The following is a 105655-nucleotide window of genomic DNA, read 5'->3' on the forward strand; positions in this document are numbered from 1 at the left end:
CAGATCGCCGCGCGGCGTCTCGGGCCGGCAGCGGAGGTGATGTGGGCGCTCACTCTGATCGAGACTTGCCCGCCGTCTTGCGCGGTGGGCGAGACCAGCCCGACATCGGGACGCTGGGTGCAGCTTCTCCCCACCATCCTGGACCAGCTTCCGGTGGCGCTGCTGATCGAGGACGAAGATGATGTCGGCGTTTTCGCCAATCGCGGTTTCACCGAGATATTCGAGTATGCGCTGGAGGAAATCGCCGCGCTCGACGACTGGTGGATAAAGCTCTACCCGGATCCGCTCGTGCGCGAGTCGGCGAAGGTGGAATGGGCGGCAAAGCTCGCCACGGCACCTCGGGGTAACGGCACCATCTCGACCTCCGAATTCCAGATCCGCACCGGCGGTGGCCGCGACAAGGTGCTGCAGAGTCACAGCTTCCGCATCGGCGACTACCGCGTTCATTCCTATGTCGATGTCTCGCAACGGCACCAGCTCGCGCTCGATCTGCGGCAGCTCGCCGATACGGACGCTCTCACCGGCGTGCTGAACCGGCGCAGCTTCTTTCAGCAGGGTCGCCTGCTGGATCGCATCGGTGAGCCTCTGGCGGCGTTGCTGCTGGATGTCGACCATTTCAAGCAGGTGAACGACCGCCACGGCCACGCCTTTGGCGACGAGGTGCTTATCGAGATTTCGGCCCGCGTGCGCGCGGCGCTGAGGCCGCACGACGTGCTCGCGCGCATAGGCGGGGAGGAATTCGCCGTGCTGCTGCCGGGGGTCGATCGCGACCGCGCTGTCAGCGTTGCCGAAAGGCTGCGGCAGGTGGTGGAGAGCACGCCCATTACGCGGGGCACAACTGGCCAGATAGCGACGGTCAGCATCGGCGGCGCCTGCGCGTCGAGCGCTGAAACCTCGATAGAAGACCTGCTGCTGCACGCCGACCGTGCGCTCTATGTCGCCAAGCGCGCCGGCCGGAACTGCGTCAGATTCGCGGCTGATGCGGTCGGAGCGCCATGACGCATCGTCGCGCCCAGCGGAAAGCGTTTCGGCGTGGGCGAGAATGTGGTGAGCCCGTTGGGATTCGAACCCAAGACCCCATGATTAAAAGTTTGAATGTGAAGTAATAAAATCAATCACTTACAGAAGCGTACTGTGCGGTAGACCATCAATTGACATGTGGTTACCGCACGATTGCGTTTTATGTCGGTCGCACGAACTTAAGTGCATCGTCAAGAGCAGCCTGCACGGTGGGCGTTATCTTAAACCACTCGCCCCTTGTCCTGTGCTCGCTAAGCGCCTCGTGTAGGCGGCGCTCGTCACTGCGGGAACCGCGCACCGCTATCAGGCTGACAACGTCGCTCGAAAGCGATGTGCGCATGTTGGCCACGCGAGAGAACGGGTCACGAGAAAATCCGACCTTCACAGCGTCGTCGGTGAACAGCGCGTAGACAAACCCTTCGGCGCCCTCCCGAGGCTTCGCCTTCATCGGCCGTTTCACCGCGACGCCCAGCCCGGCCGCCTCATTCAGGCGCTGCGCGGCGGCAAGTGCTGCGCCGAGGTCCAGCCACTCGCCACTATCCGTCTTCAGATCCTTGCCGACAAAGCCGCGCGCCCGCAGGCTCGGCCCCGGGTTCCAGCGCGGCCTACCGTCGCGCCAGACAAAGTACCGAACACCGGCGCTCATACCGCCATGCCCTTCTTGTCCATCCACGTCACCAGCTTGTTGATGGCGTCATCGGCCATTTCGGGGTGCGTCGCCATGTAGTGGCGCAGCACGTCGTGAATGCCGGCCATCTTGTGGCCGGTGATGGCGGCGATCTCCGGCACGGTGCAGCCGGCGCGGCCGAGCCACGTCACGGCCGTGTCGCGCAGATCCTGATCGCGCTTGCCGGCGATCGAGGGGCATGGCGGCAGTGCCCATGCCTCATGCCCGCGCGGCTTTTCCGGGCCGAGCTGCAGCGTGCCATCCGCCTGCCGGATGAGGCCGCGCGCCGCTGCCTGCCGGACATCGGCAAAGACGTGCTTGTACCAGTCGCGCAGGAAGGGGCGGCGGGCGGTCTCGTCGACGATGACAAGGCGCCGGGCGCGTGCATCCGCGTCCTGCTGGCTTTCGCCCTGCCCCGGCCGGCCGATGACCGCCAGAGTGAAGCGCCGGCGCTCGGCGGCTTCCATGCGCGTGGCGAGCTGGGGCGCGGCGGGAATGGCGACGATGGCGCCGGTCTTCGACTGGCGGAAGACATAGCGGCTGGCATCGTCGCGGCCGGCGCGCTCCAGCGTGAGGCGGTCGCCCTGCCGCTGTCCGGTGAAAACGCCGAGGAAAACGGCGTCCGCCATTTCCGGCCGGCCGAGCAGATCCGCGGCGGCGGCGAAGGCGGAGATTTCGTAATCCTCCCATGTCACCAGCCGGGGCGCCGGCATGGGTTTTTCCAGCTCCAGCCACGGGTTGAAGGCGATGGCGCCACGGCCGCGCGATTTCGCCCAGCGCCAGCAGCCGGAGAGCGCGGCGACGATGCCGCGCGCGGTGTGCAGGCCGCGCTCCTGCCAGAGATCATCGAACAGCCCCTGCGCGATCGAGGGCGTGACCGCCGGCGGCGGCTCCTGCATGAAGGCCGGATCGTGCTTCGCTAGCGTGCGCAGCTTGGAGCGATAGTCGGCGATGGTCGCCGGGCTGAGGCCATCCTGCTGCCTCTTGCCCTGGTGCACGCCGCCGGTGAATTTGGGCGAGGCGAACCATTCCTCGATCAGGCCCTCGATCGTCTGGTGGCGGGCACGCTTGCGGGCGGGAAGCCGGCCGGTCTCAAGCTTGGCCTGCCGCCGGCCGGCCACCTCGGCCGCGCGCGCCTCGGCCCAATCCGCCGCCTCCTGCGGGGTGAACCAGCGGCCATCCGGGTGGCGCAGATCCTCGCCCTTGTAGCCGATGGCGCGTAGCTTGGGGCCCGGATTGAACCGAGGCCGACCCTCGCGCCATGAGACGTTGGGAATGCGAATGGTGAGCTTCGCCATGCTGGCCTGCCCCCTGCCCTGCTTCGACTGCACGGGGCGGGAATCTAGCACGCGCTTGCGGGGCTTCGTCGAGCGGGTCATCAGGCCTCTCCTTCCGGCACAAAGAAGATGGCGCCGGGCAGCATGGACTTGAGGGTCCAGCCGTCCGGCAGGTGCGCGGTGATCGAGGCGCGCAATGCCTGCTCCACCTCATGTTCGGGTGCGCCGTGGCGGGCGAAGACCGTGCCGTAAATCAGCGGCTTCTTGTCCGGGAACTGGATGAGGGCGCACCAGTGGCGCATCGGCGCGCCGGCCTCGTTGTCACCCGTCATAGCCGGTCTCCGCCGGGTAGCGGATGAAACAAGGGAGCGGAAGCCACCCCCTCGGCTCATGCGTGACGGGCGAGTGATCCCGATAATCCTTGCCGTCGATCGTATAGCCCGGCGCCATCGTCATGCGGTGCCAGGAAGACACGAAGGCGCCGAAGCCGTCGTGCCAGACCATGGCGATGGCGTCGTTGCCGATGATGCCCCAGAAGGGCGTGCCGTCGCGTGGGACGGTGTGCATGGGGCGCGGCATCGGCCAGCCATTGAATGTGCTGACCGGCGCCGGCGGAGCCTCCGTCACCAGCCGCTCGATCAGATCGGCGGCGCGCGCACAACGCTTCTGAAGCGGATCGGGCGGCACATGCAGCGCCATGTTCCCATAGTCGCGGGCCGCCATCATCGCGGCGCAAACAACAGCCGTCGCCCGCAGCTGCTTCACCACATCTAAATACTCTGCCGCGAGGGTCTTTTTGGTGTTCTGGTTCATGTCCGGGGCGCCTCAACTTGGCAGCTGTAGATCACGTCAAGGTCGTAACCCTCGACGCCTGCAGCGGCGAGATCGCCCATCGACAAGCCGAAGCCAGCCAACACATCCGTTGCAGCCACGGGGTTGTCGTGCAGTCGCTGCACCTCAGCCAGCGCGGCAGCAATGCCCTGCACCCGCGCGTTGGCCCTCGCCCGCCTGAGATGTTCCTCGGTACGCCGGTTCATGCCCGCGCCCCTTCGATTTCGGCCAGCCGCCGGCGGGCGGTGCTGAGCCAGCTTTGCAGGGCAAGCTCCGGGTTCCGGCTCTTGCAGGTGACATGGATGCCGCCGAGGCGCAGGGCGGTGCCGCCCCAGCCATCGTTCACCTTCACGCCCTTGCGGCGGCGCAGGCGGGCCAGCGCTTCGGCGCCGGCATCGAGCCGCCGGGCGATGCGCTCCGGCCGATCCAGCCGGCCGGCATAGGGCAGGCTGTCGAGCTTGCGCTCCACCTCGCCGATGAGGCGGCGGAGCTGTTCCGGTGGCGCGATCTTCATGCCCGCCTCCGGTCCAGTTCGCGATACGCTGCGTTGATCCAGTTGGTGAGCAGCCCGCTATGGCCGCTCGTGCAACTCGCCGTGACGCCGGCCATGGCGAGCCGGTGGGTGCCGAGCGGCTGTGAGTGCCGCGCGCCGTAGTTCTTCACCAGCTCATCAACCGTGGCGTCTGCCACTCGGCGATGGTCGTCATAGGAGGCGAGATCGCCGACCTTGATCGGCGGGATTGCCGCCTGACCCGCCTTTACGTGGTGGATGAGCTTCAGCAGTTCGTCGTCGGTCACGCGCTTCTTCATGCCGCGAGCCTCCGATCGTCGAGCGCGCGGGTGAGCGCGGCCAGCAGCTCGGTGGTTTCCAGCGCGGTGCGCTGTTCCGGCGGCGGCAGGGTGCGCCAGAGCTGGACCACGCGGACAAAGGCGGGATTGGTGGCGAGCAGGGCCACGATCTCCTGCTCGTCGCCCGTGATGGGGTTTTCCAGCACGTCGAAAAACCAGCTGACGGTGTGGCCGGTGGCATAGGCGAAGCGCATGAGCTTGGCGGGGCAGATGCGGGTGCTGCCCTTCTCGTATTTCTGCCACTGCTGAAAGCTGGTGCCGACGATGGCGCCGGCCTGCACCTGCGACAGGCCGGAAAGCTGGCGGGCAACGCGCAGCCGGCCGGCGAGAAGGCGCGTCAGCTCCTCGTCGGGCTGCTCGATCGCCGGGAGGCGGGTTTTCTCAAGCATGGGGGGCTCCATAGCGGGCAGCGAGACGGGCGCGCGCGGCGGCCACGTTCTCGGGTGCGAAGGCGGGATCGAGCGCCGCATCATTGGCGGCGGCGGGCGAGACGGAGCGCGCGGCGTGCTGCGGATCGCGCAGCCAGGCCTGCACCTGGTGGCGCGACCAGAGCTTGGGCTTGCGCCCCGGCAGAGGCGCGGGAAACGCCTCCTGCTGCTGCAGCCGGGCGACATGGCGCGCGGTGGTGGCGACCGAGCGCCGGAACAGCTCCGCGAGATCCGCGAGGGTCATGGTGAGCGGTTCAGCCATGGGGCTTGAACCCTCCCATCCCCTCGACCGTGACAGGGCCGCTTTCCTTGATTGTGAAGTGAACGCCCTTGGCCTCGTCGGCGCCGTAGGCCCCGATCATGCCGTGGCTGTAATCCGCTGCCGCCGACATCATCGCCTGCAGCATGACGAACAGCGCCTGCTCGCGTTGCGCCGGCGGCACCATGTGGATGAACTGCAGCGCCGTGGTCGTCATCTGGTACCCGGCCATGCGGCCGACCGCATCCATGATGTCTTCCGGCTGCGTGCGCCGCAGGGTTTCCCCTGTCAGCGCGTTCTGGAAGTTTTCACCCACGCGGAGGCCAAGGCGCGCAAAGCAGCCCTTGGCGCCCGCCACAGCCGCGCCGGCCTCAAGGGCGGTGCGCTGCTCCGACAACGCCGATGCGATAGCCGGATCGAGGTCTTTCAATTCCATGGGGAACGTCTCCTGCCCGGTTCGCGAGCGGCGCCCGCGAAGCAACCGGACGTGGTGACGTTACATGTGCAGATTTTGAACTGCAAGGATGCAGATTAAGAGTTTCATTGTTTCACGTGAAGCGCGGTTCGTCCCCAGTTAGGTTTGCTCCTGCGGTATGTGCGGAGGGGCGCATGTGGGTTTTGCAGGGGCTGATGGCTGTCCTTGACGCCATCCGGGGCCTGTTTCACGAGGTCGCCGAATTGGCGCTCCAGCTTGTGGCGCTTGCCGCTCTCGCTGTCGCGCTCTGGTGGCTGCTGCGCCCACTCGTCTCGCTCGCGGACAAGGTGGTTGAGCGGCCATGGTGGCGCCAGCGCTTTGGCGGGCGCTTCACGGGCGGCGATCTTGTGGGGATGAGCTTTGCCGGCCTCGTCATCCTCGGGCCGGTGGTTCTTGCACTTGCGCTCTACGCCGTGGGCGTCCTGCCGGCGCGCTGATCAGCGGTCGGCGCCGAGGCGCCAAGGGCGCACGCTGCCAACGACCACGCCCATGATGAGCACGCGCTCATTGTCCACGAGCAGAGGGCGGCGCAGGCTCGGGTCGGAACTGGCTGCGACCAGAAACGGTGGCTCGAAGATGCGGAACACCGTTTCCGCCGTGCCGCGCCGCAGATCATAGACCTGGGCGCACACGGCATCGCCCGCCTGGGGCGTGCCGTTGAGGTCCACCATCACGATGTCGCCGGGGCGAATGCCCTCATCTTCCAGCGCCCGCGAGTGGATGCGCCACGGCTCGACGGCGTTGCGGCCATCCCGCATGGCTTCCACGATGCGGCCGAGGTTGGCATCGCCGGCATTGTCGTTGCTGAAGCTGACCTGCTCGCCCTCGCCAAAGCCAAGCATGGCGCCGGACGCCTGCCCCTCGCCGGGACCAGGTACGCCGAAACGCGCCTTCACCTTGGCAATGCTCATTTGCGAGAGGGTGCCGGCGTAATCTTCCCAGAAGATGCGGGTGAGCGTCGTGTCCGACAGACCCGCCTCGTGCGCAATCTTCGACGGCTTCATGCCGAGCGTGCGCTCAAGCGTCGTGACCCACTCTTTATGCAGGTCGCGCAGCTGCTGCTTCGTCTCGGATGTCTTGCTCGCGGCCTTAGCCGGGGTCTTTGCCGTCGCGCCCATCGCCGTCCGCCTGTGCGCTGCACAAATGCGGCTCGCAATATGCAGCGAATGCGTATGGTGGGGGACACTAAACATTGATGTTGACGGACTGCCGCAAATCAGATCGATATCTGCAAACTTGCAGATTTTGAACGGATGGGCAAATGGAACCCGCCGACATTGCGTCGCGCGCTCACAGGATTGGCTTGTCTCAGAAAGACCTCGCCGTCCTGTCGGGCCTCGACAAGACCACCGTGGAACGCACGCTCAACGGCAAGACCGATCCGCGTCGCTCAACGCTGCGCCGTATGGAGGCCGCTCTCGTTGGCTATGAGCGCGAGCAGCTTGCCCGGCTCAAGGTGCTGCTGGGCGAGGCAAAGGCGGCAGATGCCGCAGCGGCGGAGGCGGCGGAATGACCGCGCTGGCGCTTTCCGGCAAATCAAACTGCCGGCAGTTGTCAACCGTTCCCGCCATTGAGGGTCTGCGGCAGGCCGCCGGCCACACCATGCTGGCGCTCTGCGCTGCTGCCGGTGTGAGCGAGCGGGCTTATCGCGACCTTGTCCACGGCCGGGCGCAACCCCAGCCGCGCACCCTGATCAAGCTCTCCCGGGCGCTGGACCATCTCGGGTCCGGTTCCTCCCCCTCACCGCGGCCTGTCCTGATCTTCGCGTTCTGGCGGGCCGCGGTGCTTTTTCTTTCCACCGAGCTGGGGGCGGACGCTGCGCTTGCCCTCGCCGATGACGACGGATGCTCCCGCCCCATGGATCCCGCCTGGTTGAAGGCGGCACGGGCGCGGATGCTGGCCTTCTACCTCGCCCATGTCGAACTGCAGGTCTCGCTCACCGCGCTGGCGGAGGCTTGCGGCACGTCCAAACAGCGCGTGCACAAAGCCACCCGCACCGTGGAAGACATGCGCGACGATCCCGCGATCGACGCCCTGCTCACCCGCGCCGCCGTGGCCGTGACGGGAAACACCCCATGAAAGAGCTGATGCCTGCCCAGCCCTGCGATGCCGGAACGCTGTGCTTCTCCCCGCTTGGAGCTGCGGCGCTGTTTACGTCGGGCCTGTGCCTCGCCGCCGCCGTTGTCGCCGGCGCGATGGGTAGTCCGCTTCTGTGCCTCGGCGCCGTGCTGGTGACGGCGGCGCTGTGGCTGGTGGCGGCGCAGGATGCCGCCTCGGTGCTGCTGCGGCTCGCCCGCGAGGCCCGCCGCTCTCCCATGGGAGGACCGCGCCATGGTGGATGAGCTGAAGTTTCAGGTGCTCGCCACCGTCGCGCGCGAGGATGTGGACCGGGGCCCGCCCTTCTATTTGCTGGTTTCCACCTGCACGACGCAGGTGGCGCTGGCCCGGCGGGATGGCGAGGACCGGTTCGTGCCGGTGAACGGCCCGTACAGCTTCGATCAGATCGAGCGCGCTGCCGCTGCCGTGCTGGCGGGCAACCCGCGCACGCTGACCGCGCCGGCGACGCCCCGCGCGCTGGCGCTGGGCTACACCGCCTTCATCGCCCTTTACCGCCGGCAGCTCGAGGAAATCGACGCTGCCAGCGCCGCGCTTTCCGGCGCGCTCCCCCTCCCCGCTCCGGAGAGGAAGCGCCGCCCGCGCGCGACTGCACAACCGACGCGCGGGCGGTGCCGCCCACCCAGGAGAGCCTGTTCGCCTGCACGACGTGCGGAGGGTGAGATGCGCGCCATTGATGCCGAGCCTTTCCAAAAGGCCTTTTGGGCCGACTTCGCCGGCGCCGATCGCGACCTCGGGGCGGCGCCCATGCTGCAGTGGGTGAAGATCGAGCAGCTGCGCGTCGATCCCACCTATCAGCGGGACATCACGGCCGAGGGGCGCCGCTCCCTGTTCGCGATCGCGCGGAACTTCGACTGGTCGAAGTTTGCCCCGCTGATCGTCGCGCCCATCGAGGGCGGGCTCTACGCCGTCATTGACGGCCAGCACCGCGCCACGGCGGCGGCGCTTCGGAAGATCGAGAGCGTGCCCTGCAATGTGGTCATCGCCGACCAGGCGAAGCAGGCGGCGGCTTTCGCCGCCGTGAATGGGCAGGTGACCAAGCTGTCCTCGGTCGCGATCTATCACGCGCGCGTATCGGCCGGGGACAAGGAAGCGGTCATCTGCAATGAGGTGTGCCGCGCGGCCGATGTGAACGTGCTGCGCTATCCGGTGCAGTCCACGCTGATGAAGCGCGGCGACACCATCGCACCGAATGTGATCCTTGCCGCCATCGCCCGCCACGGCCGCGACACCGTGGCGACGGCGCTTTCCTGCGTCACCCAGACGGCCGAGGGCAACCCCGGCATGTTGGGTAAGCCCGTCATTGAGGCGCTGTGCACGGTGCTCGGCGCGGCGAAGGAATGGCGGGACGCCGGCGAGAAGCTGCTCGAAGCCTTCGATGACTTCGATTTCAAGGCCGAACTCATCGCCGCCCGCGTGACCCACCACACCAAGGGCCAGGCGCTCAACGGGGTGCTCTGCGCGCGCCTCACCCAGTACCTGCAGCAGAAGCTGCCGCTGCCGGCGAAGGTGGGTGCGGCATGAGCTGGATAGTCAGCAAATCCGTGTTCGGCTGGCGAGTGCATTGGGGAGACGTTCGCTGGGCCGATGGCGCTCAGTACGTGAGCTTTGAGCCCAACCAATATGGCCGCGTGATATCCGTTGGCTATAGCGGCTATGCCGATTGCCGCTTTTCGGAGATCCGTGCGGCGGCGGCTCACGTGCGTGCAGCGTTCGCGGCCTTCTCGCCCCCCATCCATCGCCACGGCTGGCGAGGTTCGCCCGAGCGGCGGCGCCTCTGCGACGCCATTGCCGCCAAGTTGAACGCGGACGGTGTGGCGCCCGGCCTCCCTGAGGCGGCGCCATGACCCGCCGCGTCGACAAGGGCGAGCTGAAATCGCTCGCCCAGGATCGGATCGAGGACATTCTCAACCAGCTCGCGCCGGGCGGGCGGCACCATCGGGGCGGGCGGGCGCATTACCTCGTCTCCAACCCGATGCGGCGAGACCGCACGGCCTCGCTCTGTGTGTGGACGCGCGGCACCGCCGCCGGGGGCTTCAAGGATTTCGGCGACCCCCACGAGGTGAAGGGCGATGTGTTCGGCCTGGTGGCCTACCTGAACGGTAAATCCATCACGGACTTCGTCTTCGCGCGGGACTGGCTGCTCGATTTCCTTGGCCTCGGCTCGATGAGCGCGGCCGAGCGCGAGGCGGCGGCGCAGGCCCGCGCCAAGCGGCAGCAGGAGAATGCCGAGGCGGAAGAACGCCGCCGGCGCGCCGCCCACCAGCGGGCGCACCAGGTGTGGATGGGTGCCAAGCTGCTGATGCCGGGCACGCCGGCGTGGCGCTACCTGCAGAGCCGGGGCATCCCGCTCGACAAGGTGCCGCACTATTCCGGTGATCTGCGCTATCTGCCCGCCGCCGAATGGTGGATGGGCGCGCAGTGGGGCACCCGGATCGAGAACGGGCGGGAACAGCGCTACAAGGTGCAGCCCGGCCCGCGCTACCCCGCCATTGTCACGCCGCTGCGCGACGCGGCCGGCTCGCTCAAGGCGCTGCACTACACATTCCTTGCGCCGGATGGCAGCGGCAAGGCGCCGGTGGACAAGCCGAAGCTGATCTATCCCGAGCAGCTGGGGCTTTCCATGTGGATCGCGCACGGGCCTTCCGGCCTCGATCCCTGCCAGGCGGATTCGGCCGGCGCCAGCGGGCCGCTGTGCATCACCGAGGGCTTGGAAGACGCGCTGTCGGCCGCGCTGGCGGTGCCGGAACTGCGCGTCTGGGGCGCGGTGTCGCTCGGCAATCTGGCGCAGCAGCCGGTGAACCGACCGTGCGTGAGCGAGATCTACATCGCCGCACAGAACGACTGGGGCAAGGCCGCCGCGCTTGCCGAGCTTGAGCGCGCCGAGACCCAGCTCGCCCGCGCCGGCAAGCCGATGGCGCGCCTGCAGGCCCATACCGGGAAAGACCTCAACGACACCCTTCTAGGAAAGGAATGAGCATGAGCGATGATCAGAACGCGGCCCCGGCCGAGACCGCGCCGGCGCCGGAAGCGCCGCGCCCCACGCCGCTGAACTGGGACGAGGTGCCGCCTCATTCGGTGCCCAGCACCATGAAGCTCATCATGGTCGTGTTGGAGAATGCCGAGCAGGCCTATATCGGCGAGACTGAGCCCTTCAATCACACCGAGTGGGAAGTCTGGGGGCTGTTGAGCAAAGCCAGCGACGATGAGCTTTCGCCGCTGGTCTCCTACGCCATGGAACGCAGGCCCTCGGCCGAGGTGTTGTTCAACAAGGCGCGCGAGCTGGGCCTCGTGGCCGGCGCATTCGATGATCTTCTCCCCGTCGATCGCGCCAGCTTCGAGCTGGCGGCGCGGCTTATCCCCGCCATCGGCGAGGTGGTCGCGACGATCAACGCCGTGATCGTCGAGAAGAACCCGCCACCGGCGCCGGCGGTGACCACGCGGCCGGTCGACATCGAGGACACGATCTTCGAGCAGACGGACGGCATCGGTGAGCTGGACGAGCAGCGTGCCGCCGCGCAGGCCAAGGCGGACGAGGCCGCCGCCGCGCACGCGGCCAAGAAGAAGCCGGCGAAGAAAAAGCGCAGCATCGCCGACGCGGCCGACTGACCCTCTCCACCTGGTGCCGGGCGCGGCTTGTGCCGCGCCCTCTCTTTCCGCATTCCGAGGCCTGAATGTCCGCAGCCACCGGCACCGCCGCCATCGCCGCCAGCTTCGCCGACGGCCAAGCGCAGATTGAGCGCCGGCGCCGGCGGCGCGCCTCCGATCCCGAGATCGGCAAGGGCATGCTGATAGACGGCGAGCTGGTGCCGCCGGGCGGGTGGCAGCACCTTGCCGGGCAGGATGGCATGCCGCCGGACTGCCCGGTGCATGTGCTCGGCATGGATGGCGACGTGCTCTATGTGATCGACGCGCTGGGCCAGCTCGCCAGCATCAGCGACCACGCCTTCGGCCAGAACAAGGTGCAGCGCCTGTTCCTCAACCGGATGGGCTATCTCTATTGGGCGTTTCCGCGCTTTTCCAAGAAACTGACCGTGGACGGCTTCGACACGGTGGCGGTGCGCGATGCGCTGTACCGCGCCGCCGGCGAGCGGGGCATGTGGAGCGCGTCCAACCGGGTGCGCGGCCTGGGCGGCTGGACGGATCGCGCCGGCACCTTCGTGTATCACGCCGGCGAAGCCATCTTCGTGAAGGGGCGCGAGCAGCAAACCGGCGACTATGACGGCCAGTTCTACCCGCGCCGGCCGGCCATTCCCGAGCCGTGGCCGCGCGAGGTGACCGACGACATGCTGCGCCAGACGCAGTTGGTGGAGGCGCTGAACAGCTTCACCTTCGAGCGCCAGCAGATCGACCCGCTGCTGGTGCTGGGCTGGCTGGCCTCCTCCTTCCTCGGCGCGGCGCTGCCGTGGCGCCCCATGCTCTTTGTGGTCGGCGATCGCGGCGTGGGCAAATCCTCGCTGCAGGCGCTGGTGAAGGGCGTGCTGGGTGACGCGCTGCACGCCACGGCCGACACGACGCCGGCCGGCATCTATCAGCGCGTGGGGCAGGACAGCCTGCCGGTGGCGGTCGACGAGCTGGAAGCCGGCCACAACAATGAGCGCGTGAAGGGCGTGGTGGCCCTCGCCCGCCTCGCCGCTTCCGGCGCTGTGCAGTTCCGTGGCGGTTCCAACCATGTCGCCACCAGCTTCACGGCGAAGAACTGCTTCTTCATGAGCGCCATCAACATGCCGCCCGTGCCGCCGCAGGACTTGAGCCGCATGGCGATCGTCCACCTTCGGCCGCGCGAGGCGGGGTTTTCCGGCAAGCCGCCCGTCGTCGACCAGGAGACGGTTGGCCGCATGGTGCTGCGCCGGCTGATCGACCGGTGGCCTGCCTTTGACGAGACCTATCAGGCTTATCGCGGGGCGCTGGCGCGCGGCGGGCACGACAGCCGAGGGCAGGACACGTTCGGCGCGCTGCTGGCCTGCGCAGATCTCCTGCTGGGCGATGAACTCCTCGAGGAGCTGAAGCTGCCCACCATCGACGGCGGGCTCGACAAGTGGGGCAAGATGCTGGCGCCTTCCAGCCTGCCGGAGCATGACGACGCGCTTGAGAACTGGCGGCGGTGTCTCAATCACCTGCTGACTGCAAAAATCGACGCGTGGCGCAGTGGGCGCCAGCACATGGTGGGCGGGCTACTGGAAGATTTGAAGGATGGCGTGCTTTCGGCGAAGGACGCCAACGAGCTGCTGGCGCAGGTCGACCTGAAGGTAAAGCCGGCCGAAGATGTCATACCGCACCAGATCGGCGGCTGGGTGCTCTACATCCCGAATATCAGCCAGCAGGTGAACCTGCTGTTCAAGGGCGAGGCGTGGGGCGGCGACGGCTCCACCGGCACCTGGTCCGGCGCGCTGCGGCAGGGCGAGTACACGGGCGCCATCATCAAGGACAAGGAACGCAACAAGACGCGGATCAACGGCGTGGAGCGGCGGTGCACGCTGGTGAACATGCGGCGGCTGGCGGAGATAGACAGCGAGGTTCGCGATGCCGATCAAGCGTGAGAATGAGCGGCTTTATCCCGGAGGCTCGATCCGCTCGCCGGAATGGCGCGCGATCCGCGAGCGCATCAGGGGCCGCGCCGGTGATAGCTGCGAAGAATGCGGCGTCCCGAACCATGCCATGGGCGGTCGGTTAGGAGGCGATGGAACGTTCCTGCCGGCCTCGCCCACCGGAGATAACGGACTGCGGCTGACATGGCCCGTGCCCGGTGAGTATGGATGGTGCGGACCCAGCAGCGACCTACATAGGCTGCGGATCGTCCGCATCGTCTGCACCGTCGCGCACCTCGACCATAATCCCGCGCATAATTGCGACGCCAATCTGCGGTTTCTATGCCAGCGATGCCATAACCGCCACGATCAGGCACATCGTCGCGCGAACGCTGCAGCCACACGCAAAGCGGCGGCCGCCACCGGCGACCTATTCGGCTCCTAGCCCCGTCCCCCTTGCACCAGGCGCAGCTTCACCGGGCCGGGCTCATCCGGCGGCCGAGGCTCGCGCCATAGATCTGGGAAGTGAGCGCCGCACCGGGCATCGCGCCGGCGATGCGGGCCGCGCCACGGGCAATCGGCCGCCAGATACTCGATCAGGGCCTCAAGGCTGATTTCCGCGCTGTACTTCGCCGCCAGCCGCGCCAGCCGGTAGCTGCCGCGTCGGTCACACAGCGTGCAGGCCACCCGCACGGTGACAAAGGGATATTCCGACAGCCGGTCGACCATCCGCGCCTGTTCCTGCCTGCATCTTCTGCCGCGCGCCAAAATAGAACGAAGTGAGAACATGGCAACCCTGCCCCGGCCCTAAGAGCCCGGTATAGCCCGCTTGCACCCGGGCCCAAGGCTTCTAAGCGGAGCCGCGCTAGTCGCGCGGCCGGTCCATAGCAGCGCGCCCGAGGGGCGCGCATGCGGCCGTCCGCCCCGCCGCCTCATGATCGCTCGGTTGATCCAGCGGGACAGCGGCGCGGCGGACAGTTGACGCGGGGGGTGCGGCCCTACGGTGCATGGGTGCGGTCGGCTATGCCGGGCGATGGGCTGGGGGTGAGACACCGCGACACCAGCCCGCGACACCTCCAATCGAAATTCCCCTGATAAATCAACGGGCGCGACACTTGCGACACCGCGACACCTCACGCGCGCGTAATACGTGACGCGTGCGCGCGCGAGCGGGCGCATTAAGAGAGAGAGGTGTCTCAAGTGTCGCAGGTGTATCAAACAGTAAAAAGATCAATGAAATCGATCAGTTGACCCGCGACACCAGCCGCGACACTCGCGACACCCAATTAAAAACGGGGTGGATAAGTGAGCGAGCCGAAACACGGCGTGGCGGCAGTCGTTTCAGGGGAGTTGAGGGGCGCGCCGTCGGAGAATTCCGGCGCGGACGCGGGCGCGCAGCTGGACCTGCTCGGCCAGCAGGACGCGGCTACGCCGCTCGGTTCCAAGGTGCGGAAACCCGTGGGTCCGGGGCGCCCGGTCGGGGCCCAGAACCGCGTCACCCGCGACATCCGCAAGCTGATCCTCGCGAAGCACTGCCATCCGCTGCAGGCCATGGCCGAGATCTACTCCATGGACGCCAAGGAGCTGGCCAAGCACCTCGACTGCAAGCCGCTGGAAGCGATGAACCTGCAGCTGCGCGCGGCGGCCGAGCTGGCGCCGTACCTCGCGGCGAAGCAGGCGGCCGTGGATGACCACGGGCAGGCGGTCATGCCGACGCTGGTGATGAACTTCGGGGAGGGCACGCGCGCGCCGGCGGCGGGTGACGGACGGCGCGTGCTGTCGATCGACGCCATCGCGCGCGATGCGCAGCAATATCAAGCACTTAGCGAGAGCGCGCGCGACGGGTCGCAAGACGACGGGTCGCATGATGAGGCGGAAGGCATTGAAAATGCTGAAGAATATGACGATTAGCCTCATGATGGAAAATCATGGGTATCGCCTCACGCGCGCGCGAGGGGCAGGCGGATCGCCCGTCCGCCTGGTGCAGGTGGCGCCTGCCGCGCACCACGGCGCCGCACCCCCCTCCCCCTATCGTGCGGCGGCACGGCGCCCGAGGCCTCCCCCGAAGCGCCCCCCTGCCCCTGCCCGCCCGGGCGTGCGTTCGCACACCGTTTCGGATTTCGGGCCGTTCAACCCGCGCGGGTTCGGTCGGGATGGGGTTCGAGGGTGCGGGCACCCGTGCAGCCCCCCTTTGCGCAGGACGGGAACGGGTCGGGGGGCGGCTGTGAGCGAGGACAACCTCCTTCAGGCGTGGGAGCCGCCCGGCCCGGTGGCCGAGGCGTTCGCCATGGATTTCCATTCGCTGTTCAAGGGCATCATGGGCCCGGTCGGCGGCGGCAAGACCACGACGTGCATTTTCGCCAGCCAGGCGTTCAGCGCCTCCATGCCCACCTGCCGCGATGGCGTGGTGCGCTCCAAGGGCGTGGTGGTGCGCGACAGCTTCCGCACGCTGGAAAAGACCACGCTGGCGAGCTGGTTCACCTGGTTCCCGAAAGACCATCCCTCATGGACCTTCACCGGCGGAAATGACCGGCCGGCGGTGCACACGCTGCGCTTCCGCCTGCCGGGTGACCGGACGCTGGAAAGCGTTACCGAGTTCGTCGGCATCGGCGACAAGCGGGTGGAAGACATCCTGCGCGGCTGGGAAGGCTCCTGGGCATGGATGAACGAAGCGGACCTGATGGTGCGCGAGGTGCTGGACTATCTCACCCAGCGCATCCGCCGCTACCCGTCCAAGCGCCTGCTGCCGGAGGGCGTCGACCCGCCTGGTCAGGTGCTCGCCGACTTCAACGCGCCGGACATCGACAACTGGCTGCACGGCAGCGAGCAGAACCGCCTGCCGGGGCTGGTGGAAGGCCGGCCGAAGGGCTGGGCGTTCTACCGCCAGCCGGGCGGGCTCGAACCCACGGCCGAGAACCTGCGGAACCTGCCGAGCGATTATTACGCCCGGATGATCGAGGGCAAGGCGGACTGGTGGGTGCGCCGCTTCATCCATAACCAGTGGGGCTATTCCCGCTTCGGCACGCCGGTTTATCCCGAATTCAACGAGGCGGTGCATGTGGCGCCGCGCCCGCTCGATCCGCGCCCGGGCGTGCCGATCGCCATCGGAACCGATGCCGGCATGACGCCAGCGGCGGTGATCGTGCAGCTGCTGCCGAACGGCCAGCTGCTGGTGCTCGATGAGCTGGTGCCCGGCCATAATTGCGGGCCGACGCGCTTCTCGGAACTGCTGGTGGCGCTGCTGCTCGACCGCTACCGCAACCATGACATCAAGCTGGTGGTGGGCGATCCTTCCGCCCAGTACGGCGCCGACAGCGAGGCGGGCGAGCTGGCGTGGCTCGATATCGTGGGCAAGGCGCTGGGCAAGCCGGTGCTGCCCTGCTTCACCAATGAGCCCAGCCTGCGCATGGAAGGCGTGCGCCTGCGCCTCACCTCCATGATCGACGGGCGCCTGCCGGGGATCCTCGTCTCGCCGCACTGCAAGCGGCTGGTGCAGGGCTTCGCCTATGGCTACCGCTTCGAGAACCAGCGGAAAGACCCAAACGCGCCGTTCAAGGACAAGGCCGAGAAGAACGACTTTTCGCACCCGCACGACGCGCTGCAATACATCGTGCTCGAGCTGGTGGGCCGGATGCCGATCTACGCGCAGGCGGCGCGGGCGGGCCGGCCCGGCCGCGACCGGATCGACGCCCCGGCGACGCAGCGCCCCGGCGATTTCGACGTGTTCTCGATATGAGCGGGTTCAGCCAGGCCGGCCTCATCCTCACGGCGCCCTGCTCGCGCGTGGACCTTGGCGAGGTCTATGGGGACCTGTCGCCCTTCGTCTGGGTGGTCGCCTGCCGGCAGATCGCGCTGGGGCCCAGCTACGCCATCAGCGGGCCGGACGGGCGCGCGCTGTTCGTCGGCGGCTTCGTGCCCATGGCGGAAGCGTGGGAGTGCTGGTTTCACGCCGCGCCGGCGGCGGCGCCGCACATGGTGGCGCTGCGGCGTCTGGCTCGGTTGACCCTCCTCGATCTGCCGCAGTCTGACCCTCGCCCGGTGGAAACCGCCGTGCGCACGCCCGCCGGCGCGCGCATCGCCCGGATGCTGGGCTTTCGGCAGGTGCTCGTCACGGACGGGCTGGACATCTGGAGATGGGAACGATGGGCAACGCCGTGAAGTCGATCTTCGGCATGGGCGACAAGGCCGACACCGGCGCGCAGCAGGGCGCGGCGCTGGCCAGCCTTCTGGCGCGCGACCAGGAGGCCAGCAAGGAGCTGGCGGCCACGGGCGGGCGGCGCGGGCGCCGCACCGGCCGCTCCATGCTGACCTATCTGCAGGAAGACGGCACCGGCTCGCTGAACTGACGGGGACGGACCCACACCATGGCGCTCACCGTCAAGGAACTGAAGGCCCGGCGGGCCAAGGCCGATCAGGAATGGAACGTGCTCAAGCCGCTCTATGACGAGGCCTATGACTTCGCCATCCCCTTCCGGCGCGGCATCCGCGAAACCGGCAAGGGCGACAAGCGGGTGAACCGCATCTTCGACATGACGGCCATGGTGAGCGCGTTCCGCGGTGCCGGGCGGGTGCAGCAGGATTTCTGCCCGCCCGGCGAGCAGTGGATCAAGTTCGAACCCGGCCCGCTGGTGACCAACAAGCGCGAGCGGGACAAGCTGACCAAGGCGCTCGGTCAGGTGTCCGAGGTGGTCGCCTCGATGTTCCAGACCGGCGAATGGGACATGGCGTGCCATGAGATGTGCCTCGACCTGCAGGCGGGCACCGGGGCGCTGGTGATCGACGACGCGCCGAAGAATGACCGTGGCAAGCTCGCCGCCTTCTTCTCCGTGCCGGCCGAGGATATCCGGCTGGAGCTGGGGCTGTTCGGCGATATCGTCGGACGCTTCTGGTGTCGCAAGGTCACGGCGCGGCTGCTGAAAGCCGCGTGGCCCAAGGCCACCTTCTCGCGGAAGCTGGGCGAGCGGATCGAGAAAAAGCCGGATGACGAGCTCGACATCCAGCAGGACTGCACCTTCGATTATGAGACCGGCCGGTGGACGCTGCATGTCTACCACGCCGACGATGAGGAGCCGTTCCACACGCGGGACTACCGCACCTCGCCCTGGCTGACGCCACGCTATTTCCGCGTGCCGGGCGAGACCTGGGGACGCGGGCCTATCCTGCTCGCCATGCCGGCGATCAAGACGCTGAACAAGGCGCAGGAGCTGACGCTCAAGGCCGCCGCCATCGCCATGCTCGGCATCTACACCGCGACCGAGGACGGCGTGTTCAACCCCAGCACGGCCGTCGTGGCGCCCGGCCAGTTCTGGAAGGTGCGGGCGAATGGCGGCGTGCTCGGCCCCTCCATCGCCCGCCTGCCGGAACCCCGGCTGGACCTTTCCAACATCGTGCTGAAGGAACTGCAGATGGGCGTGCAGACCGCGCTTATGGACCAGTCCCTGCCGCCGGACGGTGCGGCGGTGCGCTCGGCGACCGAGATCCTTGAGCGGGTGAAGCGCCTCGCCTCCGACCATCAGGGCGCCTCGGGGCGCCTGGTGCATGAGATCGTGGTGCCCGCCGGCCAGCGGGCGCTGGAAATCGCCTATGACGCCAAGGTCATTCCGCAGATGCTGGAAATCGACCAGCTGCTGATCAAGACCCGCGTCACCTCCCCCTTCGCCACGGCGCGCTATGCCCAGAAGGCGCAGGCCGGCGTGCAGTGGATCGAGATGTGTATGGCCATTGCCGGCCCCTACTCGGACCTGGTGGTGAACAAGGTCGACGCGCTGATCGACATCGGGCGCGGCCTCGGCGTGCCCGAGCAGTGGATCCCCACCAGCGATGAGCGCCAGAGCATCACCCAGATGGTGCGCGAGCTGGTGGCGAAGACGCTCGCCGCCGCCGAGACGGCCGGACAGGCGCCGGCCGCCATCCCCGACAACGCCGCAGCGGGAGCTTTGGCATGAGTGACGAGCGCGCAAAGGCCTTGGAGGCTGCGGCCTTGATTGCGGATGACGTAGCCTCCCACGCCTTCGACGACTGCGAACGGAATGTGGGTCCGTGCCCCGAAACCGGTGCTTACGAATGCTCGCTGGAGCGCACTGGTCGTGACTGTCTCTGCATCCAAACGCTGGAAACGGCCGAGAAGATCGCCGCGTCTATCCGCGCTTTGAACACGGAGCGCCCGGCATGAGCGACTTTCTGCACCCCGAGCGGGAGCCGGGCGGGATGCTCGATATCGCCCGCCTTGTCGCCACGGCCGACAGCATGGGCTGGGAGTGGTTCGAGCAGCTGGCGCCGGGCACGGCGAAGGGCGACCCCAAGGCTATCGCCCTTGCCATCACGCGCGGCAACCGGCTGGCCGAGGCCATGGCGCGGCTCGCCGGCAACGGTGATTTCCAGCTGCTGCTGAACCACCTCGTGGACACCACCATTCTGCAGCCCGTGCAGTATGTCGCGCTCGGGCTGCCCATCGACCAGACGGCGCTGAACGCCGCACGGCGCGAGGGCGAGAATGCTCTCGTGTGGAAGCTCTTGAAGCTGATCGCCGAGGGCCGAAAGACGCCCATCGGCCCCACCCCCACGGAGAACAACGATGAAGTATCAGGGTCTTTGGGCGATGGTCCTGCGCAACGCGGACGCGGGCAGCGGCGGCGGAAACGCGCCGGCGGGTGACGCGGGCGCCGGCGGCGACGCTGGCGCGGGCGATGCCGGCGCGGCGGCGGCTGCCGCTGCTGCGGCCAGCGCCAGCGCGGCCGACCCGTGGAAGCGCGACTTCCTGCCCGACAGCATGTATGGCGCCACGCCGGAGGAGACCTTCTCCAAGGTCGCCGATGCGTGGAAGGGCCTGCGCGAGGCCGAGAGCCGCCGGCCGCAGCCGGGCAAGAGCGCGGACGAGTATGTGCTCGATGTCTCGAAGAACGAGAAGCTGCAGCCCTATTTCGCCAATGCCGACACCGATCCCTTCGTGAAGCTGGCGAAGGATGTGGCGCATGAGATCGGCCTGCCAAAGGACCAGTTCACCGGCTTCGTCACCAAGCTGTTCGAGAAGGCGATCGACGGCAAGATGATGGGTCCGCTCTATTCGCCCGAGGCGGAGGCGCGCTCGCTGGGCGAGCGGCTGGCTCCGGGCAAGAGCTGGGCCGAGGCCAAGCCCATCGTGCAGAAGGCGCACGCCGACGCGCTGGGCTTCACTGACGTGCTCGGCAAGCAGCTCGCGCTCACGGACGGCGCCAAGAGCCTGCTGGGCGCGCTGGTGGACGAGGCCGATGGCGTCGAGCTGGTGAACGCGCTCGCCGGCGCCATGAAGCCGGTGCCGGGCTTCGCCCTGCCGGGCGTGAAGGGCGGCGACACCGGCGGCTGGACGCAGGCCAAGCTCGATGCCGCCGTGGCGGATGAGCGTTATTCGCCCATGTCGCCCAAATACGACAAGGGCTTCCGCGCCCAGGTGGACGCGGCTTTCCAGCAGTTTCACGGCAACTGAGGCCTGCTGGCTCGGTTGACGCACGCCCGGCCGCGCGAGGATCGACGCATTCCGTGGAATGCCCCGCGCGCGGCCCGGCCTTAATACCCCGGCGCCTCAAGCGGCCCTCGTCCCCGGAAGACAGGCAATCTTCCACATGAGGACCCCGGCCATGCTTCTGGCACCCAACTGGTTCGTTGAAGAATATCGTTCCAACGTCCGCCACATCTTCCAGTCCAAGGGCTTCAAGCTGAAGCCCACCGTGACGCCCGAGGGCAGCATCACCGGCAAGACGGTGAAATGGCCGTATTTCGGCACCTTCGAGATGCAGGAAAAGACCCGTGGGGGCGAGACCCCGCCGGCCAACCCCAATCAGGGCCTGCTCACGGCGGACCTGAAAAATTATGACGCGCTCTATGAGATCTACGATGAGGATCTCACCAAGATGACCGCCAATGAGCGCGCGGCGGCCCAGCAGGGCGGCGGCATGGCGGTGGGCCGCAAGTCCGACAGCATCATCATGAACGCCATGAACGACGCCGTAGCGGCTGCGGGCTCGCGCACTTTCGGCAGCGGCGGCGACTTCGACGGCCTGCCGACCGCGCTCGCCGTGTGCGAGGCGCTGGCCGACGATGACCAGGTTGACTGGGACGGCAACGTCACCGCCGTCATCCCGTGGCGCTGGTACAACATTCTGCTGATGTGGAAGGAATTCAACAACGCGGAATGGGTCGGCGCGGCCAATCTCGGCTTCCCGGCGGGCACGGTCGGCAAGCGCTGGAACAATGTGAACTGGGTGCCCTTCCAGAAGAAGGAGCTGCTGATCCCGGCCAGCAACCAGGCCTATGGCTTCATCTACCATCGCAACGCCGTCGGCTACGCGACGAACTATGAAGGCAAGGTCAACATGCAGTGGGACAACCGCGCTGCCTGCTGGACCACCCGCTTCGACATGCAGGCCGTCGCCATGGCGCTCTATCCCGCCGCCGCCGGCATCTTCCGTCTGCACTACGCGACCAACACCGCGCTGCAGCGCCCGGTCGAGCGCACCCAGACCGTTTCGTGATGCCACGCGCCGCGCCCTCCCCGGCGCGGCGCCCCTGCCCTTTTCCCCTTCACGCGAGGAACATTCCATGGCTCTCGAACTGGCCAGCCTCAAGGCCTATCGCGCCGGCGCCGCCATCAAGGCCGCCGGTGCCCGCACCTGCCGCCTCTGGCACTTCGCCACCAATGACGACTGGTCGACGGTGAACACCACCGGCTACTGGAACGGCGCCCGCGCCCATATTGGTGTCGGCGATATCGTCCATATCTCCGGCGATCTCGACGGCACGCCCTTCTTCCGCTCGCTCATGTTCGCGACCGTGCCGGCGAGCGGCAATGTGACGGTGACGCAGATCGCCAACAGCTGACCCCCGTTCGCCCTTCCGGGGCGACCTCCCGTGGGCCAACTCCCCGGCGCCGGACCAGCGCCGGGGCTTTTTCCCCCGTCCGCCTTCCCACCCCTGCCCCGAGGCCGCGATGCTCGAACCCGTCGATATCGTCAACGAAGCCGCCGCGCTCGCCGGGGCCAACCCGATCGGCAACATCGACGACAATTCCAGCACCGCCGGCGCCATGAAGCTGGCCTATGACCGGCTGCTGGGCCACATGCTCGGCATTCACTGGTTTTCGTGGAGCCTGTCGACCCGGCAGCTCTCGCGGCTGTCGGACGTGGTGCCGCTGACCGGTTACAAATACGTCTTCGCGCTGCCGGGCGACCGCGTGGGCAACCCGCGCGCCATCATCGCCGACATCAAAAACCCCACCGCGCTCTATGCTGCTTTCCTGCTGGAAGGCGACCAGGTGCACGCCGATGACGAGCCGCTGTTCGCCCGCATCCGCGTGAAGGCGCCGCCGCGCCTGTGGAGCGGGCCGTTTCGCGAGGCCTTCACCGTCGCGCTCGCCGCCAATTTCGCGCTGTCGCTCAAGCGCAACCGGGCGCTGGCGGCAGACCTCTCGCTTGAGGCCTTCGGCTCCCCGTCGATGAACCAGCGCGGCGGCAAGATGCTCGCCGCCATTCTCGACGACGCGCAGTCGACGCCCTCGATGACCAACCCGGTGCAGGCGTGGGATCCGCTGACCACGGCGTGGGTGTCCTGACATGGCGGGCCAGCCGGGACGCCAGCAGTCGAGTTTCGCCAGCGGCGAGCTGGGCGACATGCTCGCCGAGCGCACCAACCTGAAATACTACCGCAGCGGCCTGACACGGGCGGAAAACATCACCGTCTATCCGCAGGGGCCGGCGACGCTGCGCCCTTACACCCGCCAGCTCTCGCGCCGCCGGCGCACGCTGGAAGCCATCAACATGGCGGGCGTGCCCATTGGCGCGGTCAATGGCGGCACGCCGGCCAATGCGTTCGACGGCAACAGCGGCACCTTCCTTACCACAGGCGCGCTCTCCGGCGGGCCGCATGTCGTTCTCACCATTGGCTTTACCACGCCGCAGGTGGTGGCCGCCGTGGACGTGAACAATTACTTTGCCTCGGCCGGCACGGGGCGGATCCTCGTCGAGTACCAGAACGGCGCCGGCGCCTGGATCGAGCTGAACCTCACGCGCAACCTGATCGGCAGCGGACGCAGCCGGCGCTTCTGCGCCCCGCCCGCCCAGCCAGTGACGGCCAGCCAGTGGCGGGTTTCCGTGCGGGAGCTGTCCACCTCTGCCGCGATCAACATTGGCGAGGTGCGGTTCTGGCGTGAGGGCGCCAGCGTGAGCGCCGCCAAGGTTCGCCCCTTCGCCTTCTCGCGCGAGGCGGCCTATGACATCGTGCTGATGGCCGGCCATGGCGACGTGTACTCCGCCGAGGGTGGCTGGCTCACCGGCTTCGCCCTGCCTCATAGCGCGGTGCAGATCGGCCGTTGGCGGCAGCGGCTGAATACCGCCATCCTGTTTTCGGACGGTACGCTGCAGCCCTGGCGCATCTTTCGCGAGAACGCGGATTATGAGTGGCAGACCGGCGCGTGGCCGCTCTCCAACATTCCCAACTATGATTTCGGCGACACGACCTATGGCAATGCGGTGCCGGCGATCTGGGCGCTCGGCTATGTGAACATCGCCCCCGGCGACATCTTCACCATGACGGTCGACGGCGAGGAAACGGACGCGATCGAGATCGCGACCACCATTCCGCTGACCGCCGCCGAGGTGGCGTTCGCGCTCGACAAGCTGCCCAACATCAACCCCGGCTTTGTGGTGAGTTCCACGCTGGGCATCACCTTCAGCGGCGCCGGCAATGAAGGGCCGGTCACCATCAACAGCACGCGGGTGCTGAACAAGGGCGACGGCGCGGTCAGCTATCGCCGCCTGCAGAAGGGCACGCTGGGCGGTGAATCGATCATTTCCGCCGGGCGCGGCTGGCCGCGTGCCGGCATCTTCTACCAGCAGCGGCTGATGATGGGCGGCGCGCGCCTGGTGCCGGCCTCGATCCTCGTCTCCATGTCCGGCGACTTCTCCAATTTCAACACGGAGATTTCCGCCTCCACCGGCGGCTTCGTCGCGCCGATGGACACGGATGAAGACGAGCTGATCGAGGATTTCATCGTCGCGCGCTCGCTGCTGATCTTCACCAGCCGCAGCGAGTACTGGCTCACCAACAGCACCATCGACAAGCAGCAGGTGCTGAACCCGGTAAAGGCCTCGTCCCATGGCTGCGCGCCCGGCGTGCCGGTGGTGGAAAATGAGGGCGCCGCCGTCTTCGCCGACCGGGAAGGCTCGGTGATCTGCGAATTTCGCTACAACGAGACGGACCAGACCTTCGTCACCACGCGGCTGTCGCTGCTCGCCTCGCACCTCGTGACCGATGTGGCGGACCTTGCCTTGCGTCGCAGCACCACGCGGAACGACGCGAATGTGCTGGCGGTGCTGCAGAAGGATGGCGCGCTCCGGCTGGTGACGCTGCTGCGGGCGCAGGACGTGACCGCCTTTTCCCGCGTGACCACGGACGGCCTGTTCCGCTCGATCTGCGTCAATGCCGCCAACCGCATGACGGCGCTGGTCGACCGGCAGGTGAATGGCGAGACGGTGCAGTTCGTGGAGCGTTTCGAGGACGGGCTGCTGCTCGACCAGGCGGTGACGAAAACGCTGTCCCCCGCCAGCGCCACGGTGACGGGCCTTGCCGACCATGAGGGCGCGAGCGTCTGGGCGATCGCGGATGGCAATGTGTTCGGCCCGTTCACGGTGAGCGCCGGCAGCATCACCCTGCCGGTGACCGCCAGCAGCGTGACGGTGGGCCGCTGGACGCCCTTCCTCGCCGAGACCCTGCCGCCGACGCGCGAGATCGGGCCGGACATCGTGACCCAATCCAATATCGGCTTTGCCACGGTGCGCGTCTCGCTCGCCGACACCACGTCGGTCGCGATCGGCGCCAACGGCCAGCCGGCCGAGGATGTGCCGCTGCTGGATTTCGGAATGGCGGCCCCGGCGCAAGAGCTGGCGGGCGGCTACACGGGCCTTCGCCAGCGCGACGGCCTGCAGGGCAGCGCCGAGCGGCCGTCCATCGTGGTGACGCAGCTTCGGCCCGGGCGGATCACGCTCCGGGCGATCACGGGCGAAGGGGATATGTGATGGAGATGGCGATTGCAGCCTTGGGCTCGCTCGCGGCGGGCGGCACCGCAGCGGCCGGCACAGCCGCTGCCGCCGGCACCGCTGCCGCTGCCGGAACCGCCGCCGCCGCAGGCACCGCGGCATCGGCGGCGACCGGACTTTCCTCCCTGTTCAGCACCATCGGGGGCGGCCTCGGCGGCCTCGGGGGGGTCTCGTCCATCCTGTCGGGCGGCGTGTCGGTGCTCTCCGCGATGCGGCAGATGGCGGCCGGCGAGGAGAAAGCGGCGGAGATCCAGACGAAGGCCATCGATGACCGGATGCAGGGCGCCCAGCGGCGCCGGCAGATGACACGCGAGGCCATTGACCTGATCGGGGGCAATGACGTGGCCGCCGCCGCCGCCGGCATCGACCTCGGCTATGGGCAGGCAGCCGATGCCCGCTCCCGCGTGCTCGACGATGTGCTGATGGAGACGCAGATCGACCGCCAGCAGGAAGACGCCCGCACCATGAACTACAAGCGCATGGCGCGGCGGGCCCGTAAATCCGGGCAACTGAGTGGATTTCTGAGCCTCGCCGAGGGCGGGCTCGGTCTCGCCGAGAGGTATGGCTGATGGCGCGCGGTCCCCTTCGTATCCAGCAGTTTCAGGCTCTGGCAAACCTCGGCACCTCGGTGGGCGGCACGTCCGGCATGGTCGCGGCGGAAGCCGAGGCGCTAAGCGCGACGGCGAACCGGCTGGGCCGCACGGCCGACCGCGCCGCCGCGCGTGAGGGTGAAATCGCCGGGACGCAGGCCGCGCTTGAGGGCAAGCCTGCCCTGCGCAACAGCGGCTCGATTTATGGCGAGAGCTTCGACCGCGCGGCCATTTCGACCTATGCCGACCAGCTCGACACGCGGCTCTACACCGAGGCGGACGCGCTGGCGCGGAAGCATGAGGCGGACCCCGCCGGGCTGCAGACCAGCCTCGCGGCGCTGCGCGAGACCATGCTCGCCAATGACGTGATCGGCGATCCGCGCCTGCAGGCGGCGTTCACCCGCTCCTTCGACCGGGTGTCGCTGGGCCATGTGCGCGCGGCCGAGCGTGCCGCGAAGACACGGGCCGAGCAGGCGCAGGCCGCCGCCGCCACCGAGGCGGTGAACGCCAGCCGGCGCAACCTCGAACAGCAGGCCTATGCGCTGGGCACCGACCCCGAGGGGCTGGCGGCGACCGAGGAAGAAGCCGCGAAGGTGAGCGGCATCGTGAAGCGGGCCGAGGCCTCCGGCGCCATCGCGCCCGGATCGGCCGATGATCTCATCAAGGGGGTTGCCGCCAATCGGATCGAGGCGCACCTCAAGGGCGAGTTCGACCGCCTGCCGGCCGGCGAGCGCAAAGGCTTCATCGACCGCCTCACCGAGGACTTCAAAACCGGCAAGGGGCTAGCGGGAAAGCTCGACCTGGACGGCTTCCAGAAGCTGACCAATGGCTGGGACGTGACGTTGCGGCGGGCCGACGCCGAAACCTCGCGCGCCGAGACCGAGATGAAGCAGCGGATCGAGCTGATCCGCAAGGATACCAGCGAGGGCTATATGCCCTCGAGCCAGCAATGGACGGCGCTGGAAAGCGCGGCGGCGGCCGTGCCGGGCGGCCTCGACACGGTGAAGGCGCTGCGGGCGGAGGGCGAGTTCTTCCGGCGCCTCGGCGTCAGCTCCGTTGTCGAGGCCGAGGCCGCCGTGGGCGATCTGCAGGCCGGTGCCGCCGAAGGCCGCGTGACAGGGGCGACGGCGAAGGCTGGCGAGAAATACCTTGGCGAGATGCGCAAGGAGCTGAAGGACAACCCTCTCGGCTGGGCCGGCCGCACCGGGCTGTTCGACATCGCCCCTATCGACCCCGCGCAGCCGGAAACGCTGGCAGGGCGCGCGGCGGTCGCGGAAGCCGTGGCGAGCCATTACGGGGTGCCGCCGGTCTATCTCACGCCAGCGGAGCGCGTGGCCTTCCAGCAGGCCGCCGCCAAGGGCGGCGAGGTGATGATGGCGAATGTGACGGCGCTGGCGCGCGGCTTTGGCGACCGAGCGCCACGCGTGCTGGCCGAGGTGGCGCAGGACGCGCCCCTGACCGCGCATGTGGGCGGCATCCTGCTCAATGGCGGATCACAGCAGCTCGCGGCCGATGTGGCCGACACCATCGCCATGCGCAACGACCCGAATGTGAAGGCGCGGCCGAAGACAGACGCGCAGACGGCGGCCGAGATGACGGCCGCCAATGCCGTGGCCGCGCAGGTGTATGGCGATGCCTTCCGCATGGCCGGTAAGGCGCGCGACGGCGCCCTGTCCACGGCGCTGTTGGCCTTTGAGGGGCGCGCCGTGCGGCGGGGCCTTGTGGCCAAGGCGGACGCTCCGGATAGCCGGGCGGTCTTCGAGCGGACGCTGCAGGAGGCCGCCGGGGCGACGTTCGACCGGGAGGGCACCCAGTTTGGCGGCGTGACCGAGCGGCGCGTCGGCGGCTTCCTGGGCGTCGGTGGGCGGACGGATCGCGTGCTGGTGCCGTCCAACATCCGGGCCGACCGGTTCGGCGATGTGATCGGCGCGCTGGAAGACGGGGACTTCACGCTGCCCAATCTGACGGCGGAAAAGGTTCGTGCCGCCCGTCTTGTCGCCGTAGCGCCAGGGCAATACCGCGTGGCGCTGGGCGACCCTGACAGCGACGACCCGCGCTGGATCCGCGACGCGAGCGGGCTCGATTTCATTCTCGATCTTCAGGCGCTGGAACCGGCGCTGCGCCGCCGTGTGCCGGGGGCATTCCGATGAGCGACTACTGGTATGGCTATCAGCCAAAGCCGGTGCCGGACGATCAGGCGGCGAACCTCGATCCGGCGCCGGATGTTGGTATTCTCGATATCGCCCGCGCCGGCCGCGATCACGCGACCTATATCGCCAACACGGCCGGTGAGGCCTGGCTGCGCGAGCGGGCCTATGATGAGCGGATCGACGCCGTTTTCGAGGCGACGGGCGTGCGGCTGGAAAACCCCACCCGCGCGGTCGTGACATCCGGCGACGCCATAGAGCAGCTGCGCGCCGCCGGGCTTCCCATTGAGCGCAGCGCGCTGCGAAACCGCGACGCGGCGGCGCGCTTGCAGGTGGACGCCTTCAATGCCCGCCTGCGCGAGCTGGGCGACAGCCTGCCGGACAATGAGCGGGCCAAGCGCGCCGCCATCGCCCCCGAGCGCAGCATCGAAGACGACATGCGGCGCATCGATGCCGATACGCGGGCTGCCTCCGAGCGGGCGCTGCGTGCCGAGAACGTGTCGTGGCCGGTGAAATGGGGCGCCTACCTGGGTGGCTCCATTGCCGGGTCATTTGCCGCCCCCGAAAACCTGCTGGGCCTTGTCGTCGGTGGTCCGGTGGGCGGCGCGGCGCGCACGGCCGCCGGGGCGATCCTGCGCGCCGGCGTGCGGGAGGCGGTCGCTAACGCCGCCGTCGAGACGCTGGCGCAGCCGGTGATCGCGCAATGGCGCACGGAACTGGGTGTGCCCGCCAACACGCCCCGCGAGATGCTGACCGATATCGGCATGGCGGCGGCGTTTGGCGGTGTTGTCGGCGGCGGTTTCGAGGCCGCCGGGCGGGCGCTCAAGGTGGTCGTGCGGCCGGACAGCCCGCCCATCGCCAAGGGCCTTGCCGGCGACGACGAGGCGCTCATCGCGGCCGTGCGGGCTGGCGGCGACGCCGTGCCGCCGGAGCTGCGCGCCGCCGCCGAGGCGCTGGAAGCTGACCGGCTGGTGCAGGCCCGTATTCCCAAGGGCGCCGATATCGAGGCGCATGAGCTGGCGCTGTCCGCCGCCATGCGCCGGGCGGAAGATCCCGATGCTCCCCTCCCGCGCGATGACCTCGGGCCCGAGGCGCTGCCGCCGCGTGACCTCGACCCGGACGGAAACCCGTTCGATGCCGCTTTGCAGCGGCTGGAACGGGCGCAGGAAGCCTTTGAGGCCACGCCGATGGACAATGTGTCGGCGCGGCGGGTGGCGATGGCTGAGGTGGACCGCGCCACACTGGCCCTGCGTGAGGCGGTGGGGCTGACCGATGACGCGCCGCGCGACGGCTTTGGCGAGCTGGTAAACATCGTCACGCGCGACCTGCCGGCGGCGCGTGAGGGCCGCCAGATCATGACGGCGCCGGTAGATGACGCGGCGCGGCTCGAGGTGCGCCGCGATGCGCTGGCGGCCCAGCTGCGCCCCACCACGCGCCGGCAGGCGCCGGCCGAGCCGGCCGCGCCCCCCGCCTCCATGCTCGATGCCTACCCGTCCGATGCCGGCCCGGTTGCCCGTGCCGCGCTGGATGCTCCCGCTCCCCGTTTTACCGAACTGGCGGCGGCGGTTGCCGCCTGCCGCGTGTGAGGACAGCACATGGCATTCCGCGACTGCCTCGCCACCATGGTCAAGGCCAAGGAAATCACTGCCGAGGAGGCTGACGAGCTGGGCCGCGCCTATGACCGACTGCACAGCGCCAAGGCGCGCACGCGCGGGCCGGCAGCGGCGGCGGCCGAAGCACGGGACGAACTGGCGAAGCGCCTTGAGGCCGAGGCGGCGCACCGCGCCCGCGTGGCCGAGCTGACGGCGGCGACGGCCGACCGGGTGCGCGCGGAGGTCACCGGGTTCCGCAACTGGCGGGGGCAGGCGGATGTGGCCGAGGCCACCATTCGGCTGCTCGATAATCAGGGGCACACCGGCTACTCGTCGGTATCCGGCCGCTCGCTCGCCATTACGGCGCAGGCCCATGCAATGATGGAGGAGGTGCTGGGCACCTTCAGCCGGAAATGGCTGACCGGCGCCCGCCGCAACAAGGCCCGCATGGAGAACGTGCTGCGCGAGGCGCGTGGCGAAGGCACGGGCGATGACGCGGCCCGCGCGCTGGCGCAGGGATGGATGCGGACCAGCGACTGGCTGCGCGAGCGCTTCAACGCGGCGGGTGGCGCCATTGGCGAGCTGAAGAACTGGGGTCTGCCCCAGTCGCATGACCGGCTGAAGCTGATCAAGGCCGGCTATGCCAAATGGTACGCCGCGATCCGACCGGGCCTCGACCCCACCCAGATGCGGCATCCGTTGACCGGCGAACCGCTCACCGAGGCGGAGCTGGACGAGGCGTTGCCGCATGTGTTCGACAGCATCGTCACCGAAGGCTGGAACACGCGCGAGCCGTCCCGCCAGCCCTTCGGCCGTGGGTCGCTGGCGACGCAGCGGGCGGATAGCCGGTTTCTGGTGTTCAGGGATAGCGAGAGCTGGCTGGCCTATCAGCGCGAATTCGGCAACCCCGACATTTTCGCGACCATGATGAGCCATATCAATCTGATGGCGCGCGACGTGGCGGCGCTGGAGATCCTCGGCCCGAACCCGGATGCCACGCTGGAGTGGCTGAAGCAAATCATCCGGCAGGAGGCCGGCCTTGCGCAGAAGGGCGGCGCCACCCTGACCACGGCGTCGCCGCTGGGCGCCGCCGCGTGGCGCGAGAAGGCCTTGTACCAGATCGACGGCATATGGGGGCAGCTGCGCGGGGCGGCCGAACTGCCGGTGCGCGACGGGCTGGCCAGCAAGGCGGCGGCGGCCCGCAACGTGATCGTGGCGGCCCGGCTCGGCGGGGCGGCCATCTCGGCCGTGACGAGCGACCCGATCACGGCCTCCATGGTGGCGAAGTTCGACGGGCTCAATGCCTCGCGGATGATGAAGCAGCTGGCGGAGCAGATTGCCGGCGGCGCGGGGGCCCGCCAGCGGGCCGTGAGGGCTGGTCTCGTGCTCGATGATGCGCTGCATGTGCTGCGCGACAGTGCCCGCTGGCATGGCAGTCTGGCCGGCCCTGAATGGTCTAAGGTGCTGCCGGACCGCGTGCTGACGTGGAGCGGGCTCGCCCCGTGGACGCAGGCGATCAAGCACGCCTTCGGCCGCGAGATGCAGGCGACGGCGGCGGACCAGATGGGCAAGGCGTGGGCCGATGTGGTGCCGGAGTTCCGGCGGATCATGGAAGGCTATGGCATCGGGGAGGCGCAGTGGAGCGTGATGAGCCGCGCCCTGCCAGAGGATTTCGAGGGCTCGCGCTTCCTGCGGCCCGGCGACATTGCCGGGGTGGACGATGCCGGCGCCCGGCTGGCGGCCGAACGGTTCACCGAGATGATCCTCGGGGAGACCGAGCGGGCCATTCCTTCCGGCACGGTGCGCGGGCGGGCGCTGATGGTGGGCAATTCGCGACCTGGCACCTTCTGGGGCGAGGTCACGCGCTCGGCCGCCATGTTCCGCTCTTTCGGCGTGTCCATGGCGCTGCTTCAGTTGCAGCGGCTGGCCTATGAGATCGGCGGCGGGCGCGGCGTGCGTGGCGGTAAGTATCTCGGCGGCATGATGATCGCGCTGACGCTGGGCGGCGCTCTGGCGCTCTGGATGAAGGACACGACCAAGGGGCGCGATCCCCAGCCGGCCGACCGCATGGCGTTCTGGCTGGCCGCCATGGCGCAGGGCGGCGGGCTCGGCATTTTCGGGGACTTCCTGTTCAGCGACGCCAACCGCTTCGGCAACTCGCTCGGCTCCACCCTGCTCGGCCCCGGCGCGGCGCTGGCGGCCGATCTGTGGGGGCTGACCGTTGGCAACGCCCAGAAGGCGCTGACCGGCGAGGAAACCTCGATCGGGCCGGATGTGGCGCGCATGGCGCGCAACTATGTGCCGGGCGGCAACATCTGGTATCTCAACGCCGCCTATCAGCGGATCATGATGGACCAGCTGCAGGAGATGCTCGATCCGAAGGCGCATGAGAAGTTCAAGCGGCAGGTGCAAAATGCCCGGCGCGAGAAGGACCAGGGCTTTTGGTGGGCACCCGGCACCACAGCGCCGCAGCGGATGCCTGAGATGCCGTTCACGGGCCGGTAGCGCGCCGCTGCACGATGAAATGGGCGACGAACAGTCCGGCCGCCCCGAGGTCCAACACCTGCCAGAGGTCGCGGGTAAGGTGGACGGGGATGAAGGGATTGAAGATGCCCGCCGTGATCGCGAAAGCCGCAACCCATGGCCCCGTCTTCCCTGCCTGCCGGAAAATCATCACGGCGAGTATGATCGCCGCCATGCACACCACCAGCCGCAGGGCCATGTAGTAGGCATAAGGCCAGCGGCCGAGGGCGATGGCCAGCATGGTGGCGGGAACGAGGTGCAGCGCCGCGATCATCGGCGGCGCCCCACGAAATCAACGCCGAACGACACCATGGCCAGAACCACCACCATGATAAGGCTCGGCGCCGCGATGAGGGCTGCCTGCCACCATTGCCAGTGAAAGCCGTAGCGGGCGCCGTAATAGACCACCGGGATCGTGAAAAGGTAGCCGAATGGCTGCGCCACATGAGCTACAACCATAACGAAAACGGAGAGCCAGAAGCCCCAGCCGAACCAGATTTCGGTTCCTTCGAGATAGGCGGCCATCTGCAGCACGAGCACGCACAAGCTCACGATCCACCAGCCGGCCCCGCCAATGAATGCCCCCATCCCCTCACCCCCCAAATTTATTTTGCGACGGGATTATCATGGGGCCGCCCCGGTACATCAATAAGGTAGTTGTCGCAAAGGTGCGAATAACGTACGGTTGCGACGGGTCTGAAAACCCGAGAGAAAGGCGTGCCCGGCGAGCCGGGTTTTCTGCGTACGCGAATCGTGCGCAGGATCCCCTATGCCGGGGTGGAGCGATATAAGGCGCGCGAGCGCTCGAATAAGCTCACCTGACCTTTCTCAGGTTTTCAGCCCCCGGCGCCAGGCGGCCTCTGAAAAGCCCGTTCTGGCGGTGCCCTCAACGGCTGCCGAATAGGGGCTTTGCCATGACCGCGACCAATCAGCTTACGCAGATCGAATTCCACGGCGACACGCTGTGGGCGACCGAAATCGACGGTGTCGTGTACGTCGTGATCAAGAACATCTGTGATCGCCTCGGTATCGACTGGCGCGCGCAGCTTAAGCGCATCCAGCGCGACGCCGTTCTTGCCGAAGGTGTGTCCATGATGGACACACCTTCGCCCGGTGGGCCGCAGGAAACGACCCTGTTGCGCCTCGATCTGGTCAATGGGTGGCTGTTCGGTATCGACGACAGCCGCGTGAGAGATGATGAAACCCGCAATCGGGTGCTGATCTACAAGCGCGAGTGCTACCGGGTGCTGTTCCAGCATTTCTTCGGTGCGTCTCGTGCAACGCGGGAAGGCCAAGAGCCCTGCACCTTGCCGGCGCCGCACGATGCCTTCATGCGCGGCGAGCCGTGGGCGGTGTCGTGGATGAACTCGGTGCTGCAGGTCTCCAGCCGGATCGAGCGCATGGGCGGGCGGGCACCGGCGGCGGACTATCTGCGGGCGTGCGGTGTGCCCTATCTCGACCGCCTGCCGCCCGCGCCGCGGCGCACGGTCGATCCCGGGTGGGATGGACAGGGTTGCCTGCGCCGGCTGCTCGACGCGCCGTGCGCGGAAACCGACATGACCATTCGTGGTGCCCTGCTCGATCTGCTCGACGGGACGATGAAGGACTATCACGACGAAATCCACCGGGCGCTGGCGGCCTCGGGCGTGAAGACGTTCCGGCTCGAAGGTGAGCTCGGGGTCGCCATCGCCAACCGCCACCCCTATCTCACGCGGGCGGTGTTCCACGGCACGGCATGGGCGCATGACCACGCCCGCGCGCTGACCCGGCTCGGCGGGGCGCAGCGTGTCGGCCCTCTCACCTTCAACAAGCACTCGTCGCGGGCCACCTTCCTGCCCCCCGCCGTGATCGAGGATGCGCCCTCGGAGGTGCCGTTTCTCGCGACGGCCTAGCCTCGGTTGACCATCCCCCAACGGCCTCACGCTGCAGGCACCCACACCTTGCCGCGTGAGGCGCCATGTCCAGCTCTCTCCCCATCGGCCCCGCCGAGCGCATTGCCGGCCCTTACACGGCCTCGGCCGGGCAGACCAGTTTCACCTTCGGTTTCCCGCTGCTCGATGCCGCCGACCTGCAGGTGCAGAAGACGCTGCCGGGCGCGCCGGACGCCTGGACCGACGCGCTGCCCGGCATCGACTACACGCTGAGCGCCACCCTGCCGACGCTGACGGGCGGCACGGTGGTGTTCACCAGCGGCCGCACCGCCGGCACGCGGGTGCGCATTCTCGGCCGCGCCGTCATCGCCAACACCGCCGATGCAACGCCCGGCGGCTATTACGACGCCAACCGGCTGAACCGCTTCTTCGACCGGGTGACGATCTGGGCGCAGGAAGTGCGACGCGATATTGGCGCCATTGCTGCCGGCGAAGATCCGCAGGTGTGGGCCAATCGCGGCATCAGCCAGGTGGTGAGCGGGGAAGCATGGGCTTCCACCGCCTTTTACCCGTTCCTGACGCACAACGATTTTTCGTCGACCAAAACGGAAACCCACCTCGACACGCGCGCCACCATGACGGTGACGCGCCGGGCCACCGGCTCCGGCTATCAGTCCATGGGGGCCAGCGATATTGGCCTGATCGTCTCGGCCGAAAAGCTGAACTATCTCACCACCACGGCCGTGGGTGAGCTGAACGGGCTTTTCGTCATCGCCCGCAACGGCCGCAAATCCGACGGCGCCGGCCTGCTGGTGGACAACACGAAGGTCTATGCGTCGATCGCCGGGGATGACAGCGGCACGGATGGCGGCGCCATCGGCTTCGAGATGTCGTCGCGCGTGGTCGACCCCGCCGGCACCATCCTGCACCTCGGCCAGACGCTGATCGGCTGGTGGGCGGATGAACGCAGCCTCGCGCAGGGCTACCGCTTTCACGGCTCCGTGCAGCAGAGCCGGAAGGGCAACAACCACGCGGCCTATGTGGCGAACAGCACCCAGCCCTATGGCGCGCCGTCGAACTGGAAATATGCCTTCCTCGCGGCGAGCGCGCAGGAACAGATCACCCAGTATTACGCGGTGGGTGGCGACGGCAACGAGAAACCGGGCGCCGCCTATTTCGGGCCGGCCTATGAGCTGATGGCGCTGTGGTACGACCAGCCGTCGAACGCCCTCAAATTCATGAGCGGCAAGGTGGTGAACATCGACAACAGCACGGCGACCGGCTCGGTGAACCTGCTCGCCGCCTCGCTCTCGCGCGACGGTGATTTCTTCGTGCGCCAGAGCCTTCAGCTCGGCACCGGCGCGGCGCTGAAGAAGATGCTGCACCAGGACTACACGCTCAACCCCGGCGTGATCGCGGCCAACAACACCTTTCAGATCGACGCGACGCTCAACGGCGTGGCCGCCACGGACGAGCTGACCGTGACGCTGGGCGCCGGCTATGCAAGCGACAAGCTGATCGCCATTGCCCGCTACAAGAGCACGGATGCGATCACGATCTACATCATGAATGTCGCCGCCGCCGCGTCACCCTCGCTGGCCGGCCTGATCTGCCATGTTTCCGCACGCGGTTATTGAGGAGAACGCACCGTGCCCGTGATCGACTTCGACACCCCTATCACCGCCCGCGACGGCACGCCGCTGAAGGAAGGCGAGCATGTGATCACGCTGGGCCTGGTCTGTGCCGGCGCGCTGGAAGCCCCGCACCGCGACGATGCCGAGATGGGCGGGCATGAGAAGCTGCGGCGCAAGCGGCTCGCCGACCGCATCTATGCCGGCCGCGTTGTCGGGCTGACCGTGGAGGAAATCGCGCTGCTGAAGACGGTGACCGGCCGCGCGCTCTCGATCTATGTCGCCGGCGTCGCGTGGGAGCTGCTGGACCCCGAGTGCGCGTGAGCCTCGGTTGACCCTGCGCGGGGCGCGCCATGCTGGAGACAGCAGAGGAGCGCCCCATGCCTTATGAGCCCGGCAAAGACCCCTACGCCAACCTTGGCGCGTCGATCACCTCGCCCGGCCGGATGATCGAGAAGATCACCCCGGCCGATGCGGACCTCGCCGTCTATTACAAGGCCGCCTGGGCCTTCTGCCCGCCGGATGTCGCCGGCGGCTTTGGCACGGTGCAGCTGGTCGGCGTCGACAATGCAGATGCCTCCCCCTGCCCCGTGAAGCTGCTGCCCGGCCTGCAGCCCCTGCCCCCCGGCCAGCTGCGCCGCGTGCTCGCCACCGGCACCACGGCGGGCGTCGAGGTCTACGGGATCCGCGACAAATGATGATCGGCAGCGGCAATGCGATCACGCAGGTGGCGCTGAATGGCGCGCGCGGAACGCCCGCTTCCGCCTATGCCCGCACCCCCGCCCCGGCCGGCTACCGCTGGGATTTCGTCACCTATAACGGCGAGCGTGTCACCTTTCGCGGTGAGCCCGTCGTCGCTCTTGTGGAGACCTGACGATGGTTGAATTCCGCACCGTGCTCGGCCTGGAGGCCGGCTATTCCAAGGTTTACACCGAGCTTGACGCGCCGCCCGATCTCGGCTGGTCCAGCGCCTACCCCTTCAAGGTGATCCGCGATCCGACCGGCCGCTGGCACCTGCTCAATGACCCGAAAAGCTATGTGAACCCCGCCATCTGGACGGGCGCGGCGATCCATGTCGACCCGGTGAACGGCTCCAGCGGCAATAGCGGCCTCGGTGCTTTCGACGGCGATTTCAGCGCGGCGAAGGCCACGCTTCAGCAGGCGATTATCGCCGGCAACGCGACCGGGGCGCCCTATCGCATCATCTGCCGGCCTGGACGCTACGACCAGGCGCGCTCGATCAACGGCAACAGTGGCACGACCGGCGTGAAGCCCACCTATTCCTGCGCTTTCATTGGCTGGAAGGGGCGCGTCTCCCACGAAGCCAATTCCGGCGAGAGCTTTCCGGCCACCAAGAACGCGACGTTCACGAACAGCTATGTCGGCGGCCCCACAACCGCGATCCGCGTGCTCGACCTCTACCAGTTCGACAGTTACGGCAACCCCGCGCAAATTCCGTGGAAGGCCGATGCGGTGACTGTCGACGCGGCGACGGATGGCGGCTGGAACGCATCCAACGCCACCGGCACATTCGCGGTCCATATACGCCGAAAGGATGGCCTACAGCCGACCGTGGTCAACACCCTCGTTATCCGCACGCTGGAAGTCACCTATCTCGATGCCAGCCTGACGGGTGGCAGCGTGCCGATGGGCGACCTGTATTTCGAGAATTTCGACTTCTGGGGCGGCTCCTTCGGCGGCCTCTACATCGATGGCAACTATGTGTCCCGCAATGTTGTCTGCGTCGGCTGCAGGAGCCGCTGGGCGTCGAACAACGCGCAGCAGTGCGACGCCTTCACCCTTCTCAACATCAACGGCCTGATCCTGATGGTGGACTGCGAAGGGGCCTCGGCCGCCAAGGACGGCTTCAATTTCCATTACAACACCGGCACGACCGCTCGCACCTTCGTGCTCACCGTCAATTGCAAGGGCGTCGACAACGGCAAGTACGGCATTGGCTCCACCAACGGGTGGACGACGCATGACGACATTGTCGGCATCGACGTTGGCGGCTTGTACGAGGGACAGGAAAACGGCTCGGAGCTGCATTCCATCCAGCGCGCCAGAACGTGGTGCTTGGGAACGATATGCCGCCCACGCGCCGGCGGGCTGGGTTCGGCCTTCCGTATTTCGGATGGAGCGACCGCGCGCATGTGGGTGGAAGAAACGGTATCGGACCTGCGGAATTTCCCCGGCGGCAACGGCCTGTGGGCGGGCGGTACGAACAGCCTGATGTTCAAGCGCAACCACACCGCCATCGCCAGCCGCGAGCAGATCGACGCGGGCAGCAGCATCACGCTGTTCTAGCAGGTCTACCCCCTCGGTTGACCCTCCCCGCCTGCCGCCATTCTGGGGCCTCCTGATCCATGGAGGCCCCGGCCGTGGCCAAGACCGAATTCAAGGAAGCGCTGCGGCGCGTGCTGGTACATGAAGGCGGGTATGTCGACCATCCAGCAGACCCGGGCGGCGCCACCAATAAGGGCGTGACCCAGCGAGTTTACGACGGCTGGCGCCGGCGACAGGGCCTCGCGCTGCGCTCGGTCGCCAAGATCACGCCGGCCGAGGTCGAGGCCATCTATCGCTTCCAGTACTGGGACCAGATCAAGGGCGACGCGATGCCGGAAGGCGTCGCCTATGTCGTCTTCGACGGCGCCGTGCACAGCGGCCCCGAACAGTCCGGCAAATGGCTGCAGCGGTCTCTCGGCGCCCTCTACACCGGCAAGATCGACGGACATGTCGGCGATGCCACGCTCGATGCGCTGGAACTGCATCCCGACCATGACAAGCTGATCGCCGACATTCTCGCCCGGCGTCTCGCCATGCTGCAGGGCCTGAAGACCTGGCGCATCTTCGGCAAGGGCTGGTCTCGCCGTGTGGCTGAGGTTCTGGCCCACGGGCAGGCCGCCGCGCGCGGCAGCGTCGGACCCGAACCCACCTATACGCGCGAAGGCGCGGCCCATGCCTCGCTAGACGACGTGGCGACCGCGCCGGCGCCGATCGGCGGCTCGGCTGGTGCCGTGGCTGGCGGCAGCGGCACGGCCGTGGTTATCGACCAGGCGAAGGAGACGCTGCAGCCGATGCTTGGCTCGCACCCGTGGGTCGATCAGGTGTTCGCCGCGCTGGTGGTCGCCGGCGTTGTCGTTGCTGTTGGCGGCACCGGCTATGCGATCTGGGCCGCGCACCGCAACAAGAAGGTCGCCGCGATCCAGAGCGGCGAGGCCAAGGCTGACCTCACCTCCCTGCCGGCTCTGGTGCCGGCATGAGCGCGCTGGGCTGGCTGCTCGACAACACGCCCTGGTGGCTCTGGCTCGGCGGCGTCGTGGTGCTGCTCGCGGCCACCTGGTCCGTGTGGCGCCCGTTCTGGCTGCTGATGCCCGCCCCGCTGCGCGCGGCCGTCCTCGCCGCCGGCGCCGCCGTCCTCGCCTATCTCGCCGGCCGCAACCATGGCGCGGCCGGCGCCCAGACCCGCGCCCGAGAAAAGGAGCAAACCCTTGCCGACGACATTCGCAGGAAGGGTGCTGATGCTCGCGCCCGCGCTGACCGTGACGCTGCTGGCGGCGGGCTGCACGACGACGACGGCTGGAAGCGGCACGACGGGTAAAGCCGTGTGCGAGGTGTTCCAGCCCATCCGCTGGGCCGACGCTGACACGGACGCCACCATCCGCCAGGCGAAAGCACACAACGCCGCCGGCGCGGCCGTGTGCGGGTGGCGCCCATGAACGACATGCCGCGCCCGCATGACACCACGCCCCGGCCGCGCCTGCGGCTGGATTTCACGCTGAACCCGTTCAACATCGGCGGGTTCCTCGTCGCGTTGATGGGCGCCGGCTACACCTATGGGCAGCTCACCATGCGGCTCGGCCTGCTCGAGGCGCAGTCGTCGCAGCAGGCGCAGCAGATCATGATGCAGACGGACCTGATGCAGCGCTGGGTGCGCACCGACGAGCAGGTGATCGCCCTTTCCAAGACCGTCGAGAAGCTGGACACGCGCCTTGGTCGCATCGAGCAGCGATAGGCCGGCCGGCATCCGGCTGCACCCCACCATCGGCCCGCGCATCGTGCGGCCGACGCGGCAGACGGCCGAGCTGGTAATCGAGCTTGCGCCTGTGGATGGCGACCCCGTGCCGGCGCTGCGGATCCCGCTCGATGATGCCCGCGTGCGGCGCCTTTTGCTGGAGCTGGCGGGCGCCATGGGCGGCATGTGGCGCCCTGAAAAACATGGGGTTGAAGAACAAAAGTCGCACGTGCGACCGTGCGACCCCCTCGCAAGGGTCGCATGTTCTGCTGATGTTCTGATTGCAGAGGCGCGCGCCAGTCGCAAAAAGCCCAATCATGGCAAGGGCTTAGAAGGTGGTGAGCCCGTTGGGATTCGAACCCAAGACCCCATGATTAAAAGTCACGTGCTCTACCGGCTGAGCTACGGGCTCCCACGCCGGGGGGATTAAGGGTTTCGACCGGTCTTGGCAAGCCGCCCATGGTCGCGGGTGCCGGTCGCGCACAGCCGGCGTGTTGGGCGATTGCCGGGATGCACGCCGCCGCTGTCGTCCAGGTGTCTATTGCACGGCTGCAAGATCGCTCTGTCGATCATACCGCTTTCGCCATGAAGGTGCCGGTACTAGCTTCGCGCCACGCATTCAGCAGGGCCGCACCCGGTCCGGCGATCCGACCCAAGGAGTTGATCCCATGGCCAAAGTTCTCGTTCTCTACTACTCGACCTATGGTCACATCGAGACCATGGCGGAAGCCGTCGCCGCGGGGGCCCGCGAAGCTGGCGCAACCGTCGACGTGAAGCGCGTTCCCGAGACGGTGCCGGAAGACATCGCCAAGGCAAACCACTTCAAGCTCGACCAGAAGGCGCCGGTCGCCACCGTGGACGACCTGAAGAACTACGACGCGATCATCTTCGGCGCCGGCACCCGCTTCGGCACGGTGGCCTCCCAGATGCGCAGCTTCATCGACCAGACCGGTGGCCTGTGGTTCACCGGTGCGCTGGTCGGCAAGGTTGGCTCAGTGTTCACCTCTTCCGCGACCCAGCATGGCGGTCAGGAATCCACCATTCTCGGCTTCGTTCCCACGCTCCTGCATCACGGCATGGTCGTGGTCGGCCTTCCCTATGCCTTCGCCGGGCAGATGGGCGTGGACGAGATCAAGGGCGGCTCGCCCTATGGCGCCTCGACGATTACCGACGGCGACGGCTCGCGCCAGCCTTCCGAGGTCGAACTCGCCGGCGCGCGCTTCCAGGGCAAGCACGTGGCGACCATCGCCGCCAAGCTGCACGGCTGATCTTCCCTTCCGACGTCGTCCCGGACCGCGCGACGCGTGGAGCCGGGACCGTTCTCCGACATCACCTCATCCCGGATGGGCCGATGGCCCGTCCGGGATGACGTTCGCTAAGGGCGCGCGATCGCGCCTCACCGCGCCGGAATGTCGCCGCGCGCCCAGCCTTCCTTGACCTCAGCCTTGTACGCCTCGAAGCGTCCCTCGCCGATGGCGGCCCGTGCGCCGGCCATCAGGCTCTGGTAATAGGCAAGGTTCACCCAGGTCAGCAGCATGGAGCCCAGCATCTCATCGCAGCGGATGAGGTGGTGGAGATAGGCGCGCGAATAGTCCCGCGCCGCCGGGCAATCGCTTTCCTCGTCCAGCGGGCGCGGATCATTGGCGTGCCGGGCGTTCTTCAGGTTGATCTTGCCGAAGCGGGTGAAGGCCAGCGCGTGCCGCCCGGCACGGGTCGGCATCACGCAGTCGAACATATCGACGCCGCGCGCGACCGCTTCGATCATGTCGTCGGGCGTACCGACGCCCATAAGATAGCGCGGCTTGTGCGTCGGCAGGATCGGCGCGACCACCTCGATCATCGCCAGCATCACCGCCTGCGGCTCGCCGACCGCGAGGCCGCCGATGGAATAGCCGGGGAAGTCGATATCGACGAGGCCGCGCGCGGATTCCTCACGCAACGCCGGGTCGTCACCGCCCTGAACGATGCCGAACAGCGCCCTGCCCTTGGGCTGGCTCTCGAACGCCTTCTTCGACCGCTCCGCCCAGCGCAGCGAAAGGCGCAGCGCACGGGCGATCTCGTCCTTGGTGGCCGGTAGTCTCACGCATTCGTCGAGCTGCATCTGGATGTCCGAGCCGAGCAGGCCCTGGATCTCCACCGAGCGCTCCGGCGACAGCTCGTGATAGGAGCCGTCGATGTGCGAGCGGAAGGTGACGCCCTTCTCATTCATCTTTCGCAGCGCCGCCAGCGACATGATCTGGAAGCCGCCGGAATCGGTGAGGATCGGGTGCGGCCAGCGCATGAAGCTGTGCAGACCGCCGAGTTCCGCCACGCGCTCGGCGGTGGGGCGCAGCATCAAATGGTAGGTGTTGCCCAGCAAGATGTCGGCGCCGAGCTCGCGCACCTGCTGCGGGTACATGCCCTTCACCGTCGCGGCGGTGCCGACCGGCATGAAGGCCGGTGTGCGGATGATGCCGCGCGGGGTCACGACCTCGCCGAGGCGGGCCGCGCCATCGGTGGCTTTCAGGCGGTAGTGGAAATCGATCTGTTCGTTCATGCGCGGGCTTTTGGCAGCAAAAGGCAGGCGTCGCCATAGGAATAGAAGCGATAGCCCGTCGCAATCGCGTGGGCATAGGCACGCTTCTGCGCGTCATGGCCGATGAAGGCGGCGACCAGCATCACCAGCGTCGAACGCGGCAGGTGGAAATTGGTCATCATCCCATCGGTGAAGCGGAAGCGAGTGCCTGGTGTGATGAAGATGTCGGTCTCGCCGCTCCACGCGCGAAGCGAGCCATCCGCGCCCGCCGCGCTCTCGATCAGCCGCGTAGCGGTGGTGCCGACCGTGACGACCCGCCCGCCGCGCGCCTTGACCGCCATTAGGGCGGCGGCGGTGGCGGCGGAGACTTCGCCCCATTCGGCGTGCATCCGGTGGTCGCTGGTGTCCTCCACCTTCACCGGCAGGAAGGTGCCGGCGCCGACATGCAGCGTCACCCGATACGTCTCGGCGCCACGCTCATCGAGCCGGCGGATCAGCTCCGGCGTGAAGTGCAGGCCCGCCGTGGGCGCGGCGACCGAACCTTCCTGATTGGCGAACATGGTCTGGTAGTCCCGCCGGTCCTGCGCGTCATCGGCGCGCTTGGCGGCAATGTAGGGCGGCAACGGGATATGGCCGATGAGCGCGATCGCCGCGTCCAGTTCGGCGCCGGCCGCAGCGAAGCGAAGCGTTACCTCGCCGCCCTCACCCTTCGCCTCCAGCGTCGCCTTGAGCGTGTGGGCTCCGTCCGGCGACGCGAAAAAGATGATGTCCCCCGGCGCGAGGCGCTTACCCGGCCGGGCGAGGGCTAGCCAGCTATCGGGCGTGAGACGCTTGTGCAGCATCGCCTCGACCTCGACACCCTCGCCTTGCGAGCTGTCGCGGCGGCGCAGGCCAACGAGACGCGCCGGCAGCACGCGTGTGTCGTTCACCACCAGCGCGTCGCCGGGCTGGAGGATGTCCGGCAGGTCGCTCACCCGGGCGTCGGTCAGCTCGGGATCGCCGCCGGCGCGGACCACCAGCAGCCGCGCCGCATCGCGCGGCGAGACCGGGCGCAGCGCGATCCGCTCATTGGGCAGCTCGAAATCGAACAGGTCGACACGCATCGAGAAAACTCAGCTTCAGAAACAGCGATCCCGGAGCGTGCTCGCGCACCTCCGGGATGACGCCTCGTCCAGATGCTCGGGATCAGGCGGCGGAGACGCTCGCCTTGACGATCTTGTCGGGGTTCTGCACCGGCTCGCCGCGCTTCACCTTGTCGACATTCTCCATGCCTTCCACGACCTCGCCCCACACGGTGTACTGGCCGTCGAGGAAGGAGGCGTTGGCAAAGCAGATGAAGAACTGGCTGTCGCCGGAATCGGGGTGCTGGGCGCGGGCCATCGAGGCCGTGCCGCGGACGTGACGGCCGGCATTGAACTCGGCCTTCAGCTTCTTACCCGAGCCGCCGGTGCCGTTGCCGAACTGGCCGTCGCCGGTCTGGGCCATGAAGCCCTCGATCACGCGATGGAAGGGCACGTTGTCATAGAAGCCCTGCGTGGCGAGCTCGGCGATGCGCGCGACATGGTTCGGCGCGAGGTCCGGGCGGAACTTGATCTTGACCGGGCCTTGGGTGGTCTCGAGCAGCAGGAAGTTGGCAGCGTCAGACATTAGTCTCTCCTTGGAAACGGGGATCGGCGGCACGCGGCGACTTACTTGACGTCCGCGGCGACCTTCATCGAAACGATCTTGTCGGGGTTCTGAACCGGCTCGCCGCGCTTGATCTTGTCGACATTCTCCATGCCGGAGACGACTTCGCCGATGACCGTGTACTGGCCGTTCAGGAAGGAGGCGTCACCGAAGGTGATGAAGAACTGCGAGTTGGCGCTGTTCGGGGCGGAGGCACGGGCCATGCCCACCGTGCCACGCTTGAAGGGCACGTTGGAGAACTCGGCCGGCAGGTTCGGGTAGCGCGAGCCGCCCGTGCCATTGCCATACTGGCCATCGCCGGTCTGGGCCATGAAGCCCTCGATCACGCGGTGGAACGGCACGTTGTCATAATAGCCCTCGCGCGCCAGCGTCTTGATGCGCTCGGCGTGCTTGGGGGCGATGTCGGTGCGCAGCACGAAGATCACCGGGCCTTTGGTGGTCTGCATGATGATCGTGTTTTGCGGATCGACATTCGGCGGGAGCTTCGGCGCCTGCGCCATCGCCGGCACGGCCAGCGCGACAGTGAGGGCGAAGGCGGCAAACAGGCTACGGATCATGGAAAGAACTCCGTTGAACGACGGCGGGTGAGCCGCCAAACATCAGCGCCGCGGAAAACGCGCGGTGAGCCGGGCCAGAACGGCCGGCGGGACGAAGGCGGAGACGTCACCACCCATGGCGGCGATCTGCCTGACCAGCGTGGCGGTGATAGGGCGGGCAATGGGCGAGGCCGGCAGGAAAATGGTCTGCACGGCGGGCTTCAGCACCGCATTCATGCCGGCCATCTGCATTTCATAATCGAGATCGGTGCCGTCACGCAGCCCGCGGATGAGCAGATGCGCGCCCTGCGCCTCGGCGGCGTCGACCACCAGATTGTCGAAGGTTACGCAGTCGAGGCGCGCGCCCTCGGCTTCCGCAATCGGCTCGAACACCTCGCGCAGGAGGTCCAGCCGCTCCTCGGCGGTGAACAGAGGTGTCTTGCCGGGATGGATGCCGACGCCGATGACCAGCCGATCGGCCAGCCGGGCGGCGGCGCGCGCCACTTCCACATGGCCGTTGGTCGGCGGATCGAAGGATCCGGGATAAAAGGCGGTCCGCGCGGCGCTCATGGGCACTCTCGTGATGCGCGGCAAGGGTTAGCCGTCCGCACGGCCGGACGCAAGCGCCGGCCGGCCCGCGACCTGCCGTTGCGGCGTCCTAACGCTCGTGCCCGTCGATCCATTTGGTGACGGTGGGCGCGCGATAGGCGGCGAGTTTTCCAAGAAGCTCCGCTGGGCTGTCCGCCACCACCAGCATGTCGCGATGCTCCCGCCGCATGAAGCCTTCCTCCACCGTGTGATCCAGGAAGGTCAGCAGGCTGTGGTAATAGCCCTCCACATCCAGCACCGCGCAGGGCTTGGCGTGGTTGCCGAGCTGGGCCCAGGTCCAGACCTCGAACAGTTCCTCCAGCGTGCCCGCTCCGCCCGGCAGCGCGACGAAGGCGTCGGCCAGCTCGGCCATCTGCGCCTTGCGCTCATGCATGGAGGCGACGATGCGCAGATCGGCGAGGCCGTGATGGGCGACCTCCTTGTCGACGAGGCGCTGCGGGATGATGCCGATCACCTCGCCGCCGGCGGCCAGCGCGGCATCGGCGAGCACGCCCATCAGCCCGACCGACGAGCCGCCATAGACGAGGCCGATGCCCTGCTCCGCGAGCGTCCGCCCGAGGGCGGCGGCTGCCTCACGATAGGCCGGGCGGCGACCGGCATTGGAGCCAAGAAAGACGCAGATACGGCGCATGGGATCCTCGTCGACGTCGCTTCCCGTGGAAGCCCTAGGTGGTTCGGTGCGAGGCACGTCGCTGGAGCTTTGCCGCAAAGGCCACCCGACATGGAAACGGCGCCGTTACCGGCGCCGCTCCGCGTGTTTCTGGCCGATCACGGCCGGAGGCCGCGCGGCCTTACTCCTCGGCGCCCGCGCTGTCCTCGGCTTCCGCCTCGTCCTCGCTCACGCGCTCGACCGAGACGACCTTCTCGTCCTCCGCCGTGTCGAACACGATGACGCCCTGGCTGCCGCGCCCGACAATGCGGATGCCGTTCACCGGGCAGCGGATGAGCTGTCCGCCATCGGTCACCAGCATGATCTGGTCACCCTCATCCACCGGGAAGGAGGCGATGAGCGGCCCGTTGCGGTCATTGACCGCCATGGCCACGATGCCCTTACCGCCGCGCCGCGTGGTGCGGTACTCATAGGAAGAGGTGCGCTTGCCGTAGCCATTCTCGGAGAGCGTCAGGATGAACTGTTCGGCCGCGCCCATCTCGATATAGCGCGCCTGGTCGATATCGGCCGGCACAGCGACGGCTTCCTCGGCATCGGCCTCGATCACCGCCTCAGGCTCCTCGCCGGCGGCTTCCGCGCCGTTCTGGCTGCGGCGCATGGCGTTGGCGAGCTTGGTATAGGCCGCCCGCTCCTCGGCGCTGGCCTCCACATGGCGGATGATGGCCATGGAGATGAGCTTGTCGGCGCCCTCGAGCTGGATGCCGCGCACGCCCATGGAATCGCGTCCCTTGAAGACGCGCACCTCGGTGACTGGGAAGCGGATGCACTGGCCGTTCGCGCTGGTGAGCAGCACGTCGTCCTGCTCTGTGCAGAGCTGGACGTCGGCGATGGCCTCGCCCTCCTCCAGCTTCATGGCGATCTTGCCGTTGCGATTCACATTGGTGAAATCGGACAGCTCATTGCGCCGGACCGTGCCGCCCGTGGTGGCGAACATGATCTGTAGCCGGCTCCACGTCTCCTCATCCGGCAGCGCCATGATGGAGGTGATGCGCTCGCCCTCGGTCAGCGGCAGGATGTTCACAAGCGCCTTGCCGCGCGCCTGCGGGGCGGCGATGGGCAGGCGCCACACCTTCAGCTTGTAGACCTGGCCCTTCGACGAGAAGAACAGCACGGGGGCGTGGGTCGAGGCGACGAACAGGCGGGTGACGAAATCCTCGTCGCGCGTCTGCATCGCCGAGCGGCCCTTGCCGCCGCGCCGCTGCGCCCGGTAGGTCGAGAGCGGCACACGCTTCACATAGCCCGCATGGGAAACGGTGACGACCATGTCCTCGCGGGCGATGAGGTCTTCATCCTCGAAATCGCCTTCCGCCTCGATGATCTCGGTCTTCCGCGGCGTGCCGAATTCCGCTTTCACGGCAAGGAGTTCGTCCTTGACGATGGTGCGGATGCGCTCGCGGCTGGCGAGAATGTCGAGATATTCGCGGATCTCCACGGCGATCTTGTCTAGCTCGTCCGCCACCTCGTCGCGGCCGAGCGCGGTGAGGCGTTGCAGACGCAGGTCGAGGATGGCGCGGGCCTGCTCGAAAGACAGCCGGTAAGTGTTGTCCGGGCCGAGCCGGTGGCGCGGATCGTCGATCAGCGCGATCAGCGGGGCGACGTCGAGCGCCGGCCAGTCGCGCGTCATCAGCGCCTCGCGCGCGCTCGCCGGATCGGGCGAGGTGCGGATGGTGTGGATGATCTCATCGATATTGGCGACGGCGATGGCAAGGCCCACCAACACATGCGCCCGATCGCGCGCCTTGCGCAGGAGGAATTTCGTTCGCCGACTAACCACATCCTCGCGGAAGGCGACAAACGCGGTCAGCAGGTCGAGCAGGTTCATCAGCGCCGGCTTGCCGCCGTTCAGCGCCACCATGTTGGCGCCGAAGGAGGTCTGCAGCGAGGTCATGCGGTAGAGGTTGTTCAGCACCACCTCGGCCTGGGCGTCGCGCTTGATCTCGAACACGACGCGCATCCCCTCGCGGGAGGATTCGTCGCGGATCTCGGCGATGCCTTCCAGCCGCTTCTCGCGCACCAGCTCGGCGATGCGCTCGATCATCGTCGCCTTGTTCACCTGATACGGTATCTCGGTGACGATGATGGCGTCGCGATCCTTGCGGATTTCCTCGATCGTGGCGCGCGAGCGCATCACGACCGAGCCACGCCCGGTCAGATAGGCCTGACGAATGCCGCTGCGGCCGAGGATTAGCGCACCGGTGGGGAAATCCGGCCCGTGAATGTAGTCCAGCAGCTTCTCGACATCGAGCGAGGGATCGTCGATCAGCGCGATACAGGCATCCACCACCTCGCCGAGATTATGCGGGGGGATGTTGGTCGCCATGCCGACGGCGATGCCGCCCGCACCATTGACCAGGAGGTTCGGCAACCGCGCGGGGAGCACGGTCGGCTCCTGCTCGCGCCCGTCATAATTGGCCTGGAAGTCGACCGTGTCCTTGTCGAGATCGTCCAACAGCGACATCGCCGACTTGGCGAGGCGCACCTCGGTGTAACGCTCGGCCGCTGGCGGATCGCCATCCACGGAGCCGAAATTGCCCTGGCCATCGATCAGCGGCAGGCGCAGCGAGAAGTCCTGCGCCAGGCGCACCAGCGCGTCGTAAATCGCCAGATTGCCGTGCGGATGGTACTTACCCATCGTGTCGCCGGTGACGCGGGCGGATTTGTTGTAGGGCCGCTCGGGCGTGTAATTGTTCTCGCGCATCGAGAACAGGATGCGCCGATGCACCGGCTTCAGCCCGTCGCGCACATCAGGCAGCGCGCGCGAGACGATGACGCTCATCGCGTAGTCGAGATAGCTGCGCGAGAGTTCTTCCGTGATGGAGACGGGCCGAATGTCCGTAGGGCCACCGCCCTCCGGCTTTGTCGTATCGGAATCGGACAAGGAACCACTTTCCGTAGTTGCCGAACAGGTAGGATTGTCTAGCCGATTCCGGCCGCAAACGCCAGCTTTGCGCGCGTTTCAGTGACGCGAAAAGCGTTTCACTTTCAATGTGTTATGCGGGCGTTTTGAGAAACTGTGGAGATCATGGCCAAACCGGGGCATTCACGGGCGTTTTAGCGCCGCCGGGATCGGAGGAACCCGCAGGCCCGGGCGTGCGGAGATCGCCAAGGCGGCAACCCGCCGGCGCCCGAGAGGGACACACACGCTGACATGGTGAAGGCCGCACGCAGACGCTGCCCCCTCGGCGCGCGCGGCATCATCGTCGGGGCTGCCGCACGAAATTCCGCACCCTCCGTCGCAAAATGTCGCCGCTGAGGGTCGCGTCAGCCACTGTCACGGCTCGCTCGCAAGACGTTCCCGACGACCGACCGCCGGATCCCCCGACGCCGCTCCTCGGTAAGCAGATCGCCCCTGCCCACCTTCCCAGCTGGAGGACGTCGTCCGGTCTCCAGCTTCGCGCGCCGGCGGCAAGGCATAGCTGCCCGGCTCCTTGCTCCGCCCCCTCATCGCGGCAGCGGCATCGCTCGCGTCGTTTCCCTTGCACAATGCCCCCGTCTCGGCACAGTGGGCGGTACCGGGGGGTCTCCATGCTCGACTACGTCTTCTCCGCCGCCGTCACCATGCTGGTGGTGATCGATCCCATTGGCCTCGCGCCGCTGTTTCTCGCGGTGACGCATGATCTGTCGCCGGCCGAGCGGCGGCTGGTGGCCTGGCGTTCCTCGGCCATCGCGCTGGCTATTCTGGTGTTCTTCGGGCTGGTCGGCGCGCCGCTGCTCCATGCGCTCGGCATCACCCTGCCGGCCTTTCGCATCGCCGGCGGGTTGCTGCTTTTCACCATCTCCTTCGAGATGGTGTTCGGCCGGCGCACCGAACGGACGATCGATTCCAGCGCCGCCACGGCGCGCGAGCAGGCGCTGCGCATGATGGCGGTGTTTCCGCTGGCGATTCCGCTCATGGCCGGCCCCGGCGCCATCACCGCCATGCTGCTGCTGGCCGGCGAGGCGCATGGCGATCCCGCCCGGCTGGCAGCGCTGTTCGGCATCACCCTCCTGGTGATCGCGAGCTGCCTGCTGGTCTATCTCGCCGCTGGCGGGGTGAACCGGCTGCTCGGCGTCACTGGCAACGCCATCCTCTCGCGCCTGCTCGGCGTGGTGCTGACGGCGCTAGCGGTGCAGTTCGTCATCGACGGCATCCGCGCCGCCTTTCCGAGCTGAGTAGCGGGGGTTCGAGCGGCGGCGTCGCTTGGCCCCAGCGCCTTCGCCCACGAGGGCGGGCCCCTTTAGCGGGGCCGGACACTGGGCGAGACCGGGAAGAACCTTTGAATCACCAAAGGTGCCGGGCGCCCGGCAAAAGCCCCGCCTTGTCCGCCATGTTCCTGCCCGCGCCGGGCGCCAGCCTATGCTGCGATCCCGCGCGGCTCATCGAGCCACGCATGGGCGCCTGCTTCGCGCCGGCCTGAACCCCGGTGCTGCAATCCTCAGAACGGGATGTCGTCGTCGAGATCGCCGCCGAACTTGCCGCCGCCGCCCGCCGGGGCCGGCTTGCGGTCATTGCCGAAGGATCCGCCACCGCCGCCGACGCTCGCACGCGAACCGCCGCCGCCAAAGGACGCGCCACCGGAATAACCGCCGCCCGAACCGAAATCGCTGCCGCCGGCGCTGTAATCGTCACCGCCGCCCTCGCCGCCGCCACTGCCGCGGCTGTCGAGAATGGTCAGTTCACCGCGATAGGCGCGCAGCACGACCTCAGTAAAATAACGCTCGCCGCCATTCTGATCGGTCGCCTTGCGGGTCTCGAGCTGTCCTTCGATGTAGACCTTGGTACCCTTGCGCAGATACTGCTCGGCGACCTTCAGCAGGTTCTCGTTGAAGATCACCACACTGTGCCACTCGGTGCGCTCCTTGCGCTCACCGGAGGCCTTGTCGCGCCAGGTCTCGGAGGTGGCGATGCGCAGGTTGCAGACCCGCCCGCCATTCTGGAAGGTGCGCACTTCCGGATCGCGGCCGAGATTGCCGATCAGAATAACCTTGTTGACGCTGCCCGCCATGTCGTCCTCCGAGAGTCTGTCGGACGCCCGCGGCGGAGCGCGCGCGCCTTGAAGCGGGCATGATAGCCCATCCCTGCCGCGCCGGCGCCCCCGCCCGCGCGGCTTTCCACATGCCACTTCCCGCCGGCGACGGGCGGCTTCTCCCGAAAATGCCGGGCGCGCCTGCGCACCGCTCGCCCCAGCTCCACAAGTGTTCTTGTTATGTTCCTAGCATTATGGCTAGTCTGATGCAAGACGACGAGTCGCACATTGCAGCCGGCCGGAGCCGCATTATGTTAAGCGCCGTGATCGCCAGGGAGCTTTCCCATCATGACCGACGTGCGTAATCGCCGGCGCGCCCGCGCCACTGCCATTGCCCTGCAGGCCGAGGACGCCCGTCAGGCGTTGATCCGCCGCGCGCTTCTCGCCGTAACGGGCGGGCTTATCGCCGCCGTGGCGGTCGCTGCCCTCGCCATGCGGGGCATCGGCTTCTGATCCGTGCCGGGACGGGCGGCCGCCCCAGCGAACCTGTTTTGGCACTGCCCGTCGATAAAGAGACCGGAATGAAGGATCGCGTGGATCTTCCGCGCCGCGACGCCCGTTCGATCGTCATTCGCGGGGCGCGCGAGCATAATCTCAAGAATGTCGATCTGGAGATCCCGCGCGACAGCCTGGTGGTGTTCACCGGTCTGTCCGGCTCGGGCAAGTCGTCGCTCGCTTTCGACACTATCTATGCCGAAGGCCAGCGCCGCTATGTCGAGAGCCTGTCGGCCTATGCCCGCCAGTTTCTCGAAATGATGCAGAAGCCGGACGTCGACCAGATCGACGGCCTCTCCCCGGCCATCTCCATCGAGCAGAAGACCACCTCGAAGAATCCGCGCTCGACGGTCGGCACCGTCACCGAGATCTATGACTATATGCGCCTGCTCTGGGCGCGGGTTGGTGTGCCCTATTCGCCGGCCACCGGCCTGCCGATCGAGAGCCAGACGGTCAGCCAGATGGTCGACCGCGTGCTCGCCTTGCCGGAAAAGACCCGGCTCTATCTGCTCGCGCCCGTGGTGCGCGGGCGCAAGGGCGAATACCGCAAGGAGCTGGCGGACTTCCAGAAAAAGGGCTTCCAGCGCGTCAAGATCGACGGCCAGTTTCACGAGATCGCCGAGGCGCCGGCGCTCGACAAGAAGTTCAAGCACGACATCGACGTGGTGGTGGACCGCCTGGTCGTGCGGCCGGACATCGCCAGCCGCCTCGCTGATTCCTTCGAGACCGCGCTCGGCCTTGCCGACGGCATCGCGGTGATCGAGTTCGCCGACGAGAAGGACGAGGGCGGCGAGGCGCGGCGCATCATCTTCTCGGAGAAATTCGCCTGCCCGGTCTCCGGTTTCACCATTCCCGAGATCGAGCCCCGGCTTTTTTCCTTCAACAACCCGTTTGGCGCGTGCCCGGTCTGCGATGGCCTCGGCCATGAGAGCAAGATCGACCCCGAACTCATCGTGCCGGACCGCACGCGCAGCCTGAAGCAAGGCGCCATCGCGCCCTGGGCGAAGTCCTCGTCGCCGTATTACGGCCAGACGCTCGACGCGCTCGCCCGCCATTACGGCTTCAAGCTCACCACCAAATGGGCTGATCTGCCGGAGAAGGCCCAGCAGGTCATTCTGCACGGCTCCGGGTCTGAGGTGATCCGCTTCGTCTATGATGACGGCATGCGGGCCTATGAGACCGCGAAGACCTTCGAGGGCATCGTCACCAATCTCGAGCGCCGCTGGCGCGAGACCGAGAGCGACTGGGCGCGCGAGGAGATCGGCAAATATTTTTCCGCCGTGCCCTGCGCCGCCTGCAATGGCTTCCGGCTGAAGCCCGAGGCGCTGGCGGTGAAGATCGCCGGCAGCCATATCGGCAACGCCGCGCAGCTTTCCGTGCGCGCGGCGCTGGAGTGGTTTGGCACCCTGCCCGGCCAGCTTTCCGACAAGCAGAACGAGATCGCCGTCCGCATCCTCAAGGAGATTCGCGAGCGCCTCGCCTTCCTGCTCGATGTCGGGCTGGATTATCTCACCCTCGCGCGCGCCTCCGGCACGCTGTCGGGCGGCGAGAGCCAGCGCATCCGCCTCGCCTCGCAGATCGGTTCGGGGCTGACCGGCGTGCTCTATGTGCTGGACGAGCCCTCCATCGGTCTGCACCAGCGCGACAATGAACGCCTGCTCGGCACGCTGCGCCGGCTGCGCGACCTCGGCAACACGGTGATCGTGGTCGAGCATGACGAGGACGCCATCCTCGCCGCCGATTATGTCGTGGATGTCGGGCCAGGCGCCGGCGTGCATGGCGGGCGCATCGTCGCGCAGGGCACGCCGCCGGAAATCCTCGCCAACCCGAACTCGCTGACCGGCAAATACCTCACCGGCGCGCTCACCGTGCCGGTGCCCAAGCGCCGCAAGCCGGACCGCAAGCGGCTGCTGCGCGTGGTCAATGCCCGCGCCAATAACCTTAAGAACGTCACGGCGGAGATCCCGCTCGGCCTGTTCACCGCCGTCACCGGCGTCTCGGGCGGCGGCAAGTCGACCCTTCTGGTGGACACGCTCTACAAGGCGGTCGCGCGCCGGCTCAATGGCGCCTCCGAGCCGCCGCTGGCGCATGACGGGCTGGAAGGGCTGGAGCATCTCGATAAGGTCATCGATATCGACCAGTCGCCGATCGGCCGGACGCCGCGGTCGAATCCCGCGACCTATACCGGCGCCTTCACGCCGATCCGCGAATGGTTCGCCGGCCTGCCGGAGGCGAAGGCGCGCGGCTATGGCCCCGGCCGTTTCTCCTTCAACGTGAAGGGCGGGCGCTGCGAGGCCTGCCAGGGCGATGGTGTCATCAAGATCGAGATGCACTTCCTCCCCGATGTCTACGTCACCTGCGACGTCTGCAAGGGCAAGCGCTACAACCGTGAGACGCTCGAAGTCACCTTCAAGAACAAGTCGATAGCCGATGTTCTTGATATGACGGTCGAGGAAGGCGCCGAATTCTTCAAGGCGGTGCCGGCGGTGCGCGAGAAGCTGGAGACGCTGTCCCGCGTCGGCCTCGACTATATCAAGGTCGGCCAGCAGGCGAACACGCTGTCCGGCGGCGAGGCGCAGCGCGTCAAGCTCTCCAAGGAGCTGTCGCGCCGGGCGACCGGGCGCACGCTCTATATTCTCGACGAGCCGACCACCGGCCTGCACTTCCACGATGTGGCCAAGCTCTTGGAAGTGCTCCACGAGCTGGTCGAGCAGGGCAATACGGTGGTGGTGATCGAGCACAATCTCGAGGTCATCAAGACCGCCGACTGGGTGCTCGACCTCGGCCCGGAGGGCGGCGATGGCGGCGGCGAGATCGTCGCAGCCGGGCCGCCGGAGGTGATCGCCAAAACGGAGCGCAGCCACACCGGCCGCTTCCTCGCCGAGGTGCTGGCCCGCCGCCCGCTCAAATCGCGTAGCGCGGCAGAGTAGGCCGGAAGAGCGGGGGCGGCGTCGCGCCGCCACCCTCCTTCGTGCCACGTGGTCGGAGGCTCGGCCGAACACCTGCGTCAAAGGCGTGGATGGTCGGGCCACGCCCGACCATGACGTCGCTATGGTGGCTTCATGTCATGGGCCGTGTCACCGGCGTAGACCACCCGTCATCCCAAAGACACCGTCGTCCCCGGGCTTGGCCCGGGGATCCACGACGTGAAACGAGCACCACGGCCAACGCAGCGCGACGGCTCGCGCCACGCCGTCGGCAAGCCGCGGCTGGAACCCGCCCTAGCGCGCCGTCGCCACAACAGTCCCCTCCCGCAACCGCACCAGATGCACCGTCGCGGCGATCAGCACGATGGTCGCGCCGAACTGGTGGGTGAGCGCGATGTCGATCGGCACCTGGTGGATCAGCGTGAGGATGCCGAGCATCGCCTGGCAGGCGACCAGCCCGAAGATCAGCAGCGCCCGCTGGCGCGCCGCACCGCCCGCCCGGCGCGCGGCGAGGTAATGGCCGAGGGCGAGCGCCAGCAGCACATAGGCGACGAGCCGGTGGTTGAACTGCACGGTCAGCACGTTCTCGAACAGGTTCCGCCACGCCGGCTGCTGCACGAAGAGATTGGCCATGGGCGGCACGAGATGGCCATCCATCAGCGGCCAGGTCGTGTAGGTCAGGCCCGCATCGAGCCCCGCAACCAGTCCGCCGAGGAAGATCTGCAGCACCACGACGCCGAGCAGGATGTGCGCGTTGGTGCGCAGCCAGGCCGGCACCGCCTGCGGCGCGTGGGCGGGCTTCAGCGACGCAGCGACCGCCACGGTGGCGGCGAGGATGATGCAGGCCAGCGTCAGGTGAGTGGCGAGCCGGTACTGGCTCACATCCACCCGGTTCACCAGCCCCGAGGCAACCATCCACCAGCCGACCGCCCCCTGCAGCCCGCCGAGCACGAACAGCCCGCCGAGCTTCCAGCCCAGCGGCCGGTCGATCAGCCCGCGCCAGAGGAAGAACAGGAAAGGTAGCAGGAAGACGAAGCCGATGATGCGACCGAGCAGCCGGTGACCCCATTCCCACCAGAAAATGTATTTGAACTCGTCGAGGCTCATGCCCCGGTTGATCTGCACATATTGCGGGATCTGCCGGTACTTCTCGAACTCGGCCTGCCACTGCGCATCGGAGAGCGGCGGAAGCGTGCCGGTCACCGGCTTCCACTCGGTGATGGAGAGGCCGGATTCGGTCAGACGCGTCGCGCCGCCGACGACGACCATCAGCACGATCAGCGCCGCCACGGCATAGAGCCACAGGCGCACGGGGCGCAGGCGATCGGCGGCCCCGGTTGCGGCGCGCGGGGCGGTGGCGGGAAAGGTCTGGTCAAGGGCCATGCTGCGCTCCTGGCAAGGGTGGCCATCAGCCCCGCTGGCCACCGTCGGCCGGGCGGCTTCCTCCCCGGCCCGGCGAGCGATATAGAGGCGTCGGGCAGCGCGCAACCGGACTCTTTGTCTCGCGCCGGCCAGTGATCCGACGCGAACAGGACGGTGCGATGAGCCAGCAGCCGATGAGCGACCCACGGGGCCTGCCCCCGCGCCTGCGCAAATTCATCGGCACGGTGGCGCTGCTGCTGCTGGTCATCATCTGGGCGCTGGCCGCCATGGCGCTGGCGCAGGGCCGCGTGACCACCCTGCCCGGCTATGCGCAGTTTTTCGCGTATGTGTTTCTCGGAATCGGCTGGGTATTTCCCGCCGGCTGGATCATCCGCTGGATGATGCGCTTCGACCGCCGGCCGGAAACGCTCTGATCCACCCGATCACAAGAGCTTGAGCGGACGCCGGGTCAGGCGGCCTGTGGCAGCGGCCTGGGCGGGGCGACCTCGGTGAAGGTCACCATGGCGATGTCGCCGAATCCCTGCTCGGCGAGATAGTCGAAGGCCTGCACCGCGTCGGTCGCGGCACCGCCGGGCTGGGTGACGAGGATCAGCGTCGGCTTGAGCGCCGCGACGCGCGCCGTGCCTTCCGCCTCGGCGAAGGGGGGCGCCGCCACCACCACATGGTCATAAGTCTGCATCAGCGCGCTGAGGATCAGCGTCAGCCGGTCGGCACCCACCAGCCCGCTCGCCTCGCAGGCACCGCGTCCGGGCGGAATCACATGGCAGCGTGAAGCCGCCTCGCGATGGATGGCGTCGGAGAAGCTCGCCACGCCGAACAGCAGGTCGGTCAGCCCCGGCGCGCGCGGGTCGGTGGTCAGTTCGGCCAGCGCCGGCGCCATGACATCGAGGCAGACGATCACGGTGCGCCGCTCGGGCGAGGCAAGGGCGCGCGCCAGCGCCAGCGCGCAGCGGGCGATGCCGTCATCGGGCGAGGGCCCCGTCACCACCACAAGCCGTGCCGCGGCGCCGCGCAATTCGATCAAGCGGGCAAGATCGGCCAGTTCGCCATCACGGGACAGATGGCGGCGCGGGCGCGGCTCGCCTTCCCCGGCGAAATCATCGGCGCTTTCCGCGCCGATCCACGGCAGATGCTGCGCCGCGCCCTCACGAGCGAGTTCAGGAAGCGCGGGCGCGACAGCCGCAGGTGGAACGGGCGCACTCCGGCGTCGGCGGCGGAAGAATTGCAAGCCGAGCGCGACGCCGAAGGCGCCGAGCGCGGCCCCGCCGGCGGCCAAAGCGGGCGCCGGCGCGAGGGGCTCGGCCGGGGCCTGCGCCCGGGAAGCGAGCCGCGCCGGCATGGCAATGGGCCCGCCCGCTTCCATGTTGAAGGCGCCGCGCGTCTGGCGCAGCCGGAGATAGCTGTCGGCGAAAGCATTGGCGACATCGGCGGCGAGCGTCGGGCTGGCGGCAACGAAGCGGATGACGGTCTGCCCGTCCGCCCGGTCCTTCACCGTGAGCCCGCCCTCGATGGAACGCAGCGCGGCGGTATCGCCGGTGGAGGCGCTGGCCGGCGCGCCGAGCAGCGCGTTCAGCCGGTCGGACAGCGAGAGGCGGCGATCGGTGAGACGCTCGGTGAGCCGTGTGTCCTCAATGACCTGCCGGGCGAATTCGCGCGAGGCGATGATTTGCGCCCGCGTGGTCGGTGCCGCCATGCCGCGGGCCTCCGGCAGCAGGCGCGCCTCGGCCGCATAGCGCGGTTGGGCCAGCACGCCAGCCAACCCGCCGACCAGCAGGGCGGCAAGGCTCGGCACCAGCAGGTGGCGGCGGGCGAAGGCGCGAAATGCCGTACCGCGCGTTGGGACGGCGGTCACCGGTGATTGATCCGAGGCTTCCGATCCGGGCGCGATCGACGCGGCAATAGGCAGCGGCAGGAAGGGGCCATAGGCCTCCGCCACCGCAACTCCCGCACCTGCCATGTCCGGCTCGTTCACCATGGCCGCATTAGGCGACCATTGTGGTTTCCACCGTGTTAAAGGCCGCACGAGGATTGTCGGTGGGCCTACGGATGGCGCACCCCTCCCCGCCTGATACCGTCATCGGCGATGCTGCCGATGAGGATCGCGTGATGGTTGAAGGGCTTGTCTCCCGTCGTTCACTACTGGGCGCTGGCGCGGGGCTGATCGCGGCGATGGGGCTGACGCCGGCCGCCGCGCAGGTGCCGGGCGGCTCACCACGCGCGGGTGGCGCGGTCATCGGCGATGTCCGCGTGGAACGGATCGGCAGCTATGACGCTGCGCGCTTCACGACGATCGGCGAGGACGAACTGCGCGACTTCATGAGCATCACCACGCAGCCCGGCGGCTATGTGGGCCGCTTTCCGGCCGCCCGATTCGGCGTGACGCTGTACCGCGTCACCTATCCGAGCGTCATTCCCGAGCTTGGCAATCGACCCGTCATGGCATCGGGCCTTGTGGCGGTGCCCGATGGGGCGGGCGCTGAGCTGCCGATGGTCAGCTATCAGCATGGCACGGTGTTCGACCGTTCCTATGTGCCCTCCCAGCCGGAGAACTCGACAGAGACGCGGCTCGCCCTGCTGGCTTTCGCCGCGCAGGGCTATGTGGTGATCGGCGCCGATTATTTCGGCCGCGGCAGCTCCGATCTGCCGGACAGCTATCTGGTCAAGGCCAGCACGCAGCAGGCGACCTATGACATGCTGCGGGCGGCGCGGCAGGTACTCGCGGCGCTTGGCATCACCCCTGGCCCGCTGTTTCTCTCCGGCTGGTCGCAGGGCGGCTGGGCCACCATGGCGTTGCTGCAGAAGCTGGAATCGCTCGGCGAGCCGGTGGCTGCCGCCGGTGTGGCGAGCGGACCAATGGACATCTCGCTGCTGATCAATCGCTGGCTCAACAATCCCCAGCCGGTGGACGCGTCTTATCTGCCGGCCGCGGTTGCCATGCAGATCGAGGCCAAAGCCTATTACAACCAGATGCCGGGGATCGACGCCGTCGCCATCGAGCCGGCCTATCTGGAGGTGGCGCGTGCCTTCTACGCCGGCGATATCGATTATTGGGACTTCGCCAAGCGGACCCCGTCCACGCTCGCCGACTTCATCCGGCAGGAGTTCCGTGACACCATCGCCGCAGGTCAGGGCGCGTACTGGACTCTGCTGGACGCGTCGGAAGTGTATCGTTGGCGCCGCAAGACGCCGGTGCGCAGCTGGTATGGCGGCAAGGACGAGGTGACCCCGCCCGATCTCGCCAAGCTGCCGGCCCTCGCCGCCTCAATCACAGGCGGCGCGCGCTTCGAGGCGCTCGACGCCGGCGACGAGGCCGATCATCGGGGCATCTATGTCTATGCCCTGCTGGCGCAGAAACCGTGGTTCGATTCCCTGCTCGGGACCAGCGGCCAGACCCGTCCCTAGGCCGTGTGGCCCGGCGACACCGGGTGCGGCTCAATGAGACTGTCGTCTTCGGGATATGCCTGCGGCCTAATGGTCGGAGCGGCGGGATTCGAACCCACGACCCCTAGTCCCCCAGGTCGAGAGGCGGTCGCCGTAGCGCGTTGCGATCTATACGGCTTTCAGCTTCCGCTTTCCAGTTCGGGATTTATTTCGGGACTTTGAGAGCTTCTCAAGCCCCTCGCGCAGATCCTCGTCGAGCACATGGGCGTAGCGCACGGTGGTCTTGATGTCCCGGTGGTTGAGGGCCTTCTGCACGAGCTTCAGGTTGCCGGTCTGGCGCAGCAGCTTGGTGCCGAGGTCGTGGCGGAAGTCGTGGAATCGGAAATCGGCCATGCCCGCGCGCTTCTTCATCCGGCGCCAGTAGCTCTTCAGCCCGTCATAGGTCAGCGGCAGGCGCTCGCCCTTCACCAGCCCCTTGGAGCGCACGGTGCGCTGCACGATGTACGTGAACACCTGGTGCGGGTGGTGCCCGCGCAGCGGCCAGAGGAGGGTGCGGATCTCGGCGGTGATGATGGTGCGCACCGGCAGGCTGCCTTTGCCGATGGTCTGGATGACGCCGGCCTCCCAATCCACCTCCTCCCACCGGATGAAGCACTCGGAGAGGCGCAGGCCACTGGCGCGGGCGAAGGCGAAGAAGGGCTCGAGGTCATCGCGCATCTCGGCATCGAGGCGCGTCTCCTCGGCCGGGCGCAGCTCGCGCGTGCGCTCGGTTGGCTCGCGCAGCATGTGGATCTTCCAGTTCGGCTCGCGCGGCAGTTCGGCGCCCCAGGCGCGCTTGGCCCGGTTGAACAGCTTCTTCAGCACCTCGGTGGTGGAGCGGTTCACGGTGGCGGGCGAAATGAAGGGCGCCTCGTCCCCCGCCCATGCGCGATGCCCGCGCCGCCACGCCACCATGTGGGCGACGGCGTCATCGTCGATATCGGCAAGGCGGGTCTCGGCGCCGAAATAGGTGAACAGCCGCTGGAGATTGGTCCATGTGGTGGCGGCGCCGGCGTGGTGCTTGCCGACCTCCTCCCAATAGCGGCTGGTGGCGGCGAGCATGGTGAGCGGGCCGGTGCGCAGCCGCTCCGATTCGCGGACGATCTGCTTCGCCTTCTCCCGCTCGGCGGCCTCTACAAGCTTCGCGGCCTTGAGTGTTTTGGCCTTGGTTGATCCGTGAAAGCGACGACCACGGACCTGGAAGTCGTAGTGGTAGAACGGGGACCCTTTCGGTTGGTAGAGCGACATGGGGCATCCTGTCGGCGCTGGCGCTCGATGAACTCGTCGAGATCGTCATTGGAGAACATTCGGCGGGGCCTCTTCAAGCCCGCACCGACGCGGATGTAACGCAGGCGCCCCTGCTCGACATGATCGAACAGCGTTTTCACCGAGATGCGGAGCGCCTCGGCGGCTTCCTTGGGGGTGAGCAGCGGCGTCATGGCCCCTCCCCGCACCAGTTGCGCCGGCGGGGGCAGTGGCCGCCGGCGCAGTCATAGGGCTCGGCCAGCCCCTCGCTGATGAGGATGGCCGCCACGTCCCGGCCCTGCACCGTGAGACGGGCGAGCGAGCGGCCGTAGCGATCGGGCGCCGGCAGGCGCTCCAGCGTGAGGCAGGCGGCCGGCGCGCGCGCCAGCGGGCCGCAGGCCATGGTGAGCAGATCGTGCAGGCGGGCCTTGGCGCGGTAGCCGAGCGCCCGCTCGCCCTCGCACTGCGCATCCCGCGTTTCCGGCGTGTTGAAGCCGGTGAGGCGGATATGCTCGCGGTCGACGATGATGGTGTCCCCGTCGAGCACATAGATATCCGCCGCCGCCGGCGTGGCGAGCAGGAGGGCGGCGAGAATGGCCGCCGATTTGATGCGCCGGGCCATCAGATGAGGCTCCCTTGTTCGGCCGCTTCGGCCTGTTTGGCGCGGGACGTGTCGATGCGGGCGAGCCTCGCCGCGCCGATGAGCGCCAGCGCGGGGTCACCGCTCGCGATCTGCCGGCGGGCCTCCCATTCCAGCGGGCCCCATCGGTCGGTCTCGATGGCACCGGCCGCGACAGCCTGCGCCCGCTTGACCTTGGCAATGTCAAAATGCACCCACGACGCCTTGCGAAACTGCGGCAGCGAGAGTGTGGGGTGACCTTGCAACCACTTCCGCTGCACCCCGATCCGGTCGGCCATGGCGAACAGTTCGTCGAGCGTGTCCGCCCACATATGGCACATCAGCATGCGTCCGAACGGCCAGACGGCGGGATCAACGAAGACGGTCATCAGCACACCTCGTCGAAATAGCTGTTGAGCATCTGATCGGTGAACGGCGGCGCGGTCGCCAAGAGCGCGGCGGCCTCGCTGGCCTCCCCGCAGCAGACGGTTTCAAGGTCGCGCGGGTGCAGGCCCGACAACCATGCGTCGATCGGCGGAAGAATCTCAGCGGGCTGTTTTGCCATCCAGTCGCGGAGCTCGCGCTTCATCTGCGCCTCGGAGCGCCCGCGATTGATGCCGCCATTGTCGAGTGCGATCAGCAGGGTCGCGCGAGCGAAGCCCGGAAAACGTTCACCGGGTGCGGTCACAGCAGCCTCCCTTGGCTGAGGTGTTCGGGAATCGGATTGGCGAACGGCCGGGCGGCCTCGCCGGGGTTGAAGAAGCCGAGAGCGCCCTTGCACGGCTGGAAGGGCACCGGCGCCGCCTCCGCCATGACGAGGCCGATCGGGCCGAAGAACCACGGCGATTCCATCTCGCGGACGACATCGACGATGCGCGCGCGGCCGACGATGCCGCCCCGCTCGAACTCGTGCGGCTGCGGCAGCGGGATGCCGGGGAAGGTCTCGGCGATCCAGTCATAGCCGTCGCGGTCGAACTTCTGGCCGGCGTGCAGGAGCACATCGCCCCGGAAGCGCAGGCCGGGATTGCCCGGCTGCCAACTGCGATTCTCCACCGGCTTGAAGCCGTGGGCGATGCACCAAGTCCAAGGCTGGATGATCGAGAGCGCGCGCCATCCGCAGGTGGTCATGACTGGGCCTCCCTCCGGCGAGCAAGGCAGGGGGAATCGGCGATCTCGGCGCGCAGCGCATCCATGGCCGGCTTGCCGTAACCCCACAGGTCGCCGTCGCAGATCCATGTGGGCCAAGGGCCGAAGACCGAGGCGGGCACGGGCCGGCCCGAGCGGATGAACGCGGCGATGCACTCGATCAGCCGCCGCAGCGTGCCTCCGTTGCTGAAGTGCCGCCAATGGCCACGATAGGCCACGTAGACGCGGCGGTTCGTGTATTCATCCCGAAGCCACAGGCGGCCCGCGAGATCGATCTCGAACCGCGCGATGCGCCCGCTCCGAGTGTCGTGAAAGAACCGTCGGCCATGGCGGGAGATGGCGGCGATCAGGGCATTGGCGTGGGTGAGGCGCTGGCGCGGCGTTTCAATCGTCATGGCGATCCTCGACGGCCTTGAAGGCCGGCTTGAGCTTGGTCACCTCGGGGCTGTCGTAGAGGCGGTTCACGTGGCCGCAGTGCGGGCAGATGAACCGCCCCTCGCCCTGGCGCCAATAGTCCCCGCCGGTGCAGCCGTGAGGCTCGATGTAGAAGTGCGTCTGGATGAAGGTCAGGTCGCCAATACGGCTGAAGCCGCCGCAGCCTTTGCCGGTGGCGATCTGGCTGGTGCATTGCACCAGCGTGTCGCGCGCCTGCTGCTCAAGGGCGGCCTCACGTGCCGCTATCACGGCGCGGGCGGCTTCCACCTCGGCATCGGAGGGGCCGGCGAGTGCCGGCTGGAAATGGGGGATCCGCGTCATGGCTTCGGCTCCCGCTTCGCGAGCAGGGTGGCGCGGGTGATCTCATAGCCATCGACCACCTTGGCGATGAAATCGCCGACCTCGCGCGGGGCCCACATCGCCCAGATGACGACGATGGTCAGCACTCCCCCGAGGGCAGTCATGACCGCACCTCCGGCAGGGCGTTGTGCTCGACGCCATCGAGCAGCCGTCCGGCGCGGGCTTTGCCGACGCGGATCATCTGATATCCATCCTCGAATACATGGCTGATCGGGACGTCCCCCGTCGCTCCTTTGGCCGTGACGTGTTCACCCCACTGCTTGAAGAAGAACGGGACGCCGGCGGTAGCGCACTGGTCGCGGAGGGACCGCGCCCAATCGGGGTGCATCGGCCGGGCGTTCGGGCCGCTCTCGCCGCCGGCGATGACGAGATCGATGCGAGCCGTCTCCGCCCCTGTGGGGCCGAACTGGAAGCCGCGCAGGGAATCATGCCAGTCCGTTATCGTGCCGCGGGCACCGCGAACCTCCCGCAGAGAGAACAGCTTCAGCGGCCCCAGCAGCGGCTCGGCGGAGACGAAGCGGATGGCGGCGGGGGTGGCGAGCAGATCCGGCACGCGCTCATCGGCGCGGCGCTGATCCTCGGTCGAGACGCCGAGCCAGACATTCGGGAGCGGCCGGCGCGGCCATGCCGGGCGGCCGATCAGTGAGCCCTCTGGAGTCCAGAACCGCTCGTGATCGAAGAAGGGGTTCATGGTCACGTCGTCGATGGCCAGATTGATCCGGTCCCAGCGGTCGCTTGGCCGCTTTTCGGCGGGGATGTCGATGGTCTTGCCGCCACCCAACTGGATCGACCGCGCAAGAGCGGGCTGCCACGTCTCGGCAAAATACTCCCGCATCCGGGTGCTGCGCTTGGTCAGCACCTGATAGGTGTGCTGCGGGGAGAGGGCCATGATGGCGAAGACGCGGTCGATCCACGCGTCGGGCACGTCCTCATGGAGCAGGTCGCCCATGGAGTTGACGAAGATCCGGCGCGGGCGGCGCCAGCGGAGCGGCTGGGTGAGGATGTGCTCGGGCGCCAGCGCGACCTTGCCGCTCCACACGGCGCCCGCCTTGCCGGGCTGCGTCGTCCCGGCATAGTGCGAACCGGGCTGCATGGCCTCGATCCGCGCCGCCATCTTCATGGCGTAGCAGTTGGTGCAGCCGGGCGAGACCAGGCTGCAGCCGACGATGGGATTCCACGTCGCGTCGGTCCATTCGATGCCGGAGCGGTCAGCCATCGGTGCGGCCCTCCGTGGCCCGCGATGCCGCGGCCTTCTCCTGGGCATGGCAGTCATGAAGGTTCAGGGCCTGCGCGGGCATCGCGAAGCTTGTCGGCTGGGCTGTTAGGCGGCCCTCCGCCAAGGCGATGAGGGCGTTCAGCACCGCGACGACAAGCGCCTTGCCAGGCGTCGGGGCCTGCCCACTGGCTTCGTCCAGCCGATCGCAGTGATTGGGATCAAGCCGATTGATGAAGGCCCAGCCGTCAAAGAGGGTGGTACGGCCACAGCGCCAGTACCAGCCCGGCAAGAGTGCTTCCTTGAACGCGACAGCGGCATCGACCCCTTCTCGGCCAAGCGTGGCGTTCTGAGCCAGCATGGCGTGCTCACCGAAGGCGGCGATGGCGGCATTGTCCGCGCCGCCGATGTAGCCGCCGGCGGCGACGCTGTCGCGGAAATGGAGGAGCGTGGCCTTATCCATGGTCGCGCCCCCTCTCCTTCGGCGCCGGCTCCGGGGCGGCGTGGTTCACGGCGTGCTTGATGGTCGGCATCAGCAGGCCGGCGTCGTTGCGGATGATGCTCACGTCGAGGCTGATCCTTTCGAGGGCCAGGACGTGGGTGCGGCGGATGGGGCGGCGCCCCATTTCGAGCTCGATGAAGGCGCGGCGGCCGAGGCCCATGCGCGCGGCGAGTTCTTCCTGGGTGAGGCCCCAGCGCAGGCGCCAATGGGCAAGGTCAGCCGCTTTCATGGCGGGGCGGCCCTTTCGGCCGGTGCGGGCGCAGGTGCTCGGGCGTGGCGCGCCAGCGGGTCTCCTGCTCGGCTTGCAGGCGGATGAGAGGTCTTCGTCATCCCACTCCGGCCCGGCATCGGCCCGGCCCTTGGTGTAGGCGAGGATGACGAAGGGCAGCATGAAGACGGCGCCGAGCAGGAAGCCCCAGAAGGTGTAGCTGTTGCTCATGCCGAGCCCTCCGGCGCGGCGCTGGCGAGGGCGGGCTCGGGCTGCACGGGGACGAAGCGTGGCTTGTCGCCCGTCACCTCGAGCCGGTAGCGTTCCTCGGTCCATTTGCTGAACCGGACCTCGACGGCGAGCTCGTCATCCAACGCGATGTCATAGAGATCGACGCAGCCGCGCGCGAAGTCCTCCAGCGTGTCGGCAATGTTCTCATGGGCGCCCGCATCGTAGACGCCCGTCCAGTCGCCGGGATCGAAGCCGACAAGGCGGAAGGTGCCGTCGCCGTTGATGATGATGTCGCGCGCGCCGCGCGGCTCGTGCCACATGAACAGCACGTCGGCGCCGGGCTGCACGATCATGCAACCATAATCGACGCGCTCCTGCCGGCCCTTGGGGCCGATGATCCACCCGGCCTCGCAGCGCCCGGCAATCCATTTGTCGGGCGTGCCGAGCCCGGTGGGCATTCTCTCGTCGGCAACGAAGGCGGCCCAGCACAGGCGTTCGGTGTCATACATCGGCGCGGCCCTCCGGCTGCGGGGTGTGGGTGTTGTGGCGGTACTCGCCGCACCAGGCATCGGCCGCGACGGGCGGCCAGACGGCGCTGCGGGCATCGGACTGGCGGGAGAGCACGAGGCGCGGCTCGCGGCGGCGGCAGGCGCCCTGCTCGCGCGCGGCATCGTTCGGGTGCCACCAGACGCAGCTGTTGCAGGTCTGGGTCATGCCGCGCCCTCCGGCTTGGCGGCGGCGCGGTCGAGCCGCTCGATCTCGGCGATGATGAGGGCGCCCGCCCGCACGAGATCGCGGCGGTTGTCCTTCGGTTTCCACCACTGCGCAGCCCACGGCCAGAGCCTCGGGCGCGGCGGAACAAAGGTGAACGCTCCCCGTTCGGCCGGCAGAATGTCGCGAAAGAGTTCCGGCGTCGCATAGCAGGCGGCGGCGAGAGCCAACTCGCCGCTGATGTACTGGTCATCATGCGGGGGTGGGCGGTTTTCAACTTCGATCTGCCGCCGGCGCTCGGCCAGCACATCGGCCGCCGCGCGGCTGATCATGTCCGGCTCGCCCTGGCGCGCCTCGTGCGCCTCTGCCGCCTCCGCGAGCGTCGAGCCGAAGATGTCGCGATAGAGGCGGCACGAAAGCGGCCTGAGCCCGGGCTGGGCTGCCACCACCCGCCATGACTCGATGAGCGTGCGCTCCTTCGGCAGCATGTCGGGTTCGATCTGTGTGCGCGGCATGGGTCAAACCCTCATCGGCATGAGGACGCAGAGCGCGTCGGTGGAGCCGGGGCGGCGGAAGATGGTGGGGCTGCCGGGATCGTTCAGCGCGATCTCGACCTGCGGGGCGTCGTCGGCCTTCAGCACGTCGCCGACATAGCGGCCGTTGAAGCCGATGCTGATTTCGTCATCGGTGAAGGCGCAGTCGATCTCGTCGCGCGCCGAGCCGGATTCGGGGTTGGTGGCCTCCAGCACCAGGCCGCCGGTGGCGAAGATGAACTTCACGGCCTTGCCGCGATCGCTCGACAGGGTGCCGACGCGATCGGCGGCGGCGGCGAGTTCCGCGCGCGCGACAGTGGCAAGCCGGGCGTTGCCGAAGGGGATGACGCGGCCATAATCCGGGAAGGTGCCGTCGATCAGCTTGGTGACGACGCGCACGCCGCCATGTTCGGCCGCGAGCTTGGTGGTGGACACCTCAATGTGCAGCGGGTTCGCACCCGCCTCCTCCGCCAGCCGCTTCACCTCGCCAACCGCCTTGCGCGGCAGGATCACGCCCGGCATGTCCTCGGGGATCGGGGCGCCTTCGCCCGGCAGGCGCACCAGCGAGAGGCGGTGCCCATCCGTCGCCACCAGCGTCAGCCGGGGATCACCCTCGGGCAGCGCGGCCCGGTGGATGAAAATGCCGTTGAGGTAATAGCGGGTTTCCTCGGTGGAGATGGCGAATTCCACCCGGCCCAGCGCCTCGGCAAAGGCCTTGCCGGGCAAGGCCAGCTTCACGCCCTCGGGCGCGGCGGTGAGGTCCGGGAAGTCGGTCACCGGCAGGGTCTGCAGCGAGAACCGCGAGCGGCCGGCGCGCACCGTGAGGGTGCTGCGGTCGCCGGTGACTTCAAGCTGGATCTGCGCGCCCTCGGGCAGCTTCTTGACGATGTCGTGCAGCGTGTGGGCGGGCGCGGTGATCTCGCCCGGCGTGGCCACCTGCACCGCCTCCTCCCACAGGCTCTGGGTGATCTCGATGTCGAGATCCGTGGCGGTGATGATGAGCCGGCTGCCTTCCGCCTTGAGGCGGAGGTTTGCCAGGATCGGGATGGTGTTGCGCCGCTCGACGACCCGGTCGGCGCGGCCGAGCGCGGCGAGGAAGGGGGCGCGTTCTATGGTGAGTTTCATCGCGAGGTTTCCGGGTTGAGGCTGGGCGGGGAAAGAGCCGGGCGGCGCTCACCCGGGACGCCGGGCGCGCGGGGCATGGGGAACCCTCGGCGGGATGCCTCGTTCGCCAGTCGCACATTGCGCTGCTTGACGATGGTGCCGCGCTCGCTGTCGCCGCGCTGATGACCTTCGATCCAGACCCAGTACGGGGCGATCACCCCGTCGATCAGCCGCCAGTGCCCGATGACCTGGTGCATCCGCATCCCGGCGAAGCTTTCCGCCGTTTTCAGCACGCCGTTGTGCATGGCGGCGCGCGGAATGATCATCTCCACCTGATTGAAGGAAAACACCGGCTGGCCGCGCTGGGCGCGGCGGCGGATGAACGCGCGCTGCGCGCTGCCGCCGTCAGGCCCCGGCTCAATCCGCCGCGTGGTCGCGGTATGGGGCGAGGCGAGTGCCATCAGTGCCCCGATCACCTGGTGCGTCCACAAGGCCCAGTCGTGCAAATTGGTGTAACCGGCTGCGGCGAGGGTCTGGATGTAAGTCGAGGAGATAACCCTCATTTCGCCGGGCCATTCGTCGAGGTCCATCGTCGCGATGTATCGAGCACCGGCGCCCGGAACATCGGCAAAGCCATGGACGCTTCGGCCTCGCACCAGCCACGCGCCGAGGCCGCTCATCTCGACCCATGCGAGATCGCAAGGCGTCGGAATGCGGTCGATGTCGCGGAGCCTGGATTTGATGATCTGCTCCCGGCAGCGCAGGATCTGTGTTGCCGCTTGATCGAAGACGAACCGCTCGCACTGCGGTGATTGAACGATCGCCGAGGCATGGTTTACCGCCGGCATCTTCAGCAGTTCACGGGCGAGGGCTTCCCCCCGGCCGTTCGGTATCTGGCTCAAGAGCTTGTCGGAGAGAAGCTTCATGGTCGTTTGCCTTTGCGGGAGGCCGGAAGAAAGAGCCGGGCGGCGGGGAGGAGGTCGCCGCCCGGATGAGGCGGCTCAGAAGTCGAACTTGCTGGCGTCGACACCGAGCCGGGCGGCGAGCTTCTTGAGCACCTCCTGCTCGGCCGGTTCGAGATCGCCGTCGGCATTCGCGATATCGAGCGCGATCAGGTAGGCGTCCTCGGCCATCTGGCTGCCGTTCGGGCGGCTCTTGATGTCGTCCAGTTCCCGCGCCAGCAGCTGGCGGCCGGAGGTTTCCTTCGCCCGCTTGAACATGGTGTCAGCGGTCTGCTCGATGATGTTCGACTGGTAGAGCTTCGACAGAGTCGGGTGGTTCTGAACGATGGACACGACCTTGCGGCGCTCGCTTTCCTCGATGTCGCCATCGGCGGCGGCGACCAGCGCCGCGGCGGCGCAGACCGCCTCGAGGAAATCCTTGTTCTCGCCGTACTCGGCTTTCACTTCGCGGGCGCCGGCGCCCATGGCGCGCTTCAATGCACCGAACATTGTGGTAGTCTCCGGTTTGTCAGGTTGTGCGGCGTTCCGCGCCGCGCGGTCACTTCAGGTTCGGCGGGCTGCCCACCTGCCGAACCTGCTCCCGGCCCAGAAAACGAGGCCGGTCCAGGCGCCGCCCAAGATCATCTCAGGCAGATTGTTGATGACGGCGATCCACATGCGCGTGGCTCCTCGGCTCATGCTTCGCGTGGAAGAAAGAGCCGGGCGGCGACGGGGCATGCGCCGCCCGGCAGGTACGCCGCCGCCCCGTTACGGCGCCGGCGGGAGGAACGGGATCAGGCCTCGGGAGCGCCCTCGAAGGTGGGCAGGCCGGTGCCCTTGCCGGCCTCGAGCAGATCGTTCTGCACGCGGGTGCGGAGCCAGAATTCCCAGCGGTAGAGCTGATAGAACCAGGTCACGGCGCCCTGCCCCGCCCGGTAGCGGATGCGGGCCGGAATGCGCACCACATCGCCGTCGACGAAGGGCGGCAGCTGGATCATGAAGATGCCGGGAATGTCGATCGGCTCGCCCTTGCCGTTCATGTGCTCGGTCTCGAACACCATCTGGCGCTCGCCGCTCTGCAGGCGGACGGCGCTCTTCATCTTCGCGCCGACAAAGACTTCGAGGCTGTGGGAGAGCTCGATCAGCTCATTCGGCAGGGCGAAGCGTTCCTTGAACAGCGGCTCGTACTCGGTGCGCTCCGAGTCAAAGGGCGCGGCCAGTTCGGCCGCGTGCTCCTCGAGGAACTCGGCGAAGGCCTGCTGCTCCATCGACTTGCCGTTGCCGCCGACCCACGCCTTGAATTCCTCGGTCAGCGGGAAGCCGTACTCCACGCGGTGCTTCTGGAAATCCGGCGCATGATCGACGGCGTGATAGTCGATCACCGCCGTGAGCTTCGGGTTGGGCCAGCCGGTGGCCGCGAAGATAGCGCTGTTGGCCGTCTTGTGGCGGTTCACCAGATCGACAAAGCTTTCCAGCGTCTCGACCTTCGCGGTGCCGCGAATGGCCTTCGGAGCCTGTCGATACCGCTCGATCTCGTCATGAACGCTGACCAGGCGCTGCTGCGCCGGATCCCAGAAACCGGGCACATTGGGCGGCAGGCCGGGGCCGAGGCCCTCGGTGTTGATGGTGACGGGCTGAGCGCCGGCCGCCCTCGCCGCCATGTCGGCAATGAGGCTGACAGCGGAGGGCGTGGGGAGATCGTTCTTCGTGACGGCAGCGGACAAGGTGTCCTCCTGTTGCGGGCGTGAAGGGGGAAGGCGTCAGGCCGGCTCGGCCGAGCGGCGGCGCTCGCCGACCTCGGAGGGGCCGCCGAACATGTCGGCCTGGCTGGGGTGCTGGACGGAGAGGCCGCCATCGACCACCCAGAACGGGGTGGAGGTGAAGCCCTTCTCCTCGGGCAGCTTCGCCTTGACGGACGGCTTCATGTCGATGCGGTCGCCGAGCTTGGTGAAGTCGATGGAAAGGGTGAGCGTGCCCTTGGCCTTTTCCTCGGGATGCTGCTCCAGCGCCTCGATCAGGCGCTGCATCTCGGCGTTGACCTTCTCCTCGAAGCGGCCCTTGTTCGAGAGGCCGAGCGCCTGAAAGACGCTGCGAATGACGCGGGCGGACATGGTGGCTCCTTTGCGGCTCCGGTGCCGGCTGGTGGGCCGCGCGGGCCCGGTGGTTTCAGGTACAGAGGGTGAACAGGTCGCCCGCCAGCGTGCCCGGCGTGGCACCCTTCGCGGCGGCGCGCTCGCGGCGGCGCTGCTCGGCAAGCTCCACCTCGAGCAGGCGGGTGGTGGCGCGCTTGAGCTGCTGCGCCACGGCCATGCGCGGGGCATGGGCCTTGCGGCGGGCGGCGAGTTCCTTGGTGAGCCGCGCGCGCTTGGCAGCGATGTGAGCGTGGGTGGAGGTGGTCACCGCCCCCTCCCCGTCCCGTCGCGCAGGCTGGGGAGCAGCTTGGCGAACTCGCTGTAAAGCTCGGCGGCGGCATCGCCTCGCGACATCGGCTTTTCGTGGAGCCGCAGCGGCGGGGGGCTCTTGATGGGCACTGCCCATTCCCGCCGGCAATCGGCGAGAAAGTCCCGCCGCTCGGTGTTGAGCGCCACCAGATCGCAGACGGTAACGAAGCCCTGCTGATCGTTGGTCGGCGGCGCAAGGCCGGCGGCTTGCCAGATCGCGCGGTCGTGCCGGCGCTTCAGTTCCTCGCGGGCGCTCCACTCGCGGTCGCGCTCGGTGGGGCCGAACATCTCGTCTGCCACGCGCGCCTGCGCCTGCGTTACCGGGGTGATCTGGCCGCCCAGCACCCATTCGTGCCCGTCATGCAGCGCGACATAGGCAAGCAGCGTCGGGGTGGCGTGGCGCTGGCGCGCGGCCTTGAGCGCGATCAGCGTGTGATGCGCCACGGTGATCGGGTGCAGCGCGTTGCCGCCGTAACGGTTGATGTTGGCCAGCACGTCCGCCATTTCGCGGAAGTCGATGTCTTCCGCGCGCGGGTTCACCAGATCGATCGCGCGGCCGCGCAGCGATTGCGCCCAGGGCTCGGCCCGGCGGGTCGGCGGCTCCTCGACCGCGACGGTGCGGGCGAGCGTGGGGGAAAGGGCGGCGCTCATGGCTGCCCTCCGTCGAGAATGTAGGCCATTTTCAAAGTGGCGGCGGCCAGGGCGACGGCGGGGTCTGCCGCGTTAACCAACACAGAAGTTTGCACATCAGCACCGACCATCAGATGACCGTAGGCCTCCCGACGGCCCTTTGCGGACACGCTCCATCTTGCTTCGGGGCACAGGTTCACAAGAAGATCGAGAGCGGCTTTCAGATCTCCGTGAATGGTGGCTTTTTCCAACCGCTCGGAAGCATACGAACCAAGCAATCCCCGGGTTTCCTTCTGGTGAAGGCGGAGATCGTGGCCCTGCTCAACCATGGACGCGAGGCGGCGAAGTGAGAAACCACTGTCATTCTTCGAGTCGGAGCGTTCCGGGCCAAAAACATAGCCCAGCGCCGCCGCAATAATACTTTGAAGCGTTTGGCCCGTTCGCTTGGTAACTTCCCGCAGTTCGTGAAGAAGCTCGGGCTGCAGGCGAATGCCGACATATTGGCCCCCATCCATCGCCGGCGCTTCAGCGGCGTGGCCTTCTTGTGTCTGGAGAAGGGCCCAGCACGCGCGGCTAATGACCGTGGTGACGCTGGTGCCGCTGGCTTTGGCTTCTTCTTCAAGGAGCGAGCGATAATGCGGCGAGACCTTGAGTCTGAACTGCGGATAGTGCCGAGCCATCTCACACCCCTCCGCCGATGGCCGACCACACCAGCACCGCGCCGACAAAAAGGGCGAGGGCGCCGAGGGCGGCGAGTTCTTCGCAGAGCCAGCCGATCATTGCCCCCTCCCCTTCGCGCGGCTGGCCGCTTCCGGGATCGTGGCGAAATCCTTGCCGGCGATGCGGAAGCCGCGCTGCAGCTTGCGGATGGAGGAGGAATGGCCAGGGTGCACACGGCGGGTGCGCAAGAAATTCGCGCCCGCTTCAACGCCGGCATTGCGCCGGTGCATTTTGCGGTTGCGCACCTTGCCGCACTTGAGCCGGGCGATCATCCGCTCGACATCCGTCTTGTCGAACGCAAACTGTGAGGGCAGAGGAAACATCACGCGGCCTCCGGCAGGCTCTGGCTGTCGCGCGCGGCGGCGGCCGTGTTGTAGGCGCGCACGGCGCATTTGATCGCCTCGGCAAGCTGTGCGGCCTCGAGCGCGAATTCGGTGATGATGTCGGGCGCCAGCCCCTCGCGGGCCAGCATGTCGGCATCGGCGGACAAACCCGCCTCCTCCGCCTTGAGGAACAGCATCGCTATGCGGTCCACCGGCGCGCCATTATGCGCCGGGGCCTGATCCTGCTCGATGGCCTCGAAGGTGCCGGCGACGCGGATGGCGATATGCATGGCCGTCGTCCAGTCCTCATGGCTGAACAGATGACCGTTGATCGTCAGGCCGGGGCGATGGGCGAGGCTCGCCGTGGTGCGGAAATCAGCCGCGCGCAGGCAGGTGGCGAGCTTGAGCGCCAGGCCCATGCGCTGAAAGCGCGAAAGGCCCTCACCCGAGGGCGTGGCGATGTCATGCCGGCGGAAGAAGCCGGCCAGGCTCGACTGGTGGAAAGCGGGGTCGGGGAAGTCCATGCGTCGGCTCCCAATCGGTGCGGATTGGGGAAACCGTATAGCGGGTTTTTACCCGCGTCAACATCAAAAGCGGGTTTTAACCCGCCTTGGCGCGACGGCTTGCCGTGGTTGAATACGGTCAACTAGGGGTGGCGCCGATGCTTCGCTTTCACATCAAGGGGTCCGCGACGAAGCCTTATCGCGTGACCTTCGAGGGGCAAGGGCTTGAGTTGCGGGCGTTCTGCACCTGCCCGGGCTTCGATCGCGGCGGCCACTTCTGCAAACACGCCGCCGCGCTGCTGAATGGCGAGTGGGAAGCCGTCGTCGAGGGGCGCGAGGCGCTGGCGGAGCTTGCCGCCCTGTCGGAGGGCTCGCCACTGAGGGAGCGGGCGGCGACCTACAAGCCCTCGCGCAGCAAGGTGGTGCCGGTAACCGGATTCGCCAGCTTGACTGATGTTCACGCGGCAATGGCCGGGAAATGGGCCGAGGCCGGCTATGCCTGCTCGCTGGAAGATGGGTTCGACGGCGCAATCTTCCTGCGAATCGGCCGCCCGTTCAAAGGCGGCGGCATCAAGAAAGCCGGACAGTTGGTTCTGTCCTATGAGCCGTGGACGCTTGAGGTGGTGGAGACTTCCGAGGGCGAGTGGGAGGAGATTAGCAAGCCGTCCGTCAAGTTCTGGCGGGTTGAGGCCGTCCGCAAGAAGGTGGCCTATACCACGCTCGACCGTGCCCTGGCCGCGCTAGGCGAGAAGCTACACGCCAAATAGGTCGTTCATCGTCATCACCCGGTGCATCTGCAGGATGAACTTCTCGGGGATTTCGATCATCGCTTCGGGATTGAGCTGCTTGAGCACCACGGCCGAGGGCGTGCGCTTGGCGAGGATCTTGATGTAAGCCTGGCCTGGGTCGTCATCATGAGTGCGGGTAACCACGATCACGCTGTCGCCGATCTGGGGCCGCTGGCGCGGATCGATGAACCGCAGGTCGCCATGGGTGTGCATCGGCTCCATGGACAGGCCGCTCACATAAAGGGCGTAGATGTCCTTCCGATCCGCCAAAGCGGGCGGGCGGCGCACATAGTCCACCACTTCGGGTTCCAGCGAGAAGCCCTCCACCTTGCGGATGATCGAGCCGGCGGCCGTGCCCATCACCGGCACGTTGCGCTGAAAGGATTTGACGAACGGCGCGGCAATGTCGGCATCCTCGACGCTGCTGGCCGCTGCGGGGTCAAACGGCATGGTTGGCGTGTCGGCGCCGTTGGTGCCGTTGCCGGTCGGCGTCTCGCGCGAGATGCCGGTGTCTTCCTCGCCCTCGCCGGTGAGCAGCCATTCCGGCGTGGTGCGCAGCACGGGCGCGAGCTTGCGAAGGGTGCGGGTCGACACGCCGGTCTGCGTGCCCTTTTCCAGCCCGACGCGGATCGAGCGGACAATGTCCGTCTTCAGCTCCCGCTTGACGGTGTATTCCGTCAGCTTGAGCTGCTTCATTCGGCGTTGAATCCGTTGGAAAATTTCGTCGCCTTCGCTCATGGAGCGGGACGATACCCGCGTTTTTTCCTGCGTGTTAGCGCATAAAAACCCGCTTTCGGTGATTGACATAGCGGGTTTTTCCCCGCAACTTGCCGTTGCCATGACACTCATCTCCCAGATCCTCGCCGTCGCCGACGTGTTCTGCAGTGCCCGCCGCCTGTCACAGGCGCGGGTCTCGACACTCGTTTTCAACGATGGAAAGCGGCTGGCGCGGCTCGCGGCGGGGCGCGATCTCAATACCGGCAGCTACGAGTCGGCGATGGCCTGGTTTTCGTCGAACTGGCCGGCCGGCGCGGCCTGGCCTTCTGCCGTTCCGCGCCCCGCCGTGCGTGTGGAGATGGTCCGGCCTTGGTCATCCGCCACGAAGTCGGATGAGGCCGCGTGATGGCTCGTCTTTCCCCTCCCCGCCTCCAGCCGCAGCAGGCGCTCCAGCGCCCGGCGCAGCTTTTCGCGCGGGGTGGGTTCCGTTCCGCGCGTATCGAAGAGTTGCAGCTTCATGTTCGTCCCCCGCCCTGCGGCCCGCCGTGATCTGACGGGCTGAACTGACCACGACACGACCCTTTCCCCCTCCGGGAAAACGCACGGCGTTTTCCCGCGTGAGCCCTCTTGACCATTTTCCGAGGTGCATCATGGCCGAACGCGCCATTTCCGAAGCGTGGTTTCATCGCATCAAGGCGGCGACGCGCGACCTGGTGAAGGCCTGCGGCGGCATCGAGCGCGCGGCCGAAATCTCCCATGTGGGCAAGAGCACCGTGGGGCGCTGGCAGCACGCCGGCGAGGAAGACATCATCCCGCTGCCCGCCGTGATCGCGCTCGAAGCCGATTGCGACCGGCCTTACGTGACCCGTGTGATGGCCGACCTGAACGGGCGCGGCCTGACCGACCCGGAGGCCTCGCGCGAGGCGGCGGGCTGCCTGATGGCCCGGCACAACGCGCTGATGGGCCAGTTCACCGCGCTCACCACCGAGGTGCTGGCCGCGAAGGCGGATGGGCACGTCTCCCCCGCCGAGGCGGAGATGGTGGACCGCGCCGCCGCCTCGCTCGAGCGCAATCTCGCCGACTTCCGCGCCACCTGCGCGGCGAAGAAGGCCGGCGCGCCGGACGATGGCGCTGGCATCACCCGCCTTCCGCGCCGGGGGTTTTGATGCGCGCCCCCTTCTCGCCCGAGGAAGACACGCGGCTCGCGGCGCTGTTCGCCGAGGGTTTTTCGGATTCGCAGATCGCCGCGAAGCTGGGCGCCGAGGGCTTCCCCAAGCGCTCGCCCAATTCCGTCATCGGCCGCCGGCACCGCAAGGGCATCGTCGATGCCGCGCGGGCGCGTCAGGTGACGCCTCTGCCGAAGGTGGAACGGCGGGCACCGCCCAAGGCCGTGGCCACGCGCACCGCCGCCGCCGAGGTGAAGCGGCTGGCAGGGCGGGCGCGCGATCTTGGCATGACCAACCTTGCGGCGGAGATGGAGCGCGCGGGCCGCGACCCCGGCGAGGTTCTGGCCGTGGCTGCCACTGCCGAGGCGCGCCTTGCCGATTGTCTCGCGCTCACGCCCGCCAGCCTGCCCGCGCCGCCGGACCTTCGGCGCGGCATCCCCTTCCTCGGCGCACCGAATGAGGCCTGCCGCTTCCCGCTCTGGGCGGATGATGCCCGCCCTTCGGTGGAGGCGATGCGCATTTGCGGCGCGCCGGTGCGGCCCGGGCGGCCCTATTGCCCGGCCTGCTGCGCCCTTGCCTATGTGCCGGTTGATCCGCGCCGGGAGCGCGCCCGGCAGGCGGCGCAGGACGAGCGGACGGCGCGCCGTCGCACGCAGGCATGGAGCGCGGCATGAGCTCCTCTCATCGCGGCACGCGCCGCTGCCTCGCCCCCGCCGGATGGACGCCGGAGATGGATGCGCTGCTGGCTGATGGGCTGGCGCAGCGCCTGACCTATCGCGCCATTGGCGAGACGATGCGCGCCGCCGGCTTCGGCGACCGCTCGGCCGACGCGGTGCGCGAGCGCGCCAAGCGGCTGGATCTGGTCGCGACCGATGGCCTGACCGAAGTCCCGCTGGATTGCCGGCGCAGCGGGGCGGACCCGCTGCTCGCCGCGCTGGCGCGGGCGCATGAGACGCCGCCGGCCGACGTGCCGGTGGTGATGACCAGCGTGCCGGTGAATGGGCGCCTCCTCGTGCCGGTCAGCGGCGGCGCCGGCAGCCCGGGCGCGCTCTGCGCCGAGGGCGGGCAAACGGCGAAGGGGTGGTGAGCATGGACGGATGGCAGGATCTTGAGCCCGAGGTGAAGGCCGCGCCCGTGTCGGCGCCGGTTCGGTTCGGCTTGCGCGTGATGGCGAAGGGCCGGGCGCGCGGTGTCGTGCTGGTACGCCGGGAGGTGGTCACCGCTCTGGCCATGAGCACGCACCGGGTTGATGTGCGTCTCGGAACCGGCGCCAACACCCATCTGCTCGCCATCGTCCCGAGTGACTCGGGCCGGTTTGAGCTGCTGGAGATGGGCACGGCGAAGGGCGGCGGCACCTTTCGCGTGATGCTCCCCCACATTGACAAGTGGCCGAACACGAACTTCTCGGTCATGGCGGTCGGGCACGAGATTCAGGAGCAGGGCAAGAAGCGCATCCTGGTCGTGAAGCTGCCTCCCGTGTGCTGGGATGCCGCAACCCGCGAGCGGGCATTGAAGGCCGCGTCCGTCCGCCCTTCGGGCCCACGGAGCTGACATGCTCGCCCGCACGCGCCGCCCCATCCTCATCATCCGCCGCCGCCCGTGGCGCCGCATCGTGCCCGTGGTGCGGGCGCTGGCCGCGCGCGGCATGTGGCGGCGCGAGATCGCCCGGCGGCTGCGGATTTCCGATGGGTATGTCACCCGCGCCCTCACGGCGGGCGGCGGCGTGTGGAGCCCGGCGGAGTGGGAGCGGCTGACCGCCGCGCACAGAGCGGAGATGCGGCGGTGAGTGACATCTGCATTCTCGACGGCCGGGTGATGATCCACCTCGGCGACGTGCGCGCGCGGCTGGCCGCGATGGCGCCGGACAGCGTGGATTGCGTCGTCACCAGCCCGCCCTATTGGGGGCTCCGCGACTATGGCGTTGACGGCCAGATCGGGCTGGAGCGGACGCTCGGCGAGCATATCGATGTCATGCTCGAGGTGTTTCGCCTCGTGCGGCGGGTGCTGAAGCCATCAGGCACGCTCTGGCTCAACTATGGCGACTGCTACGCCACCAGCCCGAACGGGCGCTCGGCTGCGGCCACGAAGGCCGCGGGTAAGGATGACCGGACTTTCCGGGACAAGCCGTTCTCGACCATTGGGCCGATCTATGATCCGGCCGGTGGTGCAAAGGGCGGCGGCGTTCGCGGCGAGAACAAGGGTAACGCCAACGACACACCGAGCGGTCGCATCGTCGCCGGTGGCGTGCTCAAGCCGAAAGACCTCTGCATGGTGCCGAACCGGCTCGCCATCGCCCTGCAGGAAGATGGCTGGTGGGTGCGCTCGGAGATCATTTGGGGCAAGCCGAACCCGATGCCGGAAAGCGCCCGCGACCGGCCGGCTACCGCGCATGAGAAGGTGTTCCTGCTCTCCAAGGCAGAGCGCTATTTCTTTGACTCGAAGGCGGTTCGGCAGGGTGCAGCGCCTGCATCGCTCGCACGCTGGGCGCAGGACGTTGACGCCCAGGCCGGCTCGGAGCGCGCGAACGCCGGGCAGCGACGCACCGCGCCCATGAAAGCGGTCGGCGGCCCTCGAACCAAACAGGGCGATATCGCCAGCAGTGCCGCAAGTGCGGGCGCATCGAGTGGTCGCCGCATGGCTGGCTTCAATGAACGCTGGGATGCACAGGAGAAGGTCCGCGCCTCTGCCGTCGCATCCCCGCGCCATGCCGGGCACATCAACCACACCGGCATAGAGGCCACTCCGCGCGGGCTTGGCCGCAACCTGCGCAACTACGAGCCCGCGCCGCTCGGTGTCTGGCCCGTGGCGCCGCAGCCCTTCTCCGACGCCCATTTCGCAACCTTTCCGCCGGAGCTGGCAGAGCGGTGCATCCTCGCCGGCTGTCCGAAGGATGGCCTGGTGCTCGACCCGTTCGGCGGCGCCGGCACCACGGGCCTTGTCGCTGCCCGCCACGGGCGCCGGGCGGTGCTGATCGAACTCAACCCCGACTATGCCGAGATCGCGCGCCGGCGGATCGAGCTCGACTGGAAGGTGCCTCAGGCGCCGGCATCGGTCGATTTCGGCCCGCTCTTCGCGGCGCCCGTCCAGCCGGAGGCCGCGGAATGACGCGCAAGATTCTTGTGGCCGACCTTCTCTGCGGCGCCGGCGGTTCGTCGACCGGTGCGGAGCGTGCGCTGATCGATCTCGGCTACAACGTCGAGGAGATAATCCTCACCTGTGTCAATCACTGGCCGACGGCGATCGACACTCACACCCGCAACCACCCGCGCGCCCGGCACTTCGTGCAGGACATCGCGACCGTGCGCCCGCATCTGCTGGTGCCGGAGGGTTATCTCGACCTGTTGATGGCTTCTCCGACCTGCACCCACCATTCGGTGGCGCGCGGCGGTAAGCCGACCAGCGACCAGCAGCGCAGCGACCCCTGGCACATCATCACCTGGCTCACCGAGCTCCGGGTGACGCGCATCATCATCGAAAATGTGTGGGAATTCACCGGCTGGGGGCCGGTCGACCCGAAGACGGGCAAGCCCATCGCGGCGCGAAAGGGCGAGTATTTCTGGGCGTGGATCAATGCCCTGAAGGCGCTCGGCTTCGAGGTGGAGTGGCGCAAGCTGAACGCCGCCGACTATGGCGACGCCACCACGCGCTCGCGCTTCATCCTGATGGGGCGCTCCGACGGGAAGCCGATCCAGTGGCCGACGCCGACGCACAAGCGCCGGGACGAGGCGGCCGAGGGTCTGTTCGCGGCGATGGATACGCGCAAGCCCTGGCGGCCGGCGCGCGACATCATCGACTGGTCGATCAAGGGCCGGTCGATCTTCAACCGCAAGAAGAACCTCGCGCCGAAGACGATGGCCCGCATCTATGCCGGCGCGGTGAAACACGGCTGGCCCGAGCCCTTCCTCGTCATCCTGCGCAACCATATGGCCGGGCAGAGCGTGGATGGCCCGCTGCCGACGATCGCGGCAAATGGCACCCATATCGGACTGGCGCAGCCGGTGCTGCTGGAGCCCTTCATCCTGTCGCAGGCCTCGGGCGGCGCGCCGCGCTCGGTGGCCGAACCGATGCCGACGCAGACGACGGGCGGCGCCGGCGGCGCCCATGCGCTGATCTCCCCCTATTACGGCTCCGGCTCGGGCGAGACGTGCACCGGCGCAGAGGAGCCGCTGCCGACGGTCACCACCAAGGATCGCTTCGGGCTTGTCGTCCCCGTCACCCAATCGGGCGGCGGCGCCACGGCGCGCGATGTCGCGCAGCCCATTCCGACGCTCACCACGGCCAAGGGCGGCGAGTTCGCCGTGGTCATGCCGGTGACGCACCATGACGGCAGCGACCGCGTGCGCGACACTTCTGAGCCGCTGCCGACCATCACCGGCGCCAACCGGGGCGAACTTGCCTTCATCGCCGCGCAGTTTGGCGAGCGCGCGGGGCAGGCGCCGCGCGTGCATGACATCGACGATCCGGCGCCCACTCTATGCGCCAGCGGCCGGGTGAACCTCGTCTCGGGCGAGGTGGACGGGCGGCAGTACGACATCCTGTTCCGCATGCTGGAGCCGCACGAGCTCGCCGCCGCCATGGGCTTCAACACCGAAGACCAGGCCTATGAGTTCGCCGGCACGAAGACAGAGCAGATCAAGCAGATCGGCAACGCCGTGAGCGTGGCGAAGATGAAGGCGTGCGTCGGCGCGATCATGGCCGACGCGGCGCCCCGGCGCCGGTCGCGGCCAATCGAGTTTCGGGAGGCGGCGGAATGATGCGCCCTATCTTCGCCCTGGTCCTCGGCTCGGTGGCGGCCCCGCTTTCCATCGGCATGGGGCTCATTGTGCAGGCCCTCTTTCCGGGCCTCGCCGGCACCATGGCGGGCATGATCGGCGGAGCGATCACCCTTCCCTTGCTGGTGGCGCTTGTGGGGATGGCGCGCTCATGATCTCCGAAGCTGCCCTCGCGGATCTGCGCCGCCGCAACCCGGTCGCCGAGGTGGCCGGCAAATGGGTCAGCTTGCGCAAATCCTCCTCGCCGAAATGGCAGATGGCCGGCCCGTGCCCGATCCACTCCTTGAAGCCGCACGCCAAGGATTCGACCGCCTTCGTGTGCGATGCCGAGCGCTGGGTATGCGCCGGCTGCGGCAAGGCCGGCGACGTCATCGCGCTGGTGATGGAGCGCGAGCACAAGAGTTTTCCCGAGGCCGTCGAATGGCTCGGTGGCGTCCAGGATGTCGACCCAGCGGAGGAGGCCCGGCGCGCGGCGGCGGCGGCTGAGAAAAAACGCCAGCAGGATGCCGCGACCGCGCGCTACCGCGAGGAGGAGCGCGAGCGGCTGCACCGCTGGTGGAAGCACGGCCAGCACTGGCGCGGCACGCCGGTGGAGACTTATCTGCGCGAGGTTCGCGGCGTGGAGATCCCCGCCACGGCGCGGCTGCGCTACCGTTTCGACACGCCCTTCACCGTGGTGGACGGGAAGGATGAATGGGGCAACGTGCTGTACCGCGTGATCCATCGCGGCCCGGCCATGCTGGGCGCCATCACGGCGCCGGACGGCCGGTTCTCCGGTCTGCACATCACCTGGCTGGATCTCGCACGGCCCAAGGGCAAGGCGGTGATCGTCGACCCGAAAACGGGCGAGGTTCAGCCGGCCAAGAAGATGCGCGGCACCAAGCAGGGCTGCGTGATCGAGCTGCTGCGCTGCGCCAGCCCGCACATGCTGGTGGCGGGCGAAGGTATCGAAACCGTGCTGTCGGTCTACACCGCCCGGCTGCGGCGGGGGCTGTCGATGGACGGCATCGCCATGTGGGCGGCGGGCGACCTCGGCAATCTGGCGGGGGCGGCGGCGATCGGCTGCTCGGAGCGGCATCCCGACCTGAAGGATGCCGCCGGCCGCACGCGGCGCGTGCCCGGCGCCACCCCCGACTTCGACCGGCCGGCCATGGTGGTGCCCGACAGCGTGGGCGACCTGCGGCTTCTGGCCGATGGCGACAGCGACCCGTTCTCCACCCGGCTGGTGATGGACCGCGCCGTTGCGCGCCACGCCCGGGAGGGCCGGCGCATCAGCGTGGCATGGCCGCAGCCGGGCCTCGACTTCGACGATATGCGCCGCGCGGCGCGAAACGCTGGCCAGCCGGCGGAGGTGGCGTGATGGACGACAAGCCGATCATCAACCCCGATGACGCCATCCTCGCCGCCGTGTTCCCGGAAGAGGCGGGCGCGCCCCCGGCTTCCCCCACGGGCGACGATCCGCGGCTGGGGAGCCAGGCGGAAGGGTGGGACAGCGCGCCGGAAAGCCGGGCGCCTGCCGACAACCCGTATGACGATGAGGACGGTGAGGACGGCGGCGACCCGCCTTTTGATGGCGATGACGCCCCGCCGCCCGGCTTCTCGCCGCAGGACCCGGCGCTGCTGGCATGTGCCGGCGAGCCACAGAACGACATCGGCAACGGGCGGCGGCTGCGCCATCGTCACGGTGCGGACCTCGCCTATGTGCCCAATCTCGGCTGGCATCGCTGGGACGGACGGCGCTGGTTTCGCGCGGAGGATGACGAGGACGATGTGCGCACCCTCGCCCACCATGCCTCGGAAGCCATCATGCTTGAGGCCTTCGTCATGGCGCCGACGCCAGCCGAAGCCGAGGCCATCACACGGGCGCAGGAGGCCGCGCTGCGGGTGGAGGAGATTCCGCACGAGATCAACGATCTCGACGACCAGGAACTGCCGAAGCGGGAAAAGGGGCGGCGCAGCTTCCAGCTGAAACGCGAGATGGCGGCGGCCAAGACCATCGTCGCACGCGGGCAGATGGCGGCGAAGGCCTGGGCCACGCGCAAGGCGCAGCGCCGGCGCTTCGCCACAGCGTCCGGCAATGCCGGCAAGCTGGACGGGATGCTCGGCGAGGCGCGGCCCTATCTGGTGCGGTCGCTAACCGAGCTCGACGCGGACCCTATCGCCTTCAATGTGCTGAACGGCACCCTTGTCTTCCGTCAGGTCGAGGAAGCGGATCTGGAATGCCCGGATCCAGACGAGGTGCGCACCCGCAAGGTCTGGCGCTTCAGCATCCTCCCGCATGAGCGGCGGCGGATGATGACCAAGCTCGCCCCGGTGTTCCATTGCCCGGAGGCAGGCGCCCCGGTGTTCCACGCCATGATGGAGCGCATCCTGCCGGACAAGACCGTGCGCGACTATCTGCAGCGCTTCTTCGGCTACTGCCTCACCGCGCTCACCACCGAGCAGATGTTCTGCATCTTCTTTGGCGAGGGCTCCAACGGCAAATCGACCCTGGTGGACGTCATCGCCCACCTGATGGGCGACTATGCCACCAGCGTGCCGGTGATGAGCCTCGTGACCGACGGCAACCGCAAAGGCTCGGAGGCGACGCCCGACCTCATTCGCCTGCCGGCCGCGCGCTTCGTGCGCTCCGCCGAGCCCAAGGAGGGCCTGCCGCTCGACGAGAGCCTGATCAAGGATTTGACCGGCGGCGAGCCGATCAATGTCCGGCGGCTGAATCACGAGTTCATCGAGGTCTATCCCCGGTTCAAGCTGGCGATCTCGTGCAACCGCAAGCCGGTGATCCGCGGCAATGACGACGGCATCTGGCGCCGCGTGTCGCTGGTGCCTTTTGAGGTGCAGATCCCGAAAGAGGAACGCGACAAGCGCCTGCCCGAGAAGCTGAAGGCCGAACTGCCCGGCATCCTCAACTGGATGATCGAGGGCGCACTCGACTATCTCAACCGTGGCCAGCTTGCCCCGCCCGAGGCGGTGATGGCCGCCACGCGCGAATATCGCGAGGAAAGCGACCCGCTGGGCGCGTTCGTCCGCTCGGCCATCGAGATCACGCACATGCCCCACGACGTGGTCGAGCAGGGGCTGCTCTACGAGGCCTTCAAGGTCTGGTGCGACCGGGAGGGCAAGACGCCCCTTGCCGCCACCACCTTCGCGCGGCGCATGCCCAAGACCGCGCACGACTTCGGCTTCGAGAAGGGCAAGAGCTCGCTGTCGGTCTACCTCGGCATCAGGGTCAAACCCGAATTCGAGCGGCGCGATCCCTCACGCACCCCGTTCGCCTAGCCCGCGGCTGGGGAGGCTGGCGCACGTCTGTACGACGCTTGGGAGCCTAGGGAGGCAAGGGAGGCTGGCCGTTCCGGTGGGGCGGTTCTTCCGGGGGTAGCAGGGGCAACGGTTTGTGTGGGTTGTTGGGAGGCAAGGGAGCCTAGGGAGCGTAGCGCGCGGGTACACGTGAGCGATGATCTGGAGAGCGCGAGAGTTCTGCGGTTCTCGATTGGATCGGTTCTCTATGTAGCGGGCGCTTTTATCCTCCCTTCCCTCCCTATCCTCCCATCAATTCGGGATGTTCTAGAGAATTCAAAGGCTTGGCAAAGCGAGAATAGGGGTGGGTGATGAACCATCTTCCCTCCCTATCCTCCCTAGCCTCCCAAATGAGGGGAAATAGGATGAAACAGGCAATCGACATCGAGGATCTGCTGGTCTGGGCTTATCGGGACATGCAGGCGGAGCAGCTCTGGGACGATGACACCTCCTCTCGCCTTGGCATTGCTTCTGGCTGGGGCGCCATCGCCAGCGTCGGGGCTTATGGTGCCGTGGTGCAGTCCTCCAGCTACATTCCCGAGCCCGGTGATCGCGACGACGCGGCGCTGGTGCACCGCACCGTGCTTGGATTGGACGACGCGTTCCTCGTGAAGGGCCAAGGCGGCTTGTCGGTTTATGACCGGGGCCTCCTGGCGGAGGCCGGTTGCACGCTGGTGGAGCGTTCGGGCGAGCGGCCTTTGATGATCCAGCCGGACGGCGTGGCAGTGCCGCTCGAGCGTGTCGTCATCTCGGTCTACCTCGTGTTGCATGCGCGCGTTGCCAGCCGCCCGGATTGCTACGCCGATGTGGCGCGGCGGCGGGGCCGCCCGACCAAGGATGGTGAAGTGGCCGAGGGGCTGACCTATGACGAGATGATCCACGCCCGCGCGGTCTATGCCGTGTGGCACGCCGCGCTCGGTATTCTGGCCGGCGATCTCGCCGGGCGCCTTGCGCGCTGGGAGCCGACGGCGCCGAAAGCGAACGAAGCACCGTGGCTCCAGCCGCGCCGCCGCGTGCTGGAGGTCGTTTCAGGCGATAATTCCGAGGCACCTAAGCCTTTGAAGCGGCGACGGAATATCCCGTGTTGACGCCGCGAGCCTATTGACGGATATTGCAACTTGTCAAATGAATGCCCGGCTGGCCCCCGCCCGCCGGGTTTTTTGTTGCCCGGCAACGGACCAACGGGGAGGCAGTCATGTGACCCCCGACATCCACTACGACGCGTCAGACTTCCAGCGGGTGGCCGATCTGTTCGGCCGCCTGCCCCGCGACATGCAGGTGATCGCCTTCCGCCGCGCGGCGGGCCGAACCCGTTCCGTGACCGAGCGCCACTATGCGCGCTTCGCCTCGCGGCACATTGATGTGGCGCAGAAGCACATCAAGGCGCGCATGCGGTCCGCTCTCGACGCCGAGGGTGTGACACTCACGGTGAAGTCGGCCAACATCCCGTTGAACGAACTCGGCGCAAGTCAGCGTGGCTACGGCGTCCACGTCCGGGGGCGCGGCCGATATGAGGGCGCCTTCATCCCCAAGACGGGGGCAGCGGCTGCCGCCGGTCTGGTGCTCAAGCGCATCGGCGCGGATCGCTTGCCGACGAACATGCTGTTCGGGCCGAACCCCGCGAACGCCGTCGCACGAACGCCGAAGGTCTACGAAGACCTGCTGAGCGAGATCGCACGCGGCGAGTTCACGTCGGTCATCCTTCAGCAGATCGCCTTCCTGCTCTCCCGGCGCGGCTGACCCCTCGCCCCCCGTGGCCGGCGGGCCACACCCCGCCCCCCGGTTCAGGGACCGTACCCCCTTCCCAAAGCCCTGCGGTCCCGGCGGAGCGCGGGTTTCTGCCAGTGAAACAGTGATTTAGCTTGGGTTGACAGGGTTGACAGCATGGCGAGCCCAGTTGACAGCGGGCCACGCGTCATGTGGTCGGTCTCCCAGATCGCGGAACGCGACGGCATTTCAAAGCAGGCTGTGTCCAAGGTGGTGCAGTCGCTGATCGCGGGGCACGACATCCCGGTGGAGCGGGACAGCCGGGGCCGCGTGGCGCGGGTTTCCCTCGCCCATTACGACCATCATCGCGGGCAGTTCGCGAACCCCGCCAAGGTGGCGGCGGCGCGGCCCTCGACACCTGGCCCGCTGGCGGACACGCGTGGCGACTCGTTCGACGAGGCCCGGCGGCAGAATGAGTGGCTCAAGGTCGAGCGGGAGAAGCTGGCGCAGGCCCAAGAGCGAAAGCAGCTGGTGCGGGCGGACCTCCTGACCGAGGCCCTGGAGCGGGTCGGGCGCGAGATCCAGAGCCTTGTCGCCCGCCTGCCGAATAAAGCGGATGACCTCGCCCTGGCCGGCGCCAAGGAAGGCGTTCACGGGGTGCGGATCGCGCTTCGGGCCGCCGCCAATGACATCAACACCGCCATCGCGGATGCCCTTGCAAACATCGCTCACCTGGCCCCGGTGGCCGACCCGGCGCAGACGGACGAACCCGCATGACCATTCACGCCGGCGCGCTGCATCTGGTCGCGAGCCGGCTGGCGGCGGCGATCCGGCCGCAGCCACCGGTGCCGTTCGTGCAGTGGCTGGCGCGGAACATCGTGCTGGTGGACGGTGAGAAGAAGGGCGAACTGTGGTCGGCGGCGGACGCGCCCTATCTGGTCGAGCCGGCGCAATGCCTCTCCATTGAGCACCCGTGCAATCTCATCACGATCCGCAAGGGACAGCAGACCGGCGCCTCGATCCTCGGCCTCGCCTGGTGCCTCTATCTCGCCGACGTGGCGCCGGACAACATCATCTATGGCGTGCCGGGCATCGACGCCCTGCAGGACATCAACGGCAAGAAGCTGCAGCCGCTGATCGACGCCTGGCAGAAGAAGACGGAAAAGCGGATCATCTTGCCGTCGGTCGCCCGCTCGGGGGCAGGCTCCACCGTCTACGAGAAGCGGTTCGCCGGCGGCTATATCACCCTCGCCAATGCGAATGTGGCGATGGCGCTGTCGATGCACACCTGCCGCTATGGCGTGAAGGATGAACTGTCGAAGTGGAGCGAGACGGCAAACGGCGACGACCCCGAAAGCCTGTTCTTCGGCCGCTTCACGGCCTTCCGCCGGCAGAAGTCCTACAAGATCCTCGAAATCTCAACCCCGGAAATCGACAGCGGCGACGAGCTCGGCGAGGCGCCTGGACATTGCCGGATCGACCGGAGCTTCCGCCGCTCGGACCAGCGGTTCTGGCACATTCGCTGCCCTGAGTGCCCGCCGGAGGATAACTTCGAGTTCGTGCAGCATGAGGGTGGCTTCCATATCGACCGGAAGCACCCGCACAAGAGCTACTATGTGTGCCCCAACTGCGGGCACCCGATTAGCGAAATGGAGCGGGTCGCGGCTGTTCGCGGGGGGCGCTACATTGCCACGCGCGAGGGGCCGGACCTTCACCCCGGCTTTCACATCGACGCGTTTATCTCGCTCATGATGAGCTATGAGGCCATCGCCAACGACAAGCTGGAGGCCGAGAAGAAGGGCGAGCCGGGCGTCAAGGGCTACACCAACCTGACCCTCGCCCTGCCTTTCGCGATGCGCGGCAACGCGCCCGACCACCAGCGGCTGATGGAACGCCGTGAAGCCTATGCGCCGGGGGTGATCCCGGCGGATGGGCTCATCTTCGTGGCGGGCGTCGACGTGCAGGGCGATGGCCTCTGGTACGAGTTCGTCGCGTTTGGGGAGGACCGGCAAAGCTGGGACGTGGAGGCCGGGTTTCTCGCAGGCTCAACCGACGACCCGAAGACTGGTGCTTGGGCGGCGCTCGACGAACTGCATCAGAAGCTCTGGCCGGATGCGCATGGCAATATGCGCCGGGTCGAGGCGATGGGGGTGGATGCGGGCGACGGCAACCGCACCACGCAGGTGATCGAATGGTGCCGACGCCACGGCAATGCCTACGCCATCAAAGGACAGACCGGGCGCGGCGTGCCGGCGATCGGGCAGCCGACGAACAAGTCGGTCAAGAAGAACGGCAAGCCGCAGAAACTGCGGGGCGGCAAGGTCTGGCCGGTCGGCACCTGGTCGCTGAAGGGAGAGTTCTACGGCAACCTGCACCGTGTCGGTCTCGCGGGCGGTGCGGAAGCGGACCCGCCGGGCTATTGCCACTTTCATCAGGGCTTGGGCGAAGAATATTTCAAGCAGATCACGGCTGAGTATTTCGACCAGAAGCTGGTCAAGGGCCGCTTCCACGAGGAATGGAAGAAGATCCGCAAGGATAACCATCTGCTCGACGCACGGGTCTACGCGATGGCTATGGCGGAGCTGCTCGGCATCTCCCGGCTGACCCGTGATGGCTGGGCCGCTCTGCGCGCCCGGTATGCCGTGGCGGCGACTTCCGACCTGTTCGCGGGCGAGACGGTGCGGCAGGCCGCGGGGACAGCACCCTCGGCACCCGAAGCCTCTCCAGCATCTGCGACGCCGGCCCCAGCCGCGCCGAAGGCACGCTACCGGCCCACGGGCTGGAAACGCTAGAATGACAGGGCTTGATCATGGTCGGAGTTGCGGAACTGGTTCGGCGCGCCGTCGGCTGGGGTTCCCCCGCCGTCTCGCGATCTGACCCACTCCCTGCCTCCCTCCCTGCCCCGGCCATCCGCCCGCAGGCGCGCTATTTGCGCGACGGTGGGGCGGGCGTACTCTCCATGCGCCGCGCGGTGACGCGGGACGGGTGGCGCGACGTCTATGAGGCCGGCGAGCGGGCTTACGCTCTGGCGCTCGACTTCATGCACAATAGCGGGTGGATCGCCGGGGCTGTCGACCAGCTGATCGTCGACACGGTCGGCGTCGAGATGACGCTGAACCTGCGTCCGGACCTGTCGCGGTTTGGTTATGACGACAAGGAGGCCAGCGACTGGTGCTCCATGGTCGAGGGCGATTTCTATCGCTACGCCGGAAACCCACGTGAATGCGATCTCGCCGGCAAGGCGACGCTGATGGAGATGCTGGACGGCGCCTTCCGCCACTTCATCCCGGGAGGCGAGGCGCTGCTGGTATCGTCGTTTCTGACGCCGCAGCAGCGCGCGGCCTATGGTGTTACGACCGGCACGAAGTTCAGCCTGGTGGCGCCGCATCGCCTGGTGCGGACGACCAATGAGTTCGACCGCCTGTATCAGGGCATTTTTCACGACGAGAACAACCGGCCGATCCGCTATCGCTTCAAGGAGCGCGAACGCGGAATGGACAGCGAGCGGGATATCACGGCGTTCGACGGGGCAGGCCTGCCACAGGTGATCCACGTGATGGATCGCGGCGTGAACCCTGACAGCCCCCGCGGCATCAGCCCGCTGGCGCCGGTGATGAAGACCATCGCGCAGGCCGACCAACTGGCCGATGCGACGCTGACGAAGGCGCTGATCGCCGCGAACTTCGCGGCGACGATCACCAGCCCGGAGCAGAGTCTGCAGGCTTTCGAGGCGATCCAGACGCTCGGCGAAACGCCGATGCCCCCGAGCTTTCCAGGCACGGACGAGGATTGGCGGACCTATCTCGGCGGCTTGTGCCAGGACATGGTGGACCTCTGGCATGTGCGCATGGAGGCGGTGAAGGAAGGCAGCGTCGGGCTGACCAATGGGAGCCGGGTCGGCCATATCGGACCCGGCGAGAAATTCGAGTTCCATACGCCGGACGTACCCGGCGACAACTACCTGCCCTTCCAGAAGAACATGCAGCGCGAGGTCGCCCGCTGTCTCGGCCTGACCTATGAGAGCTATACCGGCGATCACGAGGGGGCGACCTATACCTCCGAGCGCATGGGTGGGGCGACCATCTGGCCGATCGCGGTGCGCCGCCGTGCCCGCATCGTCCTGCCGCTCGCGCGCGGCGTGCTCATGTGCTGGCTCGACGAGCAGATCGCTTCCGGGCGCATCCCGTTCAAAGGCGGCTATCGCGCCTTCCGGGCAAACCGCGAGGCCGTGTGCACCGCCGTTTGGCAGGGGCCGTCGAAGCCGAGCGCCGATGCCTACAAGGATGCGCTGACATCGAAGGTGAAGCTGGAGAAGGGCCTCACCACGCTTGCGGCGGAGTATGGCGCCGACGGCAAGGATTGGGAGCAGGAGATCGAGCAGCAGGCGCGCGAGGTGCAGCGCCTGAAGGATCTCGGCCTGCCCAACCCCTACCAGGCAATGAGTGGCGGCGCCGGGCCGAATGGCGGTGCGGCGGACGGGCTGCGGGAGCCGGCACAATGAGCACGGTCGGAATCGACGGCGCGGTCATCGACATTGATGACCCGTGCGCGCTGTACACCGCGCTCTATGCGGTGAAGCTGAAGCTGCTCTCGGGCGAGCGGACCGAGGAAATCGAGGTTCGCTCGCCGCTCACCAACCGACGCACCCGCTTCGGGCCGAGCAACATGCCGGCGCTCGAGGCCGAGTTGCGCTCGCTGGCCCGGGCCTGCGACGCGAAGAACGGGAAGCGCACGCGCTTCGCTCTGGCTGGTCGCGTCACGCGCCCCTACTGAGGATCCACTCACATGCGAGCCTTCGACGCGGTTCTCGGCACCGCTTGGGCCATGCTGCCCGAAGCGCTGGAGACGATGCTCTCCATTGCGCTCCGCGAGAATGACATCACGCCCGAGGCACTTGAGGCCTATCGGGCGCAATCCGTCGGACGAGCGGAGACGCTGGAACAGCGCGATGGTGTCGCCGTCCTCAATGCGATCGGACCTCTTTTCCGGCGAGCAAACCTGTTCACCGCGATGTCCGGGGCAACCAGCTACGAGATCATGCGTCGCGACCTGCAGGTGGCGCTTGATGATCCCGCGTTGCGGGCCGTCCTGCTGAACCTCGACACGCCGGGCGGTGATGCGAACGGGATCGACGAACTGGCAAAGGCAGTTTCGGCCGGCCGCTCGGTGAAGCCCATCGTCGCCTATGTCGGCGGCCAAGCGGCGTCGGCCGGGTACTGGCTGGCTTCGGCGGCGAGCGAAATCGTGGTGAGCGATACCGCGACCCTCGGCTCGATCGGCGTCGTGCTTAGCGTCACCAAGCGCGAGGCATCGAGCGGGGCCAAAAGCTTCGAATTTGTCTCCAGCCAGTCCCCCTTGAAGCGGGTCGACCCCGAGACGGAATCGGGCGCCAGCGAATTGCAGCGCCTCGCCAACGATCTCGGCCAAGTGTTCGTCGAGAGCGTCGCCACGAACCGGGGCCGCACCGTCGAACAGGTGATGGCGGACTTCGGCAAGGGCGGAATGCTCGTCGGCGCGAAAGCCGTGGCCGCCGGGCTCGCTGACAGACTCGGCACTTTCGAGGGCACGCTCGCCCAACTCCAGAATTCCGGCCGGTCGCCCGGCCGTTTCACCCGCTCAGCAAGAGGAACCAAGATGAGCGAAGACACCCAGCCGGGCGCCAAGGAGTTCTCGGCGCTCGAGGAAAGCAACAAGGCTCTGTCGGCCCAGGTCACGGAACTGACCAAGTCGCTTGCCGATCGTGATCGACGCGACGCCATTCTCGCCCTCGATGAGGCGCAGGGTCGCGAGGCGCAGGCCAAGGAACTGGCGGCTTCCGGCGTTTCGGTCGATGCGGCGAAGAAGATCCTCGCGGCCGGCCCCAAGGCCTCCGCCGGCGCGGATGACGAGGAAGGCGCCGACCTTCCCAACGCGCAGGCCTATGCCGCGCAGCGGGGCGCCGGTGCAGGCGCAGCGGCGCCGGGCGGGAAGCCGCCGACCACCAAGGGCGACCGCAGCGTGCTCGCTGCCGCCGTCACCAGCTTCAACAAGCGCCGCTGACGGAGGGTCTGATGGCTGTTCTTACCGAAGATCTGGCCCGCCCGGGCCACTACATCATCTCCGAGGCGAACGGCTATCGTTCGCGCGATGAGATCACCGTCGCCAGCGGCGCCGGCGTGCTCAAGGCCGGCCGCGTGCTCGGCAAGGTCACCGCCTCTGGCAAGTATGTGAACTACACGCCCGGCGCGAGCGACGGCAGCCAGAATGCCGCGGCCATCCTCTACCAGGGCTGCGACGCGACCTCGGCGGATGTGCGTCGCACGATCACCGCGCGCGACAGCGAGGTGCAGGCCGATGTCCTCAATTGGGGTCCGGCCGTCACCACTGACACCCACAAGAACACCGCCCTGGCCGCGCTCGCGGCTCTCGGCATCATCAGCCGCTGAGGAGCGCGACCATGGCTCTTGTCGTTGACGTCTTCAATCAGAACGCCTTCGGCGCGATCGAAGTCCAGGAAGAGATCGTCGAGAAGATTGATTACAAGCCGCAGCTCCTCGGCGCGCTCGGTCTGTTCGAGCCGATCTATTCCCGCTCGCGCACCATCGCCATCGCCGCCAAGGATCGGACGCTCACGCTGATCCCGACCTCGGCCGACGGCTCCCCGCCGGAGGAACTCGTCCCGCAGGGCGCCAATGTGCGCACCTTCAACACGGTGCGGCTGGCCAAGGGCTCGACCATCTTCGCTTCCGAACTGGCCGGCGTGCTCGCCCTGCCCTTCGACCAGCAGACGAAGGAAATCACCCAGGAGGTGACCGAGCGCTCCGGGCAGATCCTCGACGATCTGGATCTCACCTGGGAGCACATGCGGTTCGGCGCCGTGCAGGGCAAGGTGCTGGACGCCGACGGCACCACGGTGCTGGTCAACTGGTACACCGAGTGGGGTGTGTCCGAGCCCGCCGAGATCGACTTCGAACTGGACGATGCGGCGACCGACGTGCGCAAGAAGTGCCGCGACGTGAAGCGCACCATGATGAAGGAGTCCAAGGGCGTCTGGACGCCGTCGACCACCGTCGTGGCGCTTGCCGGCGACAGCTTCTTCGACAAGCTGGTGAATCACCCGCAGATCAAGGAGACCAAGCTCGGCAGCGAGCGGGCGGCGGCGCTCGAGAACATCGAGGGCTATTCGTCGATCGATATCGAGGGCATCACCTTCATCAACTATCGCGGCACCGACGACGGTTCGAAGCTCGCCATCGGCACCGACAAGGTGCGCTTCTTCCCGCGCAATGCGCGCGGCGCCTTCAAGGTGGGTTTCGGCCCGGCGAATGAGTTCAAGCCCTACCTCAACCGGCGCGGCCAGCCCTATGTTGGCCTGGTGCTGGCGGACCCCTCCGGGCGGGACGCCTGGGACCGGGTGGAAATGTACAGCTACCCGCTCTTCATCTGCACGCGGCCGCTGATGCTGCTGCGCGGCAAGATGCAGTGAGGCTGACATGGCAACCATCACTCAGGCGGGCTTCTATGGCGGGCGCTATTTGCGCGTCGGCACCGAGGTGCCCGACGCCATCATCGCCGCCGCGCTTCCCCCGGCGGAGGCGACGCCGGATCTCGACAGCATGACCAAGGTCGAGCTTCTGGCCGAGGCGGAGCGGCGCGGCGTGTCGGTGAAGGAATCTGACACCAAGGCGGAAATTATCGCCGCGCTCCAGGCGTAGCCCATGTCCTGGGATGACGCGCTGGCCCGCGCGGATGAGGCCTGCGCGGCGTATTTCGACACGGTGGCGTTCACCGTCGTGCCCATGCGCAAGCCCGGGCGGGATGTGAACGGGGCCCTTGAGCCGGACCCGACGCGGCCCGGCTTTTCCTTCCACGGCTCGCTCGATACGGCGCCGGAGCTCAATGCCTTTGCCGGCAGCCGGTCGGGCGGGGCGGATGAGCGAAGCCGGCGGCAGGTGAGCCGGGTGTGCCTGACAGCGCTGATGACGGGCTGGCCGTGGACACCGAAGCAGGATGACCGGCTGCGGACGGAGTCGGCGCTCTATCAGCTGGTCGCGGCGCCCGAGACGGACGGCTCCGGCCGCGCCGTGCTCTGGCTCAACAGGATATCCGCCTGATGCTTGCCGCCGCCGCCCTCCGCCTCGCCGTGATCGAGGCCCTGTGCCCAACCGCCGCCGTGCGCGGCGAGGACGGTGCCACCTTCCCGACGCTGGCCGAGCACCGCGTGTTCGACAGCCGGCAGATCCTGGTCGACGAACTAGACGACGCGCGCCCCTACACGCCCAGCATCTCGGTTTATGTCGAGGATGTGCGGGTGGAGCGGCGGGGCGATGCGGCGCCCTCCGTGCGCGGCAACCCGACCTGCACGCTGGTGATTGTCACCGAACTGGCCGAGATCGCACGCGATCCGGACGGAGACGCGGTCCGGCAGGAGAACGGCAATCTGGCGACGATGGCGCTTGTCGATAGCGATCCGCGTCAGCGCCTGGTGCTGGAGGCGCTGACGGCGCAGGTGCGCAAGGTGATCGTGCGGGGGCCCGAGGCTGTGGCTGTCCGCAGGGTGATGAAGGCGGTGCAAAGCATCGAGCTTGAGGCATTCTCGCTGCCGCAGCTGAGCCGCCGCTGGCTGCGCTATCTCATGCTGGTCTCCTGCGAGATCGCCGACGACAAGTTCACCGATGCTCCCGGCCTGCCGGAGCCGCTGCGCTCGGTCGCGGCGGAACTGCCGGATGGTTCCTATGCCAAGGCCAAGCTCGCCGAGCTTGGTGCCGCCTTCCTCGCCACCAGCCGCGACGCGCTCGACGGCATCGACGTGATCGCCAGCGTGAACGGCGTGCCGGTGATCCGGCGGCCCGAAGCCACGCCGGACTGACCCACTCCACCCTCTCGACACGAGGCAGACCATGACGCGCTACCGCGCCAAGACGGGGGCTCGCATCCCCATGCCTGACCGGCCGGGGCAGCAGGTGCCCGAGGCCGGCGAGGGCATCAGCGTCAACGAACTCAACCCCTATTACCTGCGCCTGATCGCCGACGGCGACCTGGTGCCGGTGACCGATGAGATGCTCGAGGCCTCGGTGAGCGATGAGCCTCCCGAGGCATCGGTGACCGATGAGACGCCCGCGGCCCCGGCGGCCGGCAAGACGGGCAAGGCTTCCGCCAGCCGCGAAGGGACCAACTGATGGCCATTGGCTTCAACTATATCCCCGGGAATATCCGGGCGCCGATCATCGCCTTCGAGGTCAACTCGGGCGGGCAGTTCGAGAGCGTGTCGCGGCTCGTGCTCATGGGCCACAAGAACAGCGGCGCGCCCCTCTCGGACAATGTGCCCACGCGCTGCAACAGCGTGACCGACGCCATCGCGCAGGCGGGCAAGGGCTCGATGCTGGCCGAGATGGTCATCGCCGCCCGCCGTAATGCGCCGGCGCAGGACATCTGGCTGATCGCGGTGCCCGCCACGGGCACGGCCGAGGTGCGCACGCTGACCGTCGGCACCGTGCCGGCGAATGGCGGCTATGGCGCGATCGAGATCGCCGGTGCGGGCATCGACATCACCATCGGCGCCGGGGATTCGGCGGCGGCGGTCGCGACCGCGCTGGCGGCGCTGATCAACGCCTATCAGGATCCGCTCACCAAATCCGCCCTGCCCTTCACGGCGGCGGCGGCGACCAATGTGGTGACGCTGACCGCCCGCCATACCGGTGCAATCTTCAACACGGTTGACATCAACATCCCGGCGCTCGCCTCCGGCAATGTGCTGTCCGGTCTGCTGACGGTCGCCACCCCCACGGCGGGCAGCGGCACGCCGAACCTCTCGGCCGCGCTGGCGGCGCTGGGTGACGACCCGTTCGACTGGTGGGTGACGCCCTTCGCCGACGCGACGAATATGGGCAGGTACAACACGGCGCTGTCGGATGTGTCCGGCCGCTGGGCCTGGCTGCGGCAGAGCTACGGCCACGTCTTCACCACGCTGACCGACACGAGCGCCAACCTCACCACCTTCGGCCTCGGCTACGACACGCGCCACATCAGCCTGCTGCCGCGCATCGCCGGCGGCGGGGATGCGACGCCGCCCTGGGTGTGGGTGGCGGCGCTGGCGGCGCGCGTGGTGCCCTGGCTTTCGGATGGCGCGCTCGGCAATGTCTCGCGCAACCAGACGGGCCTCGTCGTCGAGGGCGTGCTGGCGCCGCGCGATCGCACGAAGTGGATGAACGATTACGCCACGCGTGACGCGTTCATCGGCTCGGGCCTCTCGACCTATGGGGTGCGCACGGATGGTGCGGTGACGATCGACAAGATCGTGACCATGCAGCGCACCGACGGCGCGAACAATGTCGACACCACCTTCCGCGACATCCAGAAGATGGGGCAGCTCATGTATGCGCTGCGCCGCTTCCGGGCGCGGCTGCAGGCGGAGCATGGCGGCAAGGCCATCGCCGACGATAACCCGGGCAATCTGCTGGCCATCACCACCGTGGCGGATATCCGCGCCACCATGGCGGCGACCTATCGCGAGATGCCCGGCGTGCTCGAGAACGCGGAGGCCTTCGTGGCCAATCTCGACGTGCAGCGCAATGCCGACAACCCCAACCGGGTCGACATCTACGCGCCGCTCGACATGGTGAACCCGCTCGACGTGCTCGCCGCGAATGCCCGCATCTACAGCCAGTACACCGCCTCGATGGCGGCCTGATCGGGAGACGAGACCATGGCCGACAATGATTTCGGCGGGACGATGAAGTTCCGCCTCGCCGATGGCACCAACATCTCGCTGCGCGGCACGTTCAATCTGAGCACTGCCGGCACGTCGATCGAGACCCTCACCAACCAGGATGGCTCGCTCGCCCGGGTGGGCACACCCAAGCCGCGAACTGCCGAGATCAGCTTCGAGGATTCGGGCCTCGATCACGACGCGCTGATGAAGGCCGGGCGGCAGGACATGTACATCACCGAGGAGTTCACCGGTGTGACGCATGTCTTCGTCCGCGCCTTCTTCTCCGGTGAGCCGATGACCAACCGGCTGACCGGCGAGGTGACCGGCGCCACGATCAACGCGCCCGACTATCAGCGGCTGGGTGGGTGAGCGGCGTGGCCGATATCGAGATCCGGATGAACCTGGACAACGTTCTCGGCCGCTTCGCCAACCAGCTCGGCCACCTTCGCCAGAAGGAGATGAACAAGATCCTGCAGCGCGGCCTGGCGCGCACCGGCAACAAGGCGAAGACGCAGGTCATCCGCAGCCTGACGCGGCAGACCGGCCTTCGGCGGCAGGTGCTGGTGCGGGCGGTGCAGTTCCGCAAGCCGAGTTATAAAGACTTGACCTATGAGCTGAAGACAGAGGGCGGCAATATCGCGCTGAAATACTTCCGGCCGCGAGAGACCGGCAAGGGCGTCAGCGCCGCGCCGCAGGGTGGGCGGCGCGTGTTCCCGAGCACCTTCATGCGCGCCGGCTGGTGGCCCCACCGGGTGGACAAGCCGGGATGGGGCGGCCACGTCTTCGAGCGGACCGGCGTGAAGACCAAGAACGGCAAGGATGCGTTCCGAAAAGTCAAATCTGGCGTGTACATCCCGGAGGAGATGCTGCGCGGCGAAACCGTCGCCCGCTGGCGCGAGGTGGTGAATCGCGACCTCGAGAAGGATGTCGAGCACCAGATCGGGTTCGCACTGAACATTTATGCGGCGTACCCGCGTAAGCCGGGGAAGTGACCTTTAGAGGGCCAGGATATGCAAGCCGAAGATGAGCGCCGATTGGCTATGATTCTGGAGGCTATTCGTTCCCAGCGTCTTTCGCCTGAGGACCGTAAGGCTCTGCTGCAAACACCTCCCGTAGAACGAGCTGCAGTTCGCGGATTGTGGCGCCGTGCGTGTTACTTTGTACGAGCTGCTTTTCGTTGAGACGCAAGAACATACGGGCCGTATTGAACGCGCCGATGTGGGTCTCCCGCAGTGCATTGAGTATGGCGCTAATCATGATGAGCTGCGCATCGTTCCGCGCTTTCTCATCGCCAAGGCTTTTGGCTAACGCCTCAAAGGCAAGCCGTGTCGCTTCATCCATGTTGCATCCCCCACCTACCCGAACGGTAGCAGGAGGTGAGCGGGAGTCGAGTCTGGGGCTACTTCGGTAGTTAGCCGCGGTCGCGGAGCCAGACAGCCGGCCATTGATTAGGTCGATGCGGAGCATGTGGCTTCCTGCACTCCCGAGACAGAGGGTGCGTGTATCACACACGTTCCTTCGACGAGTTGCTGAAGCGGGGGCCAAAGCAAAGGGGGAACCATGATGGTTCCCCCTTTGACCAAAAGCGGGTGCGACCTTCCAGGCTTAGTCAGTCCTCCAAAGCCTCGTCGGGCTCTGGTGGGAGAGGCATCAATCCGTGACCGATCAGCCAGTCGCGAACAATGAGACGGATAGCATCTGCTTCCGATGGGATGGGGGATTGCTCCCGTCTCCATTGCTCGATGCCGTCGATGGTGTCCTGATCGAAGGCCACGAGCTTCTTGAAAGGAAAGCGCAGCGGGCGAGCCATTAAAATATCCGGATATCCGTATTGACCTTTTCCGGATATAAGGATATCCATAAATGCAGGCCGGGGCAAGGCGCCAACCTCGCTCCCGGCCCTAACCCCCACCATCGGAGCTAAGCCGATGATTGAAGCTGCTGCCACCCTAGCGCGGCCCGCCGTGCCGCGCCTAGACCCCGGCTCCGCCGAGCCCCTGCCGCTGGCCGATCTTGCCCGGCTCTGGCAGTCGCTGCGCGACGAAGCCGACAGTTACGATATTCCCTATGAGCAGTGCTGTGTCGCCTGCGACCTGTCTCACGAGATCGAGGACCGGATGCTCGCCGCCCCGGTGCGCTCGCACGCCGATGTCGCCGCCTTCATGGACGCCTATGCAAGGCACCTGCGGGATCTGAACGCCGGCAATGTGCCCTTCCGATTCGATGATGACGCCCTCGGCGCCCTGATCGCCCGCATCGCCGCCTATCTGCGGCAGAACGCCTGACATTTCGAGTTTCCCCGAGGCCAAGGGGAAGGTGCGACCCAGAGCTTCATCGGCTCCGGTGTTCGCGAAAGCGACCCTGTGCATCTCAGGCTTGGCCGGCCGGATGCCGATGGAGACTGACCATGAATGCACTTTCGACCATCAACTTCCACGGCGACACGCTGTTCGCCGTTGAGCGCGGCGACGGCGTGTTTGTCGCCGTCACGCCGATCTGTGATCGGCTCGGGATCGCCGCGACGAAGCAGCGCGAGCGTATCCAGCGGGATGCGGTTCTGAGCGAAGGGATAGCCATCATGGCTCTCCCTTCTGCCGGAGGGGTGCAGGAGACGTTCTGTCTTCGCCTTGACCTGATCAATGGCTGGCTGTTCGGCATCGACGAGAGCCGTGTGAAGGATGAGGAGACCCGCCAGCGGGTGCTCGCCTACAAGCGCGAATGCTACCGCGTTCTGTTCGACCACTTCTTCGGCGGCAAGGTGAGCGAGCCGGAGCCCGAGCCGAAGGCGACCGAGCTTCTGCCTGGCCACTCTGACTTCGCTGAGAGCGTGCGGCTGGTGCGCGAGGCGCGGCTGTCGCGCGGCAAGGATGCGGCGGTCGCGGTGTGGCGGCGGCTGGGCCTGCCCTGGGTGCCGGAACTGGCCGGCACCAAGCGGGTGACCATCGAACAGGCGGAGGACGACGAAGACGCCGTGGCGCGCTTCGCCATCGAGGGAATCGAGAAGGTGCGCGGCGTGGTGACGCCCGCCGCGATGCTCTGGCCCGCCTTCGCCGCCTATTGCGCGCGGACGGGACTGCATAACCCCGGCCAGCAGAGTTTCGCGACCCGCTTCGGCAAGATGGGCTTCCGCAAGACCAAGACGACGGGGCGGGTGGTCTATTATGGTATCCGCCCGGCCGACGCTGCGGCCTTTGCACAGGGAGGCACCAATGACCAGTGAGACACCCGCCCCGAAAAAGCTGACGACCCCCGAGCTTGAGGCGTGGACCGCCTTCTCCAAAATCGCACGCGATATCGGGGGGAGCGATGCCGGACATGAGGCCTGGTGCATTAGCCCGATGCCGGAAATAAACGCCACTCGTGGGCACGGCTTCGAGAAAAGCACCGCCACGGCGAAGGAGATCAAAGCCGGCCTTGCTACTGTGCGTAAAGCCCTGAAAGCCGGCGGCCGGGACGCGGCTCTGGCGGCATGGAAGGACAGCGGGCTGCCCCGGCTGAAAAACCTGCCGGACCCCGGTGGCGAGCCATGACCGACCTCGCCGCCCCTTCCCCTGCCAGTTTCCGCCCGATGGAGGCCGGCAAGGCCGATATTGACGCGCTGGCCCTGCCCGCCTTCGTCTCGCCCAAGCTGGACGGGGTGCGCGGCATGACGGGCGTGCTCGACACCATCTGCACCCGCAACCTGAACCCGGTGCGCAACCAGCACATCGCCCACGCGCTGGCGCATGTGCCTGCGGGGCTGGATGGGGAAATCCTGACCTTTACCAACGGGTTGCGCGACCCGTTCGACATGGTGCAGGCGAAGGTGGCGACGGCCGATCTGGCGACCGACTTCACCTTCAACGTGTTCGACTGCTTCCGCTCGCCGGCGGCGCCGTTCACCGAGCGGCTGCGCGAGGCCGAGGCACTGGTGGCGGCCGAGCCTTCCGGCCTGGTGCGGCTGGTGCCTCACGTGCGGGCGACAAGCGTGCAGCAGGTGCGCCAGCTCTGGGCCGAGTGGGTCGGGGACGAATGCTGGGAAGGGCTGATGCTGCGGGCGCCGACGGGCATCTACAAGGCCGGCCGTTCCTCCACCCGCGAGGGCTTCATGCTCAAGCTGAAGGGCGCGGCGGATGACGAGGCCGTGGTGGTGGGCGTGGTGCCAGAGCGCGAGGATCATCGCAGCCTCGGCGCCCTGATCTGCCGCTGGCGCGACGTGACTTTCGGTCTCGGCAGCGGCTTCTCGGACTGGCATCGGCGGCGGCTGTGGACCGGCCCGCTGCTCGGGCGGACGGTGACGTTCCGCTTCGAGGGCGTGGGTTCGCAGGGTCGCCCCCGCTTCCCGCGCTTTCTCGGCTTTCGCTACGACCTCGCGCCGCTGCCGGTGCCGCAGATCGAACTGGCCACACCGTAACCGACGACATCAGGACACATGATGGACAAGCTGACCCTGTCGAAAAGCTACACGGTCGGGGAGCAGAGCTTTTCGGCTATCGAACTGCGCGACCCCCGGTTCGCCGACTATCGCGAAATCGGCCCGGTCTATGACGTGCAGCGCGGCATTCTGCTGCGCGATCGCGAGGCCATCTTCGCCTATGTCGACCGGCTGGTGACCAGCCCGGCGCCCGGCGCGCTGGCGGCGCTCGACCTTGCCGACACGATGGCGCTCGAGGACCATATCCTCGGTTTTTTTTCCAAAGCCCGCCGGTCGATCGCGCGGTCTCCGAACTCGTCTTCCGACTCCACTGGAGCCCCGCCTACATCGACGGGCTGACGCTCGGCGAGATCGCGGACTGGTTCGACCGGGCGGTGCGCTGGCATCAGGACGAGAGAGCGCGGCGCGCCAGAACATAGCCGGGATGATGACCCGGGCGAGCGGGGGAGCGGATGGGCGTCGTCAAAGCTATACTCAGGATTATTGCGGAGGATCGCACCGCGCGGGCCTTCGCGGCCATTGAACAGCGGATCCATCGTCAGGAGCGCCTGCTCCATCAACTGAACCGGAAGGAGCGCCAGATGGCTGCCCTGAACCGGGGCGGCGGCGGGCTGATCATGGGCGGCGGCGCCATTCTCGGCGGGCTGGCAGCGGCCAGCGGCACGCGCGAGGGGCTGACCACCCTCACCTCCTATCAGGATGCTTTGATCGAGATCGCCAAGAAGGGCGGGCTGACCGCCGACCAGATGCAGAAGGTCGGTGAGGAAGCCAAGGCGCTGGCCACCAGCGGCGAGGTGGCGGTGCCGCTGGAAGAAATCCTCGCGGCCTATGAGCGGGCGGCGGCGGCGGGCCTGCCGATGGAAGAATGGCGTGAATTCGCCAAGCTGGGCGCGAAGGCAGCGGACGCCTTCGGCATGGCGGCGGAGGAAGTCGGCAACGCGGCGGCGGGGTTCAAGGTCGGCCTCGGCATCCCCATGGCCGAGATGGAGCGCTATTTCGACCTGATCAACTCGCTCGCCGACAGCGGCATCGCTGAGGAGCGAGATCTCATCACGTTCCTCGACAATGCCGGGGCCGGCCTCAAGAATTTCGGCCTCAATGCCAAGGAAGCGGCGGCCTATGGTGCCACGCTGCTGAACCTGAAGATGGCACCGGAGACCAGTGCGCGCATGATGAGTGCGCTCACCTCCAAGCTGATCGCTCCGGAGAACCTCGGGAAAAAGGGTTATGGGGCGCTCCAGGAGGTCGTCGGCAACGTCAAGCAGTTCAAGAAGGAGCTGAGTTCCGACCCGCAGGGGGCGCTGCGCAAGTTCCTCGAGAAGCTCTCGAAGATGGACAAATTCCGCCGGGCGCGGATCACCGGTTCCATCTTCGGCATGGAGTGGACCGATGAGGTGATGCGCCTGGTGGACGGCCTGGAGGAGTTGGATCGCAACCTCCAGATCGCGGCGAGCACGGACTGGTTCGGCTCGCTCGATAAGTCCTACCAGATGAAGCTCGACGCACTGTCGTCGCGCTGGCAGCTCTTCAAGAACCAAGTCTCGAAACTCGCCATCGACCTCGGCACGCTTTCGATGCCGGCGCTGGAATCCTCGCTCACCGCCGCGCGCGACACGGTGCGCGAGATCAGCGAGGAATTCGCCAAGTTCCCGGAGATGATCGACGTTAAAGCTATTGATGATGCAAGCGAGGCCCTGAAGGGCATGGCATCTGACGTCATGGATCTGCTTGGTATCGATCCAAATCAATCCCTAATTGCGTCGGGGTTTCGTGATCTGGCTAACCTTGTGAACGAAATTGCAAAGGTTATTAACGATATCAAAACCTCGCTGCCAACTTCTACTGACCCGGAGGCGGGAGTACTCGGCGGAATAGTCTCGCTTGAGAAGGGTGGCACTGCCGACAAGATTGCAAACTATCTGGGAGGAGACGGAGCGCCGAAGGAAGCGGGCCGGAGTTTCTTTGGTGGTCTCATAACGTTCGACAAAGGCGGGGTCGCCGACAGGATCGCCGATGGAATTGATGAGATTGACCGTTGGTTAAGCTCATTCAATGGCGAGAATGCAGCGGCCGCATCGAACGGACCGCAGCCGCCTCAGTCGGGGGCATCTGGTGGTGCCGTCTCCAGCCCGAACGGTAATGGAGCGCCACTTGTCGAGATCCCCGACGTGCCGCCGCTGATCGTCGATCCCACGTCCATACAGGGCTCGGCCGACGCCATCCGCGACGCCATCGCCGAAGGCGGGCGGCAGGCAGCGCAGGCGATATCGTCGGCGCGGATCAACGTGCCGAACTTCACGCCCCGCCCGGCGATCAACGCCAATACTGGCCAGTCGATGCCGAATGCCGGGTTGCCCGGCGCCAACTGAGGAACGGGAATGCGCAACTGGCAGAAAGCCTTGCGGCGCGCCTCGTTTCGCGGGGTGCAGTTCTGGGTGGAGGAAGATGGCCCCGAGCGCGGGCGCCGGGTGGCGGTGCACAACATCGCCGCCGGCGAGGCGCCGGTCACCGAGGATCTCGGGCGCGTGGCGACCGAGTACCGGGTGCGGGCCTATGTCGCCAGCGACAGCGCCGATGCGGAAGGCTGGGCGTTGGAGGCGGCGTGCTCCGCCGCCGGCCCCTCGCTGCTCACTCTGCCGATGGACCCGGCGGCGCTGGCGCATTGCGTGAGTTGCCGGCGCAGCCGCACGCGGGACCAGGCCGGCTATGTGGCCTATGACCTCCTCTTCGTGGAGGCCTCCGACAGTGTGAATTCCGCGTTGGGCGGCGCCTCGGTCGGCTTCAGCGGCGGGGGGCTCTCGCTGGGCGGCAGTCTGTCGCTTGGAGGCCTCTCCGCCGGCATCGGCGTCAACGCGCTGGCAGGCATTACCGGCGTGGCGGCGCTGCGGTCGACCTTCGCGGTCGGGCTCAGCGGCGCGGGGCTTGCGGTCTCCGCCGACGTGTCCGCCAGCCTTGCTGGCGTGAGCGCCTCGATCAGCGTGTGAGGGCGGGATGGACTGGCTGACGGATCTGCTCGACCGTTTCATCGCCGACAAGGCCGGCCGGGTCACCGCCGCCAAGCTGGTGGCGAAGATGGCGACCGGCGGCGAGGCGGGCGGCACGGCCTATCTCGAGGCCTGCCGGCTGCTCGGCGAGGCGGCGGATGATGGCGCGGAGCTGCTGGCGACGCTGGACGATGTGACCGACACCAGCACTTTGGCGCAGGTGGGCGTGCTGGTCGTGGCCTGCTTTGCCACGCTGCGGGTCGATTACGCCGCGCGGCCAGACGCGGTGCGGGCGCGCACGGCCCTGTCGAACCGGGCAGGCCCGGTGGTGGAGGCGGCCGGCGATGCCTTCGGCCATGTGCTCTATGGCTGGCTGTCCAATCTGGTCGGCGAGGCGATGCTGCAGCTGTCGCAAATTGCCGCCACGCGGGCGCCGCTGGTGCGGGTGGAGACCGGCGTCTCGCTCCCTGCCCAACTGCTGGCCTGGGATCTTTACGGCGACCCGAGCCGCGACGCGGAACTGGTCGAGCGCAACAACACCGGCACGGCGATGCTGATGCCGGTGACCCTTGAGGCCCTCGCGCCCTGATCTGAGTGAGCCGCCATGCTGGACATCATCACGCTCACCGTTGGCGGGCGACCGATGCCGCATGTGAGCTGCACGCTGGAAGCGGGCGCCGAGCAGGCGGCGCGCACGGGCGGCTTCGACGTGGCATGGAACGGGCCGGGCCTGCCCTGCCGCGAGGATGAGGCCTGCACGGTCGAGATCAACGGCGCGCTCTGGCTTACCGGCTATGTGCGCGACGTGAACGCCTCGCATGACGACAGCACCCGGATGTATTCGGTGGCGATTGCCTCCCGGACGGTCGACGCGACCGAGTGCTCCATCGACCATCCCGAGGGCTCCCTCGAAAACTGCACGCTGAAGGACATCGCCGGCGCCTTCGACACGGCGGGCATCGGCGTCGATGTGATGATCGACACGGCGAAGAAGGCCCTGCACCAGATCGTGCCCGGCGAGACGCTGTTTTCCACGCTGGAGCGGGATGCGCGGGCGGCCGGGGCGCTGATCTATGACACCCCGCAGGGGCGGCTGAAGATCATCGAAGGGCCGGAGGGGCGGCACCAGGGCGGGCTGGTGCTGGGCGTGAACATCAAGCGCGCCAGCAGCACGCTGTCGGGCCGGTTCAACTATTCCGAGGTCAAGGTGCGCGGGCAGTCCTCGGTCGGTGTCACGGGCGCGGCGACGCGGCCGGAGGCGGAGGCGCGCGGCACGGCCGACCGCAAGCGCACGCTGATCATCTATCACGAGGGCGAGCTGACCTCCGACCGCGCCAAGAAGCGGGCGGGCTGGGAGGCGCGGCGCGCCGCCGGGCGGGCAAAGACGGCCAGTATCACCGTGCCGGGACTTCGCGATGCCGGTGGGACGATCTGGTCGCCGAACTTCCTCGTGCCGGTGCGCGACGCGTGGATCGGCCTGAGCCAGGACATGATCATCGCCTCGGTGAGCCTGACGCAGGACGCCAATGGCGGGGGCACCGAGGCGGTGCTGACCGTGAAAGACCCGCGCGCGCTCGGCGGCGACAATCCGCGCGGCGAAAGCGCCGAGGGATGGGACGCGCCGGAAGACGAGCCGACGTTTCGCGAAGACTGATCGGCCGGGAGGGCTAGCCATGGCGTCCGATGCCAATGTGACGCGCATGGAATTGACCGGCGAGGTCGAGCACCGAGGCGGGCAACAGTTTCTCGGCGGCAAGGGCTATGCCGGCGAGCGGTTGCCACGGGTGCATCGGGTGGAGCCGCACGGCTTCACCTCGCACCCGGTGGCCGGCGGCATCGCCACCGTGCTCGCCGCCCGCGGCAATCGCGACAGCCTTTATGCCATGGGCGGCGCCAATCCGGCGCTGGTGCCCGAACTGCCGCTGGGTGGCACGGCGATCTATGACCATCTCGGCAACATCGTCTCCATCGTCGCGGCGAAGACCCGCGTCGTCCACGCAAAGGAAGTGTGGATGGAGGCTGGTGGCGCCCGCGTCGTCGCCAAGGCCGAGATCATCAAGCTGCGCCTCGGCGCCGACTGGATCGCGGTGCTGGACGGGCAGTTGCTGTCCTCCCGCCCGATCAT

133 protein-coding genes and 1 tRNA gene (2 of these 134 only partly in view) are annotated in these 105655 nt (G+C 67.6%); 80 read left to right on the top strand and 54 right to left on the bottom strand.

From position 1 onward, the window contains the following. Nucleotides 1-999, top strand: the 3' portion of a protein-coding gene (locus tag OU996_RS14975; protein WP_267582406.1) for a GGDEF domain-containing protein. Its footprint begins 258 nt before the window's first position; only the last 999 of its 1257 coding nucleotides appear in the window; the start codon falls outside the window, past its left edge; it ends in the stop codon at nucleotides 997-999. Nucleotides 1000-1180: 181 nt separating this feature from the next. Here the strand turns inward: OU996_RS14975 and OU996_RS14980 are convergent, their stop codons facing one another. The 10 genes from OU996_RS14980 to OU996_RS15025 are packed head-to-tail and all read right to left on the bottom strand — an operon-like array spanning nucleotide 1181 to nucleotide 5767. Next, a complete protein-coding gene (locus OU996_RS14980) occupies nucleotides 1181-1666 on the bottom strand; it encodes a GIY-YIG nuclease family protein (protein WP_267582407.1) in 486 nt (161 codons plus the stop codon). After that, nucleotides 1663-3066, bottom strand: a complete 1404-nt coding sequence (locus OU996_RS14985) for a hypothetical protein (protein WP_267582408.1) — start codon at nucleotides 3064-3066, stop codon at nucleotides 1663-1665. The genes OU996_RS14980 and OU996_RS14985 overlap by 4 nt, the downstream gene beginning before the upstream one ends. Further along, on the bottom strand, nucleotides 3066-3296 hold the full coding sequence (locus tag OU996_RS14990) for a hypothetical protein (RefSeq protein WP_267582409.1): 231 nt from the start codon (nucleotides 3294-3296) through the stop codon (nucleotides 3066-3068). The genes OU996_RS14985 and OU996_RS14990 overlap by 1 nt, the downstream gene beginning before the upstream one ends. After that, on the bottom strand, nucleotides 3286-3777 hold the full coding sequence (locus OU996_RS14995) for a hypothetical protein (RefSeq protein ID WP_267582410.1): 492 nt from the start codon (nucleotides 3775-3777) through the stop codon (nucleotides 3286-3288). Before OU996_RS14995 ends, OU996_RS14990 begins: the two co-directional genes overlap by 11 nt. Continuing rightward, entirely contained in the window at nucleotides 3774-4001 is a 228-nt protein-coding gene (locus OU996_RS15000) for a hypothetical protein (RefSeq protein ID WP_267582411.1), read from the bottom strand. The genes OU996_RS14995 and OU996_RS15000 overlap by 4 nt, the downstream gene beginning before the upstream one ends. Next, the gene (locus OU996_RS15005; RefSeq protein ID WP_267582412.1) at nucleotides 3998-4309 is read right to left on the bottom strand and encodes a hypothetical protein; all 312 of its coding nucleotides are present in this window, start codon (nucleotides 4307-4309) and stop codon (nucleotides 3998-4000) included. The genes OU996_RS15000 and OU996_RS15005 overlap by 4 nt, the downstream gene beginning before the upstream one ends. Beyond that, nucleotides 4306-4605 (bottom strand): hypothetical protein, encoded by a 300-nt coding sequence (locus tag OU996_RS15010; protein ID WP_267582413.1) that lies wholly within the window; start codon nucleotides 4603-4605, stop codon nucleotides 4306-4308. Before OU996_RS15010 ends, OU996_RS15005 begins: the two co-directional genes overlap by 4 nt. Beyond that, nucleotides 4602-5033 (bottom strand): helix-turn-helix domain-containing protein, encoded by a 432-nt coding sequence (locus OU996_RS15015; protein WP_267582414.1) that lies wholly within the window; start codon nucleotides 5031-5033, stop codon nucleotides 4602-4604. The genes OU996_RS15010 and OU996_RS15015 overlap by 4 nt, the downstream gene beginning before the upstream one ends. Continuing rightward, nucleotides 5026-5334, bottom strand: a complete 309-nt coding sequence (locus tag OU996_RS15020) for a helix-turn-helix transcriptional regulator (protein WP_267582415.1) — start codon at nucleotides 5332-5334, stop codon at nucleotides 5026-5028. The genes OU996_RS15015 and OU996_RS15020 overlap by 8 nt, the downstream gene beginning before the upstream one ends. Further along, on the bottom strand, nucleotides 5327-5767 hold the full coding sequence (locus tag OU996_RS15025; protein ID WP_267582416.1) for a hypothetical protein: 441 nt from the start codon (nucleotides 5765-5767) through the stop codon (nucleotides 5327-5329). Before OU996_RS15025 ends, OU996_RS15020 begins: the two co-directional genes overlap by 8 nt. A gap of 173 nt (nucleotides 5768-5940) precedes the next feature. On the opposite strand from OU996_RS15025, the gene OU996_RS15030 reads away from it, so the two are divergent. Beyond that, nucleotides 5941-6243 (top strand): hypothetical protein, encoded by a 303-nt coding sequence (locus OU996_RS15030; RefSeq protein WP_267582417.1) that lies wholly within the window; start codon nucleotides 5941-5943, stop codon nucleotides 6241-6243. Here OU996_RS15030 and OU996_RS15035 read toward each other — a convergent pair whose 3' ends face one another. Next, a complete protein-coding gene (locus OU996_RS15035; RefSeq protein WP_267582418.1) occupies nucleotides 6244-6924 on the bottom strand; it encodes a hypothetical protein in 681 nt (226 codons plus the stop codon). A 185-nt stretch (nucleotides 6925-7109) separates the two neighbouring features. Here OU996_RS15035 and OU996_RS15040 point away from each other — a divergent pair, with 185 nt between their 5' ends. The 9 genes from OU996_RS15040 (at nucleotide 7110) to OU996_RS15080 (ending at nucleotide 13894) form a co-directional block, all read left to right on the top strand. Continuing rightward, complete coding sequence (locus OU996_RS15040; protein ID WP_267582419.1) at nucleotides 7110-7319, top strand: helix-turn-helix domain-containing protein; 210 nt, start codon at nucleotides 7110-7112, stop codon at nucleotides 7317-7319. After that, nucleotides 7316-7885, top strand: coding sequence for a helix-turn-helix domain-containing protein (locus OU996_RS15045; RefSeq protein ID WP_267582420.1), 570 nt, complete (start codon nucleotides 7316-7318; stop codon nucleotides 7883-7885). The genes OU996_RS15040 and OU996_RS15045 overlap by 4 nt, the downstream gene beginning before the upstream one ends. After that, nucleotides 7882-8148: a hypothetical protein gene (locus OU996_RS15050; protein WP_267582421.1), complete on the top strand. Its 267-nt coding sequence runs from the start codon at nucleotides 7882-7884 to the stop codon at nucleotides 8146-8148. Before OU996_RS15045 ends, OU996_RS15050 begins: the two co-directional genes overlap by 4 nt. Next, nucleotides 8138-9445: a ParB N-terminal domain-containing protein gene (locus tag OU996_RS15055; protein WP_267582422.1), complete on the top strand. Its 1308-nt coding sequence runs from the start codon at nucleotides 8138-8140 to the stop codon at nucleotides 9443-9445. Before OU996_RS15050 ends, OU996_RS15055 begins: the two co-directional genes overlap by 11 nt. Further along, the gene (locus tag OU996_RS15060; protein ID WP_267582423.1) at nucleotides 9442-9768 is read left to right on the top strand and encodes a hypothetical protein; all 327 of its coding nucleotides are present in this window, start codon (nucleotides 9442-9444) and stop codon (nucleotides 9766-9768) included. The genes OU996_RS15055 and OU996_RS15060 overlap by 4 nt, the downstream gene beginning before the upstream one ends. Continuing rightward, the gene (locus OU996_RS15065) at nucleotides 9765-10898 is read left to right on the top strand and encodes a DUF7146 domain-containing protein (RefSeq protein WP_267582424.1); all 1134 of its coding nucleotides are present in this window, start codon (nucleotides 9765-9767) and stop codon (nucleotides 10896-10898) included. The genes OU996_RS15060 and OU996_RS15065 overlap by 4 nt, the downstream gene beginning before the upstream one ends. A gap of 2 nt (nucleotides 10899-10900) precedes the next feature. Beyond that, a complete protein-coding gene (locus OU996_RS15070) occupies nucleotides 10901-11530 on the top strand; it encodes a hypothetical protein (protein ID WP_267582425.1) in 630 nt (209 codons plus the stop codon). 65 nt (nucleotides 11531-11595) lie between these two features. Continuing rightward, nucleotides 11596-13461: a hypothetical protein gene (locus OU996_RS15075; RefSeq protein WP_267582426.1), complete on the top strand. Its 1866-nt coding sequence runs from the start codon at nucleotides 11596-11598 to the stop codon at nucleotides 13459-13461. Beyond that, nucleotides 13445-13894, top strand: a complete 450-nt coding sequence (locus OU996_RS15080) for a hypothetical protein (RefSeq protein WP_267582427.1) — start codon at nucleotides 13445-13447, stop codon at nucleotides 13892-13894. The genes OU996_RS15075 and OU996_RS15080 overlap by 17 nt, the downstream gene beginning before the upstream one ends. Here OU996_RS15080 and OU996_RS15085 read toward each other — a convergent pair. After that, nucleotides 13891-14238, bottom strand: coding sequence for a hypothetical protein (locus tag OU996_RS15085; RefSeq protein ID WP_267582428.1), 348 nt, complete (start codon nucleotides 14236-14238; stop codon nucleotides 13891-13893). The genes OU996_RS15080 and OU996_RS15085 overlap by 4 nt on opposite strands. 516 nt (nucleotides 14239-14754) lie before the next feature. Between OU996_RS15085 and OU996_RS15090 the strand changes: the two genes are divergently transcribed. The 16 genes from OU996_RS15090 (at nucleotide 14755) to OU996_RS15165 (ending at nucleotide 32348) form a co-directional block, all read left to right on the top strand. Then, entirely contained in the window at nucleotides 14755-15360 is a 606-nt protein-coding gene (locus tag OU996_RS15090; RefSeq protein WP_267582429.1) for a hypothetical protein, read from the top strand. Between the two features lie 313 nt (nucleotides 15361-15673). Then, nucleotides 15674-17185, top strand: a complete 1512-nt coding sequence (locus OU996_RS15095) for a hypothetical protein (protein ID WP_267582430.1) — start codon at nucleotides 15674-15676, stop codon at nucleotides 17183-17185. Next, complete coding sequence (locus OU996_RS15100) at nucleotides 17182-17607, top strand: hypothetical protein (protein ID WP_267582431.1); 426 nt, start codon at nucleotides 17182-17184, stop codon at nucleotides 17605-17607. Before OU996_RS15095 ends, OU996_RS15100 begins: the two co-directional genes overlap by 4 nt. Continuing rightward, nucleotides 17592-17795 carry a hypothetical protein gene (locus OU996_RS15105; protein WP_267582432.1) on the top strand — a complete coding sequence of 68 codons (204 nt, stop codon included), beginning with the start codon at nucleotides 17592-17594 and terminating at the stop codon, nucleotides 17793-17795. The genes OU996_RS15100 and OU996_RS15105 overlap by 16 nt, the downstream gene beginning before the upstream one ends. A gap of 18 nt (nucleotides 17796-17813) precedes the next feature. Beyond that, complete coding sequence (locus OU996_RS15110) at nucleotides 17814-19394, top strand: portal protein (RefSeq protein ID WP_267582433.1); 1581 nt, start codon at nucleotides 17814-17816, stop codon at nucleotides 19392-19394. Next, complete coding sequence (locus tag OU996_RS15115; protein WP_267582434.1) at nucleotides 19391-19621, top strand: hypothetical protein; 231 nt, start codon at nucleotides 19391-19393, stop codon at nucleotides 19619-19621. The genes OU996_RS15110 and OU996_RS15115 overlap by 4 nt, the downstream gene beginning before the upstream one ends. Further along, nucleotides 19618-20103 carry a hypothetical protein gene (locus tag OU996_RS15120; protein WP_267582435.1) on the top strand — a complete coding sequence of 162 codons (486 nt, stop codon included), beginning with the start codon at nucleotides 19618-19620 and terminating at the stop codon, nucleotides 20101-20103. The genes OU996_RS15115 and OU996_RS15120 overlap by 4 nt, the downstream gene beginning before the upstream one ends. Beyond that, the gene (locus OU996_RS15125; protein ID WP_267582436.1) at nucleotides 20024-20911 is read left to right on the top strand and encodes a hypothetical protein; all 888 of its coding nucleotides are present in this window, start codon (nucleotides 20024-20026) and stop codon (nucleotides 20909-20911) included. Before OU996_RS15120 ends, OU996_RS15125 begins: the two co-directional genes overlap by 80 nt. Before the next feature lie 151 nt (nucleotides 20912-21062). Further along, on the top strand, nucleotides 21063-21956 hold the full coding sequence (locus OU996_RS15130) for a phage capsid protein (protein WP_267582437.1): 894 nt from the start codon (nucleotides 21063-21065) through the stop codon (nucleotides 21954-21956). A gap of 67 nt (nucleotides 21957-22023) precedes the next feature. Further along, nucleotides 22024-22302 carry a hypothetical protein gene (locus tag OU996_RS15135; protein WP_267582438.1) on the top strand — a complete coding sequence of 93 codons (279 nt, stop codon included), beginning with the start codon at nucleotides 22024-22026 and terminating at the stop codon, nucleotides 22300-22302. Between the two features lie 109 nt (nucleotides 22303-22411). After that, complete coding sequence (locus OU996_RS15140; RefSeq protein ID WP_267582439.1) at nucleotides 22412-23032, top strand: hypothetical protein; 621 nt, start codon at nucleotides 22412-22414, stop codon at nucleotides 23030-23032. A gap of 1 nt (nucleotide 23033) precedes the next feature. Then, on the top strand, nucleotides 23034-25493 hold the full coding sequence (locus tag OU996_RS15145) for a hypothetical protein (protein ID WP_267582440.1): 2460 nt from the start codon (nucleotides 23034-23036) through the stop codon (nucleotides 25491-25493). Between the two features lie 5 nt (nucleotides 25494-25498). After that, nucleotides 25499-26083 carry a hypothetical protein gene (locus OU996_RS15150; protein WP_267582441.1) on the top strand — a complete coding sequence of 195 codons (585 nt, stop codon included), beginning with the start codon at nucleotides 25499-25501 and terminating at the stop codon, nucleotides 26081-26083. Then, nucleotides 26083-28254 (top strand): hypothetical protein, encoded by a 2172-nt coding sequence (locus OU996_RS15155; protein WP_267582442.1) that lies wholly within the window; start codon nucleotides 26083-26085, stop codon nucleotides 28252-28254. Before OU996_RS15150 ends, OU996_RS15155 begins: the two co-directional genes overlap by 1 nt. Beyond that, nucleotides 28251-29837 (top strand): hypothetical protein, encoded by a 1587-nt coding sequence (locus OU996_RS15160; protein WP_267582443.1) that lies wholly within the window; start codon nucleotides 28251-28253, stop codon nucleotides 29835-29837. Before OU996_RS15155 ends, OU996_RS15160 begins: the two co-directional genes overlap by 4 nt. 9 nt (nucleotides 29838-29846) lie before the next feature. Further along, on the top strand, nucleotides 29847-32348 hold the full coding sequence (locus tag OU996_RS15165) for a hypothetical protein (protein ID WP_267582444.1): 2502 nt from the start codon (nucleotides 29847-29849) through the stop codon (nucleotides 32346-32348). On the opposite strand, the gene OU996_RS15170 is transcribed toward OU996_RS15165, so the two are convergent. Together OU996_RS15170 and OU996_RS15175 are read right to left on the bottom strand one after the other, a co-directional pair. Next, nucleotides 32335-32640: a DUF6804 family protein gene (locus OU996_RS15170; protein ID WP_267582445.1), complete on the bottom strand. Its 306-nt coding sequence runs from the start codon at nucleotides 32638-32640 to the stop codon at nucleotides 32335-32337. The genes OU996_RS15165 and OU996_RS15170 overlap by 14 nt on opposite strands. Then, entirely contained in the window at nucleotides 32637-32906 is a 270-nt protein-coding gene (locus OU996_RS15175; protein WP_267582446.1) for a hypothetical protein, read from the bottom strand. Before OU996_RS15175 ends, OU996_RS15170 begins: the two co-directional genes overlap by 4 nt. A gap of 374 nt (nucleotides 32907-33280) precedes the next feature. Between OU996_RS15175 and OU996_RS15180 the strand changes: the two genes are divergently transcribed. The 9 genes from OU996_RS15180 to OU996_RS15220 all read left to right on the top strand — a co-directional run bounded on the left by OU996_RS15180 (nucleotide 33281) and on the right by OU996_RS15220 (nucleotide 39883). Continuing rightward, a complete protein-coding gene (locus OU996_RS15180) occupies nucleotides 33281-34258 on the top strand; it encodes a phage antirepressor N-terminal domain-containing protein (protein ID WP_267582447.1) in 978 nt (325 codons plus the stop codon). 65 nt (nucleotides 34259-34323) lie between these two features. Next, nucleotides 34324-35874, top strand: coding sequence for a hypothetical protein (locus OU996_RS15185; RefSeq protein WP_267582448.1), 1551 nt, complete (start codon nucleotides 34324-34326; stop codon nucleotides 35872-35874). Between the two features lie 12 nt (nucleotides 35875-35886). After that, on the top strand, nucleotides 35887-36192 hold the full coding sequence (locus tag OU996_RS15190; protein WP_267582449.1) for a hypothetical protein: 306 nt from the start codon (nucleotides 35887-35889) through the stop codon (nucleotides 36190-36192). Nucleotides 36193-36221: 29 nt separating this feature from the next. Next, complete coding sequence (locus OU996_RS15195; RefSeq protein WP_267582450.1) at nucleotides 36222-36566, top strand: hypothetical protein; 345 nt, start codon at nucleotides 36222-36224, stop codon at nucleotides 36564-36566. Continuing rightward, nucleotides 36563-36742 (top strand): hypothetical protein, encoded by a 180-nt coding sequence (locus tag OU996_RS15200; protein WP_267582451.1) that lies wholly within the window; start codon nucleotides 36563-36565, stop codon nucleotides 36740-36742. The genes OU996_RS15195 and OU996_RS15200 overlap by 4 nt, the downstream gene beginning before the upstream one ends. A gap of 2 nt (nucleotides 36743-36744) precedes the next feature. Beyond that, on the top strand, nucleotides 36745-38175 hold the full coding sequence (locus OU996_RS15205; RefSeq protein WP_267582452.1) for a hypothetical protein: 1431 nt from the start codon (nucleotides 36745-36747) through the stop codon (nucleotides 38173-38175). Between the two features lie 74 nt (nucleotides 38176-38249). Continuing rightward, entirely contained in the window at nucleotides 38250-39131 is an 882-nt protein-coding gene (locus OU996_RS15210; RefSeq protein WP_267582453.1) for a glycoside hydrolase family 108 protein, read from the top strand. Continuing rightward, complete coding sequence (locus OU996_RS15215; RefSeq protein ID WP_267582454.1) at nucleotides 39128-39469, top strand: hypothetical protein; 342 nt, start codon at nucleotides 39128-39130, stop codon at nucleotides 39467-39469. Before OU996_RS15210 ends, OU996_RS15215 begins: the two co-directional genes overlap by 4 nt. A 114-nt stretch (nucleotides 39470-39583) precedes the next feature. Further along, on the top strand, nucleotides 39584-39883 hold the full coding sequence (locus tag OU996_RS15220) for a hypothetical protein (protein WP_267582455.1): 300 nt from the start codon (nucleotides 39584-39586) through the stop codon (nucleotides 39881-39883). Between the two features lie 336 nt (nucleotides 39884-40219). On the opposite strand, the gene OU996_RS15225 is transcribed toward OU996_RS15220, so the two are convergent. Then, nucleotides 40220-40295: transfer RNA gene (locus OU996_RS15225), tRNA-Lys, on the bottom strand. A 256-nt stretch (nucleotides 40296-40551) separates the two neighbouring features. Here OU996_RS15225 and wrbA point away from each other — a divergent pair. Continuing rightward, nucleotides 40552-41151, top strand: a complete 600-nt coding sequence (gene wrbA / locus OU996_RS15230) for an NAD(P)H:quinone oxidoreductase (RefSeq protein ID WP_267582456.1) — start codon at nucleotides 40552-40554, stop codon at nucleotides 41149-41151. 128 nt (nucleotides 41152-41279) lie between these two features. On the opposite strand, the gene tgt is transcribed toward wrbA, so the two are convergent. The 7 genes from tgt to gyrA form a co-directional block, all read right to left on the bottom strand. Further along, complete coding sequence (gene tgt / locus OU996_RS15235) at nucleotides 41280-42419, bottom strand: tRNA guanosine(34) transglycosylase Tgt (protein WP_267582457.1); 1140 nt, start codon at nucleotides 42417-42419, stop codon at nucleotides 41280-41282. Continuing rightward, complete coding sequence (gene queA / locus OU996_RS15240; RefSeq protein WP_267582458.1) at nucleotides 42416-43501, bottom strand: tRNA preQ1(34) S-adenosylmethionine ribosyltransferase-isomerase QueA; 1086 nt, start codon at nucleotides 43499-43501, stop codon at nucleotides 42416-42418. Before queA ends, tgt begins: the two co-directional genes overlap by 4 nt. An 82-nt stretch (nucleotides 43502-43583) precedes the next feature. After that, complete coding sequence (locus OU996_RS15245; protein ID WP_267582459.1) at nucleotides 43584-44045, bottom strand: peptidylprolyl isomerase; 462 nt, start codon at nucleotides 44043-44045, stop codon at nucleotides 43584-43586. Nucleotides 44046-44086: 41 nt separating this feature from the next. Continuing rightward, complete coding sequence (locus OU996_RS15250) at nucleotides 44087-44641, bottom strand: peptidylprolyl isomerase (RefSeq protein ID WP_267582460.1); 555 nt, start codon at nucleotides 44639-44641, stop codon at nucleotides 44087-44089. 42 nt (nucleotides 44642-44683) lie between these two features. After that, the gene (gene coaD / locus OU996_RS15255) at nucleotides 44684-45190 is read right to left on the bottom strand and encodes a pantetheine-phosphate adenylyltransferase (protein WP_267582461.1); all 507 of its coding nucleotides are present in this window, start codon (nucleotides 45188-45190) and stop codon (nucleotides 44684-44686) included. Nucleotides 45191-45278: 88 nt separating this feature from the next. Next, entirely contained in the window at nucleotides 45279-45860 is a 582-nt protein-coding gene (locus OU996_RS15260; RefSeq protein WP_267582462.1) for a TIGR00730 family Rossman fold protein, read from the bottom strand. Between the two features lie 160 nt (nucleotides 45861-46020). Beyond that, the gene (gyrA, locus tag OU996_RS15265; RefSeq protein WP_267582463.1) at nucleotides 46021-48777 is read right to left on the bottom strand and encodes a DNA gyrase subunit A; all 2757 of its coding nucleotides are present in this window, start codon (nucleotides 48775-48777) and stop codon (nucleotides 46021-46023) included. A gap of 647 nt (nucleotides 48778-49424) precedes the next feature. Between gyrA and OU996_RS15270 the strand changes: the two genes are divergently transcribed. Further along, on the top strand, nucleotides 49425-50051 hold the full coding sequence (locus tag OU996_RS15270; RefSeq protein WP_267582464.1) for a MarC family protein: 627 nt from the start codon (nucleotides 49425-49427) through the stop codon (nucleotides 50049-50051). A 263-nt stretch (nucleotides 50052-50314) separates the two neighbouring features. Here the strand turns inward: OU996_RS15270 and ssb are convergent, their stop codons facing one another. After that, entirely contained in the window at nucleotides 50315-50884 is a 570-nt protein-coding gene (gene ssb, locus OU996_RS15275) for a single-stranded DNA-binding protein (protein ID WP_267582465.1), read from the bottom strand. A 309-nt stretch (nucleotides 50885-51193) separates the two neighbouring features. On the opposite strand from ssb, the gene OU996_RS15280 reads away from it, so the two are divergent. Together OU996_RS15280 and uvrA are read left to right on the top strand one after the other, a co-directional pair. Continuing rightward, on the top strand, nucleotides 51194-51358 hold the full coding sequence (locus tag OU996_RS15280) for a hypothetical protein (RefSeq protein ID WP_267582466.1): 165 nt from the start codon (nucleotides 51194-51196) through the stop codon (nucleotides 51356-51358). Nucleotides 51359-51426: 68 nt separating this feature from the next. Beyond that, nucleotides 51427-54330: an excinuclease ABC subunit UvrA gene (gene uvrA, locus OU996_RS15285; protein ID WP_267582467.1), complete on the top strand. Its 2904-nt coding sequence runs from the start codon at nucleotides 51427-51429 to the stop codon at nucleotides 54328-54330. A 291-nt stretch (nucleotides 54331-54621) separates the two neighbouring features. Here uvrA and OU996_RS15290 read toward each other — a convergent pair whose 3' ends face one another. After that, on the bottom strand, nucleotides 54622-55710 hold the full coding sequence (locus OU996_RS15290) for a COX15/CtaA family protein (RefSeq protein ID WP_267582468.1): 1089 nt from the start codon (nucleotides 55708-55710) through the stop codon (nucleotides 54622-54624). A gap of 158 nt (nucleotides 55711-55868) precedes the next feature. Between OU996_RS15290 and OU996_RS15295 the strand changes: the two genes are divergently transcribed. After that, nucleotides 55869-56123 (top strand): DUF2842 domain-containing protein, encoded by a 255-nt coding sequence (locus OU996_RS15295; RefSeq protein ID WP_267582469.1) that lies wholly within the window; start codon nucleotides 55869-55871, stop codon nucleotides 56121-56123. Between the two features lie 35 nt (nucleotides 56124-56158). Here the strand turns inward: OU996_RS15295 and OU996_RS15300 are convergent, their stop codons facing one another. Beyond that, complete coding sequence (locus OU996_RS15300; protein WP_267582470.1) at nucleotides 56159-57667, bottom strand: lipopolysaccharide biosynthesis protein; 1509 nt, start codon at nucleotides 57665-57667, stop codon at nucleotides 56159-56161. A 149-nt stretch (nucleotides 57668-57816) separates the two neighbouring features. Between OU996_RS15300 and OU996_RS15305 the strand changes: the two genes are divergently transcribed. After that, nucleotides 57817-59112, top strand: coding sequence for an alpha/beta hydrolase (locus OU996_RS15305; protein ID WP_267582471.1), 1296 nt, complete (start codon nucleotides 57817-57819; stop codon nucleotides 59110-59112). Between the two features lie 147 nt (nucleotides 59113-59259). Here the strand turns inward: OU996_RS15305 and OU996_RS15310 are convergent, their stop codons facing one another. The 25 genes from OU996_RS15310 to OU996_RS15425 all read right to left on the bottom strand — a co-directional run bounded on the left by OU996_RS15310 (nucleotide 59260) and on the right by OU996_RS15425 (nucleotide 73016). Further along, on the bottom strand, nucleotides 59260-60378 hold the full coding sequence (locus tag OU996_RS15310; protein ID WP_267582472.1) for a tyrosine-type recombinase/integrase: 1119 nt from the start codon (nucleotides 60376-60378) through the stop codon (nucleotides 59260-59262). After that, a complete protein-coding gene (locus tag OU996_RS21465; RefSeq protein WP_420712639.1) occupies nucleotides 60264-60569 on the bottom strand; it encodes a helix-turn-helix domain-containing protein in 306 nt (101 codons plus the stop codon). Before OU996_RS21465 ends, OU996_RS15310 begins: the two co-directional genes overlap by 115 nt. Beyond that, nucleotides 60566-60997 carry a thermonuclease family protein gene (locus tag OU996_RS15315; RefSeq protein WP_267582473.1) on the bottom strand — a complete coding sequence of 144 codons (432 nt, stop codon included), beginning with the start codon at nucleotides 60995-60997 and terminating at the stop codon, nucleotides 60566-60568. The genes OU996_RS21465 and OU996_RS15315 overlap by 4 nt, the downstream gene beginning before the upstream one ends. Beyond that, nucleotides 60997-61383 carry a DUF4031 domain-containing protein gene (locus OU996_RS15320; RefSeq protein WP_267582474.1) on the bottom strand — a complete coding sequence of 129 codons (387 nt, stop codon included), beginning with the start codon at nucleotides 61381-61383 and terminating at the stop codon, nucleotides 60997-60999. Before OU996_RS15320 ends, OU996_RS15315 begins: the two co-directional genes overlap by 1 nt. Next, the gene (locus OU996_RS15325; protein WP_267582475.1) at nucleotides 61383-61682 is read right to left on the bottom strand and encodes a hypothetical protein; all 300 of its coding nucleotides are present in this window, start codon (nucleotides 61680-61682) and stop codon (nucleotides 61383-61385) included. The genes OU996_RS15320 and OU996_RS15325 overlap by 1 nt, the downstream gene beginning before the upstream one ends. Beyond that, on the bottom strand, nucleotides 61679-62122 hold the full coding sequence (locus OU996_RS15330; RefSeq protein WP_267582476.1) for a hypothetical protein: 444 nt from the start codon (nucleotides 62120-62122) through the stop codon (nucleotides 61679-61681). Before OU996_RS15330 ends, OU996_RS15325 begins: the two co-directional genes overlap by 4 nt. After that, the gene (locus OU996_RS15335) at nucleotides 62119-62535 is read right to left on the bottom strand and encodes a hypothetical protein (RefSeq protein WP_267582477.1); all 417 of its coding nucleotides are present in this window, start codon (nucleotides 62533-62535) and stop codon (nucleotides 62119-62121) included. The genes OU996_RS15330 and OU996_RS15335 overlap by 4 nt, the downstream gene beginning before the upstream one ends. Further along, nucleotides 62525-62896: a hypothetical protein gene (locus OU996_RS15340; protein WP_267582478.1), complete on the bottom strand. Its 372-nt coding sequence runs from the start codon at nucleotides 62894-62896 to the stop codon at nucleotides 62525-62527. The genes OU996_RS15335 and OU996_RS15340 overlap by 11 nt, the downstream gene beginning before the upstream one ends. Continuing rightward, nucleotides 62893-63039, bottom strand: a complete 147-nt coding sequence (locus tag OU996_RS15345; RefSeq protein WP_267582479.1) for a hypothetical protein — start codon at nucleotides 63037-63039, stop codon at nucleotides 62893-62895. Before OU996_RS15345 ends, OU996_RS15340 begins: the two co-directional genes overlap by 4 nt. Continuing rightward, a complete protein-coding gene (locus OU996_RS15350; RefSeq protein WP_267582480.1) occupies nucleotides 63036-64151 on the bottom strand; it encodes a phage Gp37/Gp68 family protein in 1116 nt (371 codons plus the stop codon). The genes OU996_RS15345 and OU996_RS15350 overlap by 4 nt, the downstream gene beginning before the upstream one ends. Next, nucleotides 64144-64611 (bottom strand): hypothetical protein, encoded by a 468-nt coding sequence (locus OU996_RS15355; protein WP_267582481.1) that lies wholly within the window; start codon nucleotides 64609-64611, stop codon nucleotides 64144-64146. The genes OU996_RS15350 and OU996_RS15355 overlap by 8 nt, the downstream gene beginning before the upstream one ends. After that, the gene (locus tag OU996_RS15360) at nucleotides 64604-65089 is read right to left on the bottom strand and encodes a helix-turn-helix domain-containing protein (protein WP_267582482.1); all 486 of its coding nucleotides are present in this window, start codon (nucleotides 65087-65089) and stop codon (nucleotides 64604-64606) included. Before OU996_RS15360 ends, OU996_RS15355 begins: the two co-directional genes overlap by 8 nt. Further along, nucleotides 65086-65598, bottom strand: a complete 513-nt coding sequence (locus OU996_RS15365; RefSeq protein ID WP_267582483.1) for a hypothetical protein — start codon at nucleotides 65596-65598, stop codon at nucleotides 65086-65088. The genes OU996_RS15360 and OU996_RS15365 overlap by 4 nt, the downstream gene beginning before the upstream one ends. Beyond that, nucleotides 65591-65803 carry a hypothetical protein gene (locus OU996_RS15370; RefSeq protein ID WP_267582484.1) on the bottom strand — a complete coding sequence of 71 codons (213 nt, stop codon included), beginning with the start codon at nucleotides 65801-65803 and terminating at the stop codon, nucleotides 65591-65593. The genes OU996_RS15365 and OU996_RS15370 overlap by 8 nt, the downstream gene beginning before the upstream one ends. After that, nucleotides 65800-66315 carry a hypothetical protein gene (locus OU996_RS15375; RefSeq protein ID WP_267582485.1) on the bottom strand — a complete coding sequence of 172 codons (516 nt, stop codon included), beginning with the start codon at nucleotides 66313-66315 and terminating at the stop codon, nucleotides 65800-65802. Before OU996_RS15375 ends, OU996_RS15370 begins: the two co-directional genes overlap by 4 nt. 3 nt (nucleotides 66316-66318) lie before the next feature. After that, entirely contained in the window at nucleotides 66319-67458 is a 1140-nt protein-coding gene (dnaN, locus tag OU996_RS15380) for a DNA polymerase III subunit beta (protein ID WP_267582486.1), read from the bottom strand. Next, entirely contained in the window at nucleotides 67455-68363 is a 909-nt protein-coding gene (locus tag OU996_RS15385; RefSeq protein ID WP_267582487.1) for a hypothetical protein, read from the bottom strand. The genes dnaN and OU996_RS15385 overlap by 4 nt, the downstream gene beginning before the upstream one ends. A 75-nt stretch (nucleotides 68364-68438) precedes the next feature. Beyond that, the gene (locus tag OU996_RS15390; RefSeq protein ID WP_267582488.1) at nucleotides 68439-68888 is read right to left on the bottom strand and encodes a tellurite resistance TerB family protein; all 450 of its coding nucleotides are present in this window, start codon (nucleotides 68886-68888) and stop codon (nucleotides 68439-68441) included. A gap of 284 nt (nucleotides 68889-69172) precedes the next feature. Continuing rightward, nucleotides 69173-70102, bottom strand: a complete 930-nt coding sequence (locus OU996_RS15395; RefSeq protein ID WP_267582489.1) for a DUF2303 family protein — start codon at nucleotides 70100-70102, stop codon at nucleotides 69173-69175. A gap of 36 nt (nucleotides 70103-70138) precedes the next feature. Beyond that, nucleotides 70139-70489: a hypothetical protein gene (locus OU996_RS15400; protein ID WP_267582490.1), complete on the bottom strand. Its 351-nt coding sequence runs from the start codon at nucleotides 70487-70489 to the stop codon at nucleotides 70139-70141. Nucleotides 70490-70544: 55 nt separating this feature from the next. Further along, complete coding sequence (locus tag OU996_RS15405) at nucleotides 70545-70778, bottom strand: hypothetical protein (protein WP_267582491.1); 234 nt, start codon at nucleotides 70776-70778, stop codon at nucleotides 70545-70547. Beyond that, nucleotides 70775-71470 (bottom strand): hypothetical protein, encoded by a 696-nt coding sequence (locus OU996_RS15410; protein ID WP_267582492.1) that lies wholly within the window; start codon nucleotides 71468-71470, stop codon nucleotides 70775-70777. The genes OU996_RS15405 and OU996_RS15410 overlap by 4 nt, the downstream gene beginning before the upstream one ends. Further along, entirely contained in the window at nucleotides 71467-72129 is a 663-nt protein-coding gene (locus OU996_RS15415) for a hypothetical protein (protein ID WP_267582493.1), read from the bottom strand. The genes OU996_RS15410 and OU996_RS15415 overlap by 4 nt, the downstream gene beginning before the upstream one ends. A gap of 96 nt (nucleotides 72130-72225) precedes the next feature. Next, nucleotides 72226-72441, bottom strand: a complete 216-nt coding sequence (locus OU996_RS15420) for a hypothetical protein (protein WP_267582494.1) — start codon at nucleotides 72439-72441, stop codon at nucleotides 72226-72228. Between the two features lie 50 nt (nucleotides 72442-72491). Continuing rightward, a complete protein-coding gene (locus OU996_RS15425; protein WP_267582495.1) occupies nucleotides 72492-73016 on the bottom strand; it encodes a hypothetical protein in 525 nt (174 codons plus the stop codon). Between the two features lie 137 nt (nucleotides 73017-73153). On the opposite strand from OU996_RS15425, the gene OU996_RS15430 reads away from it, so the two are divergent. Next, a complete protein-coding gene (locus tag OU996_RS15430; RefSeq protein ID WP_267582496.1) occupies nucleotides 73154-73762 on the top strand; it encodes an SWIM zinc finger family protein in 609 nt (202 codons plus the stop codon). On the opposite strand, the gene OU996_RS15435 is transcribed toward OU996_RS15430, so the two are convergent. Continuing rightward, a complete protein-coding gene (locus tag OU996_RS15435; protein WP_267582497.1) occupies nucleotides 73748-74590 on the bottom strand; it encodes a S24 family peptidase in 843 nt (280 codons plus the stop codon). The genes OU996_RS15430 and OU996_RS15435 overlap by 15 nt on opposite strands. A gap of 177 nt (nucleotides 74591-74767) precedes the next feature. Next, nucleotides 74768-75019: a hypothetical protein gene (locus OU996_RS15440; protein ID WP_267582498.1), complete on the bottom strand. Its 252-nt coding sequence runs from the start codon at nucleotides 75017-75019 to the stop codon at nucleotides 74768-74770. Nucleotides 75020-75150: 131 nt separating this feature from the next. Between OU996_RS15440 and OU996_RS15445 the strand changes: the two genes are divergently transcribed. From OU996_RS15445 to OU996_RS15570, 26 genes are all read left to right on the top strand, one after another. Further along, a complete protein-coding gene (locus OU996_RS15445; RefSeq protein WP_267582499.1) occupies nucleotides 75151-75666 on the top strand; it encodes a hypothetical protein in 516 nt (171 codons plus the stop codon). Continuing rightward, nucleotides 75666-76340: a GcrA family cell cycle regulator gene (locus tag OU996_RS15450; protein ID WP_267582500.1), complete on the top strand. Its 675-nt coding sequence runs from the start codon at nucleotides 75666-75668 to the stop codon at nucleotides 76338-76340. The genes OU996_RS15445 and OU996_RS15450 overlap by 1 nt, the downstream gene beginning before the upstream one ends. Beyond that, a complete protein-coding gene (locus OU996_RS15455) occupies nucleotides 76337-76753 on the top strand; it encodes a hypothetical protein (RefSeq protein ID WP_267582501.1) in 417 nt (138 codons plus the stop codon). The genes OU996_RS15450 and OU996_RS15455 overlap by 4 nt, the downstream gene beginning before the upstream one ends. Nucleotides 76754-76755: 2 nt before the next feature. Next, a complete protein-coding gene (locus tag OU996_RS15460; protein ID WP_267582502.1) occupies nucleotides 76756-77217 on the top strand; it encodes a hypothetical protein in 462 nt (153 codons plus the stop codon). Between the two features lies 1 nt (nucleotide 77218). After that, a complete protein-coding gene (locus OU996_RS15465; RefSeq protein ID WP_267582503.1) occupies nucleotides 77219-77452 on the top strand; it encodes a hypothetical protein in 234 nt (77 codons plus the stop codon). Between the two features lie 29 nt (nucleotides 77453-77481). Then, on the top strand, nucleotides 77482-78771 hold the full coding sequence (locus tag OU996_RS15470; RefSeq protein WP_267582504.1) for a DNA-methyltransferase: 1290 nt from the start codon (nucleotides 77482-77484) through the stop codon (nucleotides 78769-78771). Further along, nucleotides 78768-80420 (top strand): DNA cytosine methyltransferase, encoded by a 1653-nt coding sequence (locus OU996_RS15475; protein ID WP_267582505.1) that lies wholly within the window; start codon nucleotides 78768-78770, stop codon nucleotides 80418-80420. Before OU996_RS15470 ends, OU996_RS15475 begins: the two co-directional genes overlap by 4 nt. Further along, nucleotides 80417-80593, top strand: a complete 177-nt coding sequence (locus OU996_RS15480; RefSeq protein WP_267582506.1) for a hypothetical protein — start codon at nucleotides 80417-80419, stop codon at nucleotides 80591-80593. The genes OU996_RS15475 and OU996_RS15480 overlap by 4 nt, the downstream gene beginning before the upstream one ends. Continuing rightward, entirely contained in the window at nucleotides 80590-81798 is a 1209-nt protein-coding gene (locus OU996_RS15485) for a DUF7146 domain-containing protein (RefSeq protein ID WP_267582507.1), read from the top strand. The genes OU996_RS15480 and OU996_RS15485 overlap by 4 nt, the downstream gene beginning before the upstream one ends. Continuing rightward, the gene (locus tag OU996_RS15490) at nucleotides 81798-83717 is read left to right on the top strand and encodes a DNA primase family protein (protein WP_267582508.1); all 1920 of its coding nucleotides are present in this window, start codon (nucleotides 81798-81800) and stop codon (nucleotides 83715-83717) included. The genes OU996_RS15485 and OU996_RS15490 overlap by 1 nt, the downstream gene beginning before the upstream one ends. 329 nt (nucleotides 83718-84046) lie before the next feature. Then, complete coding sequence (locus OU996_RS15495; protein WP_267582509.1) at nucleotides 84047-84823, top strand: hypothetical protein; 777 nt, start codon at nucleotides 84047-84049, stop codon at nucleotides 84821-84823. Between the two features lie 109 nt (nucleotides 84824-84932). After that, nucleotides 84933-85475, top strand: coding sequence for a hypothetical protein (locus tag OU996_RS15500; RefSeq protein WP_267582510.1), 543 nt, complete (start codon nucleotides 84933-84935; stop codon nucleotides 85473-85475). A gap of 144 nt (nucleotides 85476-85619) precedes the next feature. Further along, a complete protein-coding gene (locus tag OU996_RS15505; protein WP_267582511.1) occupies nucleotides 85620-86219 on the top strand; it encodes a hypothetical protein in 600 nt (199 codons plus the stop codon). Continuing rightward, a complete protein-coding gene (locus OU996_RS15510) occupies nucleotides 86216-88234 on the top strand; it encodes a phage terminase large subunit family protein (protein WP_267582512.1) in 2019 nt (672 codons plus the stop codon). Before OU996_RS15505 ends, OU996_RS15510 begins: the two co-directional genes overlap by 4 nt. Before the next feature lie 137 nt (nucleotides 88235-88371). Then, a complete protein-coding gene (locus tag OU996_RS15515; RefSeq protein WP_267582513.1) occupies nucleotides 88372-89943 on the top strand; it encodes a phage portal protein in 1572 nt (523 codons plus the stop codon). Further along, complete coding sequence (locus OU996_RS15520; protein WP_267582514.1) at nucleotides 89940-90215, top strand: hypothetical protein; 276 nt, start codon at nucleotides 89940-89942, stop codon at nucleotides 90213-90215. The genes OU996_RS15515 and OU996_RS15520 overlap by 4 nt, the downstream gene beginning before the upstream one ends. A 12-nt stretch (nucleotides 90216-90227) precedes the next feature. After that, nucleotides 90228-91481 (top strand): S49 family peptidase, encoded by a 1254-nt coding sequence (locus tag OU996_RS15525; RefSeq protein WP_267582515.1) that lies wholly within the window; start codon nucleotides 90228-90230, stop codon nucleotides 91479-91481. An 11-nt stretch (nucleotides 91482-91492) separates the two neighbouring features. After that, nucleotides 91493-91867 (top strand): head decoration protein, encoded by a 375-nt coding sequence (locus tag OU996_RS15530; protein ID WP_267582516.1) that lies wholly within the window; start codon nucleotides 91493-91495, stop codon nucleotides 91865-91867. A gap of 11 nt (nucleotides 91868-91878) precedes the next feature. After that, nucleotides 91879-92907, top strand: a complete 1029-nt coding sequence (locus OU996_RS15535) for a major capsid protein (RefSeq protein WP_267582517.1) — start codon at nucleotides 91879-91881, stop codon at nucleotides 92905-92907. 7 nt (nucleotides 92908-92914) lie between these two features. Then, entirely contained in the window at nucleotides 92915-93136 is a 222-nt protein-coding gene (locus tag OU996_RS15540) for a hypothetical protein (RefSeq protein WP_267582518.1), read from the top strand. Nucleotides 93137-93139: 3 nt separating this feature from the next. Further along, the gene (locus OU996_RS15545; protein ID WP_267582519.1) at nucleotides 93140-93535 is read left to right on the top strand and encodes a hypothetical protein; all 396 of its coding nucleotides are present in this window, start codon (nucleotides 93140-93142) and stop codon (nucleotides 93533-93535) included. Then, entirely contained in the window at nucleotides 93535-94290 is a 756-nt protein-coding gene (locus tag OU996_RS15550) for a hypothetical protein (RefSeq protein ID WP_267582520.1), read from the top strand. Before OU996_RS15545 ends, OU996_RS15550 begins: the two co-directional genes overlap by 1 nt. 31 nt (nucleotides 94291-94321) lie before the next feature. Next, nucleotides 94322-94600 carry a hypothetical protein gene (locus tag OU996_RS15555; protein WP_267582521.1) on the top strand — a complete coding sequence of 93 codons (279 nt, stop codon included), beginning with the start codon at nucleotides 94322-94324 and terminating at the stop codon, nucleotides 94598-94600. After that, entirely contained in the window at nucleotides 94600-96111 is a 1512-nt protein-coding gene (locus OU996_RS15560; protein WP_267582522.1) for a hypothetical protein, read from the top strand. The genes OU996_RS15555 and OU996_RS15560 overlap by 1 nt, the downstream gene beginning before the upstream one ends. Nucleotides 96112-96126: 15 nt before the next feature. After that, nucleotides 96127-96501, top strand: a complete 375-nt coding sequence (locus tag OU996_RS15565; protein WP_267582523.1) for a hypothetical protein — start codon at nucleotides 96127-96129, stop codon at nucleotides 96499-96501. Between the two features lie 5 nt (nucleotides 96502-96506). Beyond that, nucleotides 96507-97124 carry a hypothetical protein gene (locus tag OU996_RS15570; RefSeq protein ID WP_267582524.1) on the top strand — a complete coding sequence of 206 codons (618 nt, stop codon included), beginning with the start codon at nucleotides 96507-96509 and terminating at the stop codon, nucleotides 97122-97124. A 61-nt stretch (nucleotides 97125-97185) separates the two neighbouring features. Here the strand turns inward: OU996_RS15570 and OU996_RS15575 are convergent, their stop codons facing one another. Next, nucleotides 97186-97473, bottom strand: coding sequence for a hypothetical protein (locus tag OU996_RS15575; RefSeq protein ID WP_267582525.1), 288 nt, complete (start codon nucleotides 97471-97473; stop codon nucleotides 97186-97188). 268 nt (nucleotides 97474-97741) lie between these two features. Continuing rightward, nucleotides 97742-97942: a hypothetical protein gene (locus tag OU996_RS15580; protein ID WP_267582526.1), complete on the bottom strand. Its 201-nt coding sequence runs from the start codon at nucleotides 97940-97942 to the stop codon at nucleotides 97742-97744. 118 nt (nucleotides 97943-98060) lie between these two features. On the opposite strand from OU996_RS15580, the gene OU996_RS15585 reads away from it, so the two are divergent. The 11 genes from OU996_RS15585 to OU996_RS15630 all read left to right on the top strand — a co-directional run. Continuing rightward, nucleotides 98061-98417 carry a hypothetical protein gene (locus OU996_RS15585; protein ID WP_267582527.1) on the top strand — a complete coding sequence of 119 codons (357 nt, stop codon included), beginning with the start codon at nucleotides 98061-98063 and terminating at the stop codon, nucleotides 98415-98417. Between the two features lie 122 nt (nucleotides 98418-98539). Then, nucleotides 98540-99352, top strand: a complete 813-nt coding sequence (locus tag OU996_RS15590) for a phage antirepressor N-terminal domain-containing protein (RefSeq protein ID WP_267582528.1) — start codon at nucleotides 98540-98542, stop codon at nucleotides 99350-99352. Continuing rightward, complete coding sequence (locus OU996_RS15595; protein WP_267582529.1) at nucleotides 99342-99662, top strand: hypothetical protein; 321 nt, start codon at nucleotides 99342-99344, stop codon at nucleotides 99660-99662. Before OU996_RS15590 ends, OU996_RS15595 begins: the two co-directional genes overlap by 11 nt. After that, nucleotides 99659-100525 carry a hypothetical protein gene (locus OU996_RS15600; protein ID WP_267582530.1) on the top strand — a complete coding sequence of 289 codons (867 nt, stop codon included), beginning with the start codon at nucleotides 99659-99661 and terminating at the stop codon, nucleotides 100523-100525. The genes OU996_RS15595 and OU996_RS15600 overlap by 4 nt, the downstream gene beginning before the upstream one ends. Before the next feature lie 18 nt (nucleotides 100526-100543). Next, complete coding sequence (locus OU996_RS15605) at nucleotides 100544-100885, top strand: hypothetical protein (protein ID WP_267582531.1); 342 nt, start codon at nucleotides 100544-100546, stop codon at nucleotides 100883-100885. After that, nucleotides 100882-100965, top strand: a complete 84-nt coding sequence (locus OU996_RS21470) for a hypothetical protein (RefSeq protein ID WP_420712769.1) — start codon at nucleotides 100882-100884, stop codon at nucleotides 100963-100965. Before OU996_RS15605 ends, OU996_RS21470 begins: the two co-directional genes overlap by 4 nt. Before the next feature lie 33 nt (nucleotides 100966-100998). Further along, complete coding sequence (locus OU996_RS15610; protein ID WP_267582532.1) at nucleotides 100999-102915, top strand: phage tail tape measure protein; 1917 nt, start codon at nucleotides 100999-101001, stop codon at nucleotides 102913-102915. Between the two features lie 9 nt (nucleotides 102916-102924). After that, complete coding sequence (locus OU996_RS15615) at nucleotides 102925-103530, top strand: DNA circularization N-terminal domain-containing protein (RefSeq protein ID WP_267582533.1); 606 nt, start codon at nucleotides 102925-102927, stop codon at nucleotides 103528-103530. A gap of 7 nt (nucleotides 103531-103537) precedes the next feature. Then, a complete protein-coding gene (locus OU996_RS15620) occupies nucleotides 103538-104119 on the top strand; it encodes a hypothetical protein (RefSeq protein WP_267582534.1) in 582 nt (193 codons plus the stop codon). Between the two features lie 15 nt (nucleotides 104120-104134). Next, nucleotides 104135-105184, top strand: a complete 1050-nt coding sequence (locus tag OU996_RS15625) for a phage baseplate assembly protein (protein ID WP_267582535.1) — start codon at nucleotides 104135-104137, stop codon at nucleotides 105182-105184. Nucleotides 105185-105203: 19 nt separating this feature from the next. Further along, nucleotides 105204-105655 carry the 5' portion of a phage baseplate assembly protein domain-containing protein gene (locus OU996_RS15630; RefSeq protein WP_267582536.1) on the top strand. Its footprint extends 31 nt past the window's final position, so 452 of the gene's 483 nt are visible here — the first part of the coding sequence; its start codon is at nucleotides 105204-105206; its stop codon lies beyond the right edge, outside the window.

This window comes from Ancylobacter sp. SL191, from assembly GCF_026625645.1.
Taxonomy (GTDB): Bacteria; Pseudomonadota; Alphaproteobacteria; order Rhizobiales; family Xanthobacteraceae; genus Ancylobacter.

What these genes read in the sequence shown, in the direction of transcription:
- OU996_RS15060 (WP_267582423.1), top strand. Translation starts at nt 9,442, where the DNA reads ATGAGCTGGATAGTCAGCAAATCCGTGTTCGGCTGGCGAGTGCATTGG.
- OU996_RS15425 (WP_267582495.1), bottom strand. Translation starts at nt 73,016, where the DNA reads ATGGACTTCCCCGACCCCGCTTTCCACCAGTCGAGCCTGGCCGGCTTC.
- OU996_RS15030 (WP_267582417.1), top strand. Translation starts at nt 5,941, where the DNA reads ATGTGGGTTTTGCAGGGGCTGATGGCTGTCCTTGACGCCATCCGGGGC.
- OU996_RS15485 (WP_267582507.1), top strand. Translation starts at nt 80,590, where the DNA reads ATGATCTCCGAAGCTGCCCTCGCGGATCTGCGCCGCCGCAACCCGGTC.
- OU996_RS15540 (WP_267582518.1), top strand. Translation starts at nt 92,915, where the DNA reads ATGGCAACCATCACTCAGGCGGGCTTCTATGGCGGGCGCTATTTGCGC.
- OU996_RS15505 (WP_267582511.1), top strand. Translation starts at nt 85,620, where the DNA reads ATGGCGAGCCCAGTTGACAGCGGGCCACGCGTCATGTGGTCGGTCTCC.
- OU996_RS15490 (WP_267582508.1), top strand. Translation starts at nt 81,798, where the DNA reads ATGGACGACAAGCCGATCATCAACCCCGATGACGCCATCCTCGCCGCC.
- OU996_RS15260 (WP_267582462.1), bottom strand. Translation starts at nt 45,860, where the DNA reads ATGCGCCGTATCTGCGTCTTTCTTGGCTCCAATGCCGGTCGCCGCCCG.
- uvrA (WP_267582467.1), top strand. Translation starts at nt 51,427, where the DNA reads ATGAAGGATCGCGTGGATCTTCCGCGCCGCGACGCCCGTTCGATCGTC.
- OU996_RS15025 (WP_267582416.1), bottom strand. Translation starts at nt 5,767, where the DNA reads ATGGAATTGAAAGACCTCGATCCGGCTATCGCATCGGCGTTGTCGGAG.
- ssb (WP_267582465.1), bottom strand. Translation starts at nt 50,884, where the DNA reads ATGGCGGGCAGCGTCAACAAGGTTATTCTGATCGGCAATCTCGGCCGC.
- OU996_RS15290 (WP_267582468.1), bottom strand. Translation starts at nt 55,710, where the DNA reads ATGGCCCTTGACCAGACCTTTCCCGCCACCGCCCCGCGCGCCGCAACC.
- OU996_RS15150 (WP_267582441.1), top strand. Translation starts at nt 25,499, where the DNA reads ATGGCGATTGCAGCCTTGGGCTCGCTCGCGGCGGGCGGCACCGCAGCG.
- OU996_RS15310 (WP_267582472.1), bottom strand. Translation starts at nt 60,378, where the DNA reads ATGTCGCTCTACCAACCGAAAGGGTCCCCGTTCTACCACTACGACTTC.
- OU996_RS15180 (WP_267582447.1), top strand. Translation starts at nt 33,281, where the DNA reads ATGACCGCGACCAATCAGCTTACGCAGATCGAATTCCACGGCGACACG.
- OU996_RS15590 (WP_267582528.1), top strand. Translation starts at nt 98,540, where the DNA reads ATGAATGCACTTTCGACCATCAACTTCCACGGCGACACGCTGTTCGCC.
- OU996_RS15445 (WP_267582499.1), top strand. Translation starts at nt 75,151, where the DNA reads ATGGCCGAACGCGCCATTTCCGAAGCGTGGTTTCATCGCATCAAGGCG.
- OU996_RS15120 (WP_267582435.1), top strand. Translation starts at nt 19,618, where the DNA reads ATGAGCGACTTTCTGCACCCCGAGCGGGAGCCGGGCGGGATGCTCGAT.
- OU996_RS15400 (WP_267582490.1), bottom strand. Translation starts at nt 70,489, where the DNA reads ATGTCCGCCCGCGTCATTCGCAGCGTCTTTCAGGCGCTCGGCCTCTCG.
- OU996_RS15605 (WP_267582531.1), top strand. Translation starts at nt 100,544, where the DNA reads ATGATGGACAAGCTGACCCTGTCGAAAAGCTACACGGTCGGGGAGCAG.
- OU996_RS15330 (WP_267582476.1), bottom strand. Translation starts at nt 62,122, where the DNA reads ATGACCACCTGCGGATGGCGCGCGCTCTCGATCATCCAGCCTTGGACT.
- queA (WP_267582458.1), bottom strand. Translation starts at nt 43,501, where the DNA reads ATGCGTGTCGACCTGTTCGATTTCGAGCTGCCCAATGAGCGGATCGCG.
- OU996_RS15020 (WP_267582415.1), bottom strand. Translation starts at nt 5,334, where the DNA reads ATGGCTGAACCGCTCACCATGACCCTCGCGGATCTCGCGGAGCTGTTC.
- OU996_RS15220 (WP_267582455.1), top strand. Translation starts at nt 39,584, where the DNA reads ATGAACGACATGCCGCGCCCGCATGACACCACGCCCCGGCCGCGCCTG.
- OU996_RS15625 (WP_267582535.1), top strand. Translation starts at nt 104,135, where the DNA reads ATGCTGGACATCATCACGCTCACCGTTGGCGGGCGACCGATGCCGCAT.
- OU996_RS15360 (WP_267582482.1), bottom strand. Translation starts at nt 65,089, where the DNA reads ATGAGCAACAGCTACACCTTCTGGGGCTTCCTGCTCGGCGCCGTCTTC.
- OU996_RS15215 (WP_267582454.1), top strand. Translation starts at nt 39,128, where the DNA reads ATGAGCGCGCTGGGCTGGCTGCTCGACAACACGCCCTGGTGGCTCTGG.
- OU996_RS15465 (WP_267582503.1), top strand. Translation starts at nt 77,219, where the DNA reads ATGCTCGCCCGCACGCGCCGCCCCATCCTCATCATCCGCCGCCGCCCG.
- OU996_RS15315 (WP_267582473.1), bottom strand. Translation starts at nt 60,997, where the DNA reads ATGGCCCGGCGCATCAAATCGGCGGCCATTCTCGCCGCCCTCCTGCTC.
- OU996_RS15520 (WP_267582514.1), top strand. Translation starts at nt 89,940, where the DNA reads ATGAGCACGGTCGGAATCGACGGCGCGGTCATCGACATTGATGACCCG.
- tgt (WP_267582457.1), bottom strand. Translation starts at nt 42,419, where the DNA reads ATGAACGAACAGATCGATTTCCACTACCGCCTGAAAGCCACCGATGGC.
- OU996_RS15055 (WP_267582422.1), top strand. Translation starts at nt 8,138, where the DNA reads ATGGTGGATGAGCTGAAGTTTCAGGTGCTCGCCACCGTCGCGCGCGAG.
- OU996_RS15530 (WP_267582516.1), top strand. Translation starts at nt 91,493, where the DNA reads ATGGCTGTTCTTACCGAAGATCTGGCCCGCCCGGGCCACTACATCATC.
- OU996_RS15430 (WP_267582496.1), top strand. Translation starts at nt 73,154, where the DNA reads ATGCTTCGCTTTCACATCAAGGGGTCCGCGACGAAGCCTTATCGCGTG.
- OU996_RS15365 (WP_267582483.1), bottom strand. Translation starts at nt 65,598, where the DNA reads ATGTATGACACCGAACGCCTGTGCTGGGCCGCCTTCGTTGCCGACGAG.
- OU996_RS21465 (WP_420712639.1), bottom strand. Translation starts at nt 60,569, where the DNA reads ATGACGCCGCTGCTCACCCCCAAGGAAGCCGCCGAGGCGCTCCGCATC.
- OU996_RS15450 (WP_267582500.1), top strand. Translation starts at nt 75,666, where the DNA reads ATGCGCGCCCCCTTCTCGCCCGAGGAAGACACGCGGCTCGCGGCGCTG.
- OU996_RS15385 (WP_267582487.1), bottom strand. Translation starts at nt 68,363, where the DNA reads ATGAAGCTTCTCTCCGACAAGCTCTTGAGCCAGATACCGAACGGCCGG.
- OU996_RS15510 (WP_267582512.1), top strand. Translation starts at nt 86,216, where the DNA reads ATGACCATTCACGCCGGCGCGCTGCATCTGGTCGCGAGCCGGCTGGCG.
- OU996_RS15050 (WP_267582421.1), top strand. Translation starts at nt 7,882, where the DNA reads ATGAAAGAGCTGATGCCTGCCCAGCCCTGCGATGCCGGAACGCTGTGC.
- OU996_RS15115 (WP_267582434.1), top strand. Translation starts at nt 19,391, where the DNA reads ATGAGTGACGAGCGCGCAAAGGCCTTGGAGGCTGCGGCCTTGATTGCG.
- OU996_RS15390 (WP_267582488.1), bottom strand. Translation starts at nt 68,888, where the DNA reads ATGTTCGGTGCATTGAAGCGCGCCATGGGCGCCGGCGCCCGCGAAGTG.
- coaD (WP_267582461.1), bottom strand. Translation starts at nt 45,190, where the DNA reads ATGAGCGCCGCGCGGACCGCCTTTTATCCCGGATCCTTCGATCCGCCG.
- OU996_RS15345 (WP_267582479.1), bottom strand. Translation starts at nt 63,039, where the DNA reads ATGACTGCCCTCGGGGGAGTGCTGACCATCGTCGTCATCTGGGCGATG.
- OU996_RS15595 (WP_267582529.1), top strand. Translation starts at nt 99,342, where the DNA reads ATGACCAGTGAGACACCCGCCCCGAAAAAGCTGACGACCCCCGAGCTT.
- wrbA (WP_267582456.1), top strand. Translation starts at nt 40,552, where the DNA reads ATGGCCAAAGTTCTCGTTCTCTACTACTCGACCTATGGTCACATCGAG.
- OU996_RS15340 (WP_267582478.1), bottom strand. Translation starts at nt 62,896, where the DNA reads ATGACGCGGATCCCCCATTTCCAGCCGGCACTCGCCGGCCCCTCCGAT.
- OU996_RS15005 (WP_267582412.1), bottom strand. Translation starts at nt 4,309, where the DNA reads ATGAAGATCGCGCCACCGGAACAGCTCCGCCGCCTCATCGGCGAGGTG.
- OU996_RS15575 (WP_267582525.1), bottom strand. Translation starts at nt 97,473, where the DNA reads ATGGATGAAGCGACACGGCTTGCCTTTGAGGCGTTAGCCAAAAGCCTT.
- OU996_RS15545 (WP_267582519.1), top strand. Translation starts at nt 93,140, where the DNA reads ATGTCCTGGGATGACGCGCTGGCCCGCGCGGATGAGGCCTGCGCGGCG.
- OU996_RS15320 (WP_267582474.1), bottom strand. Translation starts at nt 61,383, where the DNA reads ATGACCGTCTTCGTTGATCCCGCCGTCTGGCCGTTCGGACGCATGCTG.
- OU996_RS15200 (WP_267582451.1), top strand. Translation starts at nt 36,563, where the DNA reads ATGATGATCGGCAGCGGCAATGCGATCACGCAGGTGGCGCTGAATGGC.
- OU996_RS15355 (WP_267582481.1), bottom strand. Translation starts at nt 64,611, where the DNA reads ATGGATAAGGCCACGCTCCTCCATTTCCGCGACAGCGTCGCCGCCGGC.
- OU996_RS15455 (WP_267582501.1), top strand. Translation starts at nt 76,337, where the DNA reads ATGAGCTCCTCTCATCGCGGCACGCGCCGCTGCCTCGCCCCCGCCGGA.
- OU996_RS15250 (WP_267582460.1), bottom strand. Translation starts at nt 44,641, where the DNA reads ATGATCCGTAGCCTGTTTGCCGCCTTCGCCCTCACTGTCGCGCTGGCC.
- OU996_RS15610 (WP_267582532.1), top strand. Translation starts at nt 100,999, where the DNA reads ATGGGCGTCGTCAAAGCTATACTCAGGATTATTGCGGAGGATCGCACC.
- OU996_RS15045 (WP_267582420.1), top strand. Translation starts at nt 7,316, where the DNA reads ATGACCGCGCTGGCGCTTTCCGGCAAATCAAACTGCCGGCAGTTGTCA.
- OU996_RS15440 (WP_267582498.1), bottom strand. Translation starts at nt 75,019, where the DNA reads ATGAAGCTGCAACTCTTCGATACGCGCGGAACGGAACCCACCCCGCGC.
- OU996_RS15165 (WP_267582444.1), top strand. Translation starts at nt 29,847, where the DNA reads ATGGCATTCCGCGACTGCCTCGCCACCATGGTCAAGGCCAAGGAAATC.
- dnaN (WP_267582486.1), bottom strand. Translation starts at nt 67,458, where the DNA reads ATGAAACTCACCATAGAACGCGCCCCCTTCCTCGCCGCGCTCGGCCGC.
- OU996_RS15470 (WP_267582504.1), top strand. Translation starts at nt 77,482, where the DNA reads ATGATCCACCTCGGCGACGTGCGCGCGCGGCTGGCCGCGATGGCGCCG.
- OU996_RS15375 (WP_267582485.1), bottom strand. Translation starts at nt 66,315, where the DNA reads ATGCCGCGCACACAGATCGAACCCGACATGCTGCCGAAGGAGCGCACG.
- OU996_RS15130 (WP_267582437.1), top strand. Translation starts at nt 21,063, where the DNA reads ATGCTTCTGGCACCCAACTGGTTCGTTGAAGAATATCGTTCCAACGTC.
- OU996_RS15600 (WP_267582530.1), top strand. Translation starts at nt 99,659, where the DNA reads ATGACCGACCTCGCCGCCCCTTCCCCTGCCAGTTTCCGCCCGATGGAG.
- OU996_RS15135 (WP_267582438.1), top strand. Translation starts at nt 22,024, where the DNA reads ATGGCTCTCGAACTGGCCAGCCTCAAGGCCTATCGCGCCGGCGCCGCC.
- OU996_RS14995 (WP_267582410.1), bottom strand. Translation starts at nt 3,777, where the DNA reads ATGAACCAGAACACCAAAAAGACCCTCGCGGCAGAGTATTTAGATGTG.
- OU996_RS15100 (WP_267582431.1), top strand. Translation starts at nt 17,182, where the DNA reads ATGAGCGGGTTCAGCCAGGCCGGCCTCATCCTCACGGCGCCCTGCTCG.
- OU996_RS15550 (WP_267582520.1), top strand. Translation starts at nt 93,535, where the DNA reads ATGCTTGCCGCCGCCGCCCTCCGCCTCGCCGTGATCGAGGCCCTGTGC.
- OU996_RS15245 (WP_267582459.1), bottom strand. Translation starts at nt 44,045, where the DNA reads ATGTCTGACGCTGCCAACTTCCTGCTGCTCGAGACCACCCAAGGCCCG.
- OU996_RS15555 (WP_267582521.1), top strand. Translation starts at nt 94,322, where the DNA reads ATGACGCGCTACCGCGCCAAGACGGGGGCTCGCATCCCCATGCCTGAC.
- OU996_RS15075 (WP_267582426.1), top strand. Translation starts at nt 11,596, where the DNA reads ATGTCCGCAGCCACCGGCACCGCCGCCATCGCCGCCAGCTTCGCCGAC.
- OU996_RS15110 (WP_267582433.1), top strand. Translation starts at nt 17,814, where the DNA reads ATGGCGCTCACCGTCAAGGAACTGAAGGCCCGGCGGGCCAAGGCCGAT.
- OU996_RS15370 (WP_267582484.1), bottom strand. Translation starts at nt 65,803, where the DNA reads ATGACCCAGACCTGCAACAGCTGCGTCTGGTGGCACCCGAACGATGCC.
- OU996_RS15435 (WP_267582497.1), bottom strand. Translation starts at nt 74,590, where the DNA reads ATGTCAATCACCGAAAGCGGGTTTTTATGCGCTAACACGCAGGAAAAA.
- OU996_RS15105 (WP_267582432.1), top strand. Translation starts at nt 17,592, where the DNA reads ATGGGCAACGCCGTGAAGTCGATCTTCGGCATGGGCGACAAGGCCGAC.
- OU996_RS15480 (WP_267582506.1), top strand. Translation starts at nt 80,417, where the DNA reads ATGATGCGCCCTATCTTCGCCCTGGTCCTCGGCTCGGTGGCGGCCCCG.
- OU996_RS15140 (WP_267582439.1), top strand. Translation starts at nt 22,412, where the DNA reads ATGCTCGAACCCGTCGATATCGTCAACGAAGCCGCCGCGCTCGCCGGG.
- OU996_RS15410 (WP_267582492.1), bottom strand. Translation starts at nt 71,470, where the DNA reads ATGAGCGCCGCCCTTTCCCCCACGCTCGCCCGCACCGTCGCGGTCGAG.
- OU996_RS15580 (WP_267582526.1), bottom strand. Translation starts at nt 97,942, where the DNA reads ATGGCTCGCCCGCTGCGCTTTCCTTTCAAGAAGCTCGTGGCCTTCGAT.
- OU996_RS15585 (WP_267582527.1), top strand. Translation starts at nt 98,061, where the DNA reads ATGATTGAAGCTGCTGCCACCCTAGCGCGGCCCGCCGTGCCGCGCCTA.
- OU996_RS15295 (WP_267582469.1), top strand. Translation starts at nt 55,869, where the DNA reads ATGAGCCAGCAGCCGATGAGCGACCCACGGGGCCTGCCCCCGCGCCTG.
- OU996_RS14990 (WP_267582409.1), bottom strand. Translation starts at nt 3,296, where the DNA reads ATGACGGGTGACAACGAGGCCGGCGCGCCGATGCGCCACTGGTGCGCC.
- OU996_RS15535 (WP_267582517.1), top strand. Translation starts at nt 91,879, where the DNA reads ATGGCTCTTGTCGTTGACGTCTTCAATCAGAACGCCTTCGGCGCGATC.
- OU996_RS15080 (WP_267582427.1), top strand. Translation starts at nt 13,445, where the DNA reads ATGCCGATCAAGCGTGAGAATGAGCGGCTTTATCCCGGAGGCTCGATC.
- OU996_RS15280 (WP_267582466.1), top strand. Translation starts at nt 51,194, where the DNA reads ATGACCGACGTGCGTAATCGCCGGCGCGCCCGCGCCACTGCCATTGCC.
- OU996_RS15085 (WP_267582428.1), bottom strand. Translation starts at nt 14,238, where the DNA reads ATGTTCTCACTTCGTTCTATTTTGGCGCGCGGCAGAAGATGCAGGCAG.
- OU996_RS15195 (WP_267582450.1), top strand. Translation starts at nt 36,222, where the DNA reads ATGCTGGAGACAGCAGAGGAGCGCCCCATGCCTTATGAGCCCGGCAAA.
- OU996_RS15420 (WP_267582494.1), bottom strand. Translation starts at nt 72,441, where the DNA reads ATGATCGCCCGGCTCAAGTGCGGCAAGGTGCGCAACCGCAAAATGCAC.
- OU996_RS15415 (WP_267582493.1), bottom strand. Translation starts at nt 72,129, where the DNA reads ATGGCTCGGCACTATCCGCAGTTCAGACTCAAGGTCTCGCCGCATTAT.
- OU996_RS15155 (WP_267582442.1), top strand. Translation starts at nt 26,083, where the DNA reads ATGGCGCGCGGTCCCCTTCGTATCCAGCAGTTTCAGGCTCTGGCAAAC.
- OU996_RS15035 (WP_267582418.1), bottom strand. Translation starts at nt 6,924, where the DNA reads ATGGGCGCGACGGCAAAGACCCCGGCTAAGGCCGCGAGCAAGACATCC.
- OU996_RS15015 (WP_267582414.1), bottom strand. Translation starts at nt 5,033, where the DNA reads ATGCTTGAGAAAACCCGCCTCCCGGCGATCGAGCAGCCCGACGAGGAG.
- OU996_RS15185 (WP_267582448.1), top strand. Translation starts at nt 34,324, where the DNA reads ATGTCCAGCTCTCTCCCCATCGGCCCCGCCGAGCGCATTGCCGGCCCT.
- OU996_RS15160 (WP_267582443.1), top strand. Translation starts at nt 28,251, where the DNA reads ATGAGCGACTACTGGTATGGCTATCAGCCAAAGCCGGTGCCGGACGAT.
- OU996_RS15460 (WP_267582502.1), top strand. Translation starts at nt 76,756, where the DNA reads ATGGACGGATGGCAGGATCTTGAGCCCGAGGTGAAGGCCGCGCCCGTG.
- OU996_RS15125 (WP_267582436.1), top strand. Translation starts at nt 20,024, where the DNA reads ATGAAGTATCAGGGTCTTTGGGCGATGGTCCTGCGCAACGCGGACGCG.
- OU996_RS15000 (WP_267582411.1), bottom strand. Translation starts at nt 4,001, where the DNA reads ATGAACCGGCGTACCGAGGAACATCTCAGGCGGGCGAGGGCCAACGCG.
- OU996_RS15620 (WP_267582534.1), top strand. Translation starts at nt 103,538, where the DNA reads ATGGACTGGCTGACGGATCTGCTCGACCGTTTCATCGCCGACAAGGCC.
- OU996_RS15525 (WP_267582515.1), top strand. Translation starts at nt 90,228, where the DNA reads ATGCGAGCCTTCGACGCGGTTCTCGGCACCGCTTGGGCCATGCTGCCC.
- OU996_RS15495 (WP_267582509.1), top strand. Translation starts at nt 84,047, where the DNA reads ATGAACCATCTTCCCTCCCTATCCTCCCTAGCCTCCCAAATGAGGGGA.
- OU996_RS15565 (WP_267582523.1), top strand. Translation starts at nt 96,127, where the DNA reads ATGGCCGACAATGATTTCGGCGGGACGATGAAGTTCCGCCTCGCCGAT.
- OU996_RS15475 (WP_267582505.1), top strand. Translation starts at nt 78,768, where the DNA reads ATGACGCGCAAGATTCTTGTGGCCGACCTTCTCTGCGGCGCCGGCGGT.
- OU996_RS15305 (WP_267582471.1), top strand. Translation starts at nt 57,817, where the DNA reads ATGGTTGAAGGGCTTGTCTCCCGTCGTTCACTACTGGGCGCTGGCGCG.
- OU996_RS15335 (WP_267582477.1), bottom strand. Translation starts at nt 62,535, where the DNA reads ATGACGATTGAAACGCCGCGCCAGCGCCTCACCCACGCCAATGCCCTG.
- OU996_RS14980 (WP_267582407.1), bottom strand. Translation starts at nt 1,666, where the DNA reads ATGAGCGCCGGTGTTCGGTACTTTGTCTGGCGCGACGGTAGGCCGCGC.
- OU996_RS14985 (WP_267582408.1), bottom strand. Translation starts at nt 3,066, where the DNA reads ATGACCCGCTCGACGAAGCCCCGCAAGCGCGTGCTAGATTCCCGCCCC.
- OU996_RS15145 (WP_267582440.1), top strand. Translation starts at nt 23,034, where the DNA reads ATGGCGGGCCAGCCGGGACGCCAGCAGTCGAGTTTCGCCAGCGGCGAG.
- OU996_RS15270 (WP_267582464.1), top strand. Translation starts at nt 49,425, where the DNA reads ATGCTCGACTACGTCTTCTCCGCCGCCGTCACCATGCTGGTGGTGATC.
- OU996_RS15300 (WP_267582470.1), bottom strand. Translation starts at nt 57,667, where the DNA reads ATGGCAGGTGCGGGAGTTGCGGTGGCGGAGGCCTATGGCCCCTTCCTG.
- OU996_RS15350 (WP_267582480.1), bottom strand. Translation starts at nt 64,151, where the DNA reads ATGGCTGACCGCTCCGGCATCGAATGGACCGACGCGACGTGGAATCCC.
- OU996_RS15615 (WP_267582533.1), top strand. Translation starts at nt 102,925, where the DNA reads ATGCGCAACTGGCAGAAAGCCTTGCGGCGCGCCTCGTTTCGCGGGGTG.
- OU996_RS15560 (WP_267582522.1), top strand. Translation starts at nt 94,600, where the DNA reads ATGGCCATTGGCTTCAACTATATCCCCGGGAATATCCGGGCGCCGATC.
- OU996_RS15205 (WP_267582452.1), top strand. Translation starts at nt 36,745, where the DNA reads ATGGTTGAATTCCGCACCGTGCTCGGCCTGGAGGCCGGCTATTCCAAG.
- OU996_RS15065 (WP_267582424.1), top strand. Translation starts at nt 9,765, where the DNA reads ATGACCCGCCGCGTCGACAAGGGCGAGCTGAAATCGCTCGCCCAGGAT.
- OU996_RS15010 (WP_267582413.1), bottom strand. Translation starts at nt 4,605, where the DNA reads ATGAAGAAGCGCGTGACCGACGACGAACTGCTGAAGCTCATCCACCAC.
- OU996_RS15170 (WP_267582445.1), bottom strand. Translation starts at nt 32,640, where the DNA reads ATGATCGCGGCGCTGCACCTCGTTCCCGCCACCATGCTGGCCATCGCC.
- OU996_RS15070 (WP_267582425.1), top strand. Translation starts at nt 10,901, where the DNA reads ATGAGCGATGATCAGAACGCGGCCCCGGCCGAGACCGCGCCGGCGCCG.